We start from the raw sequence: 115343 nt of genomic DNA, 5'->3' as shown, positions 1-115343 counted from the left end.
CGGTGATAATGCTCGCAGAGCGAGTCGCTGTCGCTCGCATAAAGCGTCATCGTGCCGATGATCTTTCCACCACTGACCATCACGAAGCAGTCGCCAGTTTGAGCACGTCTCATCGTGACAGCGACATCCTGATCCACACATGTGCAGTTCAACCCCATCATGCCGAGCCGCGCAAACGCGCGATGCAGCATTGTCGTGAGTTGCTCGTACGAGTCGCGCGACGGATCGAAGCGTCGTAGCACCACGCTGCCGGTGCTCCGCTCGCGATAAGCGAGGGGCATGTGCTTTTCGATTGTCGCGCGTCGTTCCGACATTGTGTCTCTCCTGACTTGCGTGAAGTCTAGAATTGGTCATTACGGGCCACAAGAAAAAATGTCGTAAAAATCGTGAGGTTCTCTTTGTGCTCGCGCGCGAAAACTGCGCGCGGTGGCGATCAACGTGGCCATCAGCCGGAAAAAGCGGTATCGTCGCATATGACAACGTCAGGGTCATTTACGCCATGCGCATTACCGTGCTCGCACTCGATGGACTGTTCGATACAGGGCTCGCCGTTACGCTCGACGCGCTCGGCGCCGCGAACAAGCTCGCTTCACGCATGATGGGCGGAACGCCGAAATTCAACGTCACGGTCGTGGGTGTGCGCAAGCGCGTGCGCTCAGGGCAGGGTTTCACGATTCCCGTGCAGGCGATCACACCGGACCTGAAGCCGGACTGGGTCATCGTCCCCGCGCTCGGCAAGACGACGCCGGACGAATTGATTCCCGCGCTGGATCGAGCGGACGTGAAGCAGGCCACCGCACAATTGCTGAAATGGCGTGCTGAAGGCGCCTTGATCGCCGCTTCGTGTATCGGCACGTTTCTGCTCGCCGAAGCCGGTCTGCTCGATCATCGCGAAGCGACGTCGACCTGGTCGCTCGCGCCGCTCTTCAGGCAACGCTATCCGAAGGTCTCGCTCGACGAATCGCGCATGCTCGTCGCAACCGATATCGGCGTGACGGCGGGCGCCGCATTAGGGCATCTCGACCTCACGCTCTGGTTGATCCGCAAGGCGAGTCCGGAACTGGCGACGCTCGTTTCGCGCTACCTGCTAGCCGATATCCGCTCATTGCAGGCGCCGTACATCATTCCCAATCATCTGGCGCTGGCGGACCCGTTGATGCAGCGTTTCGAACGATGGGCGCGAGATCATCTGAAGGAGGGTTTCTCGCTGCAGGACGCCGCCGGCGCACTGGCGACGAGCGCGCGCACGTTGCAGCGCCGCTGCCAGGAAGTGCTGGGGAAATCGCCGCTCGCGTACTTTCAGGACTTGCGCGTCGAGCGCGCGCAATCGCTTCTACACGGCAGCGGTCTCGATCTCGAAGCGATTGCGGCTGAAGTGGGTTATGTCGACGGTGCGACGCTGAGAACGCTGTTGCGGCAGCGTTTGGGAAGGGGCGTGCGTGAGTTGCGCGCGGACTTGCGCTAATAGCGACGTGTGCGGCGTTCGATAAAAATGAAAGAGGAAGGTCCGAAGCCTTCCTCTTTCATCGCACGCTACTTAGTCATAGAGTACAGCAGCGATCTTCGGATCATTTATGTTCGTCTTGTCGTACCAGTAAAAGCCGGTGTCGACTTTCTTCGGCAGCTTCTCGCCCTTGAGCGCTTTCACGGCCGAGTCGATCACGCATTTGCCGATGCCCACCGGGTTTTGCGTAATCGCGCCCGCCATCAGGCCGGACATGATGTCCTCTTTCTGTTCCTTGCCTGAGTCGTAGCCGATCAGCACCAGCTTCTTGCCCGATTCCTTCACGCCGATTGCCGCGCCTTCCGCCGAACCTTCGTTGGCGCCGAAAATGCCTTTGATGTTCGGATTGGCCTGAATCATCGCCTTGGCAATTTCCGCCGACTTCAGGTGATCACCGCCACCGTATTGCACCGAAACGATCTTGACGTTCGGATGCTTCGACTTCATTTCGTTCAGGAAGCCGTCGCGCCGGTCGATGCCCGTGCGGCTCGTCTGGTCGTGCACGATGACACCGACTTCGCCCGAATTGCCGATCATCCCGGCCATCTTGTCCGCGGCGAGCGCAGCGGCTGCGAGGTTATCCGTCGCGCACGTCGTCAGCGGAATATCGCTGTCGACGCCAGAGTCGAACGCGATGACGGGAATCTTGCTGGACTGCGCACGCTTGAGCAACGGAATGGCCGCCTTGCTGTCGAGCGCGGCAATGCCGAGTGCCTGCGGTTTCTTCGCGAGTGCAGCCGATAACATGTCGATCTGTTTATCGACCATTGCCTCCGTTTCCGGGCCTTCGAACGTGATACGCACGTTGTTTGCCTTCGCGGATTGCTCCGCGCCCGATTTCACGGCCTGCCAGAACTGATGCTGGAAGCCTTTCGAAATGAGCGGAATGTAGGGCTCGTCCGCGTACGCCAGGTTGCTCGCCCCGACGAGTGCGCCGACACCGATCGCGATACTGAGTACTTTTCTTTTCAACATGGGGTTTCTCCTCCTAAGGTGGGCTATCAACCTCCAGCCGTTGAGAGAGCCTTTCGGTACTCTCCTTTCTTTGATTTCTATTGTCGTGTGCAGGCTCAGCGCTTTCGGCGTCGCAAGATATCGGCGTACACGGCGAGAATGATGATGAGGCCCGTCACCACGATCTGCCATTCCTGTGCAACCGACATGATGCGCAAGCCGTTGGTCAGCACACTCATGATGAATGCGCCGATGATGGTGCCGAGTATCGTGCCCGATCCGCCACTCAACGACGTGCCGCCAATCACCACAGCCGCAATCGCTTCCAGTTCGTAGCCCTGGCCGAGGGCCGGTTGCGCCGAATTCAGACGCGATGCGATCAGCAACCCAGCGATGCCACAAATCGCGCCGCCCAGGCCGTAGATCGCGATCTTCCATCTGTCGACGTTCACGCCCGACAGACGCACGGCTTCTTCATTGCTGCCGAGTGCGAATGTATAGCGGCCGAGCGCCGTGCGATTGAGTGTGATGGAACTCACGATGGCGAGCACGAACAGAATAAGGACGGCATTCGGTACGGGCACGCCCGGCAGGAAATATGCAATCAGAGAATCCTGCGAGATCATGTAGAAGTTCTCTGTGTCGGTGAAATAGATCGGTTTATCGACCGACACGACGAGCGAAAGCCCTTTGAGCAGCAGCATCATGCCCAGTGTCGCAATGAACGGCGGTATTTTCATTTTCGCCGTCAACGTGCCGGAGATCGTGCCGCACAGTGCGCCCGTCGCGATGGCGGCGAGCACGCCCATCCACATCGGCAAATGCCAGTAGGTCAGGAACACGCCGCAGATGACAGCCGTAAACGTCATCAACGTGCCGACGGACAAATCGATGCCGCCCGTGATAATGACGAAAGTACTGGCAATGGCCAGCACGCCATTGACGGCCGTCGCCTGCAGAATGCCGAGGATGTTGTCCATCTGCATGAAGGCGGGCGACGCGAAGCTGAAAAAGATCAGCAGCAATATCAGGCTTGTGAACGCGAGCAGCTTTTGCAAAGCCGTCGGCGAGAAGAGACGGGCTCTGAAACCCGATAATCTTCCTTCGTTGGACAGTGCCGCTGTATCCGATTGCGATGTCATTGATCTGACCTCTTCAGGCTCATGCTGTTTTCAAGGATTCGCGCTGCGTCGCGAGATGCATGATGCTTTCCTGCGTGGCCTCGCTGGCAGAAAGCTCGCCAGTGATACGGCCTTCGCACATCACCACGATACGGTCGCTCATGCGCAGAATTTCCGGCAATTCCGACGAGATCATTACGATGGCCTTGCCTTGCGCTGCGAGCGAGCGCAACAGCTTGTAGATCTCGCTCTTTGCGCCGACATCGATGCCGCGCGTCGGCTCGTCGAAGAACAGTACGTCGCAATCTCGCTCCAGCCATTTCGCAATGACGATCTTCTGCTGGTTGCCGCCCGACAGCAGCCTGACAGGTTGTGTCGGGGAAGGCGTGCGGATCGCGAGCAGATTGATGAAATGCGAAGCTCGCTTGCGTATCTGCGCGCGGCGGAGAAACACACGCAGCGACAGGAACTTGCCGAGATCCGACATCACGATGTTCGATTCGACATCCATGCCTGTTGCAAGGCCGAAGCGTTTGCGGTCTTCGGAGAGATAGCCGATGCTGTGCGCGACGGCATTGCAGGGTCTTTTGATGAGCGCCTTTACGCCTTTCACGAAAATATCGCCTGACTCGATCGGGTCCGCGCCGAATACCGCGCGCGCGACTTCCGTGCGGCCCGCGCCCATCAGGCCCGCAAAGCCCAATATCTCGCCTTTGCGCAGCGTGAAGCTCACGTCCCTGACGAGTGGACCGGCGTTCAGATGCTTCACTTCGAGCGCGATGTCGCCCGTGCATTCGGTGCCTTGATACGGCGTGACGTCGGCGAGCGTGCGGCCCACCATCATGCCGATGATCGCGGGCACGGTGGTATCAGCCGTCGACACAGTGGCCACATATTCACCATCGCGCATCACGGTGACGCGGTCGGAGATCTGCTTGAGCTCATCCATCTTGTGCGAGATGTAGATGACGCCGACGCCGCGTTCCTTCAGTTGACGGATGATACGGAAAAGCTCGGCAATCTCCGCGTCGTTGAGCGCCGAGGTCGGCTCGTCCATGATGAGCACGCGCGAATCGAACGACAACGCCTTCGCGATCTCGACCATCTGCTGGCTCGCGACCGTGAGCGACTCGACGACGGTACGCGGATCGAGATTCACATGCATGCGCGCGAGGATCTCGCGAGCCTGCGCGTTGAGTTTGTCTTCATCGAGAAACAGGCCCAGGCGTCCGCGCGGCTCGCGGCCAATGAACATGTTCTGCGCAACGGTCAGATGGTTCATCAGCTGAAGTTCCTGATGAATGATGCCGATGCCTGCCGCCTGTGCTTCGCGTGGGCTGGTGAAATCGACGGGCTTGCCGTCGTAGAGCATTTCGCCGGAATCGCGCGTGTACACGCCGGCGAGTATCTTCATCAGCGTGGACTTGCCTGCGCCGTTCTCGCCCATCAACGCATGCACTTCGCCCGCCATGAGTTCGAACTGCACTTCGTGCAGCGCCCTCACGCCCGGAAAGCTCTTGTTGAGCTTGCTGACGGAAATGAGTGGAGTCATGGCGCGGCAGTCATGCAAAGAGAAGCCAGAGACATTGCCTTGTCCTTAAGGTGCGAAAAGATCTGGTCTTTCTTTCGCGGACCGGTGCAATTCGGCGACCACCTCGTCGAGATGATCGTGCATTGCTTTTGCAGCCGTATCGGCGTTTCCCACGCGGATCGCCGCGAATATGCGCTCGTGTTCGTCGAGCGTATGCGCGAGCCGCTCCGGACTTGCTAACAGTTGTCTTGCGCGATCCAGTGCATTGCGCGATACAGCGACGATTTCCTTCACACGCGGCAAATTCACCGCGTCGAGCATGATTTCGTGAAAAGCCAGATCGAGTACATGAAACGTCAAACGCTCCCCGTTGCCGGCTACGTCGCGCTGCTGATCGAGATTGACTGCGAGCGCGTCGATTGTCGCGCTGTCACGCATCAGCGCGACGGCGCGCACGGTTTCGACTTCCAGCGCGCTGCGTATGAACAGATGCTGGCTTATGTCGTGAAGCGCAATGGGTTTGACGCGTGTGCCGCGCTGCGGCAAAACTTCGACTAGGCCTGCATGCTCGAGCCGCGCCAATGCAGCGGAAACCGGAAAGCGCGATACGCCCATGCGCTCGCACACGGCCAGCTTGTCGATCATCATTCCGGGTTCCAGCACCAATGTCACGATCGCTTCTCTCAGCGCCAGTTCCACCGCGTCGGTCAGGCTGCCACGCTCGCCGCCTTTGACCTTTTGCAGTGCGACATACGGATTACTGGCGGCATTCGCTACATCTGACGAAGAGCTCACGGCACGCTTGATTTCCAGAAGACATGCTAGCATGCTAGGAAGTGGATTGAGCGTTGTCAACGCGTGCAAACGCCTGGTAGGTCTTATCAGGGTGTACCCGGATCTACTGTTTTGACGAACGCACCAGGCGGTTCCTCTTCGCTAGCAGGTCAATGCCGGTAGCCATCCCTGGAGGGTGCTCAGATGACCACGATCACGAGGCTGTCCGTTCGCGATATTCGTTTCCCCACTTCCCGTTCGCTCGATGGCTCCGACGCAATGAATGCCGCGCCGGACTATTCCGCCACGTATGTCACGCTCGAAACCGATTCGCCGCAACAGCTCACGGGCCACGGACTGACCTTTACGATCGGGCGCGGCAATGAAATCTGTGTGACAGCGGTGAATGCGTTGACGCCGCTTATCGTCGGCAAAAAGCTCGAAGATATCGTTGCGAATATGGGGGCATTCTGGCGCGCCTTTACTTCGGATAGTCAGTTGCGCTGGATCGGTCCCGACAAAGGTGCAATTCATCTGGCGACGGCCGCTGTCGTGAATGCCGTGTGGGACCTGTGGGCGAAATCGGTTGGCAAGCCCGTGTGGAAGCTGCTCGTCGACATGAGCCCGGAAGAACTCGTGCGCTGTCTGGACTTTCGTTACGTGACGGACGCGATCACGCCTTACGAAGCGCTGGCGCTGCTGAATCGGCACGCGAAGACTAAAGGCGAACGCGAAAAGGAAATGCTAGCGCAAGGCTATCCGGCGTATACGACTTCGGCGGGCTGGCTCGGTTACGACGACGACAAGATCCGCCGGCTCGCGCGCGAAGGCGTCGCGCAAGGGTGGACGCATTTCAAGCAGAAAGTTGGCGGCAATCTTGAAGAAGATGTAAGACGCGCCCGCATCCTGCGTGAAGAGATCGGCGAGAACCTGAAGCTGATGATGGATGCGAATCAGGTGTGGGATGTCGATGAAGCCGTCGCGAACATGCGGCGTCTCGCGGAGTTCGACCCATGGTGGATCGAAGAGCCGACAAGTCCCGACGATGTGCTCGGTCACGCGGCCATTCGTCAGCGGCTGGGATCGATCGGTGTGGCGACGGGTGAGCACTGTCAGAACCGCGTGATGTTCAAGCAGTTGCTGCAAGCTAAGGCAATCGATTTCTGCCAGGTCGATAGTTGTCGTCTGGGCGGACTGAACGAAGTACTCGTCGTGCTGCTGATGGCGGCGAAGTTCGGCGTGCCGGTATGTCCGCATGCGGGCGGTGTCGGATTGTGCGAGTACGTGCAGCACATTTCGCTATTCGACTATATCTGCGTGTCGGCGTCGCTGGAAAACCGCGTGCTCGAATATGTCGATCATCTGCACGAGCATTTCGTCGATCCCGTTGTTATTCGCAATGGCCGCTATATGCCGCCGCAAAAGCCGGGATACAGCATCGAAATGAAGGCGCCGTCACTCGAAACCTATGTCTTCCCCGATGGCGAGGCATGGCAGCCTTGAGGCCGTCGAGCAACTGCAACTGGATTTCCACATGACAACAGCTGACGTAAAGGCCTGCGTATTCGATGTTTTTGGCACGCTCGTCGATTGGCGAGGCGGCGTCGCGCGTGAAGCGGCCGCGTTTCTGCAGAAGCATGGACGAAACGCGCAGGACGCTGACGCATTTGCGGATGCGTGGCGCGCGCAATATCAGCCCGCGATGCAACGGGTCCGCAGTGGGGAGCGTCCGTTCACGAAGCTCGATGTATTGCATCGTGAGAATCTCGAAGCGGTGTTGCGCGAGTTCGGCATCGACGCCGAACAAGTCGAGGCTACGGAACTCGACGATCTCAATCTGGCGTGGCATCGGCTCGATCCATGGCCGGATACCGTCGATGGACTCGCGCGGCTCAAGTCGCAATACATCATTGCGCCACTGTCGAACGGTAATGTCAGACTGATGATCGATATGGCAAAGCATGGCGGCTTGCCGTGGGACGCGATTCTCGGCGCGGAAGTCGCGCAAGCCTATAAGCCATCGCCTGAAGCGTATTTGCGCACGGCAGAGATTCTGGCGTTGTCGCCGGCAGAGGTGTGCATGGTCGCCGCGCACAATAGCGATCTTGCAGCGGCGCAGAAGTGCGGGTTGAGAACCGCGTTCATCGCACGTCCCTATGAACATGGCGCGTCGCAAACAACCGATCTACAGCCGGAAGGGAATTGGGACTGGGTCGCAAGCGACCTTGTGGATCTTGCGAAGCGGCTTGGCGTGTGAACGAAACGCGGCATGATGGCGCGCAAGGCCATCATGCCGTTGAATGAAACTACGATTACTTCAGGCGCGTCTTGATCTCATTCGCGAGTTGCTTCGTCGCGGCCTGTGTCGGTGCATCGGCAGCGAGGGCATTGAGCAAGCCGAAATCGTGGATCGTGCCGTTGTAGCGCGTCGTCGTGACTTCGTTGCCCGCTGCATCGAGCTTGCGACCGTATGCCTCGCCTTCGTCGCGCAGCACGTCGAATTGCGCGACCTGGATCAACGCGGGCGGCAGACCCTTCAACTCTTCTTCAGACGCACGCAACGGCGATGCGTAAATCTGCGCGCGCTGTGCGGGGTCCTTCGTGTACGCGTCCCAGAACCACTGCATCATCGCGCGGGTCAGGAAATGCTTGTCGCGGTACGCGAGGTACGAGCCGTCGTTGAAGTTGGCATCGGTGACGGGCCACATCAAGCCCTGGAAGCGGATTTGCGGACCATGCTTGTCCTTCGCCATCAGGCTGACGACGGCGGCCATATTGCCGCCCACGCTGTTGCCCACCACGGCGAGGCGGCTACCGTCCACGCCGATGTCGTTGCCGTGCTCCGCGACCCACTTCGTCGCGGCATACGCCTGATTGATCGCAACGGGATAACGAGCCTCGGGCGACGGCGTGTAATTCACGAACACGGCCACCGCGCCGGACTGCACGACGAGGTCGCGTACGAGCCGTTCGTGGGTCTGGAAGTCACCGAGGATCCAGCCGCCGCCGTGGAAGAACATGAACACCGGCAGCGTGCCCGTCGCGCCTTGCGGACGCACGATGGTGATCGGCACGCTGATACCATCTTCTTCGATGGTGCGGTTCGATACGTCGATGCCCGAGAGGTCGACTTTCACGCCGTTCTGCGCATCGACCAGCACCTGACGCGCCTTCGCGGGCGGCAGCGTGTTGAGGGCGGGACCCGTGCCGCTGTTGAGCTGCTTCAGGAGTCCCGTCGTGACGCGGTCGGGCGTCGCTTGCGTGGTGGGCGTTGCGGCGGCGGCAATCACGGCGTTTGCTGCAAGGACGGCGGCAAGGACGAGTGGCTTCAGGGCTTTCATTTTTTTACGCTCCAGTGTTCTGTCTATGAGGCGAAGTCGATCAAACCAGCGTCAACGTGACGTCGATGTTGCCGCGCGTTGCATTCGAGTACGGGCACACGATGTGAGCCTTGTCGATCAATGCCTGAGCGGCGTCACGCGGCATACCGGGCAGCGAAATCTTCAGTTCCACTTCGATGCCGAAGCCGTTCGGAATCGCGCCGATGCCAACGCTGCCGTCGATCGATACGTCTGCCGGAATCGCCGTCTTGTCGCGGGCCGCGACGAACTTCATCGCGCCGAGGAAACAGGCGCTATAGCCTGCCGCGAACAGCTGTTCCGGATTCGCGCCTTCACCGCCCGCGCCGCCGAGTTCACGCGGCGTGACCAGCTTGAAGTCGAGCTTGCCTTCGGGGACGATGGCGCGGCCGTCGCGGCCTCCCGTGGCGTGAGCGTGGGCGCGGTACAGAACTTTTTCGATCGACATGATGTAACTCCTGACTGGCAATAGTTGAGTGAACTGCATTTTACTATCTACTACTAGATAGACAACTGGACAAATTTCTATGCTTCAACGACATTTCTCTACATCCGTTATTTATCTACTAGAAGATAGATAACCGGGTCCAACAAAAGACGGTCTACAGCAACCGCCTCGAATACCGCTACTTCGAAACCTTCCATGAAGCTTCGACATCTTCCAGCCGTGCCTTCGTCCTGAATAGCCGGCTTGCCAACACGCTGCCCTGGTAAGCGGCGTACAGCGCTCGCGCCGCGTTTTCGGGCTTACCGTTGACATGCAACGTGCGCTCCTTGACGCCTTGTGCCAGTACCTTCGCGAGCCAGCTTTCGTTGGCCTTGAAGAACGCCTGCACCGCTGTACGGACGTTATCGGGCAATGCCTCGATATCCGCGGCGAGCATGCCGCACAGGCAAATCTGGTCGCCTTCGCCAAGGGTTCTGCCGAACAGCTTCGTGTACTTGCCGAGCTTCTGATCCGCCGGAAGAGAAGACTCGATGGAGCCGAGCGCGCCGAGTATCTCGTTGCTGTACTGGCTGACGGCTTCGAGCACCAGATCGTCTTTCGACGGGAAGTAATAGTGGATGCTCGAAGTCTTCACCCCTACCAGCTCCGACAGGTCGCGATAGCTAAACCCGTTGTAGCCGCGCAGCATCATCAGCGTGATGGCGTGCTCCAGAATCTGATCGCGAACTGTAGTGGTCGGTTCCATGGGTTGAACTTTATCTACTACTAGATAGACAGTCAAGCACTTTTTTTGAGGACTTCATGAAGGGCGCTGTCGACGTGGTGACGCGCTCGCTCGGCATGGAACTCGGCGCGCGGAAGATTCGGGTGGTCGGCGTCGCGCCGGGGTTCACGGAGACGGAAGGCAACAGTCACTTGCCGCGCGACCTCATTCAGCCGTTCATCGCGAAGACGCCGCTTGGCCGCGCCGGGCTGCCCAAAGACATTGCGGCTGCCGTGTCGTTCGCGGTATCGGATCACGCCGCGTGGGTGACGGGGTCCACCCTCGATGTCGCGGGCGGTCTGGTTTTCTAGTTTCGCGTCCAGTTTGGCAGGCGGTTTCGTCTCGAACCGCCGCCTCGATCTGACGCTCAAGCGTCACGGATAAACGATAGGCGCTTCGAGCAGACAACCGAACTCTCGCCCAAACTCTACAGACACACGTGCATGAACCGCGCCCTGTTTGTCGAAGAAGCGCTGTGTCCCGCCAAGCGTGAACACGCCTTCGTGCCAGATGTTCGGATGAATATAAAGACCCTGCCGGCCATCGAAGCGAAAGCACACGAACTTCTCGGGCGTCACATCGTCGCCGGGCAAGGCCAGTGGAACATAGAACGGCCGATGATCGAGAGGGAAGAACAACTGTCCGCCGTCCGGATGGTAGTTCGCGTGCCAGAGCAGCATGCGTTCGGGCGGCGCGGCGTTGTCTTCGCGCGCTTCGTCGGGTTCTGTCGCGTACGCGAGCACATAGTGGCCGCCCACGGCCTCGTTGCGACCGTAGAGGATGTCGCCGCGCCATTCGCTGACGAAGACGCCTTCCGTCGTCCCCGCCTCGTCGCCCGTGCCGGGATCGATCGGTCTCGATCCCATCGCGGGCCATTGCACGATTTCGACCCGGCATTCGTTCGGGTCGTCTACGAGCCTGCCATAGCCGTCGAGTGTCGCCGGTGTCGCATCGACGACGGGCATGGTCACGCGCCGAAGTCCCTCAGGTAGCGCCGGGTTCAGATAGTCGATCGGTGTGGACATCGTCAAAGCCTTTCAGGAGTCGGAGTATTGGGGCAGTGCGCGAAGATGATACTTGAACGCCGTTTCCGCTGATCCTTGGCGCACGATTTCTTTGCACGCGAATAGTCATTACAGCCCCAACGCACGCACCTCGTTCAAACGAGCGACCAGCCGAAAAACAATCATGCAGGGGGAAGTGCGCTCATTCTTCGAGCACGCTTGCCAGCGTGCGCCGCGTCGTTGCGAACGATGCGAGCACCGCAAGCCCCAATGCCGACAGCAGCACGCCAAGATGCATCGCGCCTGTTGCACCCGCATGATTGACGGCCACGCCGCCCGCGAGCGAACCCGCGGCGATCGCCGTCTGCACGGCGCTGACGAACAGCGCCGACGCGGCTTCCGGTTGCTTCGGCGAAGTCATCTGCATCCACACGCTCAGGCTCAGCGGAATCGCGCCGTAGGCGATGCCCCACGCGAGCACCCCCGCCACGACCGCGCCGTGCATGTGCGCAAACGAAGGAAGCGCCACCAGCGCCACCATCACGAGCGCGGTCATCGCGAACAGCGACAGCCGCGGATGCGATGTCACGAACGCCGACGCGACGAAGTTCGACATGAAGCCGACGATGCCGAAGCCGAGCAGCAGCGCCGTCACCCATGTCGCGCTGAGCAACGCGTTGTCTTCGAGAAAGGGCGCGATATACGTGTAGGCGCAGAAGTGCGCACCGAACAGCAAGGCGACCAGCAGCAGGCTGCGCATCACCGTCCCGCGCGTGAGCATGCGGCCGAAGTCGGCGATACGAGCAGCCGCGCGCGGCGGCAGATCGGGCAGCAGCGTCGCCTGCATCAGCAGCGCTGCAAGCGCGAGTGCGGCCGTCGCGAAGAACGAGACGCGCCACGACGACAGTTCGGCAATGAACGTCCCTAGCGGCACGCCGATGACGGTCGCGAGCGTGATACCCATGAAGATCGTAGCACTGGCTTTGGCGCTTTCTTCGTCCGCGACTATCTGTCCCGAGACGCCCAGTGCGACGGTCCAGAATCCGCCAAGGCTGATGCCGAGCAATGCACGCCCGACGAGCATCGTCGCGAAGTTGGTTGCGAGCGCTGCGACGAGGTTCGACGCGACCAGCGCGACCGACAGCAACAGCAGAATCGACCGCCGGTTCAGGCGACCCGCGGCGAGCAGCAGCATCGGCGCGGAGATGGCGGCGATGAGTCCGGGCGTGGTCGTCATCAGACCTGCCGTGCCGGGCGTGACGCCGAGGTCTGCGGCGATCTTCGGCAGTACGCCGACGGGCATGTATTCCGTCGTCACGAAAGCGAACGAGCCGAGCGCGATGGAGAACACCGCGAGCCAGCGTCGTTGGCTCGCGGTGGATGAAGACGATATGGGCGCATCGGAGAGCGACGCGGGTTGATTGGTGCTCATGTGAAAAGCTCCAGCAAGCGCGCAGCCGTCGGCGCGCGCGAAGTGGATCGCGCGTGGCGGCTGCGAAGTGCAATGAGGAAAAAACTGAGGAATAAAGAGGCGGCGTCGATCAGGTCAATTGACGCGCACTATCGGGGGCGATTGACGCCGGAAGCGACCATGCGTGAATGCATGATCGCTTCCGGCTGCGCTACGAATCAGCTGTTACGGCCCACGCGCCTCACGCTGCGACAGCGGCCTCGTCGTGGAACGCATAGTCGGTGTAACCCACGTCCGTGCCGCCGAAGAACGTCGCGCGGTCGTACGGGTTCAGCGGCAGACCTTTGCGCAGCCGCTCGGGCAGATCCGGGTTCGCGATGAAATGGCGTCCGAATGCAACGAGATCGGCATCGCCGGATTGCAGGATCGCTTCAGCGCTTTCGCCATCGAAGCCGCCCGCCGCGATGATCGGCCCACGAAAATGCGCACGCAGCGACTTCGCGGCGACGGGTTGCTGGTCGCGCGCTTCATCCTCGACGTTGCCCGCGATGCGCGGCTCGATCAGGTGCAGATAGGCAATGCCAAGCTTGTCGAGTTCGTCGGCCACATACGTGAACAACGCTTCCGGGTTGCTGTCGGACATGTCGCCCCACGAGCCGCTCGGTCCGAGACGCACTGCGACCTTGTCCGCGCCCCAAACAGAAATCACGGCGCGCGTCGCATCGAGCACCAGGCGCGCGCGGTTGGCGATTGAGCCGCCGTACTCGTCCGTGCGCTTGTTGCTGCCGTCCTGCAGGAACTGATCGAACAGATAGCCGTTGGCGCCGTGCAATTCGACGCCGTCGAAGCCCGCCCTCACGCCGCGCTCGGCAGCCGCGCGGAAGCTCTCGACGATGCCCGCGATTTCCGCCGTTTCCAGCGCGCGGTTCGGCGTGTTGGGCACCCAGCCTGCTTCCGTGTACGCGACGCCGCCGTGCGGCACTTCGGACGGTCCGACGGGACGGCCGCCATCGGGCTGCAACTGTGCATTCGATTGACGGCCCGCGTGATAAAGCTGAAGAAAGATCTTGCCGCCTTTCGCATGCACCGCGTTGGTGACGGCTTTCCAGCCGGCGATCTGGCTGTCGTCGTACAGGCCAGGCGCGCCGAGATAGCCATTGCCGTTCGGCGCCGCGATCGTGGCTTCGCCGATAAGAAGCGCACCCGGCGACGTACGCTGCGCATAGTATTCAGCCATCAGCGGGCCGGGGCGCGCGCCGCTCTCGGCACGCATGCGGGTGAGGGGAGCGAGGACCACTCGGTGCGCGATGTCGTACGAACCGACCGCGACTTTCGAAAACAGTTTGGACATTTCAATCTCCACAATCCAGTGATTCAGGGAAGCTGCTGCGTAATGCCGGTGATCGGCGACGCTTGACGCTAATGTAGATGCGGCGATGCGCCAGAAAAACAGCCCACGGGTTCGCTCACTTTGGACACCCGTGTCCGCAATCGCGCGAGCGTTGCTGCACGGGGCTTCGCCCGTCGAAAAGGCGATTGTTGGCGGCAAAAGAACAGTGATGTCGGCGATGCCGCATTTATCCTGCAAAGAGCGATTCCGATAATTCGAACCACTTGAAGGGGCGTTTCGTTTCGAGGCGCCTGTAATGGATGGATTGAACGAAAGGAACGAGTCATGGCGAAAATCATTACCTTTGCGCAGCACGGCGGTCCCGAGGTTTTCGAGTACACGGAAATCGGCACGCCCGAACCTGGCGCTAACGAAGTGCGTATTCGTGTGAAGGCCATCGGCCTGAATCGCGCGGAGTCGATGTGGCGGCGCGGCGAGTACGTCGAGCCGGCGAAGCTGCCGGCGCGGGTCGGTTATGAAGCGTCCGGCGTGGTGGATGCCGTTGGCGCGAACGTCACGCATGTGGCCGTCGGCGATCACGTCAGTACGGTGCCGTCGTTTTCGATGAACGATTACGGCGTGTACGGCGAGCTCGTGCTGGCGCCCGCGCACGCTGTCGTGAAGAGTCCCGCGTGGCTTTCGTACGAAGACGCGGTGGCGATCTGGAACGTGTTCGTCACGCCCTACGCAGCATTCACGGAAAACGAGCGCGTCAAACCTGGCGATGTCGTGCTGATTCCCGCGGCGTCGAGCGGGGTGGGCATCGGCGCGATTCAGGTGGCGAAGCATTTGGGCGCAACGACCGTCGCGCTCACCCGAACGCGTGAGAAACGCGACGCGCTTGTCGCGCTCGGCGCCGACCACGTGATCGTCACCGACGAAGAAGATCTCGTCGAAGCGGTGCAACGCATCACCGAGGGACGCGGCGCGGACCTCGTATTCGATCCTGTCGGCGGCAAGGCCTTTGCGCGTCTGATCGACGCGACGCGGCCCGGCGGCACGATCCTGCTCTATGGCGCATTGAGTCCCGACGACACCGTATTGCCCGTGTTGCCACTACTCTATAAGCGCATCACCGTGCATGGCTACAACCTCTTTTCGACGACCACGGACGCGCAACGCCAGGCGGATGCGGCGGCATTCATCTTCAACGGATTGCAGTCGGGCGCGCTCAAGACGGTAATCGCGCATCGCTTTGCGTTCGAGCAGATCGCGCAGGCGCATACGGTGCTCGAGCGCAACGCGCACTTTGGACGCATCGTGGTGTCGGTGTGATACGCGTGCCATCACCGTCTGTCATTCAATGGAGAATTCAGGATCATGGAAGCATCACTTAATGTGCCATTGCGCGTCGGCGTGATCGGCGTCGGCAACTGGGCGAGGCACGGTCATCTGCGCGTGCTCGATCTGTTGCCGCAATACACGCTGCAAGCTATCTATAGCCATCGGCGCGAAGCCGCAGAAGCAGCAGCACGCGAATATCGGATCGGCCGCGTGGCTGAGTCGATCGACGAACTCGTCGAAAGTCCCGACATCGATCTCGTGGTCGTGCTGAACACGGCTCCGCAACATGCGCAGACGGTCAGGCGTGTAATCGCGGCGGGCAAGCACGTGTACTGCGAATGGCCGTTGACGACTACGCTCGCTGAATCAGAAGAACTGTTGCGACTGGCCGAGGAACGCGGCGTGCGTCATGTCGTCGGCTTGCAAAGACGTCTCGCGCCGCATAACCGTTATGTGCGCGACCTGATCCAGCAAGGTTACGTCGGCGAGCTGCGTTCGGTACGCATGCATGTGAGCATGAACTACTTTCAGGCGACGCGTTCGCGCGCGCTCGAATGGACTGTGCCGCTGGAGAACTTTTCATCAGTGGTTTCGATCTATGGCGGCCACTTTCTCGACATGCTCTTTTCGGGAACCGGCTGGCCTGTTTCCATCGCGGCACTCACGCCTAACCAGTTTCCGTCGGTGACGATTCGGGAGACAGGCGTTTCGATACCGACATCGACGCCCGATCAACTCGTGCTCGCCGGCATGTTGAACGACAGCGCGGTGGTGTCCGTTCATATCGAAGGCGGCAAGCGTAACGGCTCAGGCGTGCAGATCGACATCACCGGGACGGAAGGCGATTTGCGGATCACGAACGCGTCTGCTTTCGGCGATGTGGGTGACGACTATGCAATCCTCGGTGCGCACGGCGACAAGCAGCTGCTCGAACGGCTCGAAGTACCGACCCACTATTTGCGCCTGCCGGAATCGGATCTGCCTTCCGCCGTACTGGAGCTGGCAGAACTCTATTGGGCTTACGCGCACGACGTGACGAATGGCACACGTACTGCGCCGACTTTCGCCGATGCAGTGCATATGCACCATCTTATCGAAAGCGCACAGATCTCTTTTGCGTCGGGTGAGTTCGCGCAGTTGAATCCCACAATGTAATTCGAGAGTGGGACGGTCGGGCAATGTTGCCCACTATGCAACATCGTGTTGACTACATTGTGCTTGCATTTGAAATTTGATGAATGTCTAATGCCCGACCGGATGAGTGGCTGTGAGCAGACTGAAAGCTTGTGCTAAATGGCAAATGATTTGAGAACTTTCCATTAGGTGACAGGCTTAAGCGTTTGTTGCTCATTTGAAATTGTTCGTAACGTCGCTGTCATAAAACTAAAGAAAAATGCTGCGCCAACGCTAAGGATCGATCGGAGCATCAACAATTGCACTGGGACGGGGAACTTCAGTTTCCGTGCTGCGCCGATCGAAACCGGGCACCATGTATTAGAAGAAATAGATCAAAACAACTATCACCTTCACATGAAAAATTAAATAGTGGGATTGGGGCGTCTTTAAGCCAGCGTATTCAAATTGAAGAGCAAACGTTTGCTTGGCATTTGATACGTTCGGCAAAAATTGAAAAGTGGCGAAATCGTACTCATCGGTGCACCAGGCGCGCATGTCGCGCTAAAGCACCGGCGAGCGCGCGTGCTCGTGCGTCGATAACGTTCTACGGCATGGCGTGAGCGTAAAGCCACATCTATTCAAAGAAAGACCGGGAAGAACGACAAGGAAACCATAATGCGCTATCGCGTTCGGTTGTTTACGGGGCAGCTTGCATGCTGTTTAGTAGTACTTTGGATGATGTTGCTTTGCATTGCGACTCACGCTGTCGCGAGCGAAGCGCTTCCGCCATCCAATCACATCAGGATCAATCTGGGCGCGACGCCCTGGAAGTACGTCAAGGACAATGACGACACCAACGCGATGCAGCCGGGTTTCAACGACTCGGGCTGGGCGCAGGTTGGCGTCCCGCAGACGCCGTCGGATAACGACACCTTCCTCAACTGGAAGTCGGGCGGCGATCAGGGATACCTGACGGGCAACATCAACTGGTATCGCAAGCACTTCACGCTCGATCCGTCCTTTGCGAACCGCAAGATCTATATCGAGTTCGAGGGCGCGCATACGGGTGCGCAGGTCTATATCAACGGGACCCTGATTCGCGGCAATAGCCAGATCAACAAGGACGCGACGCACGTGCTCGGGTTCATTCCGTTCATCGTCGATATCACGAACTATGTGAAATTCGACGGTACGGACAATGTGCTGGCTGTGAAGGTTGCGCGTGGCGACAAGTTCTTCGAGTCGCCCGATTTCGCAGGCGCATTCCGTTTCGGCCAGGACGATACGGGCCTGTTCCGCCCTGTGTGGATGCACATCACGGACCGGGTGCACATTCCCGAGAACATCTACGCCGTGCTTAATACGTGGGGCACGTATGTCGCGACGGTTACGGCGAGCACATCGTCGGCGACGATCCGTGTGCAGACCAATGTACTGAACGAGTACTCGACCGACCAGAAGGTGACGTTGACGACGCAGATCGTCGACGCGGGCGGCACCGTCGTGGTGACCGGGCAGGATACGCGCACCGTGCCCGCCAACGTGCAGCCGGGCTTGCAGCCTACCTTGTTCGATCAGGTGCTGACGGTTCCCAATCCGAACCTCTGGTATCCGAACAACAGCATCTACGGCAAGCCGTATCTGTACCGCGTGATTCACTCCGTCAGCATCGACGGCGTGGTCGTCGATACGACGGAAAGCCCGCTCGGCATCCGCACGATCACGTGGGACCAGAACTTCCCGATCATCAACGGACACCCGCACTATCTGTGGGGCGCTTCGGGCCGTTACGACTATCCGGCGCTCGGCTCGGCCGTGCCGCCTGAGCTGCAATGGAGAGACCTGAACCTGCTCGCGCAGGCGGGCGGCAGTCTGTACCGTCCGGGCCATTCGAGCCAGGGCCGCGATTTTCTCGATGCCGCCGACGCCTACGGCGTGATGATGGTTCAGCCGAGCGGCGAAGGCGAAGGCGGCTTCGCCGTCATCTGCACGGCGGAGACGGCTGCCGGCGTCAAGTGCATGACGCAGAACAACGTCACGCTGAAGACGGAACTGCATCGCGACATGATCGTTCATGATCGCAACCATCCGTCTGTGCTCGCCTGGGAAGCCGATAACGGCGCAACCGACACGGCATTCGCGCAATCGCTGAAGTCGCTGTCGCAAGTGTGGGACCCGATCAACACGCGCGCCCAGGCCGACCGCACGCCGAACCCGAACAACGGCGACATTCTCGGCTGTAGCGGCAACGGCTGCGACATCAACGTCAAGAAGGACTACCCGAATTCGCCGGCCTGGGGCTCGGAGTATTGGGGCGACGGCGTCGGTCGATGGAAATACGACTTCGAGCTGGCGTTCGCGGTCAAATATCTGAAGACCTGGGTGGAGAGCGTAGCCGGCAAGTCGTTTGGTATTGCGCACTGGTATCTGGCCGATACGCCGGGTGAAATCAACACGCAGACCGACGGCATCGCGCCGGAGGCCGTGCGTGGTAATGGCGCGTCGATGATGGACGCGAACCGCCTGCCGCGGCTGATCTACTACATCTATCAGGCGGCGTGGACGCCGTTTGAGATCAAGCCCGTGGTCAAGCTCGCGCACACGTGGAACCGCGCCGGCACCGTGACCGTCAACGCGTTCAGCAACTGTCCCGCAGTGCGGCTGCGCCTCAATGGCGAGCTGATTGGCGGCGACCAGGTGCCGAATCCGACGTCGATGGACCCGACCGATCTGACCCAGAACACGACGTCCCTGCCTACGCAGGTGCATTGGGACAACATCAAGTGGGCACCGGGCACGGTGACGGCGGAGTGTCTCGACAACAACCGCCAGGTCGCGGCGTATGACTCGCTGGTGACGGCAGGTCCGGCCGACCATATCCAGTTGACGGTCGAACCGGAACTCGTCAAGCCGAGCGGCGAATCGTTCGCGCTGACCGCGAACGGCACGGATGCCGCCGTCATCACGGCGACGGTCGTCGATGCGAACAACATTCGCGTGCCGGACGCATCGCAGACCCTGACGTTCAGCGTAAGCGGTCCGGGCACGTATCGCGGCGGCTCCGACCATGACGTGACGCCGAACCAGCCGCTGTCGTATCACGCGCCAGGCGACCCGAACCTGTCGGTCGAAGGCGGCGTGACGCGCATCGCGGTCAAGACGCAATTCACGCCTGGTGCTGTCACGGTCACGGCGACATCGCCCGGCCTCGGCAGCGGCACGGCGACGTTCAACGTCGTGCCGACGAACGCGCAGCAAACCTTCAACGGCAATGCGCTCGTGGTCGGTCCGCAGCCGCCCAGCGCGTTGAAGATCATCACGCAACCGGCCGATCAGATCGTCACGCAAGGGCAGAGCGGGCAGTTCTACGTGCTGTCGGCAGGCGCGGCGCCCATCAGCTATCAATGGATGAAGAACGGCGCGGCCATTCCGGGCGCGACCGGCTACACGTACACGACGCCCGCTGTGCAGTCGGGCGACAACGGTATCACCTACAGCGTCGCCGTGCGCAACGCCAACAGCAGCGTCACGTCGCGTGAGGCGAACTTGAAGGTCGTGCAACCGGCTGCGCCGACCATCACCACGCAACCGCTGTCGCTGAGCATTACGAGCGGACAGAGCGCGGAATTCACGGTGGTCGCGGCCGGTTCGCCCGTGCTGTCGTATCAGTGGCTGAAGAATGACGTGGCCATTCCCGGTGCGAACCAGCCCGTGTATGACACGCCCGCGACGCAAACGTCGGATAGCGGCTCAGTGTACAAAGCCGTCGTGACCAACAGCGCGGGTACGGTCACGTCGGCGGACGCAACGCTGACGGTGAGCGTCGCGACGCCGCCCGTCATCGTGTCGCAGCCGCATAGCCAGAGCGTGCCGTTCGGTCAGAGCGTGACCTTCAACGTGCTCGCGAGCGGCTCGGCTCCGCTGAAGTATCAATGGACCAAGGACGGCAAGCCGTACGGCACGAACTCGGCAAGCATCGTGATTGCGTCGGCGCAGGGCAGCGATGGCGGCAACTACGCCGTCACGATCACCAATAGCGCAGGCAGCGTCACGAGCGACCCGGCCACGCTGACGGTGAGCGGCGCGGACAACAGCAACCTCGCGCTCAACGCGAAGGCGATGTCGAGCAGCGACCAGAACGGCGGCCTGACGGCGCAGAACGCAGTGGACGGCTCGGTCGCATCGCGCTGGTCGTCGGCGCCGGAGATCGATCCTTCGTGGATCACGGTCGATCTCGGCTCCATCCAGACCTTCAACAAGGTCGTGCTGATGTGGGAGAACGCGGCTGCGTCGGCGTACAAGCTTCAGGTATCGAACGACAACAGCAACTGGACGAACGTTCTGCCTAACGACCAGATCATCGCGGGTCACGGCGGCACGGAAACGACGGTGTTCCCGAGCACGTCGGCGCGCTATGTCCGCATGCTCGGACTGCAACGCGCTACGCAGTATGGTTATTCGCTGTTCGAGTTCCAGGTGTTCGACGCGCCGCAATGCGGCAGCGAGACCGAGCGCTTCACGTTGCTGGGCGCGAAGCCGGGCACGTGGACTTCGACGATCGCAGGTCTGCCGTCGGGCCCGTATGTGCCGAACGTGAAGGACAACGTCAGCGGCCTCGTGTGGCAGCAGTACTACACGACGTTCCCGAACCAGGGCGCGCAGTTCACGCAGACGGTCGCCAAGCAGTATTGCGCGGCTATCGGCATGCGCCTGCCGACGCAGAACGAAGCATTGACGGTGGCTCGCTCGAACTTCGCATCGTGCGCGTTCCCGGCTCCGTGGGGAACGTGGACCACGACGGGTGTGCCGAATGCGTCGACGCAGGCGTATCTCGCGTTCTCGTCGGGTCAGTCGGTTCCCGGCATCATCGACAACACGCCGGGCTGGTCGCTGTGCGTGTCGGGCAATTCGGCCAATGCGCCCATCATCTCGGCGCAACCGGCGAGTGTGAAGGTCAGCGAAGGGCAGGCAGCGCAGTTCTCGGTGGGCGTGACGGGCACGGGTCCGTTCAGCTTCCAGTGGATGCGCGGCACGACGGTGGTGGCGATCACGACCAACCCGACGTACACGACGCCGCCGACCACGGTCGCAGGCGACAACGGCGCCGCGTATAGCGTCGTCGTCAGCAACGGCGGCGGCAGCGCGACCAGCGCGACGGCGATCCTGACCGTGACCGCGGCAACAGGTGGCAATGGCGGCGACGGCGGCAACGGTGGTGATGGTGGTAACGGTGGTGATGGTGGCAATGGTGGTAATGGCGGCGACGGTGGCAACGGTGGCAATGGCGGCGTGCCGAGCGCCAATCTCGCGCGCGGCAAGGTCGCGACGTCGAGCGGCGTGCAGGACGACGGCTATGCACCCAAAAATGCTGTCGATGGCAACCTCGGCTCGCGCTGGTCGTCGGACTTCCATGACGACGCATGGATCACGGTCGATCTCGGCCAGCAGACGCAGTTCGACCGCGTCGTGCTGAACTGGGAGAACGCGTACGGCAAGGCCTATCTGCTTCAGGCATCGAACGATAACCAGACGTGGACGAACATCATCCCGCAACGTGCCGGCGCGGGCGGTGTCGAGGATATTTCGCTGCCTGTCACGAATGCACGCTATGTCCGCATGCAGGGTGTCAAGCGCGCGTCGCAGTACGGTTATTCGCTGTTCGAGTTCGAGGTCTACAACTCGGCGGCGACGCCGAAGCTGACGGTCACGGCGAGCAGCAGCGCCAACGGCACGATCAGCCCTTCGGGTGCAGTCGGCGTGATCCAGGGTGGCTCGCAGACCTTCACGGCGCTGCCGGCAGCCGGCTACGGCGTGGGCTCGATGACCGTGGATGGCAAGAACCTCGGCGTGCAGTCGACGTACACGTTCACGAACGTCATCGCGGAGCACAGCATCAGCGTGAACTTCGTGCCGTTGTCGGCAAGCGTGAATCTGGCGCAGAACCGGCCGGCGACGTCGAGCGGCGACGAGAACGACAACACGCCGCCCACGTTGGCCGTCGATGGCAACACGGGCACGCGCTGGTCGTCGAAGTTCATCGACCCTTCGTGGATTGCGATCGATCTCGGTACGGAGCAGACCTTCAATCGCGTGGTGCTGAACTGGGAGAACGCGCACGCGATTGCGTATCAAATCCAGACCTCGCACGACAACGTCGACTGGTCGAACACCGTCTACACGACGACGGACAGCAAGGGCGGCGTGGAGGACCTGTCGTTCCCGGCCACGACCGCGCGTTACGTGCGCCTCTATGGCACGAAGCGCTCGACGGACTACGGCTACTCGCTGTTCGAGTTCGGCGTGTACAACAACGTCTCGTCGACGCAGCGCGCGCGTCAGTAACGCGCACGCCGGTTTAGCAACGTTGGATGGACGCCCGCCTGGCGGGCGTCCAACTTTTTTTGAAGGAAGTGTCGATGCAGTCTGTCAACCATCGCCGTGCAGCCAACGCGAGAGGATCGCGGCACGCGCGGCTCAAGAAACAGGGCGGCTTTACGCTGCTCGAACTGCTCGTGGTGCTCGTCATCATCGGCATGCTGGCGGCGCTCGTGGGGCCGCGCTATTTCTCGCAGCTCGGCAAGTCGCAGGCGACTATCGCGCGTGCGCAGATCGACGTCTTCACGAAGTCGATCGATAACTTCCGGCTCGACGTCGGCCGCTATCCGACCGCCGACGAAAACCTGGCCGCGCTCTTCGTCAAGCCCGCGAATGCGGACAAATGGGCCGGTCCGTATCTGAAGAAAGAAGCACCGCTCGATCCGTGGGGACATCCGTATGTCTATCAGGTGCCGGGTACGAAGAGCGACTACGCGGTGATCTCATACGGCCGCGACGGCCAGCCGGGCGGCACGGGAGAAGATGCCGATATCAGCAGTGAATGAAGCGCACATGTAGCGCGCGGCAACGGGGCAGCAGCAGACCACAACAAACCAGTAGCACAGCACTATGCCGTATGAAGTGAGGGCGCTTTCGCCCGACAACCAGATCGTCTCGCTCGTCGTCGATGCGCAGGATGAGGACGACGCGCGCCGCCAGGTCGAAGCGCGCGGCCTGCACGCGACCCAACTGCGCGCGTTGCGCACGCTGCGCTCGTCGAAGGCTTCGCGCGGCGGCATCTCGCTCGTGCTGTTCAGCCAGGAACTGCTCGCGCTATTGATGGCGGGCCTGTCGATTGTCGAAGGGCTCGAAGCGCTGGTAGAACGCGAAGGCAACGCAAGGCTGCGCGGCATTCTCGAACGGCTGCTGGCGGGTTTGCGCGAGGGCAAGCGCTTTTCGAGCCTGCTCGCCGAACAGCCGGACGTGTTCCAGCCGCTTTACGTCGGCATCGTGCGCGCGGCCGAGGGAACCAGCGACTTGCCGCGCTCGCTGCAACGCTATGTCGATTACCAGGCGCGCATCGACATGGTGCGCAACAAGCTCATCAGCTCCGCGATCTATCCAAGCATTCTCTTTATCGTGGGCGGCGGTGTGTCGACCTTTCTGATCACCTTCGTGGTGCCGCGCTTCGCGACGATCTATGAAGGCACTGGCCGAAGCTTGCCGTGGATGTCGCAGGCACTGCTCGACTGGGGCAAGTTTGCGTCGGCGCATGGGCTGCCTTTGTTTGCCGCCGCCGTTGCAGTTGCGATTGCGGGCGGCGCGGCCGTGCGTGCCACGATTGCGCGCGTGGGACTCGTCAGTCTGCTGGGCCGCCTTCCGCTGCTCGGTCCGCACTTGCGCATCTACCAGCTTTCGCGGCTCTATCTGACGCTTGGCATGTTGCTCGAAGGCGGCATCCCGATCGTCTCGGCGATGGAGACGGCGGGCGGAACGATTTCGCCCGCGTTGCGCGACGGCTTGCTGCGGGCACGCGCCGCCGTTCAGGCGGGCGCGCCGCTGTCCAGTTCGTTTCACGCGGAAAATCTCACCACGCCGATTTCGCTACGCATGCTGCGCGTCGGCGAGCGCTCCGGCGAACTTGGCAACATGCTCACGCAATCTGCGGCGTTTTACGACGGCGAGATCAGCCGCTGGATCGACCGCTTCACGCGCATGTTTGAACCGCTGCTGATGTCTGCAATCGGGCTTGTTGTCGGGACCATCGTCGTGCTGCTCTACATGCCGATCTTCGATCTCGCGGAAGGACTGTCGTGAACGCGCCCGAGACTATCGCGCCGTTGTTCGACGCCGATCTGCTGGCGCGCGCCCGCGCGGCAGCGGCGGCCACGCAGCGCCACATCGTCGCCGAACTGGAGACGCTGACGGGCGTCGAGCCGCGCCAGTTGCTGCAGGCGCTTGCGCAATTGCTGGACATGCGCGTCATCGAAACGGCGGACATGCTGGCGCTCAAGCCCGCCTTCGACCGCGTGCCGCTGTCGCGCGCGATGCAGCGCCGCTGCGTGCTGTTGCGCGAAGAAGACGCGTCATTCGTCGGCGTCGTGACAAGTCCGTTCGATCTCGATCTGCAAACCTGGCTCGCCGCGCAGGCTAACGCCGCAATTGACATCCGGCTCGCGCTGCCGTCCGATCTTCAGGCGTACCACGCGCGCATGGAAGAATCGACGCGCGCCATCGATAGCCTCGTGACGGGCGGCAGCGAAGCGCAAGCCGAAGGGCGCACGGCGCAGGTGCTGTCGTTCGAGACCGTCAGCGAGGCGGCCAGCCCCGCAGTGAAGCTGGTGAACTCGACGCTGTACGACGCGCTGAAAGCAGGTGCATCCGATATCCACCTTGAAAGCACGCCGAGCGGCCTTGCGTTGAAGTACCGCGTGGACGGCGTGCTCGACGCGGCGGCCACGCTGAACGGCGTCGAGACAGCCGAGCAGGTGATCTCGCGCCTCAAGGTGCTCGCGGAACTGGATATCGCCGAGCGGCGCGTCCCGCAGGACGGCAGCTTCCGCGTCGCGGCGGGCGGACGCGACATCGATCTGCGCGTGTCGATCATGCCGAGCATTCACGGCGAGGATGCCGTGATCCGGATTCTCGACAAGCGCGCGATGATCGAAGCGTATGGCTCGTTGACGCTCGAAGCGCTCGGTTACGACAGCGAATCGCTGGTGGCCCTGCGCGCGTTGGCGGAAGAGCCGTACGGCATGCTGCTCGTCACGGGACCGACAGGCTCGGGCAAGACAACGACGCTCTACGCCGCGCTCACGGAAATTCACAACGGCCGCGACAAGATCATCACGATCGAAGACCCCGTCGAATATCAGTTGCCCGGCATTCTGCAGATTCCCGTCAACGAGAAAAAAGGGCTGACGTTCGCGCGCGGGCTGCGCTCGATCCTGCGGCACGATCCGGACAAGATCATGGTCGGCGAGATACGCGACCGCGAGACGGCTGAGATCGCCGTGCAGTCGGCGCTGACGGGCCACCTCGTGCTGACGACCGTGCACGCGAACAACGTATTCGACGTGTTCGGCCGCTTCAGCCATATGGGCATCGATCCGTATGCGTTCGTGTCGGCGCTCAACGGCATCTGGGCACAGCGTCTGATGCGCGTGAACTGCGCGCACTGTGCCGCGCCGTACATGCCTACTGACGCCGAACTCGCGCGTCTTGGATTGAGCCGCGCCGACGTCGCCGGTTTCGATTTCCGGCAAGGAACGGGTTGCGGCGACTGCCGCGGCACCGGCTACCGTGGACGCCGCGCGATTGCGGAAATCCTGATTCTCGACGACGAGATCCGCGACATGGTGGTCGAAAAGCAGCCGATCCGCGCAATCAAGGACGTGGCGCGCAAGAACGGCACGCGCCGCTTGCGCGATGTCGCGTTGAATCTGGTGAAGCGCGGCGAGACGACGCTCGCGGAAGTGAAGCGGGTGACGCTCAATGCATGACAGGCTGATGCGCATCTGGCCGCGCGGACATTGCCGGGTTCGGCTGTCGCGCGACGCGGTCTCTGTGCTGCGTGTGAGCGGCTCGCGCAAGGCGACGCCCGTTCTCGTCGAACGGCCGTTGCCCGCGTTTGCGGGCGCAGCGCCCGATACGCTCTCTGCGCCCATCGCGGCTGCGCTCGACGCAGCGGGCGGCGCTCGCGTGCCCGTTCACGCGACGATCGACGACGACCTCGTGCGCTACTTCGTCGTCACGCCGCCCGCCAATGGCGGGCGCATGCAGGACTTGCGCGCGGCTGCGGGTGTGCGCTTCCAGGTGTTGTATGGCGAGCCGCTTGCGGACTGGCACCTCGCCGCCGACTGGCAATCCGCCGCACCGTTTCTGGCCTGTGCGGTTTCTCGACGTCTGCATGCGGCATTGCAGGTTGCGGTGGAAGCGCAGCGCGCAAGCCTTGCATCCGTGACGCCGAACTTCGTCGCTGCGTGGAATCGGTCGCGCCGTCGCCTCGGCGCCGATGCATGGCTCGCGACGCTCGGCGAACACGCGCTCACATTGGGTCTCGTCACTGACGCAAAGAAGCCGCGTCTTGCCGCCGTGCGTACGCTGCCGCTGCCGAAGGCGATTCCGTCGATGGCGTGGCTGCGCGATCAGTTGTCACGCGCGGCGCTGCTCGACAATGTGGCCGCGCCTTCCGTGCTGCATATTCACGGTCGTCCGCTCGATGAGTGGCAGCCCGATCCGGCTTCATCCGCTGATGTGGGTTTGAGCGTGCAATGGCATCCGCAACGATGAAACGTCTGCACATCGACCTTGCGCCGTTCGGCTGGCGTCGCACGCTGTATCGCACCCATGCTGTTGTGCGCGTGCTGGCGCTCGCCGCGCTGCTGTTGTGCGTGCTCGCCGGCTTCCGCGCGTACAGGCTGGTTGCAAATCTCGATTCGCTCCAGCTCGAAGCGGCGCGTCTCGCGTCGCGCACGGAACGCATGGCTCGCGCTTCGGGCGCGTCGTCCGGCGCGCCCATCGATGCAAAGCAGGCGGCAGCCGTCAATGCCGCCGTGACGCGCCTCAATCTGCCGTGGGGCAGCATCCTCGATGCTGTCGAAGCCGCCACGCCTTCGCAGGTCGCGTTGCTGTCGATCACGCCCGAACCGGGTCGCGCGCAGCTCAAGATCGAAGCCGAGTGCGGCAGCAGCAAAGACATGATCGACTATCTGACACAGCTGGAGCAGCAGCCCTTGTTCGAACGCGTCACGCTGGTCAGGCACGAACGCATGCGAGACGGCATGGATGGCGTCATCCGCTTTCAGATCGAAGCGCAGTGGCGGAGGGCGCAGTCGTGAGCATGCCAAATGTCGCGCGGATGCTGTTGCGTCTGCTGCTCGCGTCGCGTCGATCGGGCGTGGTCGCCGTGCTGGCAGGCGCGCTCGTGCTCGGTGCCGCCGCGTTGTGGTTCGCGCTGTTGCCGGCGCTCGCGTCGCGTATCGATCAGCAGGCGCATGCCGTTGCCCGCGCGCGCTCCGCGCCGCCGCCGAAGCCGGTCGTCAGCGCACCTGCGATGGCCGCCGCGCGCTTGACGGCCTTCTATGCGGCACTCGGCGATGCGGCGCATAGCGAGCAGATCGTCGCCCATCTGTTCGACGCCGCCGACGAGACGGGCGTCACGCTGGACAAAGCCGAGTACAAGCCCGCTCGCGATACCGCCGGGCGCTTCGAGACCTACACGATCGTCCTGCCCGTGAAGGGCGACTACGTGCATCTGCGGCGCTTTTGCGAAAGGGTTCTGCTGACAGTTCCGTACGCGGCGCTCGATGACATGCGCTTCAGGCGCAGCTCGGCGAACGACACCGCCGTCGAGGCAAGCCTGCGCTTCACGGTCTTTCTGCGTCCCGCCGCGTCGTCGGACGCGCGTGTCGATGCAGGCGAGGTGCGGCGATGAAGCGCAAGCACATGATTCTCGCGCTGGTGTTTCTGCTATGCGCGGCGCTGCTGGCATTCGGCCGCACGAATCCGGCGGACCAGGTCGTCGAAGCCGTGCCGCGCGCGAGCGCGCACGCGGCGACGCCATCCGTGCGAGCGGCGGGCGCAGAGACTGTCGGCATTGCGGCGCTGCGCGCGCGCACCGAACTCATCGGCGCATCCACGAGCGAACACCATGAGCTATTCGGTAGCCGCTCGATGGCGCCGCCGCTGCCGTCCGCGGCGCCCGCAGGCGCGGAGATACCGCCGCTGCCGTCGGAACCGGCCGTGCCCAGCCTGCCGTTCACCTATCTCGGCAAGCAGGGCGCCGACGGCAACTGGGAGGTGTATCTGACGCGCGGCGACGAAACGCTGATTGTGCGCGATCAGATGGTGATCGACGGATCGTATCGCGTCGACGCCATCAAGCCGCCGAACATGACACTCGTTTATCTGCCGCTAAAACTGGTTCAGACCATGGATATCGGCAGCGCCGACTGATGAACGCAACCAAAGGAAGTGAACAGTTGGCTACGCCACTTGCAACATCATTCACGCGACGCGGTCTGTGCCGTTTCGCGGCACGCCACGCGCGCACGCTCGCGTTGCTGCTTGCCGTGCCGATCGTGCTGACGGGCTGTGCAGCCGAGCGCGCATACCGCGACGGCAAGGACCTCGTTGCACAGGGCAAGGTCGACGAAGGGCTGGCGAAGCTGCAACAAGCCGTCACGCAGGACCCGCACGACCCGCATTACCGCGCGGCCTGGCTCGCGGAGCGCGAGAGTGCCGTCGCGCGCTTCGACGAGGAAGGCGACCGCCTTGCGGCAGGCGGCGCGCGCGCGGCGGCGCGCAAGTCGTATCAACATGCGCTGACCATCGACCCCGCCAACGAACGCGCGCTCTCCGGCATCGCCGCACTCGAAGGCGCGGCGCGGATCGATGGACTCGTCGAGCGCGCGGAAATGCTGGCCGCGAAGGATAGCGACAGCGCGCGTGGCCTGATCGCGAAGGTGTTGACGGAAGCGCCCGCGCATCCGCGTGCGCTCGCGTTGCAGCGCAAGCTGAACGCCGACACGGGCTTTCTGCGCGTCGAAGCCGCGCTCGCGAGCGCGTATCGCAAGCCGGTTCGGATCGACTTCAAGGATGCGCCGCTCAAGCAGGTGTTCGAAGTGATCTCGCGCAGCGCGGGGCTGAACTTCCTGTTCGACAAGGACGTCAAGACCGATCAGCGCACCTCGATCTATCTGCGCAACAGCACCATCGAGGCAGCCGTGCGATACGTGCTCGCGACGAATCAGCTCGCGCAGCAGGTGCTCGACGAAAACACCGTGCTGATCTATCCGAACACGCCCGCCAAGCTGAAGGACTATCAGGAACTGGCCGTGCGCACCTTCTTCCTGTCGAATGCAGATGCGAAGACGGTGGCCAACACGCTGAAGACGATCGTCAAGTCGCACGATGTCGTCGCCGACGAAAAGCTCAACGTCGTGATCGTGCGGGACACGCCCGACGCGATCCGGATGGCCGAAAAGCTCGTCGCGCTCGAAGACGTGCCCGAGCCGGAAGTGATGCTGGAAGTCGAAGTGCTGGAAGTGCAGCGCAACAGCATGCAGGATCTCGGCATCGCATGGCCGTCGTCCATCACGTTCACGCCGACGGCAGCGGGCAGCGCGTTCGGCGCGATCTCGTCAGGGAGTGGATCGTCGGGCTCGTCGTATGGTTCCTCGTCTTCCGGCGGCTCGGGTTCTTCTCCCGCGCTGTCATTGCACGATCTGCTGAATCAGACTTCGCGCACGGTCGGCGTTTCGTCGCTGCAGGCGACTGTGAATGCGAACCGCCAGGATTCGAACGCGAAGCTGCTGACCAACCCGCGCATTCGTGTGCGCAATCACGAAAAGGCCAAGATCCTGATCGGCGAGCGCGTGCCGAACATCACGTCGACGGCGACATCAACGGGCTTCGTCTCGCAGTCGATCAACTATCTCGACATCGGCCTGACGCTGAACGTCGAGCCGACCATCTATCTCGACGACACCGTCGGCATCAAGGTCGCGCTCGAAGTCAGCAGCCTGCTGAACCAGATCACCGGTTCGTCGGGCACGACGGCGTACGAGATCGGTACGCGCACGGCTAGCACAGTGCTGCAGTTGAAGAACGGCGAGACGGACGTGCTGGCGGGTTTGATCGACAGCCAGGAACGCACTTCCGGCAACAAGATTCCCGGCCTCGGACAGATGCCCGTGCTGGGCCGTCTGTTCGGCGCGACCACCGACGACGACAAGAACACCGAAATCGTCCTCTCAATCACGCCGCACCTGGTCCGCAATATCCGGCATCCGGATGCGTCGCTGGCGTACTTCACGTCCGGCACGGAAACGAACATGCAGAGCATGATCAAGTCGAACGGAATCGTTACGCCCGCGCCTTCCAACGGCTCATCATCCAACACGCAGGCTGCGGACTTTGGCACGTCCGCCCAGCGCGGCGGATCGAACACGCCGCAAACGGGCGCGTATGGCGCTTATGGATCATCTGGCGCGTACGGCGCGGGATCGAACGCGTACGGTGCAGGAGCGGGCGCCTATCTCGGCGGAGACACGACGCCGCTCGTCGGCGGCGCGGGGACGCCGGGCACGGCCGAAATGTCGATCCAGGGGCCACCGCAGGTGAAGACGGGCGACTCGGTCACCGTCGCGTTGCTGATGCAGGCGGATCAGCCCGTGACGAGCGCGTCCGCGACCGTGAGCTACGACGTGTCGAAATTGCAGTTCACGGGCGTGACGGAAGGCGACTTCCTCAAACAGGGCGGCGCGCAGACGAGCTTCTCGAACCGCGTCGCGCAGGGCGGGCAGCTGATTCTGGCCGACTCGTCGCCGGGCGGCACGGGCGGCTCCGCCCAAGCCACCTTCGCCGTGCTGAGCTTCAAGGCGCTGGCGCCCGCCGCGCAGACGTCGATCCAGGTCCAGCCCGGCTCCGTGCTCGGCGCGGGCGGCCAGGCCGTCACGATGCCGCCGCCGTCTGCATACAGCCTGAGTGTGGGCGCGCGATGACAACGGCCGTCGTGCGGACTGCAATGCGTCGCAAGGCGGCGGGCGGCTTTACGTTGATCGAGCTGCTCGTCACGCTTGCGATTCTCGGTGTGCTCGCCTGCATGACGGTGCCCGTCGCGCAAGTCATGCGTCAACGCGAACGCGAGCAGGAACTGCGCGTCGCGCTGCACGAAATACGCAATGCCATCGATGCGTACAAGGCCGCGAGCAAGGAAGGGCGCATCGCCAAAGAGGCGGGCGCGACGGGCTATCCGACAGGTCTCGATGTACTCGTCGATGGCGTAAAAGACCAGACCGATCCGAAAGGACACAAGCTGTACTTCCTGCGCCGCATTCCGCGCGATCCGATGAACCCCGACGCGCAACTCGGCGACGCGGCCACGTGGGGCAAGCGCGCCTACGCGAGCGAAGCCGACGATCCGCAGGAAGGCGACGACGTGTACGACGTCTACTCGACTTCCACGGGCATCGGACTCAATGGCATTGCCTACCGCAAATGGTGACTTCGATGACAGCGCGCGTGCGTACCGCGAAGGGCTTTACGCTGATCGAACTGCTGATCGTGCTGTCGGTGATCGCGCTGATGCTCACGATCGCGTTGCCGAACTACTTCCATTCGATTGACGCATCGAAGGAAAAGATTCTCGCGCAGAATCTGCTCGCGACGCGTGACGCGATCGACAGGTTTTATGGCGATGCCGGGCGTTATCCGGACTCGCTGGAAGAACTCGTCGAGAAACACTATTTGCGTTCGCTGCCCATCGATCCCATCACCGACAGCGCGACGACCTGGCACATCGTGCCACCCGACGAGCCGTATCCGGGCAAGGTCTACGACATCAAAAGCGGTGCGCAGGGCGCGGACAGCAACGGCAAGCCGTACGAGGCGCTATAGCGATGCGAAGGGGAAGAGTTCGCAGGCGGCGCAATGCGCAACAGGGCTACGCGTATCTCTCGCTGCTGATCCTGATCTCGATCATCGGCGTGGCGGCTGCCGCTACGGCGCAGCTTGGTGCCGTCTATCAGCGGCGCGTGGCCGAACAGGAACTGCTGTTCGTCGGTGGCGAATTTCAGCGCGCGTTGCTGAGCTATGCATTGGCGACGCCCGTGGGTCAGCCGAACCAGCCGCGCACGCTTGACGACCTCGTGCGCGACCCGCGTTATCCCAACGTCGTGCGGCACCTGCGCAAGCTGTATGCGGACCCGATGACGGGCAAGGCCGACTGGGAACTCGTCAGATCGCCGGATGGCCAGACGATTGTAGGTGTTCATAGCGTGTCTCATGCGCGACCCATTCAGATCGCGCATTTTCCGGGCGAATTTCGCGGCTTCAACGACGCAAAAACCTATATGGACTGGGTGTTCGTCGCCCGTCTTCCCGTCGCGGTACGGGACGGCGGGCCTTCGTCCGGTACGCCGTAGTCGCTCTGCGCGTCAATCCCAAGGATGTTTATCCCCGTGTCTGGCTTGATGGCGAGGCGCGCGCTCACCAGACTGATCTGCAATCAATTTCGGAGCCTGCGTGCAGACCCCGATTCGGATCACGCATGCGGGGAATCAGCTCAGCTTGTACGAACTCGCGCCCGTTCCCGCGAGATTGCCGCCGTCGACGATCAGATACTCCGGACGGATCGGCTTTCCCTCGAAGAAGCACTGAAGAATTTCCAGCGTGCCTGCAGCGTAGCGCGCCTGGCCCGACAGCGAACTGCCCGAGATGTGCGGCGTCATGCCGTTGTACGGCATCGTGCGCCACGGATGATCGACGGGTGCCGGTTGTGGGAACCAGACGTCACCCGCGTAGCCCGCCAACTGGCCGGATTCCAGCGCCTTCACAATCGCGTCACGGTCGCACAACGCGCCGCGCGCAGTATTGATGAGGTAGGCGCCGCGCTTGGCGAGGCTCAACATGCGCTCGTTGAAAAAGCCTTCGGTGGAAGGATAAAGCGGCATCTGCAGATTGATGATGTCGCAGACCTTGACGAGATCTTCGGGCGTTTCATGATGGATCAGTCCGAGTTCCGCTTCGACTTCGGGTGCGAGACGATGGCGCTGATAGTAGTGCAGCTTCACGTCGAACGGTTTGAGTCGGCGCAATACGGCAAGTCCGATCCGGCCCGCGCCGAGCGTGCCGAAATGCATCCCTTCCAGATCGTAGCTGCGGCTCACGCAATCCGCGATGTTCCAGCCGCCGTTGACGGCATACTGATGCGCGGGAAGATAGTTGCGCACCAGCGACAACACCATCATAACGACGTGTTCCGCGACGCTGATGCTGTTCGAGAACGTCTCTTCAGCAACGGTGACACCATGCGCCGCAGCCGCCTTCAGATCGACGTGATCCGAGCCGATGCCTGCCGTCAACGCAAGCTTGAGCTTCTTCGCTTTCGCAATCCGTTCCGCCGTCAGATAGGCCGGCCAGAACGGCTGCGAAATGACGACGTCGGCATCGACCAGGTGCTTGTCGAAGGTGGAGTCGGCACCGTCCTTATCGCTCGTGACGACGAGTTCATGACCATGCGCTTCCAGATAGCTGCGCAGACCTAGCTCGCCGGACACGCAGCCAACCAGTTCGCCAGGCTTGAATCCGAGCGGTCCTTGCGGAGACGGCACCGTTTGACCGTTTGGATATTGCGTAATGACGGGAATGTCGTCGCGCACGTACCTGGGCGGATACCCGGTTACGGGGTCGGGATAGAGAACACACAATACTTTTGCCATGTCAGTTCAGTTCCTTGAGGACTATGAGCGCATTTTGCGAATCAGGGTCCTCATTCAACTCCGTCTGATCAATGGCGTCTTTCGTATTTGCACGTGTATTTCATGGGTATGGCGTGACGGCCGGGCATCCGCCACCCGAACGATCAGCCAAGGCGATACACGTTGCTCACCGTGCCCCGGAACAACGCTTCGCGCTCGCCGTGGCTCGCCTGCGCGGTCAATCGTTTGAATGCGTTCCAGCCGTTGCTGTACGGATACGAGCCCTTGTCGACCGGGAAGTTGCTCTCGAACATGCATCGATTCGCGCCGAACAGTTCGATGCAAGTGTGCATCCACGGCTTCCACGCTTCGGCGAGTTGGATTGACGACGGTGGCCGCTCCCCCTTCTCGAAGTCAAAGCCGTTGATCCGCATCCCCAGCCCGCCGACCTTGACATACACGTTAGGCAGTTGCGCCAACTTGCGCATGGATTGGGACCAGCTTTCGAACACCTCTTTCTGCTTATCCTCGTAGCTGGCAATCCGCACGACACCGCCGCAGTGATTGATGATGACGGGCACATCGGGATTGGCCTTCGCAAGGTCGAATAACTCGGGAAGTTGTGGGAAAAAAAGCCATGCGTCATACGACAGACCGAGTGGCCCCAACTGTGCCACGCCCGCGCGGTAGTCCCGGTCGAGCAGCAATCCACGCGGTGCCGCCGAGACAGGATTCACCAGTGTCTGGTCAGCATCCCACGTCACGAGATGCCGTACGCCCCTGAACCGTCCCTGTCCGGCCTGGAGATGCGCTTCGAGAACTTCGCGCACCGCCGCACCGCGACGAAGATCGGCATAGCCGACAATACCCTTTGCGACCTGTGGCCTGCCGCCCTGCGTCGGCGCGGTTGCGGCTGTCACATATTCCACCTCGCCGACCGGCCTCAATGGGTCGGGGCCCGACTGCCTGTAACGGGTGAGTGCCTGCATGTACACGGAAGCCGTGATGTTATGCCCGGACTGTGCGTCGCGAAGGTACTCGTCGAGCAGGTAGGTCCAGCCCGGGCGATCATAGAAGTGATGATGCGCGTCGATGATCGGCATGTCCGGCTCAAGTGCCGTTTCGGTTCCCGAGGCGAGCCATTCGGATCGAACGGGCAGATAGTTGCTGGTCGGATTCATGGGGCGCGTCTCTTCGTTGGCGATTGCATGCGTGGCCAGGACTGGGATGGCGATCGATGCAGCGGCGGCACGAAGAAGCTGGCGACGCATCGGCGAATCAATCGTTCCTGTCATCGCTCGCCCCGATTGAAGGCATAAAGGGAGAGTGTCAGCAACGTCGTCAGTCCGAGCACGACGGCGAGACCAAACATCCCGGCCGTGTAGGTTCCAAAGCTGTCCTTCAGATAGCCAACCAGATACGGACCCGCGAAGCCGCCAAGTGCACCGATCGAATTGATCAGCGCGAGTCCGCCGGCGGCTGCCTGACCGGACAGGAATCGGGCCGGCAGCGTGTAGAAAATCGTGCGGCCAGCAATCGTGCCGATCAGTGCCAGCGTGATGCCGGTCATCGCGGGCAACAGTTGATGAAAGTATGTCGAGACACCGAGCGCGACGGCGCCAATCAGCAGACCCGCAGCGAGGTTTGCAATATGGCCGCCGCGACGATCGACCCGTTTCGCCCACCAGAGCAGTGCGATGGTGGCAAAGAAGTACGGCACGGCAGAGACCCAGCCGGTTTGCGTCACGCTCATGCCGTGCGCTTTGAGCATCTGGGGCAACCAGATGCCGATGCCGTAAGAGCCCATCGTGAAGCCAAACGAGATCATCGCGAGGAGATAGACGCGCACGTCCTTGAGCGCCGCGCGAAAATCCTTCTTTTTCTGACCGGATGAACCCTCGCGATCGAATGCGCTTTGCAGCGCGAGCCGCTCTTCCGGCGAAAGCCATGTGGCATCGGCGGGCTTGTCCGCAAGCATTTTCAGCACGAGGTATCCGAGCACACACGCCGGGAGACCTTCGACGATGAACATCCACTTCCAGCCTGCCAGACCGAGTAAGCCATCCATGTGAAGCAGCCACGACGACAACGGACCACCGACGAGTGAAGACAGTGGAGTCGAGACGGTGAACCATGCCAGCACACGCGTGCGGTAGCTGGCGGGGAACCAGACGGCAAGGAAGAATATGACGCCCGGAAAGAAACCGGCTTCACCGATTCCGAGCAGCAGACGGATCACATAGAAACTGGTCGGCCCGGCGGCGAGCGCCGTGGCTGCGGCCAACAGCCCCCACGTGATCATGATGCGGGCCAGCCAGCGCCGCGCGCCGAAGCGGTATAGCGCCAGATTGCTAGGCACCTCGCAGACGCAATAGCCGGCAAACATGATCCCGGCTCCCCAGCCGAACTGCGTTGCAGTCAGCCCAAGGTCGCGGTTCATCGTCAGCGCCGCAAAACCGACGCTCGTACGATCCAGATAGTTGAAAAAGTAGGCGAGTGCGAGCAGCGGGATAAAGCGCCATGCAGCTTTTCTGACCGCATGCTGTTCGAGGCTGGCGGTGGTGTCAGCCGTCATGCTCGATGAAATGGATGTCATTGTCGTCTCCAGACAATTCACTGGCCGGGCCTGACCGCAAGGCGGTCGGCGCGGTGCTGTGTTTCTGTGCGATGGGTCCGGCGTCAGGCGTCAGGCGCTGGCAAGCTCATTGGGCGAAGGACTCGACGCGTCGCCCGACGGGCGGTTCTGGCATCCGACGACACCGGCATCGACCAGTTGTCCGAGTTCGTCATCGGTATAGCCGAGCTGCGACAGCAGCGTCTGTGTGTCCTGTCCGAGCGCGGGCGGCGCTGCGCGAAGGCGCAACCGCTCACCCGCTAACGTCAGCGGGAGCAATGCAGTGCGCGTGGAGACCGGTTCACCCGCTCCGCTTGCATCGGGCGGTAACGTCACATCGGCGAGCCCGCCCGTCGCGAGCAGGTGCGGATCGTCGAACAGGTCTTGCGGCCTGGTAATCGGCGCATAGGGCAAGCCGATGCGTTCGAAAATGGCGCTGATCTCTGCCGCGCTGAACGCCTCCATGTGCTGGCGCAATCGCGGCAGCAACCAGTCGCGGGCCTGGACCCGTTGATTGTTGGTGGCAATCCGTTCGTCCGACTTCAGTTCCACAAGACCAAAGGCATCGCAGAACAAGGCCCATTGCGTGTCCGACACGACCGCCAGAAAAATCTGTTCGCCGTTCCTGACGGAAAAGACGTCGTACACAGCCCATGCGGATATACGGCTCGGCATCGGCGACGCAGCCTGACCCGTCACTGCGTACTGCATCATGTGCTGCGCAACGAGGAATACGTTGTTTTCAAACAGTGCACTCTGGACTTCCTGTCCCCTGCCTGTGCGCTCACGCTGCGCGAGTGCCGCCATCGCACCGATAGCGCCGAACATGCCGCCCATGATGTCGTTGACGCTGGTGCCGGCACGCAGCGGCCGCCCCTCGGGCCCCGTCATGTAAGCCAGGCCGCCCATCATCTGCACGACTTCGTCGAGCGCGGTCCGATGGTCGTATGGACCGGGCAGAAAGCCCTTGTGCGAGACATAGATCAAACGGGGATTGAGCTTCGACAGCGCTGCATATCCGAGCCCGAGCCTGTCCATCGTGCCGCTCTTGAAGTTCTCGCTGAAGATGTCAGCGCTCGCGAGCAGCTTGTGGACGATTTCGATCCCGCGAGGATCTTTTACGTCTACTGCAATGCTTTTCTTGTTCCGGTTGAACGTGCTGAAAAAGCCTGCCCCTGATCCACGCAGGGAACGCGTGCTGTCGCCTGCAATCGGCTCGACCTTGATCACTTCCGCGCCAAGGTCCGCCAGCACCATGCCGCAGGTCGGTCCCATCACCATGTGCGTCATTTCGATCACGCGCACGCCGCTGTAGGGCAGGGATTGATTCGATTGATTCGAACTCATTGCGCGACTCCCAGCAAACATCCTTCCGGTTGCGGCGCGCTCGGTGCACGCCCATCTGCATAGCCGAATCCTTTCGGCAACCCCGCGTCGGGCACATGCCCGTACAACGCTTCGCCCGGCAGTGCTTCCGCGAGAATTGCGCGGGCAGCGACGAGCGCGTCAATGTCGATACCCGTGTCGTAGCCCATTGCTTCAAGCAGGAAGGCAAGGTCTTCCGTGACGATGTTGCCGGTCGCGCCCGGCGCGTAGGGACAGCCGCCCAGACCCGCCTGGCTCGCGTCGATCGTTGTCACGCCTGCATCGAGCGCAGCGACGACGTTCGCCAGTCCCTGACCGCGTGTGTTGTGGAAGTGGGCGCCGCCTGCCTTGGCGCCAAGTTCGGTCTGCAAGCGCCGGAACAGACGGCGGACCTGTGTGGGGTTTGCATAGCCGCTGGTATCGGACAGGCCCACTTCGTCCACACCGCACGCGGCCATCGCGACACACATCCGCATCGTCTGGTCGTCGCTCACCGCGCCTGCGATCGTGCAACCGAACGCGACAGATACGCCCGCTTCGATCTGCACACCGGGGAACTGCGCGTCGCGTAAAGCGACGATCTCGCGCACCTCTTCGATCATCTGTGCGGTCGTCTTGCGGATGTTGGCCATCGAATGCTCGTCGGTCACTGAAACCGGCAACGTGAGCTTATGCACACCAGCTTCGAAGGCGCTTTGCGATCCGCGAAGGTTTGGCGCAAGCACGGCGACGTGAAGGCCGGGGATCGTCAGCGCATGAGCCACGACTTCACGGATGTCCGCCATCTGGGGAAGCAGTTTTGGCGGCACGAAAGAGCCGACCTCGATCTCCTTCAGCCCCGCGGCGGCCAGCGCCGAAATCCAGCGAAGCTTCGCAGCCGTGGGCATCACGCGCCTGATGCTCTGGAGGCCGTCGCGCGGGCCCACTTCGCTGACGAGGACCGAGGGGGCGGGGGAAGTGTTCAAGGTGAACTCCTTTCGAATGTTCTATTAGACGGAATGATGTTCTGTCAAATAGAACTATAGGAGCAAAAACACCGCAATTTAAGGTGGGTAAACCCTAAAATTTGGGGATTTATGAAGCTTGCGTTCTGCGTGATAGAACGATACAGTCGATTCAACGCAAAGACGTGATAAGGAAACGGCCGTGCCCAGCGAAATGCAGGAAGCGTCACCTTCGGAGGCCGTCGCCCCAAACGATGGGTCCAGCGGTGTGGCGGTGCTCGATCGCGCGTTCGCGATTCTCAACGCCTTCGGGCCGACGGATGACCGGTTGTCGCTCGCAGAACTCTCACGTCGCACCGATCTGTACAAGAGCACGGTGCTGCGTCTGCTTGGTGCACTGGAGCACGGCGGATTCATCCGCAGACTGAGCGACGGACAATACGCGATTGGGCCGCAGCCATTGCGGCTCGCGGCGCTCTACCAGCGCTCGTTTCAGGTGGGACCGGTTATCGAGCCGATTCTTCAGCAACTCAGCCGGGACCTCGGGGAGACCGCGTCTTTGTATGTGCGGCAGGGCGACCGGAGACTGGTGCTCTTCCGTGTTGAACCTGCGCGCGCGGTGCGGGTGTCGATTCGCGTTGGCGAAGAGTTTCCGATCGACAAGGGTGCGTCAGGCAAAGTTCTGCTGGCGTTCACGGATACGCTTGATTCACGTTGGGAGGAAGTGCGCGAACGGTTGTGGGCTGTCTCGCACGGAGAGCGTGATCCTGAAACGGCGTCGGTATCGGTGCCGGTGTTTGGGGCATCGGGAGAGTTGGTGGGAGCGCTGGCGTTGTCTGGGCCTAAAGCGCGCTTTGACATGGCGTCGACTATCACGGGGGCGCTGATCGCCTTGCTCGAATGCGCAAAGCGCGCGACGGTGGCGCTCGGTGGGATGGGCGGCCGGTACGATGTGACGATCGAGAAGACTTCTCGGGAAGGGTTTTCGTAGGACGGGAAGCGGGGTGGCGCGGGACTTTTTCGCTGGCATCCGCGATTTGCCTTCGTGCTTCAAGCGTTGCCCCTGTGCGGGGCGGCACCTACTTTTCTTTGCCGCCGCAAAGAAAAGTAGGCAAAAGAAAGCGGCTAACACCGCCAGTTCTTGTATTTGCCTGAGGGCCCCCAAACGGTCCCACACTTCACACGGCAACCACGTGACTCATGCTTGTTGCCAACGCTCTGATTTGAGGCATCACCCGCTTCACACACCCGCGTTGCAGCACGCCGTACCGGATATTCCACCGCCGCCCAGGTGGCAAACTGTGTGTAGGCCGTAGCACCTCACACGCCTCACTCCGGACCGACAGGGCAAGCGTCCCACCCTGTAAGAGCGCCGAGTTATACGCCGCGACAACCTACACACAGTTTGCCACCTGGGCGGCACAAACCATTCGCTGCCGCTAGCTCTTGTTCGGGTGTTTGAAGTGGGTGAGGCGCTCATTCGAAGCGTTGGCAACGAACGCGAACAGAAGTGCTGCCGTGTGAAGCGTAAGACCCTTTGGGGGCCCTCAGGCAAGAAGAAGGATTGGCGGTGTTAGCCGCTTTCTTTTGCCTACTTTTCTTTGCGGCGGCAAAGAAAAGTAGGTGCCGCCCCGCACAGGGGCAACGCATGAAGCACGAAGGCAAATCGCGGATGCCAGCGCAAGGGCTAGAACAACCAACCCAGCGTCGCAGACAAAAACACGCCGGACAGCGCGCGCACCGCTACTTCCTCAACTCCCCCGGCCCTTTCCCTGTCCAGCGCTTCAACGCGCGGCGAAAATTCGCGGCATCGCTAAACCCTAGAAGCATTGCGACATCATCGGTACTCATCTTCGTCGATTGCAAATACTCCAGCGCCAGCGAGCAACGCACATCATCGACGATCGCAACGAAAGATGTTCCCTCTGCTTCGAGATGCCTCCGTAAGGTGCGGCTCGTCATGTTGAGCCGCGTTGCCACTTCTTCCATGCCGGGAAAAACACCAGGCGTGCTCATTAGAACCTGATAGACCTCGCCGGACGTTCCGACTGAAGTCTTCGCCTGCCCGATCAAACGATCGCACGTATCCTGCAACAGCGTCGCCGTCAGCTTATGCGCGAGCTGCGGCTTCTGGTTCAGTATCGCGCTGTCGTAAACAAGCTCGCATTGCGGCGCGTCGAAAAAACACGGGCAACCGAGATACTGCGGATAAAGATCCGCATGCGCAGGCGCCGGATAGGAAAAGCACGCCATGACCGGCGGACAGCTATGACCCGCGACATCCTGAAGATGCGTGACGTGCTGCGTGAATTGCTGCTCGATGATGAACTCGCGCAATTCGCGCGATGGGCTCGACACGAAGGCATCAGGAAACGACCACACGGCTCGGTCCGGGTATTCGGTCCAATCGATCGTCACGGTCGGCGTTGCAAGCCGATGATATTTGACGCCAAGCCGGAAGTAATCGCGCAACGAAAGACACGACATCAGCGCATAACCGTACATGCCATACGCGGACAAATGCAGCCGCGCGCCGGTCTTGAACGGGGTGGCCGGATCGGTCGATAACAGCACCGCGTTGCGGGCCACGATCGCATATTGGCGCACCGACGTCATCACCGACGCGTCGTTGAGTTGATCGACGCTCAGGCCGCTGCCCTTCAGACTGTCTTCGGGCGCAATGCCTTGCTCCGCGAGCACTTCGACCAGTGCGGCGATTTTGTACGGCGCGTAAATGCGCTCGTTGATCAGGGGGCGAGTCGATGCCAAGAGTGCTCCACCGAATGTCCTTCGAAGACATCCTCGTGTCCGTAAATGACCTTACGGGCGCCATCGTATCCCACTACTATCGGTATCACAAGCGCTGCGTCCACGGACCGCCAGCGCGTCGATACAACCTCGGAGACAGCGTGCGCGGCGTCCTTTCATTGCACAGGGACGAAGCGCCGCGCACGCCGAACAGATCAGGATTTCCCAATGAGCGACGCCAGCCGCAAGGTCATCATTTCGTGTGCGATCACGGGCGCAACCCATGTGCCGTCGATGTCCGAACATCTCCCCATCACGCCCGCGCAAATCCGGGACCAGGCCATCGAAGCGGCTGAAGCCGGGGCCGCGATCATTCATCTGCACGCACGCGATCCCAATGACGGCCGCCCCACGCCGAGCCCGGAGATCTTCAAGGCCTTCGTGCCCGCAATCGCCGAAGCGACGGACGCCGTCATCAACATCACGACAGGCGGCAGCACGCGTATGACGCTCGAAGAACGTCTCGCGTATCCGCGACTCGCAAAGCCCGAAATGTGCTCGTTGAACATGGGCTCGATGAACTTTTCGATTCATCCCGTTGCCGCAAAGATTAAGTCCTGGCGCTACGGCTGGGAGAAGGATTACGTCGAAGGCATGGAAGACATGATCTTCCGCAATACCTTCAAGGACATTCGCAACATTCTTCTGGAACTGGGAGACAACGGCACGCGCTTCGAATTCGAGTGCTATGACGTGGGGCATCTGTACAACCTTGCGCATTTCGTCGAACAAGGGCTCGTCAAGCCGCCGTTCTTTATTCAATCGGTGTTCGGCATTTTGGGCGGGCTGGGAACGGACCCGGAGAACATGGTCGTGATGCGCTCGACGGCAGACAGGTTGTTTGGCCGCGAGAACTATCAGTTCTCCGTTCTCGGCGCGGGCCGTCACCAGATGCCGCTCGTGACCATGAGCGCGATCCTGGGCGGCAACGTGCGCGTGGGTCTCGAAGACAGCGTGTATCTCTCGAAGGGTGTGAAGGCGGAGACCAACGCACAACAGGTCCGTAAAATCCGCCGCATTCTCGAAGAACTGTCGTTCGAGATCGCGACGCCCTCGGACGCGCGCAAGATGCTGGGACTCAAAGGCGCCGACAAGGTAACGCTCTAGGCTGACGCTAACAAAAGAACAAAGCCATTCAAACGATATTGGAGACGACGTCATGGACACTACTTCCATCGACCATCGCGTTGAACAGTTGCATCGCGTTGCCACGCACAAGGCCATGCTCAGGCTGATCCCGCTAATGTGCGCGATCTACTTCATGTCCTTTCTCGATCGCACGAATGTTGCGCTCGCGAAGATTCAGCTCGCGGCAGATGTCGGCATCAGTGCCGCCGCATATGGTTTCGGCTCAGGCATTTTCTTTCTCGGCTATGCATTGCTCGAAGTGCCGAGCAACCTGGCGGCACACCGCGTCGGTCCGCGACGCTGGATCGCGCGCATCGCAGTGACGTGGGGCATCCTGTCGACCGCGATGATGTTCGTGCAGGGCACGTCATCGTTCTATGTATTGCGCGTTCTGCTGGGCATCGCGGAAGCGGGTCTCTTTCCTGCGCTGATGTATATGGTGACGCTGTGGTTCGCGCCGCATGACCGGCCTGTCGTGGTCGGCTGGATCTACATTGCGCCCGCGCTCGCACTGATGCTCGGCAGTCCGCTCGGCGGCGCGCTGATGCAACTGGACGGATTCGGCGGACTGCATGGCTGGCAATGGATGTTCATGATCGAAGGCATTCCGAGCGTGATCGTTGGCATCGTGTTGTTCTTTGCGATGCCGGAGCGGCCGCGAGACGCGCGGTGGCTGTCGGCGGCCGAGCGCGACGTGCTCGAAACGCACGCTGTCATCGACGTGCACGGAAGTGCGGAGTACTCGTCCGCAAACTGGATTGCCGCGCTCAAACGGCCCACTACCGTATTGATCGGTTTGATCTATTTCCTGAATCAGGTGGCGTTCGTGGGGCTGTACTTTTTTGCGCCGGCCATCGTCCACCAGATGCATGTCGATTCGCCGCTTGTGATCGGCTTTCTGGCCGCAAGCGTCGGGCTTGGTTTTCTGCTTGGCGTGCTAATTCTGCCGCGCATCCACCGGCGCGTGAATAGCGATTGCGTGTTTCTCGGCGTGCTCACGGCGGGGCTTGTCGTAGGCGCATGCGTTTATCTCGCGGTGACGACTCCCGCTGCGCGGATCTGCCTTCTCACGGTGACGGCGTTCTTCGGCGGCGGCGTGTTGCCGTCCTATTGGGCCATCGCGATGAAGCGTCTGCAAGGCATCCAGGCTGCAGCGGGTCTCGCGTTCATCAACACGATCGGTTTGATCGGTGGGTTTGTCGGACCGTATCTGTTCGGAATGGCGGAAACGTCTTCCGGCCGAAGCGATGCCGGCTTCACGGTGATTCTGGTCGCAGCAGTGCTCGGCCTCGCTCTGGTGCCGTTGCTGGCGAGAGCGATTCGCGGCGAGGATCGTGTAGAGTCGTCGCGCGAGCCGGCCGCACAGATGAAGTCATAGTCGGGTTTGCGTTTTCTGGAAGGAATAAACCAACAATGAAGTTGAACGGAAAAGTTGCGATTATCACGGGCGCGGGGCAGGGGATCGGAGCAGCGACTGCATTGAAGTTCGCGCGCGAAGGCGCCGTCGTGATCGCTTGCGACATGAATCTCGATGCTGTCGAGACGGTTGCGCATATGTGCCGGGAAGCAGGCGCGAAGTCGGAAGCGTTCGCCGTCGATGTCACGCAACGTGCGCAAGTCGATCAGATGGTCACTCGAGTACGCGACACATATGGCCGCATTGACGTCGTCGTGAACAATGCGGGCATCACACGCGATGCGCGTTTGCAGAAGATGACGTTACAGCAGTTCGAAGATGTGATCGACGTCAATCTTCGCGGAGTCTTTCATACCGCACAGGCCGTCGTCGATTCGATGATTGCGCAAGGCTCCGGTGTCATCCTGAACGCAAGCTCTGTCGTGGGCATTTACGGTAACTACGGGCAGACGAACTATGCAGCGGCCAAGTTCGGCGTGATCGGCTTCACGAAGACCTGGAGCCGCGAGCTGGGTCCGAAGGGTATCCGCGTCAACGCGGTTGCGCCTGGCTTCATCGACACGCCTATCCTCAAGACCATTCCTGAAGACGTGCTCGCGAAGATGCGCGAAGACGTGCCGCTGCGCCGGCTCGGCAAGCCCGAAGAAATCGCGAGTATCTACGCGTTTCTGGCAAGCGACGAAGCAAGCTACGTCAACGGCGCAGTGATCGAAGCGACGGGCGGATTGACTTTGTGATCCGTTTGTAAATAGTGAAGAGGTAGCGGTATGAATATCATTGATCTCCTGAAACCGCGCGCCGGGCTGCGTGTATTCGTATCGGCGGGCGCGGCCGGAATTGGCGCGGCAATCGCCGAAGCATTTCTGCAGGCGCAGGCAAAGGTTTATATCTGCGATGTGAACGCGACGGCCGTCGCTGACGCCAGATCGCGCTTGCCTGACCTTCACGCGGGTATCGCCGACGTGTCGGACCGGGCGCAAGTCGATGCCGTCATCGACGATGCGCGGCAGAAGCTCGGCGGACTCGATGTGCTCATCAACAACGCGGGCATCGCGGGACCGACGGGCGCAGTCGAAGATCTCGATCCTGCGCAGTGGGAAAGCACGGTGTCCACCAACCTCAACAGCCAGTTCTATTTTCTGCGCAAGGCGGTGCCCGTTTTGAAGGAGACGTCGGACTGCGCGAGCATCGTCGCGATGTCTTCGGTGGCGGGACGTCTTGGCTATCCGTTTCGAACGCCGTATGCGTCGACGAAATGGGCAATCGTGGGATTGGTCAAATCGCTGGCGGCCGAACTGGGCCCGAGCAATATTCGTGTGAACGCGATCTTGCCGGGCGTAGTGGAAGGCGAGCGGATGAGCAAGGTGATCGCTGCGCGCGCCGACGCGCTCGGTATTTCGTTCGATGCGATGCGCGACGAGTACCTGAAGAAGATTTCGTTGCGCCGGATGGTCACGGTCGATGATATTGCGGCGATGACGTTGTTCCTTGCGTCGCCGGCTGGCGGCAATATCACCGGGCAGGCGATCAGTGTCGACGGGAATGTCGAGTACTTGTGAGATTGACACCTTGCGAGCAAGCCGGCACGACGACACACGCTAGCCGTCCGTCGATCGGCTGACGGTTTCCCATGCGTCGATTTCGCCGCCGATGGCCGAGAGTTTCTCGCGCACGAGGCCAACCGCATCACTCCCCAGAAGCAGATGCGCCGGCGGATTGTCGCTATCAATCACCGAGAGCATGGCGCGCGCCGCCTTCACAGGATCGCCCAACTGCTTGCCGCTTTTTTCCTCGCGCGCTTTTCTGATTGGATCGAAGAGCGGGTCATAATCCGGGATCGAACGCGGCGTGCGGACCATCGACCGGCCGGCCCAATCGGTCCGGAACGATCCCGGCGCGACGGCGGTGACGAAGATGCCCAATGGCCGGACCTCCTTGCCGAGCGCCTCGGAGATGCCTTCCAGCGCGAACTTGCTGCCGCAGTAGTAGGTGATGCCGGGCATCGTGATGTGGCCGCCCATCGACGTGATGTTGAGAATATTGCCGCGCCGCCGTTTGCGCATGCCCGGGATCACGGCCTTCATCATCGCGACGGCGCCAAATACATTGACGTCGAACTGCCGTCGCATCTCGTCCAGCGGCGATTCCTCCATCACGCCCTCGTGACCGTACCCTGCGTTGTTGACGAGCACGTCGATCGGCCCGACCGTTGCCTCGATTTCGGCGACGACGCCGTCGATAGCTTCAAAGTCGGTCACATCGAGCACTCGACCCACGGATCGACCTGGAGCCAGTGCTTCGAACGCATTCCTTGCCTGTTCGCTTCGGACAGTACCGATCACGCGGTGCCCTGCGGCGAGCGCTTCTTCAGCCAGCGCGCGTCCGAAGCCGCTGCTGACACCGGTAATGAGAAGGGTTTTGACTGATGACATGCGCACCTCGAAAGAGAAGAGAGACGACTGCATAATATTCTTTCGCACTTGCACGATTCAGGTCTTATAGTCTCGACTTATTGCCTATTCCTATGACAGCGGTGAAGTGTGGTGAGAAAGATCGACGGGCAGCAATCTATGGTGGCGTTGTTGAAAGCGCTCGCGCCCAATGAGGGATACAACCTCACGGCGTTGCCGGATGTGCGCATCCTGCGTTCGGATCGCGCGTTGTCCCGCACGCCCGTTCTCTATGATCCCGGCATCGTGATTGTTTGCCAGGGAACCAAGCGAGGCTATTTCGGCGATCAGGTCTACGTGTACGACGAGCAGCAGTATCTCGCTGTCGCCGTACCGGTGCCGTTCACGATGGAAACCGACGCTACGCCGCAACGCCCGCTGCTGGCCATTTACCTGCATCTGGATTTTGCGGTGGCGGCCGAACTGATGTTGGAGATCGACCGTCATCATGCTCCCGTTCAGGCGTGCCCGCCGCAAAGCATGATGTCCAGTCCGATGGATCCCGCACTTCGACTCTCCGTGTTGCGGTTTCTGGAAGCGGTGAGCCGGCCACTCGACGCGTCCATCCTCGGTCCGGCGTTGAAGCGCGAACTGTACTTCCGCGTACTGACGGGCGCGCAAGGCAACGCGATGCGCGCGGCTTTGGCGATGCAGGGGCAGTTCGGCAAGATCGGCAAGGCGTTGCGCCGCATCCACGCGACCTATGCGCATCCGCTCGATGTCTCGCAGCTTGCGAGCGACGCGGGCATGAGCGTGCCGACGTTTCACAGCCACTTCAAGGCGATCACGCAAACATCGCCTATGCAATATGTGAAATCGGCGCGCTTGCACCAGGCTCGACTGTTGATGCTGCGTCAAGGCATCACTGCCGAAGCCGCGTGTCACGCGGTGGGCTACACCAGCGCGTCGCAGTTCAATCGCGAATTCAAGCGTCTATTTGGCGCGACGCCTGCAGCGGAGACCAAGCGCATGCGCGAGACGTTCTCGATGCCGCCGGCGTTTCCCGATTCCGATTACGTGTCTTCGCACTGACGTGTTCGAATGACTTTCGACAGCGCGCAAACGCTTATCGGCCTAACTCGCTTGATGCCGCCTCCGCCTGCACAGCGATGCCATTCCGCGCAGCCACACTGCGCAGGACCTCAAGCGCACTACGTTCTACCCAATTGTGCCGCAGCAGCCCGTCCTCGCCGACGTGCAGGACCGCCGTTCCCGTCATGTCGATCGGTAAGCCCGATGGTTCTGAACCCATGAAACCGTTGTTCTTTCCCGTAACCCGCCATCGACTGACCACCCGGTCGCCTGTTTCGTTCTGAAACGTCTCGATCACATCGAACTCGAACTCAGCGATGCTGGCGAGGAATGCAGCAACCCACTTCTTGAACGTTTCGCGCGACTTGATCTCGACTCCACCCGAGGTGACCGTGAAGTCATCAGAGACCAGATGGTCCGCCGCGTGTGGATTGCGCAATTGCCACACTTCACGCCAAAACTTCTCGGCGAGCTGGACTGAATTCTGCCTTGCCATTTCAAATCTCCTATTTATCTACAACAAAAAAATTCTATTTGCTTGACCCTGTTCCGGCTTCGGGCTGCTTTATTGAGCCGGTGCAATTCCCGCTGCAGCAACGTGTTTCAACAGCGAGACAATTTCAGCAATCCTCGCGCGGATAGCCAGTACTGTTTGATCTGTGTGCTGCGCGTGACGAAGTTCAGCATCGGCCGCGCTGAGCCGTGCGTGCCACGCATGAGGCTCGATATCTCTGAGATCCGCGAGCAATGGGTCCAGTGTCTTTCGCGCGTCTGATGAAAGCGGTCCGGCATCGGTGTGTGAAGCATTTTGTAGTTCGAGCAGTTCCGCTCCTATCTCGATCCACGACATGCATTCATCCACTTCCTGCGCGGATGCTGCGAGCAAAGCGATCCGCACGAGCGCGTCGATGCTTCGGCTTTGCCACGCGTAATGCGTCACGGCCGTTCGCCGCCCGACCGGCGAAGCAATCAAGGTCCGAATCGTGTCGGCGATCCGTTGCAGGCAGCGTTTGCGCCACCGGCTCTCGCGTCCACGCGATGGAACGAGATGGAATGCGAACGCGGCGAGCGCGGAGCCCGCGAGTACACCTGTTGCATTGCCGCTCACCGCGCTCGCCGTCGTATGAGCAATGGCTGCCGGATCGGACACGACGAGGAACACCAGGCAGAAACCCGACGCCCAGAAACTATTCGAAAGCAGAGACGACAGCACCATGGCCAGAAAAACGACGCCGCCTTCCGCGAGCGCAACGCCCGCAGGATGCGCAATGTGTGGCGCAACCGTTACGCAGAACAACAGCGCGGCGCCCGCGCCCACTGCGCCCGAAGCCAGAAAGTGAATTGCCGTATGTCGCGGGTTGGGCCGGATCGCGAAGAGGGCAATCGCGATAGCCGTGAATGCGACGAACAGCGGCCCGCCTTGCCAGCCGGTGTTCATCCAGACCACTCCAGCGAGTAGCAATGCAGCCGCAGCGCGTAGCGCCGCGGCTACCGCATACGTGCGATCGCGGGTATAGACGGGCGCGGGATAGTCTTCTATATCGTCATTTCGACTTTCATCGGCCCCTGTCAACCGGGCGGACACTCGCAGCGCGCCTTCCGTCGCGCCCAGCATTGCTGAGACGAGATCGATGCGTCGGCGTTCGATGACCGTTTTCGCCTGAATTGATGCAAGCGTGACGCGCAATGCGCGCAGCTGCGAGCATAAGACGGACGTCTTTCCGGATTCGGCTGCGCAATCGCCAAGCAGTTCGCGAGCGATCGACGTAAGCAACCGCGATGCTTCGACAACGACCGCCCCGATCTCATCGCTTATTGCATTCCCTTTGGACGTGGCTTCTTCGAAGTTCCGCTCGATGCCTCTCGATACCACAAGCAAACGCAGCAACGCCGACACGACGCCGCGCAGACGGCCGGCACGGAACCACAGCGCTGGCGATTCAGCAGCCGCGCTCAGCACCGCGCCGTCAAGCGCGAGGATATCGCTCAATTGCGGGCGCAGCCGTTGCGGACCAGTGCCGTCGATGGCCCGTGGGCGCGGCAAACCTGCAAGCCGGTCTGCACCCCACGCGCATGCTGCGCCTATCGCATGCCGGATGCGCCGGGTTGCATGTCCGTTGTGCACAGCGTCGCGCGAGAAAACGATGACGAGCAACGCGCATGCAATACCGATGAGCACCCCGACGCAGCGGTCCTTGCCGACCTCGAACAACTGCGCGGATTCGCCCGACAACGACATCGCGATGATGACCGCGCTGTAACCCGCCAGCACGGCACCATACGCGCGGTAATTGCGCAGTGAGGCGCCCGCATAGACACACGCCGCGAGCCATGCCGCCAGCAGGCCGACCAGCATCGGCTCGCTGCCTTGTGCAACCAGAACCAGCAGCACGCCGACGGGCGCACCGACAGCCGTGCCGAGCGCGCGATCGAGCGATTTCAGCAGACTGTCTCCGCGCGCCGGAATCGCCAGCGAGACTACTGTCCACGCCGCCCAATGCGGCTCATGAAGGCCAGCCAGGCTGGAGCAGAGCAGGCCGAGCGCAGCCGCCAGCGCGGTGCGGCCAGCGAACATCACAAGGCCGCGAGAGGGTATCCACGTCGGACGCATAGTCTTGACTTGCCTGCTTGCTCACGAAGGTTAAGCGGTGAACGATCGCCGGCGCGCCATCACGTCGACGATCGTCATCACCAGTCGCTTCTGCCTAGCCCAGCACGAACGGGTTGTCGACACCCGGCGTCGGATTGATGAACACGCTCTTTGCTTCGAGGTATTCATAAACCGCGCGAATCCCGTTTTCGCGGCCGATTCCCGAGGCCTTCACGCCGCCGAACGGTGCGAGATAACTGACGAGGCGATAGGCATTGACCCACACGCTGCCCGCTTCCAGCCGCTTCGGCACCGTCATGGCGCGGCGAAGGTCGCGTGTCCAGACGCCGGCGGCGAGACCATAGTTGCTGTCGTTGGCAATGGCGATCGCTTCCTCTTCCGTGTCGAACTTGATGACAGCCACGACCGGTCCGAACACTTCTTCCTGGGCGATGCGCATGTCGTTGCGCACGTCGACGAAAATGGTCGGTTCGACAAAGAGCCCTTTCTCCGTGCCGGGTCGCGTCGAGCGATGACCACCCAACACGAGACGTGCGCCTTCCTGTTTCGCCACATCGATGTAGTACAGCGTCTTTTCGAGTTGCGGCTGGGTCGATACGGGTCCCATGTTCGTATCCGGCGACATCGGATCGCCAAGCCGTACATCCTTCATGAAATTCACCAGCCGTTCGACGAACTCATCATGGATGCTCGAATGCACGAGCAGGCGCGATCCCGCCATGCAGCTTTGGCCTGTTGCCGAAAAAATGGCGGTGACGGCGCCTTTCACGGCATCGTCGAGGTTGGCATCCTCGAACACGATGTTGGCCGACTTGCCGCCCAGTTCGAGCGAAACACGCTTGAACGAGCGCGCCGCATTCTCGTAGACATGGCGACCGCCGCCTTCGCTGCCTGTGAAAGCAACGCGCGCGACGAGGGGATGCCCGACCAGCGGTTCGCCGACTTCCTTTCCGAAGCCGGTCACGATATTGACGACGCCGTCCGGCACGCCCGCCTCTTCGCAGAGCTTTGCAAACAGGATGGAAGATGCCGACGAGAATTCGGATGGCTTGATGACGACCGTATTGCCGGCCGCGAGCGCCGGCGCGATTTTCCACACCGCGAGCAGCAGCGGAGAATTCCATGGTGCGATCGTCGCGACTACACCGAGCGGTTCGAACGTGCTGTAGTGAAAAATCCCGGCTTTATCGAACGGCGTGACATCGCCCTGGATCTTGTCGGCGAGACCGCCGTAGTAGTAGAACCATTGCGGCAGATATTGCATCTGCTTCAGCATTTCGGCTTTCAGCTTGCCGTTGTCCTTTACTTCCAGATCGGCGAGTTCCTCTGCATGCGCGGCGATCGCATCGCCGATCTTGTGAAGCGCCATGCCACGCTGGCTCGCGGTCATCGTGGCCCACGGGCCGCTCCTGAATGCAGCATGAGCCGCGCGCACGGCCGCATCGACATCGTCGGCCGTGCCGCGCGGCACCTCCGCCCAGACTTCGCCGTTGTAGGGGTTGATACTTTCGAAGGTCCGGCCATTGCTCGCCCCGCGCCACTCGCTGCCGATGCGCATCTTGAACTGTTCCATCACGGTGCTCCTTGACTGTCTAACGTGTGCCGGCAGCCGCCTGGCTTTGCGGCGGCTGCCGGCGTAGTTATGGATTGACGGTCATTGACCGAAATAGATGCTGTCCCGTGCTTCCGGCGCGGTCACGGTACGGCGCCCGCTTTCCGAGCGGCCCGTTACGGCGCCGCCCACGGAGGAGGTACCCGCGTTCCCGGCGTTCGTGTTGGCGTTCTGGAGCGCGGCGGCTGCGCGCAGTTGAGCGGTGGGGTAAGTGGCATCGGGCGCGTCGAACGCGCCTGCTTCGCGGGCCTGAACGAGTTCGGCCCGAACTTCTTCGCGGGTCTTGCCGTGCGTGGCAGGTTCGGCGAACACAGACGACGATACGATTGCGCCGACAATAGCGGCTGGGATCAGAAAGCGTTTCATTTCGTGCTCCTTGGCGGATAGTTGAGAAGCTGTTCGACGATCAAGCGGCTAATCTGCGATCTGCCGTTTGCTTGTTCGTCGATTGGTGAATGCATTATTGCCACCGGCCTTCTATCCGCCAATTCCCGAAATGTGCGTACCGTCCAGGAGAAAATGCACAAGCTGTTGCGGCGCGCTGCCTGCGTTATCCGTTGCCAGGAAAACAGCTTGCAATGAACTGCATGACACTGCGGATCGCCGGAGCGTGCCGCAGATCGTTGTGAATGGAGAGCCATATCTCGCGTTGCAATGGCTGGCCCGGCCCTTCGACGATGCTCAGACTCTCGTCCCAGTCCCCGAGGAAGTAGGGCAAGATGGCCACCCCGACACCCGCCCGCGCGGCGGCTGCCTGCACGTCGAGACTATTGCTGCGCAGAACGACGGGACGTGACTTCGCCTGCGTGTCCAGCCAGATCTGTTGAGCGGAGCCGTCGAGACTGTCGTCATATCCGATGAATTCGTAGTCTTCGGGCGCATGAGACGCCAGATAGTCCGGTGACGCGTAAAACGCGAATGGAATCACGCCGATCTTGCGCGCGACGAGATCGGCCTCGGTCGGCCGGCTAAGACGAACGGCAATATCCGCTTCCCTTCGTATCAACGACACATTGCGTGTGTCGGCGATCAGGCGGACGCGAAGCGCTGGATGCTGCACGTGCAGCTTGCCTAAGTGAGGTGCGATGACACTGCTCGACATCGACGGCGGCGCGCTGATCACCACCTCGCCGCTAACGACTTCCTGTCCGCCGACCGACATCCGCTCCACGGCAAACGACTCTTCCTGCATGCGCCTGCCCCGTTCGGCGATGCGTTCGCCGTCTGCCGTCAGCACGTAGGCGCGTGGGCGGCGGTCAACCAGCTTCAGTTCGAGGGACTGTTCGAGCGAGGCGATTCTGCGCGCGACGGTCGCATGATCGACCTTCAGATGCCGTGCGGCTTTCGCGAGCGATTGTTCCTGACTGAACGCAACGAAGTGGCGTAAATCCTCCCAGTCGAACATAAGCTCTCTCCTTGTCGCTTTGATCGTTGCAAATCCCGGGATGGGACAACTGGACAAGGATATTAGAAGCAAACACGACAGACCTCACAGAAATTGCGTTGTGAAGGTTATGTGCATTGGTGCATATGGGCTCTGCATCTTTGCGGAAACGAATGACCGCAACCTCCAGGCTTGCGGTCATTCCGGGCAATAACGGTTGCCGTGCGGTTACGGCTCAATTGGAATTCGAGCTGTTACCCGAGCCACGTCTTGATACTGGCGGCCATTGTGTCGGTCGAGATGCCGTAGCGGTCGTGCAGCGTGGGCAGGGCGCCGGCGGCGAGGAACTCGTCGGGCAGTGCGATCTGGCGGAACGGCGGTGTCACGCCCGCGCCAAGCAGCGTGCTGGCCACTGCTTCACCGAGACCGCCGATCACCGTATGGTTCTCCGCGACGATCACCATGCGTCCCGTGCGATTTGCTTCTCGAAGGATCGTCGCTGTATCGAGCGGCTTGATGGTCGGCACGTGCAGCACGGCGACGCCGATGTTGTCCGCTTCCAGCGCCTTTGCGACTTCCAGCGAGCGCATCGTCATGATCCCCGACGAGATCAGCAGCACGTCGTTGCCGTCGCGCAGCAGCTTCGCCTTGCCGAGTTCGAACTTGTAGTCGTATTCATCGAGCACGGCGGGCACGTTGCCACGCAACAGGCGTGCATAGACGGGGCCTTTGTGCGCGGCGATTGCGGGCACCATCTGCTCGATATCGAGCGCGTCGCACGGATCGATCACGGTCATGTTCGGCATCGCGCGCATCAGCGCGAGGTCTTCGGCGGCCTGGTGGCTCGGGCCGTAGCCTGTTGTGAGACCGGGCAGTGCGGCGACGATCTTCACGTCGAGGTTGTCTTCGGCAATCGCCTGATGGATGAAGTCGTATGCGCGACGCGTGGCGAACACCGCGTAGGTCGTGACGAACGGTTGCGCGCCTTCATGTGCGAAGCCAGCGGCCGCGCCCATCAGCAGCTGCTCGGCCATGCCCATCTGATAGTAACGGTCAGGAAATTCCTTCCCGAAGATGTGCAGGTCGGTGTACTTGCCGAGGTCGGCCGTCATGCCGATCACGTTGCTCTTCGAGCGTGCAAGTTCAACAAGTGCGTGGCCGAACGGCGCGGAACGGGTTACCTGACCTTCACCCGCGATCGATGCGATCATCGCGGACGTTTTCAGCTTTGGCTTCTTGGCGACGGTGCTCATGCTTGTCTCCCTGCTTTGAGTGCTTCGAGCGCGAGTTGCCACTCGTGCGCATCGACGCGGATGAAATGGTTCTTCTCGCGGTCTTCGAGGAACGGCACGCCGCAGCCCATCTTCGTATCGCAGACGATGATGCGCGGTTGCGGCTTGTCGTGAGTGCGGGCGTTGTCGAACGCCTGCTTGACGGCGTCGATGTCGTTGCCATTCACGCGTTGCGTGTACCAGCCGAACGCTTCGAGCTTTTCGACGAGCGGCTCGAAGGCCATGATCTGCGTCGACGGGCCATCTGCCTGCTGGTTGTTCACGTCGACGATCGCGATCAGGTTGTCGAGCTTCCAGTGCGCGGCGGACATGAGGCCTTCCCAGATCGCGCCTTCGTCGAGTTCGCCATCGGAGAAAAGCGTGTAGACGAAGGCGTCCGAGTTCTTGCGCTTCAGTCCGAGGCAACGGCCGACGGCAATCGTCAAACCGTGGCCGAGCGAGCCGCCTGACATCTCCATGCCGGGTGTGTAGCTCGCCATGCCGGACATGGGCAGACGGCTTTCATCGCTGCCATAGGTTTCGAGTTCATCGGCGGGCAGGATGCCGGCTTCGAAGAGCGCGGCGTACAACGCAATCGCGTAGTGACCGTTCGACAGGAGGAAGCGGTCGCGGCCTTCCCATTCGGGGTCTTCGGGACGGTAGCGCATGGCGCCGAAGTAGGCGACGGCGAGTGCGTCGGCGATGTCGAGCGCCTGGCCGATATAGCCCTGGCCTTGTACTTCGCCCATCAGCAGCGCGTTTCTACGAATGCGGTAGGCTCGCTCGGCGAGCGTGACCGTATCGTTGACGGTTTCAGTGTCCATGATAGCTCCAGTGTTCAAACGAAAAGGTTGCGAAGCGAATTAGCGGTTGACGGATTTGGCTGGCACCAGAAAAACGAGCGCTGCGCCAAGCGTGACCGCGACAGAGATGAAGATCAGCCCGGCCGTGGATTTGCCCGTCAGATCGTTCAGCCAGCCGACGATCGCCGGGGAGAAGAAGCCCGCCAGGTTGGCGAAGCAGTTCACAGCGGCGATGCCCGCTGCCGCCGACATGCCGCCTAACAGGGCTGTCGGCAGCGACCAGAATTGCGACGACGACGCGAGAATGCCCGCAGCCGCAATGCTCAGACAGACGATCGACGCACCCACGCTGCCGAGCATCGGCAAGGTCGCAAAGCCTGCAGCGGCGACCAGCATCGGAATGGCGAGGTGAAAGCGGCGCTCGCGTCGACGGTCCGCGCTCATGCCGACCAGCGGCAACGCGATGATTGCGCACAGATACGGAATGGCCGTGAACGCGCCCACCCACAGCGGATCGGCGACACCCGCCTTGCGGATGATGGTCGGCAGCCAGAAGGTCAGGCCGTATTGCCCCAGCACGACGCAGAAGTAGATGGAGGCCATCAGCCACAGGCGGCGGTCGCCGATGAACGCGCGGATCGAGACGTGCGCGGTTTTATGTTCGGCATCGGCGGCGACGTTGCGTGTGAGCAGCGCTTTCTCGGAATCGTTCAGCCACTTCGCCTGCTTGATACCGTCGTCGAGATACAGCAGGATCGCGAAGCCGAGTACGAGCGACGGCAATGCTTCGAGCAGGAACAGCCACTTCCAGCCCGCCATCGACATCGCGCCTTGCAGCGAGTGCATGATCCAGCCCGACAGCGGGCCACCAATCATGCCTGCAAGCGGAATCGCCATGAAGAACAGCGACAGTGCCTTCGCGCGGCGCTCGGACGGAAACCAGTACGTGAGATAAAGAATCACGCCGGGCGCAAAGCCCGCTTCCGCGACGCCGAGTAAAAACCGCAGCGCGTAGAAGGCCGTCGGCGACTTGACGAACACGAAGCTCGCCGAGATGACGGCCCATGTCAGCATGATGCGCGCAAGCCATCGGCGCGCGCCGACGCGATGCAGGATCACGTTGCTCGGCACTTCGAACAGGAAGTAGCCAAGAAAGAAAATGCCCGCGCCCATGCCGTAGACGGTTTCGCTGAAACGCAGATCGCTGAGCATCTGCAGTTTCGCAAAGCCCACGTTGACCCGGTCCAGATAGGCGCCGAGATAGCACAGCATCAGAAAGGGGATCAGCCGGCGGCCGACCTTTGCGTACGTCTTCGCTTCAAAAGTCTGCGAATCGTTGCGCGGCAGTACATCACCCGTAACCGGTGACGCGGTGTACTTCGCTTTCATGGAATGTCTCCTGCCATGTTCGCCCCGGGTTTTCCCGGTTGCGTCGATTGTGCCGCCTGCTGGCGGCACGGTTCTCAGTGGATCAGCATCCCGCCATTGACGTCGAGCGTGATGCCCGTCAGATAGCTGGACAGATCGCTCAAGAGGAAGAGGCACGCGTTGGCGACATCGGCGGCATCGCCGAGCCGGCCGAGCGGAATGCCCTTGATGATGTCTTCACGCATCGTGGGAGTGAGCTTGTCTCCCGTGATGTCGGTCTGGATCAGGCCCGGCGTGATCGAGTTGATGCGAATGCGGTTCGGGCCGAATTCGCGCGCCATCGCTTTCGCGAGACCCAGCACGCCCGCTTTCGCCGCGCTGTAGTGCGGACCGCCGAAGATCCCGCCGCCGCGTTGCGCGGACACCGACGACATGCAGACGATGCTGCCGCCGTTCTGTTCCTGCATCGCCGGAATCACCGCTTGCGACATGTACAGCGTGCCGCGCAGATTCACGTCGACGATCGCGTCGAAGTCCTTGCCTGTGATGTCGATCGTGCGAACCGGCTGTGTGATGCCGGCGTTGTTCACGAGTCCGTCGATGCGGCCATAGCGTTCGAGCGTGATGCGCGCGGCGGCAACGCAGGCATCCTTGTCGGTGACGTTGCAGGCTAGGCCTAGGTGTCCGGCGCCGAGGTCGGCGGCGGCGGCTTCCGCGTCTTCCTTGCGCAGATCGAGGATCACGACGCGCGCGCCCTGCGCAACGAGTGCGTTGGCCGTCGCCCTGCCGATGCCTCGCGGTGAGGCCGCGCCCGTTACGATGACGATCCTGTTCTCGAGCAGCATGAGTTGTCTCCTGTGTGTTGATGTGTGCCCCGAGTGTCGGCTGACGGGGCTCGCGCATCAACGCGGAAACGCTCAACAATGGCTGAGAAAAATTCAGATGAAGGTCGCGGGCGGGATGGCCGCGATTCGTTGCAGCGCAATAAAACCCTGCAGATGCGCTGCCTCGCCGCGACTACGACTGGCGCGGATGCTCCGCAGCGGCCTCGCGCTCGATCCACGCGAGAAAGCGCGCCACGCGTGGCAACTCGGCGTTTTGCGCCGGATAGACGAGGTGATGCGCGCCGACTTCGACGGCAAAGCTGTTGTCGAAAACGGGCACCAGCAAGCCTTCGCGAATCTTCACCGACGCCAGCATCACGCTTTCGAGCGCAATGCCCAGGCCGAGCGCCGCCGTTTCGAGCGACATGTACGAGCGGTCGAACGAAAAATCGAAGGTCTTGTGCGCTGCGGATACGCCTGTTCTGCCGAACCATTGTTTCCATTGCACGAGCGGCGACTCCGAATAGATCAGCCGGTGCGACAGCAGATCCTCAGGCGTATTCACCGGGTGACGCGCAAGGTACGCGGGAGAAGCGAGCGGCGCGATGAACTCGCCGCGCACGGTCTTGACTTCGACGTTGCTCCAGTTGCCGTAGCCGTGCCGCACGTCGATGTCGTAGAAGCCATTCGAGAACGAGACGTTCTCGTACGAGCACGCGAGGTTCAACTGGATATCGTCGTTCGCTTCCTGAAACGACGACAACCTCGGCATCAGCCACATGAGGCCGAAGCTCGGGCTCGAATGCACGCGCAGGATGTCGACGTCGGTGCGGCTGGACGCGCGCTCGGTGGCGCGGCTCAGATCCGCGAGCGAACCCGTTACGTCGGACAGATAGCGCTCGCCCGTGGGCGTCAGCACGAGACCGCGGCCCGAGCGCTGGAACAGCGGCTGCCCGATGATCGACTCGAGGTTGCTCAACTGATGGCTGACGGCCGATGCCGTCAAACCCAGTTCATCAGCCGCGCGATTCACGCTCCTCGTTCGAGCGACACTTTCGAACGCGATGATCGCCTTGAGCGGTGGGATACGCATAGTGAAATTTTTTTCAGTTGTAGTTGAACGAAACCGCCTTGTTTGCGAGTGACAGGCGCTGCCATTCTGTCGACAAGCCGCACAGGTTCGTGGTGCATGACAGCAGCGACCAACTATGCGGCAGGCTGGAACGCTTCACGCTTCCACCCCCAGACGGGTATGGCGCGGTGCACCACCGCGATGATCGCGCTGGCTGGGACACGCTTCGATAAGGCCCGCCATCGATGCCGGCCGACACAGGAGACAGCAATGCATTATCCGTTTTTCCCTCTCCCTGCGCGATTGCGGCTATCGCATATCCGACGCCGCATCCGACGTCACATCCCTCAGCAAGCAAGGACGGCTCGCGAAAGCTGCTCGGCAAAAGACTTCTCGCCGCAGGAACGAAGCGCGCTCTTTCATGACAATGCGAAACGCGTCTATCGCCTGTGACGCGATTGACGAGGCAAGGTGCAAAACCAAGGGCGACAGGAATGTCGCCTTGCTGACGAGAACAATGAAATAACCAACGCCTGCCGGTGCTTCAACGGGTCGCGTCCGCAGTTCCCAGGCCGTGCACCACGGCCATGTCTTGCGCAAATCCCATTGTTTCGCCGCTCGCGTCCAGGCGCGGGAACAGCGTATGCTTGACCGATTCGCCGCCTGTTCGGCAAATGAGTCGTTTGACTGTTAGCGCGTTCGACGACTCGTTTCATCGGGGCGAAACACCGGAGCGGTCACCAATGGGTATGCCGAGTTCAAAGGCCGCGGGCGCCGCGCCAGCCGGGCGCACGCGCAGGCGGCGCGCACAGGAGCTTGCGGGTTACGCGTCCAGTCCCGTGAGCCTGTTGTTCCGCTACGTTCGCCAGCATCCCGCGCAGCACGCGGTGATTCTCTTCGGCATCGTTGCCGCTGTCGGTTGCTCGCTAGGGTCCCAGTTTGCGATCAGGAATCTGATCGACGCGCTACCCGCTGGCCGCGCGCATCCTGCGAACGTGGTCCACGCGTTTCTTGTCATCGTCGCGCTGCTGTTCGCAGACAATCTGTTCTGGCGCATCGCGGGCTGGGCAAGCGTGCGGACCTTCGTCGAGGTCACGGGCGACGTGCGGCGCGAACTGTTCGGCTATGTGATCGGCCATTCGACAGGCTATTTCTCGAACGTGCAGCCCGGCACGCTCGCAAGCCGTATCTCCGCGACGGCCAATGCCGTGTATACGATCGAGAATCTGACGGCGTGGAATGCGCTGCCGCCGCTTCTTTCGGTCATCGGGTCCGTTGTGCTGATTGGCTGGATCAGCGTGTGGATGGCGCTTGCGCTCGTCGCCATTTCCGTCTGCATGACCGCCTTTCTGTTCTGGCTCGCGAAGCGGGGCGGCGACCGTCATGTGCACTTCGCGTCGCGCGCCGCGTCCGTCGACGGCGAGATGGTGGACGTGATCGGCAATATGGCGACTGTGCGGACCTTTGTTGCGACGGCGCGCGAATGTCTGCGTATCGGCAGTTTCCTCGAGCAGGAAATGGCGTCCCGCGAAGCAAGTCTGCGGCACCTCGAAAAACTCAGGCTGCTGCATGCCGTCATCACGGTGGTGCTGTCGTGCTGCCTGCTCGGCTGGGTGCTGTGGCTCTGGTCACAGGAGCGTGCGACGACGGGCGACGTGGTGCTGGTCAGCTCGCTCGGCTTCGCGATTCTGCATGGCACGCGTGATCTTGCCGTGGCGCTCGTGGGCATGATCCAGCATCTCGCGCGGCTTGCCGAGGCGGCGCAATCGCTGCTCGTGCCGCGCGAGATGGAAGAGACGGTGGGTGTCCCGACCTTGCAGATCCGCGACGCGAACATCGACTTCGAGAACGTCACGTTTTCGTACCCTGGGCGCCGCCGCGTGCTGGATCATTTCAGCCTTCACATCGATGCAGGTCAGCGTGTCGGTCTGGTCGGACCGTCGGGTGCGGGCAAAACCACTATCCTCGCACTACTGCAACGCTCATTCGATCCACCGCCTGGCCTGGGAGCCGTGTGCATTTCGGGCCAGCGTCTAAGCGATATCAGTCTGAGCAGCCTGCACGACGCGGTCGGCGTCGTGCCGCAGGATATCTCCTTGTTCAATCGTTCGTTGCTCGACAACCTGCGTTACGGCCGTCCCAACGCGACGGAAGACGAAGTGCTGCAAGCCTGTGAGAACGCGAATAGCCTCGATCTGATCCGCTCGTTGCCAGACGGCTTGCAAACCAATGTCGGCGAGCGCGGGACGCGCCTCTCAGGCGGGCAACGGCAGCGCATCGCGATTGCACGCGCGTTCCTGAAAAACGCGCCGATTCTGCTGCTCGACGAGGCGACGTCGGCGCTCGACAGTGAATCGGAAGCGAAGATTCAGGATGCGCTGGACCGGTTGATGAAGGGACGCACCGTGGTGGCGATCGCGCATCGGCTGTCTACGTTGCACAATTTCGATCGCATCGTGGTCATTCAGCACGGGCGGCTGGTCGATGATGGTGCGCCCCAGGAGCTTGCATGCCGGCCCGGCATTTACCGCGATGTACTGCTGCGTCAGGAGCGTCGCACGGTGGGTGTGCACGCGTGATCGTGCCTACGCCCCCGTACCGCGCTCGCCCCTCGCGGTCGATTCATTCCCCGCAAACAGTTCCGCCAGCCAGTCGATAAACACGCGTACCTTCGTGCTCAAGTGCCGGTTGGGCTGATACGCGACGAAAACCGGCACAGGGTCCGATGCCCAGTCGCTCAGGACGGCTTCCAACGCGCCGCTTCGAAGATGCGTGTTGGCGGAGAACGTTAGCGCATGCACGACGCCGAGACCTGCGAGGCTCATCGTCAGACAGCCCATGATGTCATTCGACGTGAGCCCGCGTCGGTTCTGCACCTCGATGCGCTCGCCATTCTTCGCCACGATGATCGGAAAGGGCCGGTTGGTGCGCGAAGCGATCGTGCGAATGACGACATGACCCTGTTCGAGATCGGAAGGGTGGGAAGGCCGCCCGTGCCTGTCCCAATACGCCGGCGTCGCGCACAGAATCTGCCTGACAGCGCCGATCTGCCGCGCCGCCAGCGACTGATCGAAGATCTCCCCCGCACGCACGACGCAATCGACGTTCTCTGCAATGAGATCGACGGGGCGATCGCTAAGCCCGAAATGAAACTCGATGTCCGGATACCGTGCTGTGAACGTCGGCAGCGCGGGAAGGATCACGGACAAACCTAATGGCACGGGCAGATCCACGCGCAGCCGTCCCCGCGGATTGCTTTTCGCGTGCGACATCGAGCCTTCGAGCTCCGCGAGATCGCCCATCAATTGCAGCGCGCGCTCGTAGTACGCCGCGCCGTCCGGCGTCGTCGAGACTCTGCGCGTCGTGCGGTTGAGCAGCTTCGTGCCCAGTTCGATTTCGAGCGACGCAATCAGGCGGCTCACCGCTGTCTTTGGCAGGTCGAGCATCTGCGCAGCCTTCGTGAAGGTACCGCTTTCGACCACCCGGATGAACGCCTGCATCGCCTGAAACTTGTCCACGGTCCCGCTCCTTTCATGGCCTGCATTGTTTCATGGGAGAAACAATGTGGAATCGTAGCAGCGGTTTATCCCTCCGAGCACACCAGGTATCGTTCTCTCATCGCAATCGTTGTAAAGGGAAACAGCCATGTCTATCAGTGCAGAAACGCATGCCACGGACCGCCCGAAGGCGGTGGTTATCGGAGTCGGACCGGAGCACGGACTCGGCGCGGGACTGTCGCGCCGCTTCGCCGCAGAGGGGCGCCACGTCATCATCGCGGGGCGCACCGAAGCGAAGATCGAACGCGTTCGCGAGAGCATCGTCGAGGCGGGCGGTTCGGCGAGCGCCGTCGTCATGGACGTGACGCGCGAAGCTGACGTGATCCGGCTGTTCGACATCGCGATGCAGGCCGACGAAAACGGCGGCAGCGCCGATCTCGTCGCGTACAACGCCGGCAACAATCAGCCGCTGGACCTGCGCACGATGGAAGCCGACGTCTTCGAATCGTTCTGGCGGCTGAACTGTTTTGGCGGTTTTCTCGTGGGACGCGAAGCTGCACGGCGCTTTACGCCTCTCGGCCGAGGCTCGATTCTTTTCAGCGGCGCAACGGGTGCGCTGCGCGGCATGCCGAACTACGCCCACTTTGCGTCGAGCAAAGCAGGGCTGCGCATGCTCGCGCAAAGCATGGCGCGCGAATTTGGTCCGCTCGGCTTGCACGTCGCGCATGTGGTGATCGACGGCGGCATCGACGGGGAGCGCGTGCACACGCGCTTCGCCGAGCACGTCAAGCACAAGGGCGCGGACGGACTGCTCGATATCGACGCGATCGCCGATGCGTTCTGGTCGCTTCACGGCCAGCACCGCTCGGCGTGGACGCATGAGCTCGATCTGCGTCCCTTCAAGGAATCGTTCTGAATGCTTGAACACGACCCTACATTGAATCGCGAGGAATCAGGAATGAAGCTTATTGGCCCTTGGTTTTCCGGCTATACGCGCCGGGTTGGCATCACGTTGAAGCTGCTCGGCATACCGTTCGAGCATTTGCCCTATCACGCGTATGAGCAGAAGGACCTTATTCGCCCGTTCAGCCCGATGGTGAAAGTGCCGGCGCTCGTGCTCGACGAAGGCGAGATTCTCTACGACAGCGCAAGCATCATCGACTATCTGCACGAAGAGGTCGGCCCCGCTCGCGCATTGCTCGCGACGAGCGGCGCGCGACGGCGCGACGCATTGCAGTTCATCGGTATCGCCTCGGCGATCTATGGAAAGCTCAGCGACATCTATGACGAATCGATCCGGCCGCCCGAGCGCCAGATTGCTTCGATTACCGAATCGTTGCGCGAACAGGCGCTCGCCGGATTCACGATGCTCGAATCGCGAGCCGGTGATGGCTGGCTGATCGGCGACGCACTCTCGCAAGCCGACGTGATGGTCGTGATCACGTACCAGTCTGCGTCATTGGCGATGATGCCCGACGTCGTCAATCCGGCTGCGTTCCCGAAGCTCTCGCAACTGGCGGCACGCGCGATGGAACTCGAGGCGTTCTCCAGCACGCTGCCTTTCAAGCAAACGTGAAAGCGAAAAAGCGGCGGTGCGAATCATCGCACCGCCGGCAAGCCCCTAAAACAAGGGGTGGAATTTTTTGTCGCCGCTCGGGTCGTTCGGGGCGACGAGGCTCTGGTGCGCGATAACGCACCCATACACACGCAAGCTCGTGGCTGCGTCGCTGATGTCTGCGACGCCGATTGCGGTGTAATCCTCGGCCATCAGTGCCGTGAAGTGGCAACCATACGATGGTATCGCCCGAACAAGCCATCGTATGGATGAGTGCTTTTTGAAGGGCTTGCGTTCGAGCTTTTCGCTCCCTGATGAATCGCTAATACCATGGTATTAGCGACATGCCGGTGCTTCGGCGACTACATTGCATTTCGATAGCTAGCGCCATTTTCGCCAGCCGGTTTCAACGTGTCCACGGAGCAAACCATGAGCATCAGTTTCGACATGAAGATCGAAATCGTCGTCCTTCCCGTCTCGGATGTCGATCGCGCCAAGCGCTTCTATGGCGAATTGGGCTGGCGCCTCGATCTCGACTTCACATCCAGCGAGGGCGACTATCGCGTGATCCAGTTCACGCCGCCCGGCTCCGGATGTTCGATCATGTTCGGCAAGAATATGACGGCGGCAACACCGGGTTTGGTACAAGGGATTCATCTCGTCGTGTCGGACATCGTGGCGGCGCGGAGCGAACTGATTCGTCGTGGCATCGAGGTCAGCCAGCCGTTTCATGACGTAGGCGGTGTGTTCCATCATGCCGACGGAAAATGCCAGGAGGCTGGGCTGAATCCAGACCGGAAGAGCTACGCATCGTACGCATCGTTCAGTGATCCCGACGGCAACGGCTGGTTGCTGCAGGAAGTGACCGCGCGATTGTCGGCAGGCCTCGAGTTGGACGACCCGAGATTCACCCGCGAGGTGCTCGCCGCGATTCATGGCGGGACGACGTCTTGAAGCGGACGGTCGTTGCGAGCGCAACGTCGATCTTCTGACCGATATATCCGAGAGAAGGCGAACCATCATGAAGCTGACAGGAATGGCGGTGACACTCGTCGCGGGCGCGCTGCTTTTCAATGACCGTGTTCTCGCGCAGAACGCACCGGCCGATCCTTCCAATGCTCAAAGCGCGCAGCAGGCGTCCAATGCGAAGCAGGAGTTCAGGATCACGCGTGTGACGCCAGCCTATTGGCGCGTCACGATCGACCATCCGCCATTCAATATCTTTGGACCGGAATCGATACCGCAATTGAACAGCGTGATCACGCAGATAGAAAATGATCCGAATCTGAAGGTCGTGGTGTTCGATAGTGCCGTCAATGGCTTCTTCCTGACGCACTACGATTTTGTGCCGCCTCTGGAAGCAACGACGAGTATGCCTCCGGGCAAGACCGGTTTGCCGCCGTTGCCCGATATGCTGGTTCGCCTGAGTAAGGTGCCTGTCGTGTCGATCGTCGAAATACGCGGGCGGGCGGGCGACGGGCGTGGGCAGCGAACTGTCGCTCGCGTCGGACATGCGTTTCGCGAGCCGCGAAAAAGCGGTTCTATCGCAATTCGAAATCGGCGCTGGCTTCGTGCCGGGCGGCGGACCGATGGCGCGTCTTCCGCGCCTGATGGGTCGTGGCCGTGCGCTGGAAATACTGATGAGCGGCAACGATATCAATGGCGATCTCGCGGAGCGATATGGCTATGTGAATCGCTCGCTGCCGGATGCGCAACTCGGCCCGTTCGTCGATACGTTGGCGCGGCGTATCGCTTCGTTCGACAAGCAGTCGCTTGCGCAGATCAAGCAGCTTGTCGACATCGCCAGTTTGCCGCCTGATGCCGAAGTCGGTCAGGAGTGGGATGCGTTCATTGCGTCCGTGCAGCGTCCGGCGGCACAGCACAATATCGGCAAGCTCATGGAGATGGGACTGCAACGCAAGCCGGATGTCGAGATCCATCTTGATCGGTATACGGGTAAGGTGAATCAGCCGGGTCAGTGAGACGCGCGCGAAAGTGCGGCGTGTGCTGGATCGAGTCACGTCGCCTTTCGAACCTGCACAAGATTGGCATTTGAAGAACGGAAACGATGAAAGCCTGCGGGGATCAGGCGCGCAATAATCAATGAGACGGATGCGCCCCATTTAATCACGCTGGTGCATTTTCATATAATCGCCCGATATTTTGATAATCGGGAGCGATCATTTTCCCCATTGTCGTGCGCACTAAAAATTAAAACGCATAAATAGCGCATTTGTATTACGAAAAAGCTAAAAAAATATCCATATCGATCATGAATTTACTTTTTGCGGGCGGTAGCGGGTGAATCTTCCCTGATCGATACCACTTCACGAAAGCATATCTCAAAATTTCTCTGAAATTACCGGCGACATTACCTTTTGGCATTTTTTCGGGCAACGTTACACGAATGAAACGTTTATAATTCGTCTGCCTTGAAATGTTCTGTAATTAATACTTGGTAGGGATCGAGTAGAAGTAATTACTACCTAAGGCGCTTGCGCATAGAGGTGCTGTTTCGTCTCGTTCAGGCGCGTGCTCGCAGGTTACGCGTAGATGTCGACCGCGGAAATGTGACGTTCGTTCGTGCCTGTATCACGTAGATGTACATCGATTTCGTCGAACCGAAAGGGTTCGCGACGGCATGCTGCTGTCAAAACGCGCAAGACGACTCAGCCGTAGTTAAGGATTCCTGATCTTTAGGGATCGGCTCGACTCGTCTATCAATTCATCTGATCTGACATCAGATGTGTATTGGGAACTCTATCCGCGCTAGCGCGGGGTCTCTGCACGTTCCCGGTCATCGAAAGCGAGATTGCATGAATGCGTGTCCTGCTCATGTTCGGACACTATAGTAAGTAATCCGTAATAAATATCCGATGCCGGTTTCTTTGTATTCGAAAACGCCACAGCGGGTCGATCAGTCAACGATCTTGCTGGACTTTCGGGGAAAACTGATTTCAGCGGGATCAACGAACAATGATGAGTTATTGGAAACTATTGGGGGTTGCGTCGGCAACCGTGCTGGCTTCGTTTGGTGCAGAGCAGGCGTACGCCCAGGCATCGACGATTACCGTCGCAGGCCAGTCGTACACGCTGTGCGGCAAAGAGAATGCCAACTGCTCGTTCCTCGGAACGGGCTCTGTCGTGTTCGGCGCTGTGCCGCCTAACGCGCCGTCGGTGATGCTGACGGCGCCGCGTACGTTTACGAATGGCGTTGGCTGCTATGTCGGCGCGGTTTCGAATACGGACCCTGCGTACGGCTACGCAAAAGCATGCTGGGTGCGTGCGGTCGCGGCCGGTGCGCCGACGCCGACTCCCACACCGACGCCTACTCCCACACCGACACCGACGCCGACTCCCACACCGACGCCGACTCCCACACCGACGCCGACTCCCACACCGACGCCGACTCCCACACCGACGCCGACGCCGACGCCGACGCCCACACCGACGCCCGCGCCCGCACCGTCACCTTCGTCCAGCGCGGCGCTCTCATGTGGAACGCCGGTGCAAAAGGCTGGCGGCACGGCGAACGGTCTGATCACGGCCGACACGCCGACCACCGACGGCCTGCGCGTGTTCCAGAACAACGCGCCGTTTAACCTCACGGTCACGACGAACTCGCCGAACGCGGATACCGTGATCTGGTCGATCGCTGATTCGAATGGCGCGATCAAGACGCAGGGCAGTTTCCCGGTCAGCGCTGGCGTGCAGACCAACACGATCTCGTGCAAGTCGACATGGTCGGGCTATGGCGCGATCACGGCCACGCTGCGCGCGAATGGTGGCACGCTGCCGCATAGCGGCACGCGCCCGACGGGTATCGCGACGTTTGGCGTGCTGCCAAATCTCACGTCGGCACTCGGCACGGTCACGTATGCGCACCAGGACCAGCACCGCTTCGGCATGCAAGGGTTCAACGGCAACATCGCGGCACTGCGCGCACTGGGCATTACGTGGACGATCGACAATCGTCAGCAGTCGCAGATGGAGCCGAACGGCCCGAACACGTACACGCCCAACGTGAACGATCTCGATCCGTTCTATAAGGCCAATCCTGATCAGATGCGTATCGTGCGGCTCGACGGCATTCCTGCGTGGAATTCAAAGACGGGCCAGTTCACCGACAGCTATTACGCACCGAAGGATCTGACCGAGTACCAGAACTTCATGGCGAAGGTCGGTACGGATACGAGCCTGATCCGCGCGGCGAACTACCCGAACCAGCAGAAGAACTACTATCAGGTGACGTGGGAGCCGAGTCTCGGCTGGGCCGATAGCGACGCGAACTTCGTCGCGATGTACAAGGCTGCCTACCAGGGCATCCACTCGACCGATCCGAACGCGGTCGTGATGGGCACGGGCAATCCGTTCGCAGCGAACTGCACGACCTGCACGACGGGTTATCTGCAGAAGTTCGGCGCGCTCGGCCTGTGGAACTACATCGACGCCGTCTCGACTCACGGTTACTGGAATGCCGGTACGTACCCGGCGCATCCGCCGGAGCAATACGATTCGGACCCGAGTCCCGCGAACCAGGCCAATGCGCTCGACAATCAGATGACGCAGTTGCGTCAGGTGATGCAGAACGGCAAGCCGAACATGAAGCTGTTCTTCACGGAAGCGGGCACGAGCTACGATCCGGGTCTGGCGTATGGTCCGACCGTGCCGTCGCAGAACCAGCTGTTCGCACATGCGGCCGTTGGGGTGCGCTCGCACATCATCGTGCTGGGCGGCGGCGCGCAACTCACGACGCTGTTCTACGGTGCCGACTATCCGGGTGAAGTGGGCTACGGTTCGTTCTTCGACCTGAACAATGCGCAGGGCGCGTTCGGTGCGTCGAACCTTTCGCCGAAGCCGGAAGCGATGGCGTTTGCCACGATGACGCGTGTGCTCGACGGCACCAATACGCTGGGCCGCGTGAAGAACACGCCCTCGGGCACCTTCGTGTACGACTTCCAGCAGCTGAACAACGGCAAGGTCGTGACGGCCGCGTGGACGCACAACAACAGCCAGTGGCCCGCCAATGGCGTGTATAGCACGACCTATTCGACGAGCTATTCGCTGCAGGTCGATAACGCGGGTACGTCGGGCAACGTGACGAAGATCGACGGTTACGGCAACGTCACGACGCTTCCGTATTCGAACGGCCAGGTGTCGCTGACGCTGACGGAAGTGCCGCAGTACATCGTGTCGAACAACGCGACGGTCGCGAAGAACAATTCGACCGTGCCGGTGGGATACACGGGACAGTAAGCGTCGAAGCTAGCTGTCTGCAAAGGACCCAGGAGGGCAACTTCCTGGGTCTTTTTTTATGTCGGGAACGACGCCGAATTCACAGCGGCCGTGGACTGTTGGCCGCGGGCGCTGCAATAGTGCGCGCAGCGAGATCGGCGAGTACCGTGAGAATGGCGCCAAGCAAGGCCGAGGCGGGCAGGACGCGTCGCTGGTCGGGACCGCATGCGAGCCGCACGCAGTGGGGCGCAACGAGACCAATGAAGCCAAGGCGACGTAGCTCAACATGCCGATGATCGCGCCAGCCAGCGCGTTGGCCGCGATGCCCGAAAGCAGCAACACGGACAGTTGCACGCGTCCTTGCGATGAACCAAGCCGATACACGAGCACCGTGACGGTCATTGCGCCGAGGAACGCCGCGCATGCGATGGCCTCATCGGCGCGCGCACCGAGGCGCGCAAACATCGTCGATCCCGAGACGATCATCAGCGATGCGTTTGAAACGCACTCCATTCCCCGTGTTGGTTCGCTGTTGGATGTTTGTTGCCAAACCGAAAGCGGGTGGGTGCTATCCGTAGATGCGAGCGATTCTTGATAACCATGTCGTTGTAATTTTTTTGGTGTATTACGAGGGGGGAAGACCGAAGATCGCGAAGATTCGAGTGCGCGAAGCGGTTTGTAGGCGACAGCGGGCGCCAGATGGCGTGTCTGCGCGTGAATAGCAGCGCTAACGAGGTTGAATCGGATGACAGTGCGCCGTAAGGATCAGTAAGCCGGACGCGGGGAACAAGGCTCGAAAATCGAAGCCAGTCCACTGTGTGCGGATCGCGCGCACGTTTCCGTATGCAACCCGATCGCCGTGGCGTCGCCTGATGCGCGCTGCTGCGATCCATCAAGGAGCCGCTTCATGAGAGACATGCCTGTATCCACGTCATCCGTGAGTCCCATCAAGGACGAACGCGTCAATCAGGTGCTGCAGCGTTTGAACGCGTCGCGCCGCTTTCCTGGGCGCGAGGCGTTCGGCGGGCCGTCGGGCAACGATCCGGAGGCTTTCGCCGACTACGGCTTTTCGATTCATCCCGATCAGGGCGAGTTGATGTACGTGCTCTGTTGCGGGATGCGCGCCACGCGAGTCGTTGACTTTGCAACTTCAATCGGCATGTCCGCGCTGTATCTGGCGGCGGCCATGCGCGACAACGGCGGCGGACTGGTGATCGGATCCGAGCTGGTTGCTTCGAAGGCGGAGATCGCGCGTCAGAATCTGACTGAGGCAGGGCTCGCGCAATATGCGGATATCCGTGTCGGCGATGCGCGGCAAACGCTGCGCGACGTGGGCGGTCCGGTCGATTTCGCGTTGATCGACGGCTGGCCGTTGCCGGATGGGCCGTCGCTCGCGCGGACGGTGGTCGAGCTGATTGCGCCGCAGTTGCGCGTCGGCGGATACATCCTGAACGACAATGCCGAGCCCGATTTCCTCGAGTACATTCGCGACCCGGTCAACGGTTTCATTTCGATTACTCTGCCGATCAAGCGCGGAACCGAGCTGGCGCTGAAGATCAGTTGAGGCGCCACGGGTCAAAGTGTGGACGCGAAAGGCCGTGCGCGATGACAACGCAAAGTGGAACGGGGCTGGTTCATCAAACTGTGTCTTGAACCATCTATCGCACTGAGCCTAGACTCATCGCACTCAAACCCCTTCACTTTCGCATGCTCAAGATCCTTGGAAAGGCGTCATCCATTAACGTTCGAAAGGTGCTGTGGACTTGCGCCGAACTGAATCTTCCCTTCGAGCGGGAGGATTGGGGAACCGGGTTCCAGTCCACGCAGACCCCAGAGTTTCTCTCGTTGAACCCAAATGGTCTGGTGCCCGTCATCAAGGACGCAGACTTCGTTCTCTGGGAGTCGAACACCATCATCCGCTACCTCGCGTCGCGCTACGACGGCGCGCACCGCTATCCGGCAGATCCGCTGATGCGCGCGCCCGTCGATCAATGGATGGACTGGCAGGCGACGGACCTCAACCGCTCGTGGAGCTACGCGTTTCTCGCCCTGGTCCGGCAATCGGCTGCGCATCAGGCGGAAAAGGAGATCGCGACGTCGATCGCCAGCTGGACGGCGCACATGCGCATATTGAACGGACAGTTGCTGGCAACCGGCGCGTTCGTTGCCGGAAAGCAGTTCTCGCTCGCTGACATTCCCGTGGGATTGTCGGTCAACCGTTGGTTCAGCACGCCTTTCGAACACACGCAGTTCCCAGCCGTATCGGAGTACTTCGAGCGCCTGAGCGAACGTCCGGGCTTCGGAGCCTATTGCGCAAACGGGTTGCCATAACCGGCACGGAGCCGGCGAAATGTTGCGCTAAAATCGTGGCACCGCGGGAACGAAAAAGCGCCAGCGGTCTGGTACGAACACTGCTGCCAGTGCGACCGAGAACAACAACGCCGCTGTGCTGACGGGGAACGCGAGTCGCTTGACGACATTCAGGCAAACGTTGTCGGCCTGTTGGCTGATCTTGCTAACTGAGCTTGCTGCATCTCGACCCGTCCAGCCTGCCGAGGAACAATCAGCGGCGAAACACACATAAGGCATTATGTATTCGACCTTGCCAGCGTTCGTATCCGCGCTGTTCCTGGGCTTCGGTGTCTACGTCCTGCTGACTGAAGGCGTGACGCGTCTGTCGACGCCGTTCGCAATGATGTGCATGGCGACCTTCGCGTGGCAGGGCACGTGGGCGTTCCTGTTTCAGACCACAAGCCCCGAAACGGCCGGCGTGCTGGTCAAGGCGGGCTATTTCTTCATCCTGTTCCTGCCAACGACGTTCTATCACTTCGTGACGGAACTCGTCGAACGGCGCGACGAGCGGCCTCTGCTGATGGCGTCGTATGCGCTGTGCGTGATCCTCGCGGTGTTGCTGGTGACGAGCGACGAGGTGGTAGCCGGTTTCGGCGTTCATTTCTTCGGCGATTATCCGCGTGCAGGGCGACTGCACCCAGTGCACGTGATGCAGACCGTTTTGCTCGCCGTTCGCAGCGGATGGCTGCTGATCGTATCGAGGCGTCAGGCGCGTGCCCGTCATAGACGACGCCTGCTGGGTCTCTGTCTCGTGAGCCTGTGCCTCTATTCTTTAGCCGCGAGCGACTATGCCGTCAACTACGGCTATGTGTTCTATCCGCCCGGCGTCATCTTCATTGCCGTCAGTCTGGGCATTCTCGCCATCACCATTGTCCGGCATGGGTTGATGCGACAGTACTTTCTCGCCGCGACGGTCGCGCAAGAAGTGGCGATGCCGCTCGAAGTGATCGGCATGCATGCCGATGAACTCGGCAACGCGTTGCCGGAGTTGCTGCGCGGATATCAGCTTGCGGTGCGGCACCAGTTGCTCGTCAACGGGCTTTATCCGGGGCAGTCCGAGCGACTGCCCACGCTCACCCGGGCGATTCGCCGTCAGATCGACAGCACGAGTACCGTCGTCGAGATGTCGCTTGCGTCGTTCACACTGGACCGGCTCGATCGCCGGAGCTTCGGCCCACAGTCGATCAGGCACTGCGTCGACTCGGCGCTGGATCGCTATCCGTTCTTGCCGGGCGAACGCGGTCGCGTCTCCGTCATCCCGATCGACGCGCAGTTGCGATTCTCCGGCACGGATTCGCTATTCGTGTTCGTCATCTTCAACCTGCTGAAAAATGCGTTGTACGCGATCGAGTCGAGCGGCTCGGGCAGCATCACGATCAGCGCGGGACGCGATGGCGGTTTTTGCGTCGTTCACTTCAACGATACCGGTCCGGGTATCTCGGCCGACGTGCTGCCGCATATCTTCGATCCGTTCTATTCGACCAAGGCGCATGGACACGCAGGCGGCATGGGACTCGATTTCTGCCGGCGAGTATGCGACGCGTTCGGCGGCACGATCTCGTGTGCATCGACACCGGGCGTGCTGACCACGTTCACGCTCAGATTGCCGGAGCCGGGTTCGGCGGCGGACCGCGCAATACACGATCCGCCGGCACGGGCCCGGCGCTCGCGCGCCGGGCAGGGTGGAATCAATTAGTTCGTGACGGACGGCAGGATCACTTCATATTCCTTGACCCGCTCGATGATTCCTTCCGGGAAACGCCGGATCCGCTTGTCCATTCCGGCAAACAGAATCTGCTGATATCCGTGCGACACAGGCCGTCCGTCCACGCAGAAACGGAACAGCAGATACGCCGAACATTGCCGGACCTGGAATGTGTTCAGGTAGCAGTCGACGCGCTGGAACGGAAACGTCTCCTGCACGTATTCCTGATGCGCGCGTTTCGTGACAAAGGTGCCCCCTGCGGCCAGCAGATTGTTGTGAATGCACTCATGGAACCAGCGTTCCCGACAGACGCCCTGCCACTCGAAGTAACGGGCGAAATACGTATTCATGAAGGCATTGGAATCCTTGAGGTAGATGTCGATGACATGGTGAAAGGTTTTCTGAGGGGCCCCCTCCAGGTTATCGGCCGACAACAGTTCGGAAGTACGCGACAGAACTTGAGGGATGGCTTCGCGAGTCAACATGCATTGCTCCTTGGGATGCCGCTGGCGGCGGCCACGCATTCCTCCTGCATGAAGGAACGCCCCAATTCTGGCCCCTCGACTGGAGTTTCCATTTCCGCTGCCGTTAATCGACTAGTGGGACGGTGAACCGGCGACAGTCGACTGGAGCAGGCGCGTGGTCCCATGCCGCACCTGTTTCCCCGCAATAACAGAGAGTTCAGCGATGAAAGTAGAAGATCTGATGACGAAGCGCGTCGTAACGGTCGGTTTCGACGACACGCTCGAAACCGTCAAGGACATATTCGAGCAATCCGGGTTTCATCACCTGCTCGTCGTTGAGGATAGAGAACTGCAAGGCGTGGTGTCCGACCGCGATCTGTTGCGCGCGTTGAGTCCGTTTATCGACAGTGTGGTTGAAACCCAGCGCGATATCGGTACGCTGAGCCGGCGCGTGCATCAGATCATGAGCCGCAAGCCCATCACGCTGCGCCCGGATGCCGACGTGAGCGAGGCTATCCAGTTGTTTCTGGCGCATCCCATCTCGTGTATTCCGATTGTCGACGGCGGGTCGAGGCCAGTGGGAATCGTCAGCTGGCGCGATGTACTGAAGGTCTGTTCGGAGATGCTGAAGTCGCCCGTCGATGAGGGCGGCGGCATCGAGCCTTAATTCATTTGCAAGCCAAAGCGCGATATTCCTGCGGCGCCATTCCGTAAGCGCGCCGGAACGCACGCGTAAAGACCGACGCGCTTTTGAAGCCCAGTCCGAAGGCAATCTCCAGCACCAGTGCGTGCGGATAGCGGATGAGGTCATCGGCCGCATGGCGCAGCCTGAGATCGCGGATGTAGGCACCGAGGCCGCCCTCATGCTGGAACAGGCGATACAGGGTCGAGCGCGGAAGCTGTAGCGCGCTCAGTACGCTTTCGGGTGAGAGTTGATCGTCGCACAGATGCGCGTCGACATAGCGATGCACCCGCTTGACCATGGCTGCTTGCGATTCCGTGCAGGTGTCGTCGCGTGCCAGGCGTTGCGGCACGTAGCAAACGTCAAATGTGGTAGCGCAGTGGTCCATGCGGAATTGTTCTTTGCCGGAGCGCCTCCGGAAGCTTCGGGGTGAAGCGACGCGCTTCTCTCTGGAAGCCATTCGTCGCCACCTGCATCTACGACTACAACAACAGCACGGCCCTATCGATTGGGTGCTCGGACGCTGCAAGATCAGCCCACCTGTTCAGCAAGCGTTGTGCCATGCAGCGAGAGCCAATGGCAGCGGGAAAACCCCGGTGCTCGACGCGAAGGAGTGGACGATTCCGACCACAGATCGAGATGGACATGGACGATTTTGGCCAATGGGCGATCGTGGCCACGGTGATGCGCCGATATCGTCCATGCGCAAGGCGAGTCGGCAGGCGAGCGCCGTCGGCCGGACGAAGCCGTCCGGCAGAGCGGGCAAGGAAAGGAGTGCGGCGGCGCGGCCTACTGAGCTGTGCCGGATCGAAGCGCAGAGGCCGCAGCGCGCCGATTACGCGTTGCCGAGGGAAACCTCGTGACGCAGTTCGGAAAGCAACGCCACCGCGCGGGCAATCCGGCTGGTCCGGTCCGTGGGCAAAGTACGCAATCCGCGTTCGAGCGTATCGATCGCTTCCGCGCGGCGTCCCGTCGATCGAAGCAGGTCCGCAAGATAGCGTGCGGCATCCACGCGCGCCGGCACGGAACCGAACGCGAGCGCCGTCGACAGGGCGGTGCGCAGACCCTGTTCCGCAGCCGTCAGATCGCCGAGCGCCCACTGCGCCCGCGCCCGCGTGACCAGCAGTTCGCCGAGATACACGCGTTCCTGGCGGGCCAGCGTTTCATCGACGGCGCCGGCGAGCATCGCCTCGCAGGTTTGCGCGCGGCCCGCGCGCAGCAGCAGTTCGCCGTGCTGCCACGCCATGAACGAGTAGAACAGCGCACCGCCATTGCAGACGACGTGATTGTCGTAACCGTCGAGCATGATGGTTTCCGCTTCATCCGAATGACCGAGCGTGCTGAGATGACAGGCGCGCAGTATCTGACCTACGCCGCGATAGAACGCGAAGCCGTTTGCGATCGACACCGATTCGAGTTCGCTCGACAGACTCCCGAGCCGGTCCGCGTCATCGAACAGACACGCGAGCCACGAAGCGCCCTGCAGATTGACGGCATGCGCGAACGCGTGCGGACCGGGTTCCGACGAACGCAGGATCAGCATTTCCATCGCGCGCCGCGCCTGCCCGAATGCGCCGATCTGATACGCGGCGAGTCCTTCGAAGGTCAGTGCAAGGCTGGCGAGGTCGATCCCCTGCGAGCCGGTGCGCGTGTCGTTGCGCCCCACGCCGAGCAGATTGCCGCGCGCAAGACAGGCCAGCGCTTCCTCGCTGTCGCCGAGCCAGAAGAGTGTGTTGGTCATCGCGACGTGGGCTTCGTCGAGCGACACGCGGTCGCGGCTGTTCTGCGCACGCTGCAGCATGTCCTGCGCGGTCGCGCGCGCCTGCTTGAGTTGCAGCGTCGTCAATTGCGTCGTCCAGACCCCGAACTGGATCGCAGCGATTTCGGCCGGTTCGCAGATGCCTTCGCCGATCGACAGCGCGGCCGCATAGCATGCGGTGGCTTCCGCATAGAGCCAGCCGTGCACGCTGCGCAGACTCATGCCGAGCAGCCGGTAAGCGTCGAACTGCAGGCGGCGCACCGCGTCCTGATCGGGGTTGGCCTGCAGCACGTCGAGGCAGCGGCGCAAGGGTGGAATAGCTTCCGCGAAGCGCGACTCTTCGATCAGCGCAGTCGCATGCTCAAGACACTTGCGGGCCTCGCGGTGATGCTCCTCACGCGATTTCAGACGCCGCTCGATAGTCTTGCGGCCGACGCCGAGCAAAGTGGCGGCGGCGCTCTTGTTGCCCGCCGTCCGTTCGAGCGCGCGGTCGATCAGCAGATCTTCGGCTGCGGCCAGCTTGTCGCGTCCGTCGAGTTGCAGCAGCATGTCGGCGAGGCTCGCGCGCGAAACCGGCCCGGCGCCTTCGTTGGCGAGAAACGGTTCGAGCGTGTCGACGTCGATCAGGGTATTTTCGGCCAGCACGCTCAACTGGCTGATCAGATTGCGCAACTGCCGGATGTGGCCGGGCCACGCGTGCTGGCTGAGCCGCCGCACGGCAGCGGGCGAAAACTCCAGATGCCGCGCCTGTTGCGAAGCGAAATGCGCAACGAGCGCGGGTATGTCCTCGACGCGCTGTTCGAGTCCGGGCACGGCGAGCACGAAGACCGCGAGCCGGTAGAACAGATCTTCGCGGAAACGACCTTCGCGCGAGAGCTCGCGCAGGTCGCGGTGAGTCGACGCGACGACGCGCCCTTCGAAACCCAGATTGGTCGAAGAACCAATCGGACGGAAGGTGCGCGTTTCGAGCACACGCAACAGTTTCGGCTGAAGGGCGAGCGGCAACTCGCCAATTTCATCGAGCAGCAGCGTGCCCTTGCCGACCTGCTGAAAGAGTCCCTGACGGTTTTCCGCGGCGCCCGTGAAGGCGCCTTTCACATGCCCGAATAGTTCTGCTTCGACGAGATGTTCGGGAATCGCGCCGCAGTTCACGTCGACGAACGGCTGGTCGTGTCGCGCGCTGCGGATATGCACGCGGCGCGCAACCAGTTCCTTGCCTGAACCTGTCGGGCCGAAGATGAGCAAGGCGTGATCGGTGGGCGCGACGCGATCGATCAGGCGGACCAGTTGGCGAAATGCAGGCGCGGCGCCGATGAACCCGCCGGAATTCGTTTTGTTTTGGGCGAACGGGATGACCGGGGAAGAACTCATTGGCAACTGGGCTCCAGATAAATCCGCGCATGGGGTGCCGGGACCGTCCGCGGCGAAGATGGAAGTATGACGGGTTGTCGGGGATCTGGTGCTTTTGAAATTAAACGCTATGGCCGTGTGTGGCGGCGCGTTGCTATTAACGGCATTTATTCGACAACGCTTTAGTGCCTGCGAATTGGCATGCTATGGCGGTGCCTGAAAACTCAGACACCGCCATTTCGACCCGAAGAGTACTTACGCAGTTCTCTAAGCCTTCGAAGAAGCACGGGTCGACACCTTGTCGTACCACGCCTGCAGCGCGTCAAATTCCGCCGGAACGTTTATCTTCATACCGCCCGCCGCAAAGTCGATCGTCACCAGCGTCGTGATGTCGGCCGCCGTGAATTCGTCACCCGCCACGAACGGCACTTGCTTGAGACGATCGTTGAAGTCGGCAAAGAAGTTGGCCACACGCAGCTGGCTGCGCTCGACGATCTCAGGAATCTGCTCGTAAGCATGCGGACCTGACAACGCACGACCCTTCAGGCCGGCCACGGCATTGCGCACACCTTCCATCACTGCCGCAAATCCGTCGAGTTCGGCGCGTCGTTCCCACATTGCAATCAGTGCTTTCTGTTGCGGTGTCGTGCCCAGCAAAGCGGGCTTCGCAGGATACGCTTCTTCGACGTAGCGCCAGATTGCCGGGACTTCACCAATAGTCGTGCCGTCTTGCAGAACGAGCGCAGGAACCTGACGACGAGGATTGATCGCTACATACGCAGCGGAGAATTGCTCTTTCTCGCCAAGGTTCACTGCTTTAGTAGGGATCTCGATGCCCTTCTCGGCAAGAAAAATACGCACGCGGCGAGAGTTCGGAGAAGCCTTTGATTCGTAAAGCGTGAGTTCGGTATTCATGTTTTGTCCAATCAGATAGAAAGTACTGGACCCGCCCTCGAAGGTTTAAGCCTGAGGGCGAGGGACCTGGCGGAATTCAGCCCGCCGTTTTGCCGCCGTCGACGGTAAGGATCTGGCCGGTGACGAACGCGGCGCCTTCGGCTGCGAGATAGAGGACGGCTGCGGCGATGTCATCGGGTTTGCCGATGCGCGCAAGCGGCACCTTGGACGCGAGCGCGGCCTTGTTTTCCGCTGTGCTGGTGAAGCGGTCGAGCATGCCCGTGTCGGTCGGACCGGGTGCGACGGCATTGACGCGAACGCCCGTCGACGCAACTTCGAGCGCGGCCGACTTCGTGATGCCCTCGACCGCGTGCTTGCTGCCCGCATACACCGACGCGAACGCCGCGCCTTCGTGACCGTAGGTCGATGAAATGTTGACGATGCTGCCCGCGCGCTGCGCCGTCATCACGCGCAACTCGTGCTTGAGGCTCAGCAGCGTGCCGAGGACGTTGGTGTCGAACGTGTCGGCATAACTGTCCGCCGTCTGCTCGATCACGGGACCCGGCCGACCTTCCGTTCCAGCATTGTTGACGGCTACATCCAGCCTGCCGTATCGCGCGACGGTCTGGTCGACCACGTTGCGGACATCTTCATCGTGGCGCACATCCGCCTTCACGAAGAGGGCTTCCGCGCCCGCTTCGCGCAATTCGGCTTCGAGCGCTGCGCCTTCCGCGGCGCGGCGGCCTGACACGACGAGGCGCGCTCCGGCACGAGCGAACGCAAAGGCGGTTGCACGACCGATGCCCGTCAGGGCACCTGTGATAAGGACGACGGGTTGATTCATTTGAGGCTCCAGTCAGGTACGTTCACGACACAACGGTTGTGTCGTTCTGCTCGGTGAGCATGATGGAGCCAACTTTAGCCGTCGCTTGCGGCTATGAAAAAGACTTTCCAGGCTGGAGGGCATGCCTGCCAAGCATGCCGTGTCGAAGAGTCAGGCGGCTTCAGTCTGCCGCTTCGCGATACTTCGCAAACCTCGAAGTCTGCCCGATGCCGGGATTGAAGCAATTGCACGGGTCGAGCTTTTGATAGAACGCCGCGAGCGCGGGCTTCGCGTGGTAAAGGTGACCGACGTTGTGTTCAGCCGGATATTCGGCACCGCGACGGTCGAGCAAGGTCCACATCTTGTGTTCGACGGCGAGGCAGTCATGGCCTTTCTTTACGATGTAGTCCTGGTGAAAGACGTGACACAGAAAGTGGCCGTAATACAGCTTGATCGCGATCGTTTCCTCGATATCGGCCGGTAGCGTTTCGACCCAATCGCGATCGTTGCGTCGTAGCGCAATGTCCAGCGCGACTATGTCTTCGACTTCTTTCGTGTGCACCGCGCGATAGCGAACCGCCGCGCCCGCTGCTGCGAATCGATGCAGGAATGCCTTGTTGCCTTCATCGTCGGTGCATTCGAAATAGCCTCCCGAAGCCTTCGAGAAAAACTCGGCAAGGAATGCGCGCGTTTCGTCGACGCTTTCCGCCGACACCTTCAGCATCAGATGATGCTCATACTGGTCGCGGAACGCTTTCATCCGATGCGGCAGGTGACCTGGAAACAGCCGGCTTGCGGCTTGCAAAACGCGGTCAGTGAAGTGCGACGGAAAGAAGCCGAGGCGGTTGAACAACGCATCGAAACGGCTCTTCAACGCAAACAGCGCGGGCAGGCGTGACGTGCCGAGGTAGTTGATCGCGAGGAATGTGTCTTTACCATACTTCTCTGCGATATCGAAAGCATCGCGGTGCAGATATTCACCGGAGATCGGCAGATGCGTGAACGTGTGCAGCGCGTGCCGGCGAATTTCGGTGAGTTCGTCGGACGCGTTTGTGCCGATATAGAACACCTTGGCGTTCTTTTCGACTGGAAACGTGTCGAGGCGCACTGCGAACACCATCAGCTTGCCAGCCGAACCGGACGCTTCGTAGAGACGCTGTGGATCGGCATTGAAACGCGCGGGCGTGTCGGCGTCGATTTCACGGACGTGATTCGCGTAGTTGTGGTCGGAGGCCGCGCCGGCGTCGTGCCGGATGTCCGCATCGGTGAAGGCGCGGCGTTCGAGACGGTCGAGGATATCGACAGGCGCGCTCCCAAGTTCGACGCCCAGATGATTCACGAGCTTCAGTTTGCCCGCCGCGTCGACTTGCGCGAACACGGCCATCTCCGTGTACGCGGGGCCGCGCTGCACGAGCGCACCGCCGGAATTGTTGCAGACGCCGCCGAACACCGACGCGCCAATGCAACTCGACCCGATCACCGAATGCGGTTCGCGGCCCAGCGGCTTCAAGGTTTTTTCCAGCTGGTCAAGCGTCGCGCCTGGCAGACAGACGACCTGGCGGCCTTCGTCGATCACATGCACCTTCTTCATGCGCGTGGTGCTGACGATCACGACGTCGCGGTCGTAGTCGTTGCCATCGGGTGTCGAGCCGCCGGTGAGGCCGGTATTCGACGCCTGGGTAATCACGATTACGTTCGCGGCAATGCAGGCTTCGAGCACTTTCCACTGTTCGACGAGCGTGCCGGGACGAACGACGGCCAGCGCATTGCCTTCGCCGAACCGGAAACCGGTGCGGAAGCGGCGAGTGGCGACAGGGTCCGTCAGCACATGCTGTTTGCCGACGAACTGGCGCAGATCGTCGAGCAACGCCTGGGCGGATTGGCCTGTGGTCGCTGATTCTGCGGCGGAAATGTCTGTCATGGTGCGCTCCGTGCGATATCGGGTGCGATGCGCCTTATTTGCCGACTGGAAGCCGCCGCACATCGGATGGGTGGAAGCTTAGAGTCCGGTGTGCTATTAGTCCAATATCTCGAAACGTCTATTTGGAGACGAAAAAGATATGGAATTGCGCCAACTGCGATACTTTCTTGCCGTTGCCGAACATCTGCATTTCACGGAAGCTGCGGCCCATCTCGGCATCGCGCAGCCACCGCTGAGCCAGCAGATCCTGAAGCTGGAGCGGGAAATCGGCACGGCACTTTTCATCCGCCATCCGCGCCGGGTCGAGTTGACGGAAGCGGGGCGCTTGCTGCGGGACAGCGCGCAAAGAATCATCGATGACGCGCAACAGGCGCTCGTCGAAGCGCAAAACGCGGGGCGCGGCGAGACGGGCCGGCTGTCGCTGGGCTTTGCGGGTTCAACGGTCTTTCACCCCGCCGTCGCGTCGACGATGCAGCAGTTCCGCCATACGTACGAGCGTGTCGCGGTCAGTTGCGAGGAGAGTAATAGCGTTGCGCTGCTGGACAAGGTGGGCGGCCGGCAGATCGACGCGGCGCTCGTGCGCATGCCGCTGCATTGCCGCGACCTCGTCGTCGAGCCGCTCGTGGACGAAGACATGCTTGCTGTGCTGCCCGACGGGCATCGGCTGAGCCGGCGGCGGCGCGTCGATCTTGCGGATCTGGCAGGCGATCCGTTCATCATCTTTCCGCGAACGATCGGCCCCAATCTTTACGACTCGATTATCGGCGCGTGTCATGCAGCCGGTTTTGCGCCTTCGATCAGCATGGAGTCGCCGCAGATTTCGTCGGCGGCGAACCTGGTATCAGCGGGGTTTGGTGTCGCGGTGGTGCCGTCTTCGATGCGACAGGTGCAGGTCGAAGGCGTCTCGTACCATGAGCTTCAGGGAAAGCCGCTCGCGACAGGCATCGCGTTGATCCATCGGCAGCGCGAAAGGTCGCCAGCAGTGACGAATTTCGTCAGGATCGTGCGGCAGTATCGCGCGGCGGCGCGGCGTTCGTCGGGACAATGACGATCGCCGCGAAAGGATCGATCAGAGCTTCGATCCGCCATCGACACGCAGCGTGTCGCCTGTGATCCAGCGTGCGTCGTCGGACGCGAGGAACACAGCGGCGCCCGCGATATCGTCGGGCTGCGCGACGCGCTTGAGCGCCTGCATGCCCAGCGTGAAGTCGCGGCCGGCGTCTGTCCTCGCGAAGTTCGACATATCCGTTTCGACGACACCCGGCGCGATCGCGTTGACACGAATGCCGCGTTCGCCGAGCGCGGACGCGAAGTGACGCACGAGCGTATCGACAGCGCCTTTGGTCGCTGCGTACGCGGACAGGTTGTTGACGGACGCGTGCGCCGCAAGCGACGACAGCAACACGACGCTGCTGCCTTCACCCAGCACGGGCAGCAACTGCTGCACGAGGAAGAATGGCGCGCGCACGTTGACGGCGAACAGGTCGTCGAAATCTTCGACGGTCGTTTCTTCGATCGGCGCGGCCTTCGAAATGCCCGCGTTCGCGACGAGGATGTCGAGACGCTCGCCCGTCAGCGACCGCACGCGCTTCGCAAGTTCGTGCGGCCCGTTCGCGTCGCGTAGATCGGCCGCGACCTTGTCGGCCTGTCCACCTGCCGCGCGGATCGCGTCGACGACGGAGTCGGCGGCCTGTTCTGCGCTGCTGTAGTGGACCAGCACACGCGCGCCTGCTTGTGCGAGCGCGATGGCCGTGGCGCGGCCGATGCCGCGGGATGCGCCTGTCACGAGCGCGGTTTTGCCTGTCAGGTTGTTCATGATGAGATTCCGTTGAATGTGATGAGAGCGTGTTACGCGTTGCGTGCGGCAGCTTCTGAGAGAAACTGATCGACGTGTGCGACGAAGCGTTCGGGGTACTGGTACAGCGAGCCGTGATTGGCGTCCGGATAGATGATCAGTTGCGCGTTCGGGATGTGCTGCTGCAGGATCCACGAGTTGATCGAATAGATGATCACGTCGTTGTCGCCGTTGATGACGAGCGTCGGCTGCCTGAGCGCGTCGAGATAGTCGTACGGGTTCTCGCGCGGCGCGCCCCACTTCGCAAGCGCGGCGAGTTGCGCGGGCGCGACCTTGTCGTTGGCTTCGGGGTCGCGGTTCTCAGTGCGCAGACGGAAGCGCTCGACGAAGCCACGGCCTGCTGCCTGGCTCGCTTCGGACGGTGCAAAGTGCACGCGCAGCCACAAGTCATCAGGATGCGCATACGAGGCGCCGAAGATGTCCTGCGCTTCGGGCGTGAGCGACGTCATGCCTTCGCCGCTGCGCGGACCAGTGCCGACGAGGATCACCTTGCGCACCAGTTGCGGCTTTGTGATCGCGAGTTGCTGCGCGATCAGGCCACCCATCGAAAAGCCGAGCACGTCGACCTGCTTCAGCCCAAGCGCCTCGACGAACGCAGCGGCATTGGCGGCCATTTCTTCGATCGACTCCGGCACGGTGCCCGAGCTGCTGGAAATCCCGGCGTTGTTGAACAGGATCACTTCGCGGTTTTGTGCGAGGCCGTCGGTGACGGCGGGGTCCCAATGGTCCATCGTGCCCGTGAAGTGAATGTTCATCACGAGCGGCACGCTGTTCGGCTCGCCGTTCGGCGTGCCGAAGCGGCGATACGCGAAACGGACGCCGTTCGCTTCGACGAACTGGGTCGGCGCGGTTTGATGAGTATGGCGGGTCATGGCGGTTGTCCTTTGCGAAATCCGTTGCAGTTCATTGCGGCGTGATATAGCTGAAACGTATGGGCTATCTCTGGGGTGCTGCGGCTGGCCCGTCCGTCTGTGCTTCGTGTATCGCCGTCCTGCAACGTAATGTAGGCGCGTCGAACTCTTTCGAAAAAGACTTTATAGGCTGTGCGGCATGCCTGAAAAGCATGACTCAGGATGCTGTCCGGCCACCATTCACGCGCAGCACCTCGCCCGTCATGAAGCCGGCCGATGCCACGTACACGATCGCCTCGGCGATTTCGTCCGGGGTGCCGGCGCGCTTGAGCGGCACGGTGTCGAGGAACGCCGCCTTGCGCTCGGATGTCTGCGTGAGACGGTCGAGCATCGGCGTTTGCACGGGCCCCGGCGCGACGGCGTTGACGCGCACGCCAAACGCAGCGGCTTCGAGGGCCGCCGATTTCGTCAGGCCTTCGACGGCATGCTTGCTCGCGACATAAAGCGATGCGCCCGCCGCACCGCGCGCGCCCATCGTCGATGACACGTTGACGATGCTGCCCGCCCGCTGAGCCGTCATTACCCGCAGTTCGTGCTTGAGGCTCAGCAGCGTCCCGAGGACGTTGGTGTCGAACATGTCGGCATAACTGTCCGCGGTCTGCTCGATCACGGGCCCCGATCGACCCTCCGTTCCAGCGTTGTTGACGGCTACGTCGAGCCTGCCGTATCGGGCGACGGTCTGATCGACCAGGTTGTGGACTTCTTCGTCGTGGCGCACATCCGTCTTGACGAAGAAAGCTTCCGCGCCGGTTTCGCGCAATTCGGCTTCGAGCGCTGCGCCTTCTGCGGCACGACGGCCCGACACGACGAGGCGCGCTCCTGCACGAGCGAACGCAAAGGCCGTTGCACGACCGATGCCCGACAGGGCGCCTGTGATAAGGACGACGGGTTGATTCATTTGAGGCTCCAGTCAGGTACGTTCACGACACATTGTTTGTGGCGTGCTGCTCGATGAGCATGACGGAGCCCAATTTAGGCTTCTTGCGTGCTGCTGAAAAAGACTTTCCAGGCTGGACGGCATGCCTGTCAGGCATGCAACAACGATGGCCTTCGACTTCAGGAAGCGACGATATGGTTGCTGGGATCTGTCTGTCGCCGGTTATGCGACAGGGCTAATTCCAACGCTGATGGTGGCTAGCCCTTGCTAACAGTCGACCGGTGTCAATTCACTTGGTGGGCAGATAATCGAATGCGCCCTTCGATGTGACGAAGAAGATGCATTCAGTCTGCGAAATGCACTTCGTGACATGCTGCTCGCCGCCCTTCTGATACCAGTACGATCCTGCCGCCAGCGGGTGATCCTGCTTCGAACCCGGGGGTTCATTGGCAACGACGCCAGCAATGACGACGCCATAGTAGGAGTAGGTGTGCGTGTGTACGCCACTGGCTGTGCCACCCGGCATCTTGATGTAATTGCTGTGGGCGCCGTTTGCCGGATCGCCCCAACCATTGGCGACCGTCAGACCTTCCTTGTCCTGATAGAACTTCAGTTCAGTAACCGGCATGACCTTGGAGCTGTCGGCGTAGAGGTCCGAGTTTCCTCCGGCCGCAGCGGCGAGCGCGGGGATCGTGACCACAATCGCGGCGGCGATCGTCATGCGTTTGACGTTGTTCGAAAAAAACACTTTCAGCTCCTTTGGATTTAAGTTAAATAAAGTAAGTATTACGAAATTGATTATTGACAGAAAGATTTGGGCGAGTGTGTCATCCGTCTCATCTTTAGTGAATCAAACTGTGGGCTGCTTCTGGGCGTACAACTGCTTGCGATGCTCATCTGTCAGTTGCGCGGGGCGTACTGCTTCAGCCAGCGCATAGGCGCGTTTGACGGCGGGTCGTTCGGCGACGCGTTCGAGCCAACGTGCGACATTGGGGAAGCGATCCATCGCGATTCCCTGCGCGGCATGTTGCGTTACCCATGGATAAACCGCCATATCAGCAATCGAGTATTCCCCCGCAATGTATTCACGGTCGGCCAGCCGCTTGTTCAGAACGCCGTAGAGCCGCCCCGCCTCCCTGGTGAACCGTTCGATTGCCAAAGGCAGTTGTTCTGATGCGTACGTACGGAAGAAGACCGTTTGGCCCAAAATCGGCCCGAGACCGCCCATTTGCCAGAACAACCATTGCAGGACTTCAACGCGACCATTCGGGGTGGCAGGAATGAACTGACCCGTCCTTTCCGCGAGATGCAACAGGATTGCACCGGATTCGAAAACCGATGCGTCGAGTTGACGGTCCACGATGGCCGGCATCCGGTTGTTTGGCGAAATCTTTTCGAAGTCGGCGGTTAGCTGTACTCCTTTGCCGATATCGACGGGGTGTATCTGGTAAGTCACACCGGTTTCTTCGAGGAGGATGGCAACTTTCTGGCCGTTTGGCGTGGGCCAATAGTAAAAGTCGATCTCGGTAACGTTGGTTGTCGCTGCAGTAGTCATGGAAATCTCACTGGTGATACTCGAAATCACGTAGTTCGTGATTGATGGCGCCGAGTATGGGCGATCGCCAGAATTCCAGAAACGAGTTCGACCAGAAAAGACCATTCTCGTAACGAGAACGCTGGTATGGGCTGGTGGCCGTGGCATTTTTCGAACGAAGGAGGGCGTTGCTGGAATCTGACTGGTTACGTTCTGTGTCGCCCGTTTTGCATTTCCGACATTGCGGGTTCGACAACGCCGATTCACTCATCTCGTTACGCGAACGGTGCATTCTTCATTCGGGTTATTCCGCTAGTCCGATGAATCGGGCAGTATCGGGTTCGTTGCGCCACGGTCACCTTCCATCTGGTCGGGGCCTAAATGCGCTGCAGCTACGTATTCGGCCTCCTATGGAGCCCGAATCTTTGTTGACCGTTCGAGGTAGAGGAAACATGACGAAACAAGCACTGATAGTGGTCGATATTCAGAACGATTACTTCGCTGGAGGAAAGTGGATATTGGATGGCGTCGACGCCGCCGCGGATAACGCACGCAACATCATCGAGTCCGCGAGGACGAACGGCGATCTGGTCGTGCATATCCGCCATGAAACGCTATCAAAAGATGCGGCGTTCTTCGTGCCAGATACCGACGGTGCTCAACTCCATCCGAAGGCTGCGAATCTGCCTGGCGAACTCGTGATCGTCAAACACCATATGAATCCATTCCGCGAGACCGACCTGAAGAAGATTCTCGATGCTCAAGGTATCGAGACGGTGATGGTAGTGGGAAATATGAGCCACATGTGTATCGACGCTGTTACCCGTGCTGCGGTGGACTTTGGCTACAGCACGACGGTGATCCACGATGCCTGCGCAACGCACGCGCTCGAGTTCAACGGGGTAAGTGTGCCGGCATTGCAGGTACATGCGGCGTTTATGGCAGCGTTGAGTTTCGGATACGCGAAAGTCGTCTCAGCCGCGGACTTCTTGAATGCCGAGTGCCACCGCGCTAATTGAGGCAGGCAACACGTGATACCGCACGCTTCCCGTGCGGTCCAATGGAGCCCCGGCTTGTATGAGTGGAAACACGATGCCACGTCACCTGCGGCGTCGACCTCTGTGTTGATCTGCCGACTGCCACTCGGCAAGTTCAACTTTGAGCCGCTACGCGCGCCACAGGGAAGCCTTCGCCCTGAATGTTTCGATTGCGAGGTCGAGGAATGCGCGCACTTTCCGATTGGCATGTCTGCCTTCGCGGTGCAACACGTGCACGGGGAGTGTCGCAAGCTCATATTCTGGCAGCACGATCCGAAGCCGTCCTTCTGCTAGCTCGGATGAAATCTGACAAGACAGCAGGCACACGATGCCTAGTCCGGACATGGCGGCCGTCATCGCGGAGTCGTTTGTCGTGGTGGTCAGGCGTGGCTGGATTGGCACGACTACAGGCTTCCCGTCGACGCGAAAGCGCCACTCGGGGGATGACGTTGAAGGCGTCGACTGGATGGCGACATGAGACATGAGGTCACTGGGATGTTGCGGTTCGCCGTGTGCCTCCAGATAGGCGGGCGAGGCGCAGAGTACGCTCCGCACTTTGCCGATCGCGACCGCTTGAAGTGAAGAATTGGGCAGTTCCCCGATACGAATCGCGACATCGACACCTTCGTCGACGAGATTCACAGTTCGATCCAGAAACCAGCAACTCACAGTCACGGCCGGATAGCGCGTCAAATAATCCTGAACGATTGGCGTGACATAGGTTCTTCCGAAAACTACGGGTGCCGTCACTGTCAGCTGGCCACGCGGTGTGCTGTGTGCGCTGACCGCTGCCAGCTCCGCTGCGTCCACTTTCGCGAGGATGCTACGACAATCATCGAAAAATTTCTCACCGGCATCGGTCATTCTGACGATGCGGGTTGTACGGTTCAGCAGGCGCACGCCAAGATGCGCTTCGAGTTCGTTGATCAAGCGACTGATGACGGATGGCGAGGTTTTGAGCCTGCGTGCTGCAGAAGCGAAGCCTTCTGTTTCGACGACGGTCACGAATGTCGTCATTGCCTGAATTCTGTCCATGTTCAAAGAGACTATCGCGAAAGGAAAAAGCGGTGCGAGTAGTTCCGCATCCGGTATCACGGTTTATCGTGACGCTTGCTTATTCGAGAGCGAAGTGTAGTCATACATTGTGCTGGGCAGAATCCCTCGGCAAGTCAATTCATACTTCGCGAAACGAGAACAGTGAGAAAGTCTTCCGTCCAAACGTGGATTCCTTATTCACGTTCTTCGATCGAATCGACACGGTCGCTGTAGAACGCCAGGTGTTCGCGAATCGGCTCGACAGCGGGATACGGCGACTCGTAAGTCCAGATCGCGTTGATCGCGCGCTCGTCACCCGACGGGATCGAGAAGTACGCGGCGTCGCCCTTATATGGGCAGTACGTCGAATGCTCCGTGCGTTCGAGCAGTGCGATGTCGACATCCTTTCTCGGGATGTAGAACACGGGCGGATAGTTCGCTTCACGCAGCGTCAACGCGTTGCGTGTGTCGGCGATGATGTGGCCCGCGACCGTGACGACGACGCGCGAAGGGTTGCGTTCGATGGTGATGGGGTGATCGGGACCGGGAATCTTCACGGTCTTTGTGTTCGGCGTGTTGTTGCTGGACATGCTTTAGCTCCTTGAGTCAGACGGTTTCATCGCTCGATGCTTCGGTGGTGGTGTCGTCGTATGCGGGAAAGTCGGTGTACGCGCGTTCGCCGCCGCCCCAGAACGCGTCGCGTTGGTAAGGCGCGAGCGGCAGGTCGCGTCGCAGGCGCTCGGGCAAATCCGGGTTCGACGAGAACCATCGGCCGAACGCGACGAGATCGGCGTCGCCGCGTTGCAGGATCTGCTCGGCGCCAGCGCGGTCGAAGCCGCCCGCGGCGATGATGGGGCCGTTGAATATCTTGCGCAGGAACGACGACGCGACGGGCGCCTGACCTTCGACGAGCGTTTCCGTGCCCATCACGCGCGGCTCGATCACGTGCAGGTACGCGAGGCCATACGCATTGAGCCGTTCGGCGAAATAGCCGAAGGTTGCTTCGGGGTTGCTGTCGGATATCGCCCCCCAACGGCCGCTCGGCGACACGCGCACGCCGACGCGGTCCGCGCCCCACACGGATGTGAATGCATCGACGAGTTCGAGCGAGAAGCGCGTGCGTTTTTCGATCGTGCCGCCATAGGCGTCCGTGCGCTTGTTGGTGCCGTCCTGAAGGAACGTGTCCGCGAGGTAGCCGTTGGCGTTGTGCAATTCGACGCCATCGAAACCAGCTGCTTTCGCGCGCTCTGCCGCGCGTCTGAACGAGTCGACGATGGCGGGAATCTCGTTGGTTTCCAGCGCGCGATGCGGCGAGTTGGGCACCCAGCCGTTTTGCGTGAACACTGTCGTTTCGTACGGCACGACAGACGGCGCAATGGGCGCATTGCCCCAGCTCAGATCGACGTGCGACTGGCGCCCGTCGTGCGCGATCTGCATGAAGATGTGCGCGCCTTTCGCGTGAACGGTGTCGGTGATCTTCTTCCAGGCTTCGATATGCTCGTCGGTATAGATGCCGGGCGCGCCGAGATAGCCACGGCTGTCATAGGAAGGATGCGCGCTTTCCGTGATCAGCAGGCCGCCTTGCGATGCGCGCTGCCGGTAGTACTCGACCATCATTGCGCTCGGGCTGTCGTCGGATTCGGAACGCAGACGCGTCATGGGCGCATGCACGATGCGGTGTGACAGTTGTATCGGGCCTACGTTTGTCGACGAGAACAGTTTCAGATTCGCTTCAGTCATTTCGGATGCCTTATTAATTGGTATGAATCGAATGCGTTGCGTGTGTTGCATGCTTGTCAGAGCTTCGATCCGCCGTCGACGCGCAGCGTGTCGCCCGTGATCCAGTTCGCCTTGTCGGAAGCAAGGAATGTCACGGCGCCGGCGATGTCGTCGGGCTGCGCGACGCGCTTCAGCGCCTGCAGACTCAGCGTGTAGTCGCGGCCTGCATCGGTTGTCGCGAAGCTCGACATGTCGGTTGCGACGACGCCGGGCGCGATCGCATTCACGCGCACGCCGCGCTCGCCGAGCGCCGATGCGAAGTGCCGCGCGAGCGTATCGACGGCACCCTTTGTTGCGGCATAGGCGGCCAGCTCGCCAACCGATGCACGTGCCGCCAGCGACGACAGCAGTACGACGCTGCTGCCTTTGCACAGCATCGGCAGGAGTTGCTGGACGAGGAAGAACGGCGCGCGCACGTTGACGGCAAAGAGTTCGTCGAAGTCTTCGACCGTCGTGTCTTCGATGCTCGCAGCCTTGGCGATGCCCGCGTTCGCGACCAGCACGTCGAGCCGTCCGCCGACGATGGCGCGCACGCGTTGGGCGAGCATGCGGGGACCGTCGGCGGCGCGCAAGTCGGCGGCGATTTTCTGCGCGTGGCCGCCGGCCGCGACGATCCCGGCGACGGTCGAGTCGGCGGCGGCTTCATTGCTGCTGTAATGCACGAGCACCTGCGCGCCGGCGCGGCCGAGTGCAAGCGCGATGGCGCGGCCAATGCCGCGGGAGGCGCCCGTGACAAGCGCGGTTTTTCCAGCGAGGTCGTTCATGGCAAAGCTCCGGTTAGTTGATCGGCGGGACCGTCCGGCAATAACAGATAGGCATGGCTACAACACTGTCTTGCCGGCGTCCGCATCGGGCGATTTGACTGCTGGCATGTAATCTAGCCTTCGCTTGCGAAAACAAAAAAGACTTTGTAGGCTGGCGGGCATGCTCCAGAAGCATGGCTTGTGAAGCGTGCAAAACGGACGAACCAGGAGGAAGCATGGAGTTACGCCATCTGCGCTATTTCGTTGCCGTAGCGGAAACGGGCAGCCTCACGGTCGCCGCGGAGCAACGGCTGTTTACGTCGCAGCCATCGCTTAGCCGGCAGATCCGCGATCTCGAGGACGAGGTCAAGGCGGAGCTGTTCAGCCGCAGCGCGCGCGGCGTCGAGTTGACCGCGTCGGGCAAGGCGTTCCTCGACCACGCACGGCTTGCGCTCGCACAGGTCGACGCTGCCATCGAAGCCGCGCGGCGCGCGTCGCGTCCGGCCAAACAGGTCTTCGCGCTCGGTTTTCTGACGGGTCAGGAAATGACGTGGCTGCCGCGCGCCATGCAGGTGTTGCGCGACGAGTTGCCGAACATCGACGTGACGGTGTCGAGTGGCTACTCGCCCGACCTCGCCGACGCCGTGGCGCGCGGCAAGCTCGATCTTGCGTTCGTGCGCAGGGAGCCGGGGCTCGATCTCGATTACCGCGTCGTCTATCGCGAGAAGCTTGTCGTGCTGATGCCGAGCGACCATCGGCTGACGGCGAAGCAAGCGATCAGTCCGTCGGATCTGAAAGGCGAGACGTTCATCATGGCGTCGAACAAGGCGCGCGTGCTGCACGATGTGGTCGCACGATATCTGCAGGAGAATGGGCTCGATCCGAAGCCTGAGCATGGTGTCGATAACCTTGCGATGGCGATGTCGCTGGTTGCGTCGACGCGCGGGCTTTCGTTGATGCCCGAGTACGCGAATAATCTGCTGCCGTGGTCGGTGGTCAGTCGTCCGCTGGTAGGCGAGGCGCCGACCGTCGATCTCGCGATCGGCTACAGTCGATCGAATGCGTCGCCCGTGCTGAAGCTGTTTTTGTCGAGGGCGGATGAACTGGTGGACGTTAGCTGAGCGAGCGGCTGACATATATTGGCAGGATGTGCCGGACATTCACCCGGCTTGGCACAGAACGGGAGTCAGCGCGATGGACCGCCTTGCGGCGATCGAAATCTTTATCCGCGTCGTCGATACAGGTTCGTTTTCGGCTGCGGCGCGACACTTCGATATCGGCCAGCCGGCCGCGTCGAAAGCCGTTGCGCAGCTCGAGGAATGGCTCGGCGTCAAGCTGCTGCTGCGCTCGACGCGCGCGCTCACGCCGACGGAGGCCGGCCAGAACTTCTATCAGCGCGCGAGACGCGCAGTCGAAGAAGCGGACGAGGCCGTGCTGGCGGCGCGAGGCACAGCGGCGGGACTGACGGGCAAGCTGAGGGTGTCGGCGGCAGTATGTTTCGCGCGGCTGCACATCGTGCCGCGCTTGCCGGCCTTTCTCGAACAGCACCCGGAACTCGATCTCGAACTGGTGCTCGACGATCGCAACATCGATCTCGTCGAAGAGGGCATCGACCTCGCATTGCGCATGGGCGAACTGGCGGACTCGAACATGACGGCGCGCCGCATTGCCGTCGCGCGCCGGCGCGTGCTCGCGACGCCTGCCTATTTCGAACGGCACGGCATGCCGCAAGCGCCCGCCGATCTGCACGGGCATCGCGCCGTCGTCTACACGCGCGATGTCGGCGGTGGAGAGGAGTGGACGTTTAGCAGGGACACGGCGGAGCTGCCCGTGCGGCTGCAGGGCCGCGTGAGGATCTCCGCGACCGAGGGCCTTCGCGCGGCCGTCTTTGCGGATATGGGCCTTGCTGTCGCGTCGGAATGGGCCTTTTGGCCTGAACTGAAATCGGGCGCTGTCGTTTCGGTGATGGATGACTGGATGCTGCCGGCCATTCCGTTGTCCGCCGTTTATCCGACGGGACGGCTGGCCAGCAGCAAGGCGCGTCAGTTCACTGCATTCGTCGAGGAGTGCCTTGCGCCCGAGTTCGCGCCGGAACGCTTCATGGGCCACGGCAAGTCGCAGGCCGCGTGACGCATCGTTTCGAACCGGGATGTGCGAATGCGTCCGCGTGCGCGGGTTGCTCAGGCGTTTTGCGCCTCGTCTGCGGTGGCGTTCTCTTCGGTACTTTCCAACGCTTGAGTCTCTTCATGCGTGAGGAAGTCCGAATAGTCCGCTTCCGTGCCGCCCCAGAACGCTGCGCGCACATACGGCGTGAGCGGCAGGTCGTGCTTCAGGCGATACGGCAGATCGGGATTCGATGAGAAGTGACGGCCGAACGCGACGAGGTCGGCATCGCCCGATTCGACCGTCGCGATTGCGCTCGCACGATCGAAACCGCCCGCAGCGATGATCGGACCCGAGAAGTGCTTGCGCAGATACTTCGTCGCGACGGGGGGATGGTCGTGATGCAGCGTGTCGTCGCCTTTGACGCGCGGTTCGATCACGTGCAGATAAGCGATCTCGTACGAGTCGAGCAGCCGTGCCACGTAGCTGAACGTCGCTTCGGGGTCGCTGTCGGAGATACCGCCCCATTCGCCCGAAGGCGAAATCCGCACGCCAACACGGTCCGCGCCCCACACCGAGATCAGCGCTTCGAGCGTTTCGCGCAGGAAGCGCACGCGGTTTTCGATCGGGCCGCCATATGCGTCCGTCCGCTGGTTGGTGCCGTCCTGGATGAACTGGTCGACGAGATAACCGTTCGCCGCGTGAAGTTCGACACCGTCGAAGCCGGCTTCCTTTGCGCGTTGCGCGGCGGCGCGGAAATCCTCGACGATCGCGGGAATTTCTTCGATGCCGAGCGCGCGATGCGGCGAGGCAGGGACGAAACCGTCTTTCGTGAGCGCCACGCCATCGAACGGCACGACGGAAGGCGCCACGGGATCGACGCCGCCCGTCATCTCGACATGGCTTTGACGGCCGCCGTGAATCAGTTGCAGGAACACGCGTCCGCCCTTTGCGTGCACGGCTTTCGCAATGGCGCGCCAGCCTTCCATCTGGCCGTCGTGGTAGATGCTTGCCGCACCGAGGTACGAGCGCGCCTGCACCGAGACGCTCGCGGCTTCGACGATTTCCAGGCCGCCTGCCGATGCGCGCTGTCCGTAGAAGTCGGCCATCATCGGGCTGGGGATGTCGTCGGGTTGAATGGTGCGCAGACGGGTCATCGGCGCGAGGACTACGCGGTGTGAGAGTGTGTATGCACCTATTTGGATCGGATTGAAGAGCCTGGCCATGATGTTTCCTTGAATGGATTGGAGCATCGGGGGTCCGGTGCTCTCGCGATTGCGTTGATCCGCAATGTATCCATTCCGGACCCGCGCGGGAACGGGCGGAAAGGCATAGGGGTTATTCCAAGGTGGGATAGGTTGCTGGCTGGTGCGGGTATTGGCGTGTGAGTGGTGGTGGCAGCAGTGGATGTGGATGACGCCTGGAACGCAAGCGGAAAGCCCGGTCGCAGCTACCCAGCGAGACTTCCGACAAATCGCCCGATGTGGTCCAGGACGGGCTGCTGATCGCCGGCGAAAGCCCAGTGATCGGCGCCATCGAGCTCGATGAATCGCGCCTGCGCGATGTGACTGGCGAGATGCCGGCCGGCGCCGATGCGAACGGCGCGGTCGTCGTGACGATGCAGCACCAGGGTGGGCATGGAAACTCCGCCGAGGATCTGCCGCACATCCATATCGCGCAACGCCTCGAGCACGCCCTTGAGGGCTCCCGGGCTCGACGCGGCCCGAAGCAAGCCTGCCCACCAGGCTCTCGCCTGAGGATCGCCAGACAGGCTCGGCGCAAATGTTTCGATGCCTGCAGGTCCGCCCCAGACTGCAATGAGCTGCTGCAGCCACAAGTCATACTGACCAGCCTGAAGTGCATAGGGATAGTCGTGTGCTGCGGTTCCCTTCGCCAACGAGGCGAACAGAATGAGGCCAGCGACTCGATCGGGGTGATCGACGGCAAATTTGATGCATGCAGGTCCGCCCTCGGACGCGCCGAACAGCACGACGCGGCGGCTGCACGCGGCGTCCAGCACGGTGCCGATGTCCTGCGCGGTCGCGTCGACGCTGGGATTGAACCCGACCCGGTCGGAAAGCCCGATGCCGCGACGATCGAGCAGGATCAGACGGCCCATCCCGGCGAGCGAGGACAGGAACGCCCGGCACCGGGGCTCCTCCCAAACCCGTTCGACGTGAGACACGAAACCGGGCAGCACCAGAACATCGATAGGGCCGGCGCCGTAGGTCTGGAATGCGAGATGGACGCCGCCACCGCTGACGTAGCGCGTCGACGGCGGTTGCTCGATGGGCAAGGTTGCGCCTGCATTCAGCAGCGCGCGAGTCTCGGATTCGGGTGCCACATTGAGCTCGTCGCGAAGTCGCTGCGTCAGGGCTTCGAGATGCCGCTGGGCCGTGGCCCGGTCTCCGGCGAGCAGAAGGTTGCGGATGAGGTGCCGGCCGTACACTTCGCTGAGCGGATCGAGCTCAACAAGACGGCCGGCGTGCGCGGCCGCGGCCGCGTAGTCGCCGGCCGCATTCCTGTCGTGCACCACTCGCTCGAGCGCCTGGATCGCCCGGCCCCGCAAGGCCTCCCGGCGAAAAAAAGCCCACTCGTCGAACTGTGGGCAGTCGCCGGGCGAAAAACCCTCGAGAAAGTCGCCGGGATAATGGCGGCACGCCCGCTCGAACTCGCCGCGGTCGCAGGCTTGCTCGAACAGCTGGGAATCCACCTGCAAGTCGATCGCTGCCGACCATCGAACGGTTGACCGGTCGGTCGTAAGAACGTCGTCGCCGAGGGTGAGCTGGAGGCGATGCAACAGGCGCCGAAACCGCGCCCGTACCACCTCTTCGCGGCCCTCCGGCCACAACATCGTAGCGACGGCGTCGCGCCCGACTGGGCCCTTCGCTTCGGCCAGGTAGACCAGCAGCGCGACGCCTTTGCGCAAGGCCAGATGGCACAACTGGCCGTCCTGACGGATCTCCGGAAATCCAAGCGTCCGCACGCTGAACAGAGCCATGGCGAGGCGACCCTCAATGACGGCGTCCGGGGGGACGCTCAGGGGACGAGGCAATCCTACCATTGCCTGCATGCGATGGTCGCTGGACGCATTGCGACGGATTGAACGGGAGGATTGTCATGAAGAAACTGGGCGAACATGCGATCGTGATCGGCGCCGGCATGGGTGGGCTTCTGGCCGCCCGGGTACTGTCGGATTTCTATACTGTCGTCACCGTGCTCGAACGCGATGCATTTCCGGCAGCCGATACGCCGCGCAAGGGCGTGCCGCAGGGTCGCCATACCCATGGGCTCCTTGCGCGCGGCAGTGCGGTACTCGAGGAATTCTTCCCTGGATACAACATGGAAGTCGTCGCGCAAAGCGGCGGCTTGATCGGTGATGTCGCCAACGATGTGATCTGGATCGGTCGCAACGTCAGGCTTGCTAACGGCACGAGTGACCTGACCGGTCTGCTTGCGAGCCGTCCCGTGCTCGAAGGCCATCTACGCCGGCGGCTGCTGGGTTTGCCGAACGTGCGCGCCATGGAAAGTTGCGCTGTGCGGGGGCTTGCCACCGATCCCGGTCGCAGGAGCGTGACGGGTGTGCGCACGTGTGTCGAGGGCCAGCCGGAAATGACCATCGACGCGGATCTTGTCGTCGATGCGACTGGCCGCGGCTCATCCAGTGCGGCGTGGCTTGAAGAACTCGGCTACCAACCTCCCGCCAATGAGAAGGTCGAGATCGGCATCAGCTACATGACCCGTTCCTATCGGCGCCGGTCGACTGATCTTGACGGGAGGCAGGGTATCGTTGTCGCCGGTAGTGCGCCGAACTGGCGCAACGGCGTCATGCTCGCGCAGGAAGGCGACAGCTGGATCGTCAGTGCCGGCGGTTTTCTTGGCGACGACGCACCCGACAACGACCAGGGCTTTCTCGCCTATCTGGCGACACTGCCGACCATGGAGATTCACGATGTTGTCGCAAGAGCTGAACCGCTAAGCGAATTCAGGCGCTACCGCTACGCCTCCAGCCTGCGCCGGCGATACGAGAAGCTTGCACGTTTCCCCGAAAACTACCTGGTTTTCGGTGACGCCATCTGCAGCTTCAATCCCGTCTACGGGCAGGGCATGACCGTCGCGGCAGAGGAGGCGCTGGCGCTGCAGCAGTGCCTGCGCACGGGCTCGAACGATCTTGCGCGTCGATTCTTCAGGGCGGCCGCGAAGATCGTCGATATTCCGTGGGACATCGCGGTTGGCAACGACCTCCGCCATCCACAAGTCAAAGGCGCGCGCCCGCCGATGTTGCGTTTCATCAACTGGTACATCGGCAAGCTTCACCTTGCCGCGACACGCGACAGCACGCTGGCGACTGCGTTTCTGAAGGTCGTCAACCTGATGATGCCGCCGTCGACGCTGCTCAGCCCTGCGATCGCCAGGCGGGTCTGGCAGGGTAACCGGAGGCCTGGGCTAACGGCGCCTTCACCTGCAATCGAAGCAGCGAGGCGGAATAGCGCATCGTCATGACGGGCCTACTTCATGAACTTTGGCCACGGCCGAGGTCGTCTGTTGTCTCACCAGGTCCCCAACATCGTATTGCCTTGCTTCGTGCTGGCTCCTACATTGTGAAAGTATCCATGGGACGTCCCTCAACTCGCCGTGTACCTGAATACGTCGGCATCGGGTAGACGGCAATGGACGGGTCGGCACCATCGCGTTCTTCGAGGGCAATTCAGCCATACCTCCAATACATTCCGCGATCGTGAAGACAGCAACGCGCAGAACATCACCCATGCCGACATGCCGCTGTTGCCTCAATCGCGCACGATGATGCGTCTTCGTGCATGTTGAGATCGAGTCCATGCGCCGTTATGGAGGCGAATCATGTGCCCTGCATTCGTCGATGTAGCCGAACAGAAGCGCCTGAACGACGCGCGTACCGCGCAAGTACCATGGAAGAAGTGGGGGCCGTATCTCAGCGAGCGGCAGTGGGGGACGGTCCGCGAGGACTACAGCGATGACGGCGACGCCTGGAACTATTTCACGCATGATCATGCCCGCTCACGCGCGTACAGATGGGGAGAGGACGGGCTCGGCGGACTGTGCGACGACCGGCAGCAGTTGTGCTTTGCCCTTGCACTATGGAACGAGCGTGACCCGATTCTGAAGGAACGCCTCTTTGGCCTGACCAATAGCGAAGGCAATCATGGGGAGGACGTGAAGGAGTATTACTTCTACGTCGACAGCACGCCCACCCACTCGTACATGAAGTATCTATACAAGTATCCGCAGCGGGAGTATCCGTACCGGGATCTGGTCGAGACCAACCGGAAACGATCGCGGGGCGAACTCGAGTACGAACTGCTCGATACCGGCGTGTTTAATGACGACCGGTACTTCGACGTGTTTGTCGAATACGCAAAGGCGGGTCCGGAAGACATCTTCGTGCGCATTTCCGTACACAACCGCGCACGGGAAGGGGCACGGCTTCGGGTCCTGCCAACGCTATGGTTTCGCAATACCTGGTCGTGGGGCCACGACGATCGCAGGCCATCACTATGCGAAGCGGGTCCAGGCGTCATTCGTGCGACGCATCATGAGTTGGGCGAGTACTGGCTTTACTGCGACGGCGCGGGGGAACTGCTCTTCACGGAAAACGATAGCAACGCACAGCGTCTGTGGAATCAACCCAACGGGTCACCCTACGTGAAGGACGCGTTCCACGCTTACGTCATTGCGGGGCAGCGCGAGGCTGTCAATCCCGCCAGGACGGGAACCAAGGCGGCGGCCCATTACGTGTGCGACGTACCCGGCGGCGGCAACGTGACTATCCGGTTGCGCATGACGGCAGTCAGGCAGGTCAATCCCTTCGACGAATTCGAGAACACCTTCCATTCCCGCATCGCCGATGCGGATGAGTTCTACGAGCGCGTTGCCCCGAAGTCCCTGACCGAAGACAAGCGCCGGGTGCACCGTCAGGCTTTGGCGGGCATGCTGTGGAGCAAGCAGTACTACTACTTCGATCTCGAACTGTGGCTGCGCGAGCACGGGAGTCATCCATTGCTCGAAGCCGCCCGGCGCGATGTGCGCAATATGGAGTGGTTCCACATGTTGAATGCCGACGTGATTTCCATGCCGGACAAGTGGGAGTACCCGTGGTTCGCGGCCTGGGACCTGGCCTTTCATACGATCGCCCTGGCGCTCGTCGACTTCGATTTCGCCAAAGAGCAGTTACTGCTGATGCTGCGCATCCTGTATGTCCACCCGAGTGGCCAGATCCCAGCCTACGAGTGGAACTTCAGTGACGTCAATCCGCCCGTGCATGCCGCCGCCACGCTCTGGCTCTACAAGTATGAGAAAGCGCTGGGACGCGCTGATCTGCGCTTTCTTGAACGCTCGTTTCAGGGGTTGATGCTCAATTTCAACTGGTGGGTGAACCGTAAGGACCCTTCAGGTCGCAATGTCTTCGCCGGCGGCTTTCTGGGCCTGGACAACATCGGCGTATTCGATCGCAGTGCGCAGCTTCCGACAGGCGGATCCCTTGAGCAGGCGGACGGAACAGCGTGGATGGCGTTTTATTGCCAGACCATGCTGGAGATGGCAATCATTTTGACTGAGTACGACCCGATGTACGAGGAGATCGCCTTCAAGTTCGTCCAGCACTTCATGTGGATTGCCTATGCGATGGACCGGCGCGGCGAACATCCCGACGAGATGTGGGACGAGCAGGACGGATTTTTCTATGACCTGCTGTGTCTTCCCGACGGCCAGACCACGCGTCTGAAGGTGAGGTCAATGGTCGGGTTGCTGCCGCTGTGCGCATCGACGGTTTTCGAAGCTGGTACTGTCTCGCGCTGTCCGAAACTGCTGGAAATGATCGCGCAATTTCGAACGCGTTACCCGGAGCTGATTGCTCATGTGGCGCCAACCGATGCCGGCTTCATCGGCCATAGGGAACGCAGGCTACTGTCGATCCTCAACAAGCGGAAACTCGAGCGCGTGCTCGGATACCTGCTCGACGAGAACGAATTCCTTGGGCCGCACGGCATTCGTTCGCTCTCTCGCTATCATCTCGACCATCCGTATGTACTCAATGTTGGTGGGGTGGAATACAAGGTGCAGTATCTGCCCGCTGAATCGAATACCGGGATGTTCGGCGGAAACTCCAACTGGCGCGGTCCGGTGTGGATGCCGGTGAATCTGCTGATTGTCAGGGCGCTGATGAATCTCTACGACTTTTTTGGCGACGATTTCAAGGTTCAATGCCCGACGGGCTCGGGGCCGCACATGACGCTGTTTGAGGTGGCGCAAGAGATCGTCAACCGGTTGACGGGTACGTTTCTGCGTGGTGCGGATGGACGACGCCCCGTCTACGGCGGGACGGGCAAGTTCCAGGACGACCCGCATTGGCGTGACCTGATCCTGTTCTACGAGTATTTCCACGGCGACAACGGTGCGGGGCTCGGTGCCAGTCACCAGACAGGCTGGACGGGTCTCGTCGCGCCTTTCCTGGACCTGTTCGGGCGTATCGACGCGCAAACCGTTCTGGAAAGCGACCGCTGGCGCGTCATGGCCAGCGTCGTCGGGCAGCAAGTGTGGGGAGAACAGATGGACGGGAAGTGAGGGAGGAAAGGCCGCGCATTGAGCCTCATAGCAATTGTGAAATGGCGGGGCCCATTATTTTTCCTGTGCGTTTCCGAAGCATTGCTGCATCACACCGAGAAGCGCTCGCTTGGCTGGATTGTCGAGGTCGGTGTACGCGAGCCCGATGCCAGCCCGGTAACCGTGAAGTTCGAGCGGACGGGCTACGACTTTCGGCGGCAAGGCGATGGCCGCCTCGGCCGGGATCATGCCAATACCCATACCTGCGGCGACTAGCGCCAGCATGGTTGTAAATTCCCCCAGTTCCTGAGCGATATTGAGTTGCGCGCCCTCACGTTTCAAGGCGACGAGCATCTCGTCGTGAAAGCCCGGTGCGTAACGCCGCGCAAGCACGAACGAAGGATAGTCCCGAAGATCCGCCGGCCGGATCAGCGCTTGGGCGGCTAGCGGATGATCGTCGGGAAGCGCGACGACAAAGGGTTCCTCGAGTACTACGCAAACTTCAAGTCCCGCGCCCGCAACGGGCAGGCGTATCAGGCCGAAGTCGAGCTTGTTGTCGTGAAGGGCGGCGACCTGATCCGGCGTCGGCATATCCTTCAACTCGAGCGTGATGAGCGGATAGCGCTCGTGCATGTTGCGAATGAGCGTCGGCAAGAGCTTCGGCAGCACCGACGACACGAAGGCGATCCGCAGCGTGCCGATTTCCCCGCGAGCCGACAGCCGCGCGGTTTGCTCCGCGCGCAATGCCTGATGCAGCGTGGCGCGAGCCTCGGGCAAAAAGAGCGTTCCCGTTTCGCTCAATGCGACCTTGTGACGGTCGCGCTCCAGCAGCCGCACGTCGAGTTCGTCTTCCAGCGCCTTGATCTGCATGCTCAGCGCAGACTGCACGATGCATAGCCGCTGCGCGGCTTTGCCGAAATGCAGTTCCTCGGCAAGTACGACGAATGCACGCAGATGCTTCAATTCCATGACCACTCCCGCTGACGGGCCGTTCGTCCCGTGTAATCACGATTCATGATAACAGCGTCATGAATGATCATTGGCGCAATCGCGGCAATTGGAATGAAATACGGATATCGGAGACAACACGGGCGCGCCTGGCGGGCGCCAGCAAAAATGAACGACACATTGAAGCTCTTCAGCCTGAACGGAAGGCGTGCGCTGATCACCGGCTCCGGGCGTGGCATCGGCCTGGCGCTGGCGCGCGGACTGGCAGGCGCGGGCGCGGCTGTCGTCATCAACGATCGCAACGGGCAGAAGGCAGCGGCCGTCGCGGCTCAACTGCGCGACGAAGGCCTCAACGCGGATATCGCGGTTTTTGATGTCATCGAACGCGCGGAGGTTTCCGCGGCGATCGATGCGTTCGAAGCGCGCGTCGGCGCGATCGATATTCTCGTGAACAACGCGGGCATCCAGCGTAGGGCACCGCTTGAAACCTTCAGCGCCGACGACTGGAACGACCTGTTGCGCGTCAACCTGGACGGCGCGTTCCATGTATCGCAAGCCGTCGCGCGGCACATGTTGCCGCGTGGGCGCGGGAAGATCATCAACATCTGCTCGGTGCAGGGCGAACTGGCGCGGCCGGGCATCGCGCCCTACGCGGCGACCAAGGGCGCCATTCGCATGCTTACCAAGGGTATGTGCGCGGAATGGGCCGGTTCCGGCATTCAGGCCAATGCGCTCGCGCCGGGCTACTTCGCAACCGATCTGAACCGCGCGCTCGTCGACGATCCCGACTTCTCGGACTGGCTTTGCAAGCGCACGCCCGCGGGGCGCTGGGGCCGAGTGGAAGAGCTGTGCGGCGCTGCGGTATTTCTGGCGTCGTCGGCTTCGGATTTCGTCAACGGGCAGACGCTGTTCGTCGATGGCGGTTTGACCAGCGTGGTTTGAGACCGGCGCGCACGCAGTATCACAACAAAGCCTGATAAAGGAGACATCGACATGCGTTCACCCAATGCGAAACGGACCCGCTGCGCGCAAGCGCTTGCCGGTCTGACGATCGCCGTCATGGCCTGCACATCGTACGGCGCCGACTGGATCGTCTCGGGCAACGACGGGAAATATCAGCGGGTCGAAGGGCGAGATACCTACCCCGACAATCCGAAACCCGACACGCTGACGCTGCTGGACGCAAGCCGCTTTCCGCCGCAGGTCAAGGTGCAGGTGGAGGTCGAGAACGGCATTCAGGGGCCGCCGCAGGCCGTCGCTATCACGCCGGATGCAAACGTCGCCTTGGTCGGCGCGCCGACGCGCTACGACTACGCGGCCAAAAAACTGTTGATGGATTCGTTCGTACAGGTCGTCGATCTGCAGGCTTCGCCTCCCGTCGTCGCCCGGCTCGACATCGGCAGCCATCCACAAGGCATCGCCATCGACAGAAGCGGCCGCCTCGCGCTCGTCGCCTGCGTCGACGGTAGCGTGGCCGTGCTCGGTATCGACGGGAACCGCGTGACACTTCAGGACACGCTGAAAATTGCACAGAAGCGGCTCGCCGGCGTGAGCTTCACGCACGACGGCCGGCACGCGCTGGTGGCGTTGCGCGACGAGCAGGGCGTGGCCGTCCTGAACGTTGACGACGGTCGGGTGACTGATAGCGGTCTGCGCCTCGCGAGCGGCGTGGCGCCCTACACGATCGACGTATCGAGCGACGGCAAATGGGCCGTCGTGAGCGATGTCGGGCTGGCCGGGCTGTCGTCCTATGCGGGCAAGCTCGCAGGCGATGCCGATGCCGTGACGCTCATCGATGTCTCGCATGAGCCGTTTCGCGCGGTCCAGCACGTCACGGTGCCATCGCTGCCCGAGGGCGTGGCGATCTCGCCCGACGGCAAGTGGATCGGCGTTCAGGCAATGGATGGCTCGAACCTGACGCCGGATAACCCTGGACGCCACGCGCGCGGCAAGGTGGTGCTCTTCGCGATCCGCGACGGTCAGGCGGTGAAGGTTTCCGAGGCGCCGGGCGGAGAGGCGGCGCAGGGCATCGTGTTCACTGCGGACAGCAAGTATCTGATCGTGCAGTTCAACGTCGAGAAACAGCTTGCGTTCTTCGCTGTCAACAGCGGGCATCTGCGCGATACGGGGCACAGGATTGCGTTGTCGGGCGGCCCTTCGTCGCTTCGCACGACGCCGCGCTGAACTTCAGCCCCATCAGAAAGAGGAAAACGAGCATGTCAACGAACAGCACAGCACGCAGGAACGTCCTGGTCTTCCGCAAGATGCCAGACGATCTGCTCGGGCGAATCCGGACCTTGCACGATGTGACTGTCGCCGATCCAAGACGCGCCGATGAACTGCCGCGTTTTCGCGAGGCGCTGAACGACGCGGATGGCCTGATCGGTTCGAGCTTCAGACTGGGCGCGGACGAATTGGCGCGCTCGCCGCGTCTGCAAGTGATCTCGAGCATTTCAGTCGGCGTCGACAACTACGACCTCGGGTACCTGAAGCAACGCGGCATCACTCTTTGTCACACTCCTGGCGTGTTGACCGAGACCACGGCCGACACCGTATTCGCGTTGATCATCGCCGCGTCGCGGCGTCTGGTCGACCTGTCGAACCATGTGCGCGACGGCCGATGGACACGCAACATCGGCGAAGACCTGTTCGGCTGGGACGTGCATGGCAAGACGCTCGGCGTGCTGGGCTTCGGCCGTATCGGGCAGGCGGTGGCGAGGCGCGCGGCGCTCGGGTTTGGTATGCCCGTGGTGTTCCACGATCCATTCGATGTGCAGGTGCCGGCAACGCTTGCCGGACACGCGGTGCGCGCATCGTTCGATGAAGTGCTGGCGCGCGCGGACATCGTCGCGTTGACGCTGCCGCTTTCCGACGAAACACGCGGTCTGATGGACGGAAAAGCGTTTGCCTCGATGAAGGCGGGTGCGATCTTCGTGAACGGCTCGCGTGGCGCGATCGTGCGCGAGGACGCTCTCGTTGACGCACTCGATAGTGGCCACTTGCGTGCTGCCGCTCTCGACGTGTTCGCCGTCGAACCGCTCGGGCAGGATTCGCCGCTGCGCACGCATCCGAAAGTCACGCCGTTTCCGCACATCGGCTCGGCGACGCACGAGACGCGGCGCGCGATGGCCGAACTCGCGACCGACAACCTGCTACGCGTGCTCGATGGTGACGCGGCCATCTCCGCATTCGATCTCTCCAAAGCATAAAGCGACCATGCCACATTCCATCCCATCGCTGTGCGGCTCGCTCGCGGGCCAACCGTTCACGTTTAACGTCAAGGTGCACAACGCGGCGTACCAGGCGCTCGGCGTCGACTACACGTTCGTCAGCTTCGGCGTAGAGGATGCCGCGGGCGCGATCGACGCGATGCGCACGCTCGGCATCCGCGGGCTGAACGTGACCATGCCGCACAAGCAGGCCGTCATTGTCCACCTCGACGCGCTCGACGAAACCGCGCGCGAAATCGGCGCGGTCAACACGATCCAGAATCGCGACGGGCATCTCACGGGCTACAACACCGACTGCGCGGGCGCCGTGCGCGCGCTCGAAGAGGTGACTTCACTTGCGGGGCAGCGCATCGCTTTGCTCGGCGCGGGCGGCGCGGCACGCGCGATTGCGTGGGGCGTGCAGCGCGCGGGCGGCCACGTGACCGTGTTCAATCGCACCGCGTCGCGCGGACAGGATCTCGCGCGTGATTTCGGCCTCGCTTTCGGCGGGGATCTCGGCGACTTCGATCCCCACGCATTCGATGGCGTCGTGAACGCGACAGCCGCGGGCTTCCGCGCGCCGGACGTCAATCCGTTGCGGGCCACGCAACTGGCGCCGCATCTGTTCGTGATGGATGCGGCCTTCATTCCCGTGCGCACGAAGCTGATCCGCGATGCTGCCGCGTTGGGATGCCGCGTGATCGATGGCACCCGCATGCTGCTGCATCAGTTCTGCGGACAGGTCGAACTTTACACAGGCAAAGCGGCGCCCATCGATGTGATGAGCACGGCTTTGCTCGACGAGATCGCACGGGTCGGCTAGGGCGGCGCGCGGGTCGAACAGGCAACACGAAGGGCAACACGAAGGGCAACGCAGCCAGCTCCGGCATCTCGCGCCAAGACGAGGACGGGCCGATCGCAACGCAATCGCAGGAACCGGAGGAGACATCATGAAGCACCAGCCAACCATCGCGGCCGCCGAAGGCGGCATCGCGAGCAACGCCAGCACTACCCGCAACGAGGTCACGACTGCTGATCTCTATCGCGCCGCATGGGCCGCATCGCTCGGCAGCGCACTCGAGTATTACGACTTCGCGCTGTATAACCTCGCGTCGGCGCTGATTTTCGGGCCGCTGTTCTTCCCGTCGAGCGATCCCGCCATGGGGCTGATCGCGAGCTTTGGCGCGTACTTTCTCGGCTTCGCGATCCGGCCTGTGGGCGGCATCGTCTTCGGTACGCTCGGCGACCGATATGGACGCAAATTCGTTCTGATGGCGACGATCCTGCTGATGGGGATCGCAAGCACGCTGATCGGCCTGCTGCCCACCTACGCGAGCGCGGGCATCTGGGCGCCCATCCTGCTGGTAGGCTGCCGCTTGCTGCAGGGGCTCGGAGCGGGTGCGGAACAGGCGGGAGCCGCCGTGCTGATGGCCGAATATGCGCCTGCAAAACGTCGCGGCTACTTCGCCGCTTTACCATTCATGGGCGTGTTGCTCGGGACGGTGATGGCGGCTGCGATCTACTTCGCGCTGGTGCGTGTCGAGGACATCTCGCAAAGCTGGCTCTGGCGCGTGCCGTTCCTGCTGAGTGTCGTCATCATTGCCGTGGCGATCTGGATCCGCCTGAAACTCAAGGAGTCGCCATCCTTCACCAAGCTCGAAGCGCGTCAACAGGTCAACGACAGTCCGTTGAAGCACCTCATCAGGCATTCGAAGCCGACGCTGCTTAAAGTCATCGGCATGCGTATGGCGGAGAACGGTGGTTCGTCGATCTATCAGTCGCTCGCCATCAGTTACATGGTGACCGCGACGGGCCTCAAAGGGCCGATCGGCCCGATTGCGCTACTGCTTGCCGGCGTGTCGGGGGCAGTCATCATTCCGATGACGGGCATGCTGAGCGACCGGTTTGGACGCGTTCCCGTCTACCGTGCCTTCGCCCTGTATCAACTCCTGCTGGCCTATCCCACCTGGTGGGTGCTGAGCCAGGGCAATGCGGCCGCTAGCATCGCCATGTTGTGCGTCGCGCTGGCCGGCGTTTGGGGGATGTTCGCCACACAAGGCGCGCTGCTTCCTGAACTCTTCGGTGCGCAACATCGCTACGCGGGTGTCGCGGTGGGCCGTGAGGTATCAGCCGTCATCGCTGGCGGTGTGGCACCGCTCATCGGCGCATCGATCATCGCCTGGGCGACTGCGCACTGGGGCGGTGCGGAAGGCAGGGTCATGGCGTGGATTCCGCTTGCGACGTACGTCGCGATTCTGAGTTTGATCGGCGTGGTGACGACCTTCTACACGCCTGAGACACGCGGCCGTGATCTCGATGATCTACGTGACGCAGCGGAGGATCCCGTAGCCTTGAGTGGGGAACGCGCGGCCAGGCCGTCGTAGTCGTTCTGCACGTTGCAAGCAAACGACGCGACTGTGCTGCGGCCCGCTACCAGGCCGAGGAGCAGGCACCGCAAGCTCACCGGCTAGCGACGCCCGCTGCGGCCCCACACGTAGCGCACCCAGCGTTGCCACCTGGTGCGCTGCGTGGCAACGGTGTTGCGCGATGCCTGTTCCTGGCGGTCGCGCTCCACGCTTTTCTGAACCTGCTCGTGGATCTGACGCAACGTCAAGCCACCGGGGCCTTTCAGCTTGTCGGGATCGGTGTCGTCTGTCATGGGAATGGCCTGGTCCGGATGAGTCGACTCGATCTTGATACAGATGGATAGGCGCGGCAAGCACATAAAAGCAGTCTGCCGCCCGGTGAGTGATTGCATAGGGCAAGTCTTCAGGACGGTGCGTAGCGGGCACAAACAGCATTCCTGGATCAGCGTCAGGCTTTTACCTGACACGCTCTCGAATTCGAAGGACCTGCCCGCGCGAGCACGGTGATCCCGGATTCCTTTGAAAGCGCTGTTCTTCCGTCGAAGGCGCAGGCCCGTCGCCTCCCGACTGAAGGTGGCGCGTTCGCACGCGCTCGCCCGCGGCGGGCGCCCTGCGCGTTGCCGCGACCTCACGTCCCTGTTGGGTCAACCCTACCGCAAGTGTAGGGAGGTGCCCCATCCCGTCGCCCGGTCCTCGTCTGCAAAATTCAAATACGGGAAATTGCGACGATGAACCCGCACTCGTCATCGCAGTGCCCGACGGCAGCGCGTCCCCGCGCTGGCTGACTCCTCAGCGGAGGTCCTATGTTCAGTACCCTCGCATACCGCAGCGGCGTGGCGGCGCTGTTGCTGTCGTTGTTCGCGTTGCCGTCGTTTGCACAATCGTTCCGGGTGCAATGTCCGCCTACCACCACACTGCATCCGACAGCCCTGCCGGCAAGTGCGGGCGAGCCTGCCTATACGGGCCCGTCCTTCACGGGGCCGAACTCGCAGGCGACGGGCGTCGTGAACGGCGCGATCAAATGCCAGCAGATTTCGGGTGGTGACGGCTATGCCACCATGGGCGACGGCACGCAGACCTATCTGTTCGCGTTCGGCCCGCTGTCAGGTCTGGCAGATATCAAGAAGGGCCTGCCGGGCACGCAGTTCGCGTCGGTGTTCAACGTCGTCGGCACGGCCGCCGATCCGAACTACAACGGCGCAATCGGCCTCGTGCCCGATCCGGATTCGACGCCACCTGGCCAGCTGACGGGGCATGTCGATCCGCGCCAGATCATGGACGTGGGCGTGATGAACGGCAGCATGCCTGCGCCGACGATGGCCATCGACGAAGACGACGAGTTCTTCCTCACGTTGACCAACGTCGGGATGATCATGCGCCCCGACCTGTTCGAGCAGCACACGGTGCACTTCCACGGCTATCCGAATGCGTCCGCGTTCTATGACGGCGTGCCGGATGCATCGGTGGCGATCAATATCGGCGCGAGCTTCACGTACTACTACCTTGCGCCTGACGCGGGCACGTACTTCTGGCACTGCCACATCACGCCGCCCGAGCATCTGCAGATGGGCATGGTCGGCCAGATTTTCGTGCGTCCACGCCAGAACCGCGTGACGAACGGGACGCTCTACCACGCGCTGATCCAGCAACAGAGCGATCCGCGCACGGCATGCGGCAGCGACGTTCTCTGCTCGACGCCCGTGCCGCCGCAGAACAGCGTGTTGCATGTAAAGAACAAGAGCAACACGCCGACGCTGTATGCATACAACGACGGCGACGGTTCGACGGCTTATGACGTCGAGTATCCCGTGCAGATTCACGGCTTCGATCCGAATTTCCACTTCGTGGGCATGACGTTCAATCCGGAGCCCTTCACCGACATGAAGGACAAGTACTTCATGCTCAATGGCCGCAGCTATCCGGACACCGTGTCGCAAGGCCCGATGCAGACGCCCGTAGCCGACGGCTCGCAGCACTTCTCGCAGCCGCTGCCCGCGCTCATCAATGTACCGGCGGGCGGCAAGGCGCTCTTGCGCATATCGGATCTCGACGTCAGCGAGTTTCAGACGCTCGCGTCGCTTGGCATTCCGATGCATGTGATCGGCGTCAACGCGCGGCTCTTGCGCGATCTTGCCGGCAACGACATGACCTATCTGACCAACTCGATCACGCTCGGCGGCGGCGAGTCGATCGACGTGATTCTCGATGCGAGCGACACGACCCGCTACTCGGCCGGCCAGATTTTCTATCTGTACACGCCGAACCTCGACCACCTGTCGAACGATGCCGAGAACTTCGGCGGATTGATGACCGAGGTCCACATCTGCCATTCGGTGGACCCGACCACGAAGTCCTGCACCTAGGAGATGAGCCGTGGGCAACATCATCGACAACTTCCGACGCACACGCTATGCGCGGCGTGGCTCGGCGCCACGTTTTACGCTGTTCCATGCGCTGCTTTGCGCGGCCGTCGTTGCGCTGCTCTACTGCATCAACGCGCACGCAGCCGCGCCGGGCATCACGGGCACGAACTTCGATCTGTCGGCCGAGGCCAACCGCATCAGCCAGCCTGACGGAGCGAGCGTCTACGCGTGGGGCTACGGCTGCCGCACCGCGCCGTCGGGCTTTTCTCCCGCCAATATTCCGGGCGCGAACTGCCCGAGCATGCAGGTGCCGGGGCCGACGCTGATCGTCAGGCAAGGCGACAAGGTCACCGTCACGTTGACGAACAACCTGCCCGAAGCGGCGGGCAATACGTCGATCCTGTTTCCGGGCTTCCAGGTCTGCGCCGCCGTATTGAATCCGGATGGCACGTGTCCAGCGACGCTCACGGGCGTGCCGGGGCTGCTCACGCGCGAGGCGACACACGGCAACAGCGTGACCTACAGCTTCATCGCGTCGACGCCGGGCACGCACAGCTATTACAGCGGCACGCAGGGCGACCTGCAGGTCGAGATGGGCCTGGCGGGCGCGATCATCGTGCTGCCGACATCGACGCCCACCACGCCCGGCGGCGCGCTCGCCGTCCCGGCTGGCTGTCGCGCGGTTCAATCGACGCTGCCCGACGGCCAGCCCGACTTTCGCAACGCGGCTGCCGCATACGACCATCCGCTGGCCTGCTACGACCGCGAGTACCTGTTCCAGTTCTCGGAGATGGACCCGCGCATCCATACGCAGGCCGAGCAGGAAGCGAGTAAGCCGTGCTCGCAGGCCACGGGTTGCATGAGCGTCGAAACCGAGCCGTACCGCCCCGCGTACTTCATGATCAATGGCCGTTCGATGCCCGACGACATGGACCCGAACTACGCGCAGCAATATCCGCATCAGCCATACAACGGCAATCCGCACATGCATCCGGGTGAACCTGTGTTGCTGCGCGTAATCGGCTCGGGTCGCTGGCAGCATCCGTTCCACGAGCACGGCAATCACGTGCGCGTGCTCGCGCGCGACGGCAATCTGCTGTTGAGCAAGACGGACGCGACGAAGCTCGCCGGGCCGCTGCTCTTTACGACGACCACGACGCCCGGCCTCGCGATGGACGGCATCTTCTACTGGACGGGCAGGGGCCTCAACTGGGACGTCTATGGACATACGGCGGGCGACGGCAGCGTCTGCGTTCCGGATGCGAACGGCTACTACACCGTCAACAGCAATCCACCCGCGCCCCCCAACGCGCCGAACTACTACGAGTGGTGCGCCGATCACAACAGGCCGCTCGAAGCGCATCCGTTCGGCAATGTCGGCAGCGGCGGCCCCGTGACCTTGCCCGATGCGCGTCTGCTGACAAACGGCCCGTGGTACGGCGGCAGTCCATACCTCGGCCCCGACGCGACGATTCGCGCGACCTCGTTCACGGGCACGACGCCGCCGAGCGGCACGATCGCGAATTCGCCGACATCGGAAGCCGGGTTCGCCTACATGTGGCATTCGCACAATGAGCGCGAGATTACGACGAACAACATCTTCCCAGGCGGAATGATGATGATGATGCTCGTCGATCCGCAGGCGTTCACGATCAACGAAGGCAATTAACGAGACGGGGAGAATCGCGATGAGATCCTGCGATTTCAAAAGGACGCTTGCCGGCCTCGTGAAGGCGGGTGTCGTGGCGTCGGTGCTGATGACGGCGAGCGCGACGGTCTGCGCGCAGAGCGTGACGCTGACCGCCAAGGCCCAGACGATTGCACTTCCCGATGGACAGGTCGTGCCGATGTGGGGCTACAACTGCTCGGCCGCGGCCGTCGCGCCCGCCACCTGTGCGGCGTCCAATTCCGGCGCGGGCTCGAACTGGTCGCCCGTCGTGATCACGACGCCACCGGGCTCGCTGACGATCAATCTCACGAATAGCCTGCCCGCGCAGTTGCCGACGTCGCTCGTGATCGTCGGGCAGCTCGGCGGCGGCCTCGGCAATACGGCGACCACGTCCCCAAGTCCCGTTCACGCGACGCAGACGGCAACGACCTGGCCGATCGCCGGCACGGGCAGCGGCGCGAGCTTCACGCCGCCGACGCAAGGACCGCGCGTGCAGTCGTTCTCGAGCGAAGTGACGACGGGCAGTTCGAGCACGCTGACCTGGAACAATCTGCGCCCCGGCACCTATCTGATCGAATCGGGCACGCACCCGTCGATCCAGGGGCCGATGGGTCTGTACGGCGTGCTCGTCGTTACAACGCCTCCCGCGCCCGGTTCGACGCAAGGGCAGGCTTACCCGGGCATCCGATACGATGCGGATCTGCCGCTGCTGCTCAGCGAAATCGACCCTGTGCAGAACCAGGCCGTCGCTACGGCCGTTGCCACGCCGGGCTTCAGCGAAGCGCGCGTGTGGTCTGGTCTCTCGGGCGGCTGTGGCGATCCCGCGTCGGCGACCTACGGAACCTGCTATCCACCCGCAGTGAACTACGACCCGCGCTACTACCTGATCAACGGTGTCGCGTTCGACCGGTCGAATGCAAATGGCTCCGCGTTCCCTGTCACGGCCCCGGCTGCAACGGCTAATTCGACGGGTCAGATTCTGCTGCGCTTCGTGAACGCCGGTTTGCGCATGCATGTGCCATCCGTTGTCGGCGCGCAAACGGGCCTGCCGCCCGTGTCCGGCTTCTCGCTGATTGCGGAGGACGGCAACGTGCTGCCCGGCAATCCGCGCGTGCAGAGCGCCGTGTTTCTGGCCGCCGGCAAAACCTACGACGTGCTGATGAACTCGGTCGCTACGGGCGCGCTCGCGTTGCCCGTGTTCGACCGTCAGTTGAGCCTGTCGACCAACAACCAGCGCGACGGCGGCATGCAGGGCTACATCAGCGTGAACGGCGGTGCGTTGCCGACCTCCGCGGCGGGCAACGCGAACGCGAAGGCTAACCCGGATTCGTATTTCCTCGTCGCGGGCAATGCGCTGACGGTCTCGGACCCGGGCAAAGGGCTGATCGCAAACGACGTGGGTGTCTACGGCGTGCAGATCAAGACGCAGCCGACGGGCGGCACGCTCACGCTGAATCCCAACGGCACCTTCACGTATGTACCGAATGCGGGCACCACATCGGATAGCTTCACCTATCAGGCAAACGGCAGCGCCGCGCTGACCGCGACGGTGACGCTTGCCGCATGCTCGGCGGGCTCGAACTGCCTGTCGGGGGCGCCCGTCGCGTCGGATGACGCGTTCAGCAGCAACATCGCGTCGCAGTTGCACATCGGTGCGCCGGGCGTGCTCGGCAACGACCGCGATCCGGCTGGGCTGCCGTTGACGGCTTCGATCGTCGGCAGTGCGTCGGGCGGCACGGTGACGCTCAACGCGGACGGCTCGTTCAACGCTGTGCCGGTCGCGGCACCCGTCGGCAACGCGACGTCGACGGTGACGTTCAAGTACAAGGCCGCAAACTCGCAAAACACGACGAGCGGGGCCGCGACTGTCACGGTGACCTTCAAGGGCGGCAGCGGTCTCGCCGTCGCGGTGAAGGACGCGAAGGCGGGCACGGCGATCAACGACTACCGCTGGATCATCGAAGAAGACCGTACATTCCAGATCGATCCCGCGTGCCAGGTGAACTCGTCGACGCGGCCCGCGACGTGTCCGCCGCTGCCCGTGCCGAGCCTCGGCACGAGCTTCCACACGAGCTACATGCCTGTCGTCGCGGCGGGATGCGTCGGCACGGTGTCGTGCGAATCGGGGCAGACCGTGTTCGACCCGGGCACGAATACGCACGTGCCCGCCGTTTGCGACATCGGCAACGGCGTGTGCCGCACGGATGCAGCCCAGCAAGCGGCCGTCGATCCATCGCAGGTCGCGCTCGATCCGACGAAGCACTACTACCTGTCGATTCTTCCTGGCGATGCGGGCAACACCTTCACGAACGGCGCGGGCGCGCCGCAGCCGGTCAATCCGAACAATCCGGACGGTCCGCAACGGCAGTTCGATATTGCGAAGGATTGTCCGTCGGGTCCGGGCGGTGCGGACTTCGCGCCCGGCACGGGCGCCTGCGGCCACGCAATGGGCGGCGCGCCGATCGCGCCCGCGCAACACGCCGTCAACGTGCTGCTTCAGCAGACCCCGCTGCAGACCGCGAAGATTTCGGTGTTCGTGTTCGAAGACGATGCACCCGTCAATGGCGAAATCGATGTGAGCGGCGGCTCGGACGGATTCGGCACCGCGCGCGAGCCGGGTCTGGGCGGCTTCGAAATCAAGCTCTTCGACGACGCTGGCGGCACGGGCGATGCCACCGGCCAGATGACCTACGACATGTTCAACATGCCGCTGTCGAATTCACTCCAAGGCACGATCGATCCGAACACCGGCCTCGACGCCTGCCCGATCACGAAAGCGGCAAACGACGGACTGGTCGGCATGATTCCGACCTGCCCGAGGTTCGAGTCGGACGGCAAGACGCTGTCGCCGCTGGTCGGCCAGGCGATCATCGCGAACCTGATGCCGGGACGTTATGGCGTCGTCGCAACGCCTGCGGCGGACCGCATCGCGAAAGGCGAGGAGTGGCTGCAAACCAATACGCTGGACGGCCAGAAAGCGCATGACGCGTTCATCAAGGTGGGCGGGCCTTCGTACTTCCAGGAGTTCGGACCCGCGGGCTTCCACGTGACGATCGGCTTCGCGAATCCGAAGATCATCAATGCGCGGCTGCCGGGCATATGCAAGGGCGTTGCGTGCAACAACGGGATCACGGGCAAAGTCACGAATCTGCACTATAGCCGTCCGCCTAACGAGAACCTCTACAGCAGCGGCTCGCGCGATTCGCTGAGCTTCACGCAATGCTATGTGAGCGTCGGCGATCCCGATCTCGAAGACGTCGCATTCACGAAGTGCAACGCGGACGGCACGTTCAGCATCAACGGCCTGCCGGATGGTCTGTTCCGCATCACGGTGTTCGACCAGTGGAACGACCAGATCGTCGACGGTCTCGCGACGGCGGTGCAACTCAAAGGCGGACAGACGCAGAACGTCGGCGATCTGGCCGTGCTGCAATGGCACACGAACCTCTACACGCGCAGCTTCATCGATACGAACGGCGATGGCGTCTCGCAGGACAGCGAGCCGGGCCTCGCGCTCGTGCCCACCAATATCCGCTTCCGCGACGGCAGCTATTCGAACTTCAACAACACGGACCTGAACGGCTATGCGTCGTTCAACGAGGTGTTCCCGCTCTTCAACTGGTACATCGCGGAGGCCGACACGACGCGCTACAAACAGACGGGCGTGCATGTCGTCTACGACGCGGGTGGCCCACCTGACGGCACGCCCGGTGGTGGGGGCTCGTCGATCGCGGCGAACTACGCGAACACGCAGGAATCGTCGACGGCGCATCTGCCGGGCGCGTTGCGCGTGCCGGGCGCGATCTACTGCAACGACGCGGACTGCAGCGACCGCACGGGCACGAATCCGTCGACAGGCCGCATCGATCCGCCGTGGGTCACGACGATGGGCTGGCAAGGCTTCTCAGGCCAGAACTCGTTCATCGAATTCGGCAAGGCGCCGTATGGGGCGAACGAGAACGGCGGCATTCATGGCGAAGTGATTTACGCATCGACGCGTCCGTTCGACGATCCCGCTCTGCTGCTCCATACGAGCTGGACGCCCGACGTGCCGAACGTGACGGTCAACCTGTACGCCGAAGGCACGGCCGCCGACGGCACGCAGAGTCTCACGCTCGTCGATACGACGAAGACCAGCAGCTGGGACGACTGGGCACAGGGTTTCCGTTCGGACGGCGTGCCCAACATGAACTGCCCGGGCCAGGAAACCACCGATCC

At 61.7% G+C, this 115343-nt stretch carries 95 protein-coding genes and 2 pseudogenes (2 of these 97 cut by a window edge); 48 read left to right on the top strand and 49 right to left on the bottom strand.

Going from position 1 to position 115343, the window contains the following annotated elements; genetic code table 11:
* Nucleotides 1–314 carry the beginning of a GNAT family N-acetyltransferase gene (locus tag SB822_RS15150; protein ID WP_410855063.1) on the bottom strand. The gene continues 325 nt to the left of window position 1, outside the view, so 314 of the gene's 639 nt are visible here — the first part of the coding sequence; it begins with the start codon at nt 312–314; its stop codon lies beyond the left edge, outside the window.
* Between the two features lie 185 nt (nt 315–499).
* Between SB822_RS15150 and SB822_RS15145 the strand changes: the two genes are divergently transcribed.
* Nucleotides 500–1465, top strand: coding sequence for a GlxA family transcriptional regulator (locus tag SB822_RS15145; protein ID WP_009770048.1), 966 nt, complete (start codon nt 500–502; stop codon nt 1463–1465).
* 72 nt (nt 1466–1537) lie between these two features.
* On the opposite strand, the gene SB822_RS15140 is transcribed toward SB822_RS15145, so the two are convergent.
* The 4 genes from SB822_RS15140 to SB822_RS15125 all read right to left on the bottom strand — a co-directional run bounded on the left by SB822_RS15140 (nt 1538) and on the right by SB822_RS15125 (nt 5938).
* The gene (locus SB822_RS15140) at nt 1538–2479 is read right to left on the bottom strand and encodes an ABC transporter substrate-binding protein (protein ID WP_007739666.1); all 942 of its coding nucleotides are present in this window, start codon (nt 2477–2479) and stop codon (nt 1538–1540) included.
* Between the two features lie 95 nt (nt 2480–2574).
* A complete protein-coding gene (locus SB822_RS15135; protein ID WP_007739668.1) occupies nt 2575–3600 on the bottom strand; it encodes an ABC transporter permease in 1026 nt (341 codons plus the stop codon).
* A 19-nt stretch (nt 3601–3619) separates the two neighbouring features.
* Complete coding sequence (locus SB822_RS15130) at nt 3620–5131, bottom strand: sugar ABC transporter ATP-binding protein (protein ID WP_079502283.1); 1512 nt, start codon at nt 5129–5131, stop codon at nt 3620–3622.
* 45 nt (nt 5132–5176) lie between these two features.
* Nucleotides 5177–5938 (bottom strand): GntR family transcriptional regulator, encoded by a 762-nt coding sequence (locus SB822_RS15125; RefSeq protein ID WP_007739671.1) that lies wholly within the window; start codon nt 5936–5938, stop codon nt 5177–5179.
* A 150-nt stretch (nt 5939–6088) separates the two neighbouring features.
* Between SB822_RS15125 and SB822_RS15120 the strand changes: the two genes are divergently transcribed.
* Nucleotides 6089–7387: an L-fuconate dehydratase gene (locus SB822_RS15120; protein WP_410855062.1), complete on the top strand. Its 1299-nt coding sequence runs from the start codon at nt 6089–6091 to the stop codon at nt 7385–7387.
* 31 nt (nt 7388–7418) lie between these two features.
* Nucleotides 7419–8141 carry a haloacid dehalogenase type II gene (locus SB822_RS15115; RefSeq protein ID WP_009770052.1) on the top strand — a complete coding sequence of 241 codons (723 nt, stop codon included), beginning with the start codon at nt 7419–7421 and terminating at the stop codon, nt 8139–8141.
* A gap of 55 nt (nt 8142–8196) precedes the next feature.
* Here the strand turns inward: SB822_RS15115 and SB822_RS15110 are convergent, their stop codons facing one another.
* From SB822_RS15110 to SB822_RS15100, 3 genes are all read right to left on the bottom strand, one after another.
* Nucleotides 8197–9225 carry an alpha/beta hydrolase gene (locus SB822_RS15110; RefSeq protein ID WP_009770053.1) on the bottom strand — a complete coding sequence of 343 codons (1029 nt, stop codon included), beginning with the start codon at nt 9223–9225 and terminating at the stop codon, nt 8197–8199.
* Nucleotides 9226–9265: 40 nt separating this feature from the next.
* Nucleotides 9266–9691: an organic hydroperoxide resistance protein gene (locus SB822_RS15105; RefSeq protein WP_007739684.1), complete on the bottom strand. Its 426-nt coding sequence runs from the start codon at nt 9689–9691 to the stop codon at nt 9266–9268.
* A 178-nt stretch (nt 9692–9869) separates the two neighbouring features.
* The gene (locus tag SB822_RS15100; protein ID WP_007739687.1) at nt 9870–10436 is read right to left on the bottom strand and encodes a TetR/AcrR family transcriptional regulator; all 567 of its coding nucleotides are present in this window, start codon (nt 10434–10436) and stop codon (nt 9870–9872) included.
* 56 nt (nt 10437–10492) lie between these two features.
* Here SB822_RS15100 and SB822_RS15095 point away from each other — a divergent pair, with 56 nt between their 5' ends.
* Nucleotides 10493–10765, top strand: coding sequence for an SDR family NAD(P)-dependent oxidoreductase (locus SB822_RS15095; protein WP_410855061.1), 273 nt, complete (start codon nt 10493–10495; stop codon nt 10763–10765).
* Between the two features lie 63 nt (nt 10766–10828).
* Here the strand turns inward: SB822_RS15095 and SB822_RS15090 are convergent, their stop codons facing one another.
* The 3 genes from SB822_RS15090 to SB822_RS15080 form a co-directional block, all read right to left on the bottom strand.
* Nucleotides 10829–11479, bottom strand: coding sequence for an ureidoglycolate lyase (locus SB822_RS15090; protein WP_009770056.1), 651 nt, complete (start codon nt 11477–11479; stop codon nt 10829–10831).
* Nucleotides 11480–11660: 181 nt separating this feature from the next.
* Nucleotides 11661–12890: an MFS transporter gene (locus SB822_RS15085; protein ID WP_410855060.1), complete on the bottom strand. Its 1230-nt coding sequence runs from the start codon at nt 12888–12890 to the stop codon at nt 11661–11663.
* Between the two features lie 220 nt (nt 12891–13110).
* Nucleotides 13111–14220 (bottom strand): alkene reductase, encoded by a 1110-nt coding sequence (locus SB822_RS15080; RefSeq protein WP_410855059.1) that lies wholly within the window; start codon nt 14218–14220, stop codon nt 13111–13113.
* A 324-nt stretch (nt 14221–14544) separates the two neighbouring features.
* On the opposite strand from SB822_RS15080, the gene SB822_RS15075 reads away from it, so the two are divergent.
* From SB822_RS15075 to SB822_RS15010, 14 genes are all read left to right on the top strand, one after another.
* A complete protein-coding gene (locus SB822_RS15075) occupies nt 14545–15534 on the top strand; it encodes a zinc-dependent alcohol dehydrogenase family protein (RefSeq protein ID WP_410855058.1) in 990 nt (329 codons plus the stop codon).
* Nucleotides 15535–15579: 45 nt separating this feature from the next.
* Nucleotides 15580–16698: a Gfo/Idh/MocA family protein gene (locus tag SB822_RS15070; RefSeq protein ID WP_410855057.1), complete on the top strand. Its 1119-nt coding sequence runs from the start codon at nt 15580–15582 to the stop codon at nt 16696–16698.
* Nucleotides 16699–17394: 696 nt separating this feature from the next.
* Entirely contained in the window at nt 17395–23001 is a 5607-nt protein-coding gene (locus tag SB822_RS15065) for a discoidin domain-containing protein (protein ID WP_410855056.1), read from the top strand.
* A 74-nt stretch (nt 23002–23075) separates the two neighbouring features.
* Complete coding sequence (gene gspG, locus SB822_RS15060; RefSeq protein ID WP_039902143.1) at nt 23076–23540, top strand: type II secretion system major pseudopilin GspG; 465 nt, start codon at nt 23076–23078, stop codon at nt 23538–23540.
* Between the two features lie 64 nt (nt 23541–23604).
* Nucleotides 23605–24792, top strand: coding sequence for a type II secretion system F family protein (locus SB822_RS15055; protein ID WP_410855055.1), 1188 nt, complete (start codon nt 23605–23607; stop codon nt 24790–24792).
* On the top strand, nt 24789–26477 hold the full coding sequence (locus SB822_RS15050) for a GspE/PulE family protein (protein WP_079490331.1): 1689 nt from the start codon (nt 24789–24791) through the stop codon (nt 26475–26477). Before SB822_RS15055 ends, SB822_RS15050 begins: the two co-directional genes overlap by 4 nt.
* A complete protein-coding gene (locus SB822_RS15045; RefSeq protein ID WP_410855054.1) occupies nt 26470–27267 on the top strand; it encodes a hypothetical protein in 798 nt (265 codons plus the stop codon). The genes SB822_RS15050 and SB822_RS15045 overlap by 8 nt, the downstream gene beginning before the upstream one ends.
* Complete coding sequence (locus SB822_RS15040) at nt 27264–27815, top strand: PilN domain-containing protein (protein WP_410855053.1); 552 nt, start codon at nt 27264–27266, stop codon at nt 27813–27815. Before SB822_RS15045 ends, SB822_RS15040 begins: the two co-directional genes overlap by 4 nt.
* Before the next feature lie 2 nt (nt 27816–27817).
* Entirely contained in the window at nt 27818–28411 is a 594-nt protein-coding gene (locus SB822_RS15035) for a hypothetical protein (protein ID WP_410855084.1), read from the top strand.
* Entirely contained in the window at nt 28408–28932 is a 525-nt protein-coding gene (locus SB822_RS15030; RefSeq protein WP_410855052.1) for a hypothetical protein, read from the top strand. Before SB822_RS15035 ends, SB822_RS15030 begins: the two co-directional genes overlap by 4 nt.
* Before the next feature lie 26 nt (nt 28933–28958).
* Nucleotides 28959–31481: a secretin N-terminal domain-containing protein gene (locus tag SB822_RS15025; protein WP_410855051.1), complete on the top strand. Its 2523-nt coding sequence runs from the start codon at nt 28959–28961 to the stop codon at nt 31479–31481.
* Nucleotides 31478–31984: a type II secretion system protein gene (locus tag SB822_RS15020; protein WP_410855050.1), complete on the top strand. Its 507-nt coding sequence runs from the start codon at nt 31478–31480 to the stop codon at nt 31982–31984. Before SB822_RS15025 ends, SB822_RS15020 begins: the two co-directional genes overlap by 4 nt.
* Nucleotides 31978–32376, top strand: coding sequence for a type II secretion system protein (locus SB822_RS15015; protein ID WP_007739714.1), 399 nt, complete (start codon nt 31978–31980; stop codon nt 32374–32376). The genes SB822_RS15020 and SB822_RS15015 overlap by 7 nt, the downstream gene beginning before the upstream one ends.
* Before the next feature lie 2 nt (nt 32377–32378).
* Nucleotides 32379–32903 (top strand): hypothetical protein, encoded by a 525-nt coding sequence (locus tag SB822_RS15010; protein WP_009770071.1) that lies wholly within the window; start codon nt 32379–32381, stop codon nt 32901–32903.
* A gap of 135 nt (nt 32904–33038) precedes the next feature.
* Here the strand turns inward: SB822_RS15010 and SB822_RS15005 are convergent, their stop codons facing one another.
* The 5 genes from SB822_RS15005 to SB822_RS14985 all read right to left on the bottom strand — a co-directional run bounded on the left by SB822_RS15005 (nt 33039) and on the right by SB822_RS14985 (nt 39122).
* Nucleotides 33039–34199, bottom strand: a complete 1161-nt coding sequence (locus SB822_RS15005; RefSeq protein ID WP_007737698.1) for an NAD-dependent formate dehydrogenase — start codon at nt 34197–34199, stop codon at nt 33039–33041.
* Between the two features lie 143 nt (nt 34200–34342).
* Nucleotides 34343–35473: an amidohydrolase family protein gene (locus SB822_RS15000; protein ID WP_410855049.1), complete on the bottom strand. Its 1131-nt coding sequence runs from the start codon at nt 35471–35473 to the stop codon at nt 34343–34345.
* A complete protein-coding gene (locus SB822_RS14995; RefSeq protein ID WP_410855048.1) occupies nt 35470–36774 on the bottom strand; it encodes an MFS transporter in 1305 nt (434 codons plus the stop codon). The genes SB822_RS15000 and SB822_RS14995 overlap by 4 nt, the downstream gene beginning before the upstream one ends.
* A gap of 90 nt (nt 36775–36864) precedes the next feature.
* Complete coding sequence (locus tag SB822_RS14990; protein WP_410855047.1) at nt 36865–38139, bottom strand: CaiB/BaiF CoA transferase family protein; 1275 nt, start codon at nt 38137–38139, stop codon at nt 36865–36867.
* The gene (locus tag SB822_RS14985; RefSeq protein WP_410855046.1) at nt 38136–39122 is read right to left on the bottom strand and encodes a hydroxymethylglutaryl-CoA lyase; all 987 of its coding nucleotides are present in this window, start codon (nt 39120–39122) and stop codon (nt 38136–38138) included. Before SB822_RS14985 ends, SB822_RS14990 begins: the two co-directional genes overlap by 4 nt.
* A 193-nt stretch (nt 39123–39315) precedes the next feature.
* Between SB822_RS14985 and SB822_RS14980 the strand changes: the two genes are divergently transcribed.
* Entirely contained in the window at nt 39316–40092 is a 777-nt protein-coding gene (locus SB822_RS14980) for an IclR family transcriptional regulator (RefSeq protein WP_035540460.1), read from the top strand.
* Nucleotides 40093–40844: 752 nt separating this feature from the next.
* On the opposite strand, the gene SB822_RS14975 is transcribed toward SB822_RS14980, so the two are convergent.
* Nucleotides 40845–41870, bottom strand: a complete 1026-nt coding sequence (locus SB822_RS14975; protein WP_007747727.1) for an AraC family transcriptional regulator — start codon at nt 41868–41870, stop codon at nt 40845–40847.
* Between the two features lie 207 nt (nt 41871–42077).
* On the opposite strand from SB822_RS14975, the gene SB822_RS14970 reads away from it, so the two are divergent.
* Genes SB822_RS14970 through SB822_RS14955 form a run of 4 tightly spaced genes read left to right on the top strand, consistent with a single transcriptional unit; the run spans nt 42078 to nt 46013 of the window.
* On the top strand, nt 42078–43016 hold the full coding sequence (locus SB822_RS14970; protein WP_410855045.1) for a 3-keto-5-aminohexanoate cleavage protein: 939 nt from the start codon (nt 42078–42080) through the stop codon (nt 43014–43016).
* A 52-nt stretch (nt 43017–43068) separates the two neighbouring features.
* Entirely contained in the window at nt 43069–44415 is a 1347-nt protein-coding gene (locus SB822_RS14965; RefSeq protein ID WP_086919404.1) for an MFS transporter, read from the top strand.
* Nucleotides 44416–44450: 35 nt separating this feature from the next.
* Nucleotides 44451–45191, top strand: a complete 741-nt coding sequence (gene fabG, locus SB822_RS14960; protein WP_410855044.1) for a 3-oxoacyl-ACP reductase FabG — start codon at nt 44451–44453, stop codon at nt 45189–45191.
* A gap of 30 nt (nt 45192–45221) precedes the next feature.
* Complete coding sequence (locus SB822_RS14955; RefSeq protein WP_410855043.1) at nt 45222–46013, top strand: SDR family oxidoreductase; 792 nt, start codon at nt 45222–45224, stop codon at nt 46011–46013.
* Between the two features lie 39 nt (nt 46014–46052).
* On the opposite strand, the gene SB822_RS14950 is transcribed toward SB822_RS14955, so the two are convergent.
* A complete protein-coding gene (locus SB822_RS14950) occupies nt 46053–46886 on the bottom strand; it encodes an oxidoreductase (RefSeq protein WP_410855042.1) in 834 nt (277 codons plus the stop codon).
* Nucleotides 46887–47024: 138 nt separating this feature from the next.
* On the opposite strand from SB822_RS14950, the gene SB822_RS14945 reads away from it, so the two are divergent.
* Complete coding sequence (locus SB822_RS14945) at nt 47025–47936, top strand: AraC family transcriptional regulator N-terminal domain-containing protein (RefSeq protein WP_410855083.1); 912 nt, start codon at nt 47025–47027, stop codon at nt 47934–47936.
* Between the two features lie 34 nt (nt 47937–47970).
* Here SB822_RS14945 and SB822_RS14940 read toward each other — a convergent pair whose 3' ends face one another.
* The 10 genes from SB822_RS14940 to SB822_RS14895 form a co-directional block, all read right to left on the bottom strand.
* The gene (locus tag SB822_RS14940) at nt 47971–48432 is read right to left on the bottom strand and encodes an ester cyclase (RefSeq protein WP_410855041.1); all 462 of its coding nucleotides are present in this window, start codon (nt 48430–48432) and stop codon (nt 47971–47973) included.
* A 69-nt stretch (nt 48433–48501) separates the two neighbouring features.
* A complete protein-coding gene (locus tag SB822_RS14935) occupies nt 48502–50511 on the bottom strand; it encodes an FUSC family protein (RefSeq protein ID WP_410855040.1) in 2010 nt (669 codons plus the stop codon).
* A gap of 130 nt (nt 50512–50641) precedes the next feature.
* On the bottom strand, nt 50642–52120 hold the full coding sequence (locus SB822_RS14930; RefSeq protein WP_410855039.1) for an aldehyde dehydrogenase: 1479 nt from the start codon (nt 52118–52120) through the stop codon (nt 50642–50644).
* A gap of 81 nt (nt 52121–52201) precedes the next feature.
* On the bottom strand, nt 52202–52525 hold the full coding sequence (locus SB822_RS14925) for a DUF4148 domain-containing protein (protein ID WP_086919412.1): 324 nt from the start codon (nt 52523–52525) through the stop codon (nt 52202–52204).
* A gap of 184 nt (nt 52526–52709) precedes the next feature.
* The gene (locus SB822_RS14920) at nt 52710–53564 is read right to left on the bottom strand and encodes a LysR family transcriptional regulator (protein ID WP_007747707.1); all 855 of its coding nucleotides are present in this window, start codon (nt 53562–53564) and stop codon (nt 52710–52712) included.
* A 233-nt stretch (nt 53565–53797) separates the two neighbouring features.
* Entirely contained in the window at nt 53798–54796 is a 999-nt protein-coding gene (locus tag SB822_RS14915; protein ID WP_410855038.1) for a transketolase family protein, read from the bottom strand.
* A complete protein-coding gene (locus tag SB822_RS14910; RefSeq protein WP_007747705.1) occupies nt 54793–55638 on the bottom strand; it encodes a transketolase in 846 nt (281 codons plus the stop codon). The genes SB822_RS14915 and SB822_RS14910 overlap by 4 nt, the downstream gene beginning before the upstream one ends.
* 39 nt (nt 55639–55677) lie before the next feature.
* Nucleotides 55678–57006 (bottom strand): MFS transporter, encoded by a 1329-nt coding sequence (locus tag SB822_RS14905; protein WP_007747704.1) that lies wholly within the window; start codon nt 57004–57006, stop codon nt 55678–55680.
* Between the two features lie 74 nt (nt 57007–57080).
* Nucleotides 57081–57830 carry an SDR family NAD(P)-dependent oxidoreductase gene (locus SB822_RS14900; RefSeq protein ID WP_410855037.1) on the bottom strand — a complete coding sequence of 250 codons (750 nt, stop codon included), beginning with the start codon at nt 57828–57830 and terminating at the stop codon, nt 57081–57083.
* Between the two features lie 172 nt (nt 57831–58002).
* Complete coding sequence (locus SB822_RS14895; protein WP_009770090.1) at nt 58003–58902, bottom strand: LysR substrate-binding domain-containing protein; 900 nt, start codon at nt 58900–58902, stop codon at nt 58003–58005.
* A gap of 722 nt (nt 58903–59624) precedes the next feature.
* Here SB822_RS14895 and SB822_RS14890 point away from each other — a divergent pair.
* On the top strand, nt 59625–61460 hold the full coding sequence (locus tag SB822_RS14890; RefSeq protein WP_007747700.1) for an ABC transporter ATP-binding protein: 1836 nt from the start codon (nt 59625–59627) through the stop codon (nt 61458–61460).
* Between the two features lie 6 nt (nt 61461–61466).
* On the opposite strand, the gene SB822_RS14885 is transcribed toward SB822_RS14890, so the two are convergent.
* Nucleotides 61467–62399 (bottom strand): LysR substrate-binding domain-containing protein, encoded by a 933-nt coding sequence (locus tag SB822_RS14885; RefSeq protein WP_410855036.1) that lies wholly within the window; start codon nt 62397–62399, stop codon nt 61467–61469.
* A 127-nt stretch (nt 62400–62526) separates the two neighbouring features.
* Here SB822_RS14885 and SB822_RS14880 point away from each other — a divergent pair, with 127 nt between their 5' ends.
* The 5 genes and pseudogenes from SB822_RS14880 (at nt 62527) to SB822_RS14860 (ending at nt 69189) form a co-directional block, all read left to right on the top strand.
* On the top strand, nt 62527–63294 hold the full coding sequence (locus tag SB822_RS14880) for an SDR family NAD(P)-dependent oxidoreductase (RefSeq protein ID WP_410855035.1): 768 nt from the start codon (nt 62527–62529) through the stop codon (nt 63292–63294).
* A gap of 42 nt (nt 63295–63336) precedes the next feature.
* A complete protein-coding gene (locus SB822_RS14875) occupies nt 63337–63954 on the top strand; it encodes a glutathione S-transferase family protein (RefSeq protein ID WP_410855034.1) in 618 nt (205 codons plus the stop codon).
* Between the two features lie 408 nt (nt 63955–64362).
* Nucleotides 64363–64887 carry a VOC family protein gene (locus SB822_RS14870; RefSeq protein ID WP_410855033.1) on the top strand — a complete coding sequence of 175 codons (525 nt, stop codon included), beginning with the start codon at nt 64363–64365 and terminating at the stop codon, nt 64885–64887.
* Nucleotides 64888–64954: 67 nt separating this feature from the next.
* Nucleotides 64955–65915: pseudogene (locus tag SB822_RS14865) on the top strand (enoyl-CoA hydratase/isomerase family protein).
* 994 nt (nt 65916–66909) lie between these two features.
* Nucleotides 66910–69189, top strand: coding sequence for a hypothetical protein (locus SB822_RS14860; protein ID WP_167307039.1), 2280 nt, complete (start codon nt 66910–66912; stop codon nt 69187–69189).
* 103 nt (nt 69190–69292) lie between these two features.
* On the opposite strand, the pseudogene SB822_RS14855 reads toward SB822_RS14860, so the two are convergent.
* Nucleotides 69293–69663: pseudogene (locus tag SB822_RS14855) on the bottom strand (iron chelate uptake ABC transporter family permease subunit); the annotation flags it as partial.
* Between the two features lie 412 nt (nt 69664–70075).
* On the opposite strand from SB822_RS14855, the gene SB822_RS14850 reads away from it, so the two are divergent.
* The 3 genes from SB822_RS14850 to SB822_RS14840 all read left to right on the top strand — a co-directional run bounded on the left by SB822_RS14850 (nt 70076) and on the right by SB822_RS14840 (nt 73216).
* Nucleotides 70076–70732 (top strand): O-methyltransferase, encoded by a 657-nt coding sequence (locus SB822_RS14850; RefSeq protein WP_410855032.1) that lies wholly within the window; start codon nt 70076–70078, stop codon nt 70730–70732.
* 143 nt (nt 70733–70875) lie between these two features.
* The gene (locus SB822_RS14845) at nt 70876–71499 is read left to right on the top strand and encodes a glutathione S-transferase family protein (RefSeq protein ID WP_410855031.1); all 624 of its coding nucleotides are present in this window, start codon (nt 70876–70878) and stop codon (nt 71497–71499) included.
* A gap of 259 nt (nt 71500–71758) precedes the next feature.
* A complete protein-coding gene (locus tag SB822_RS14840; RefSeq protein WP_086919421.1) occupies nt 71759–73216 on the top strand; it encodes a sensor histidine kinase in 1458 nt (485 codons plus the stop codon).
* Here the strand turns inward: SB822_RS14840 and SB822_RS14835 are convergent.
* On the bottom strand, nt 73213–73710 hold the full coding sequence (locus SB822_RS14835) for an acyl-CoA thioesterase (RefSeq protein ID WP_007747667.1): 498 nt from the start codon (nt 73708–73710) through the stop codon (nt 73213–73215). The genes SB822_RS14840 and SB822_RS14835 overlap by 4 nt on opposite strands.
* A gap of 202 nt (nt 73711–73912) precedes the next feature.
* Between SB822_RS14835 and SB822_RS14830 the strand changes: the two genes are divergently transcribed.
* Complete coding sequence (locus tag SB822_RS14830) at nt 73913–74356, top strand: CBS domain-containing protein (RefSeq protein ID WP_086919422.1); 444 nt, start codon at nt 73913–73915, stop codon at nt 74354–74356.
* A gap of 1 nt (nt 74357) precedes the next feature.
* On the opposite strand, the gene SB822_RS14825 is transcribed toward SB822_RS14830, so the two are convergent.
* The 5 genes from SB822_RS14825 to dld all read right to left on the bottom strand — a co-directional run bounded on the left by SB822_RS14825 (nt 74358) and on the right by dld (nt 81118).
* Complete coding sequence (locus SB822_RS14825; RefSeq protein WP_009770101.1) at nt 74358–74759, bottom strand: helix-turn-helix transcriptional regulator; 402 nt, start codon at nt 74757–74759, stop codon at nt 74358–74360.
* A gap of 447 nt (nt 74760–75206) precedes the next feature.
* Nucleotides 75207–77501 carry a sigma 54-interacting transcriptional regulator gene (locus tag SB822_RS14820; protein WP_410855030.1) on the bottom strand — a complete coding sequence of 765 codons (2295 nt, stop codon included), beginning with the start codon at nt 77499–77501 and terminating at the stop codon, nt 75207–75209.
* A 246-nt stretch (nt 77502–77747) separates the two neighbouring features.
* Nucleotides 77748–78395: a glutathione S-transferase family protein gene (locus SB822_RS14815; protein ID WP_114223655.1), complete on the bottom strand. Its 648-nt coding sequence runs from the start codon at nt 78393–78395 to the stop codon at nt 77748–77750.
* Nucleotides 78396–78471: 76 nt separating this feature from the next.
* Entirely contained in the window at nt 78472–79218 is a 747-nt protein-coding gene (locus tag SB822_RS14810) for a glucose 1-dehydrogenase (protein ID WP_007747652.1), read from the bottom strand.
* A 160-nt stretch (nt 79219–79378) separates the two neighbouring features.
* On the bottom strand, nt 79379–81118 hold the full coding sequence (gene dld, locus SB822_RS14805) for a D-lactate dehydrogenase (RefSeq protein ID WP_410855029.1): 1740 nt from the start codon (nt 81116–81118) through the stop codon (nt 79379–79381).
* 139 nt (nt 81119–81257) lie between these two features.
* On the opposite strand from dld, the gene SB822_RS14800 reads away from it, so the two are divergent.
* Entirely contained in the window at nt 81258–82166 is a 909-nt protein-coding gene (locus SB822_RS14800; RefSeq protein ID WP_007730779.1) for a LysR family transcriptional regulator, read from the top strand.
* Nucleotides 82167–82187: 21 nt separating this feature from the next.
* Here SB822_RS14800 and SB822_RS14795 read toward each other — a convergent pair whose 3' ends face one another.
* The 5 genes from SB822_RS14795 to SB822_RS14775 form a co-directional block, all read right to left on the bottom strand.
* Nucleotides 82188–82934: an SDR family NAD(P)-dependent oxidoreductase gene (locus SB822_RS14795; protein WP_410855028.1), complete on the bottom strand. Its 747-nt coding sequence runs from the start codon at nt 82932–82934 to the stop codon at nt 82188–82190.
* 32 nt (nt 82935–82966) lie between these two features.
* Complete coding sequence (locus SB822_RS14790) at nt 82967–83845, bottom strand: alpha/beta fold hydrolase (protein WP_009770105.1); 879 nt, start codon at nt 83843–83845, stop codon at nt 82967–82969.
* Between the two features lie 196 nt (nt 83846–84041).
* Nucleotides 84042–84782 (bottom strand): glucose 1-dehydrogenase, encoded by a 741-nt coding sequence (locus tag SB822_RS14785; protein ID WP_007730776.1) that lies wholly within the window; start codon nt 84780–84782, stop codon nt 84042–84044.
* A gap of 268 nt (nt 84783–85050) precedes the next feature.
* The gene (locus SB822_RS14780) at nt 85051–85509 is read right to left on the bottom strand and encodes a DUF4437 domain-containing protein (RefSeq protein ID WP_410855027.1); all 459 of its coding nucleotides are present in this window, start codon (nt 85507–85509) and stop codon (nt 85051–85053) included.
* A 102-nt stretch (nt 85510–85611) separates the two neighbouring features.
* Nucleotides 85612–86316, bottom strand: a complete 705-nt coding sequence (locus SB822_RS14775; protein ID WP_410855026.1) for a glutathione binding-like protein — start codon at nt 86314–86316, stop codon at nt 85612–85614.
* A gap of 431 nt (nt 86317–86747) precedes the next feature.
* Between SB822_RS14775 and SB822_RS14770 the strand changes: the two genes are divergently transcribed.
* Nucleotides 86748–87314, top strand: a complete 567-nt coding sequence (locus tag SB822_RS14770; protein WP_410855025.1) for a cysteine hydrolase family protein — start codon at nt 86748–86750, stop codon at nt 87312–87314.
* A 147-nt stretch (nt 87315–87461) separates the two neighbouring features.
* Here SB822_RS14770 and SB822_RS14765 read toward each other — a convergent pair whose 3' ends face one another.
* The 4 genes from SB822_RS14765 to SB822_RS14750 form a co-directional block, all read right to left on the bottom strand.
* Nucleotides 87462–88367 (bottom strand): LysR family transcriptional regulator, encoded by a 906-nt coding sequence (locus SB822_RS14765; protein WP_410855024.1) that lies wholly within the window; start codon nt 88365–88367, stop codon nt 87462–87464.
* A 194-nt stretch (nt 88368–88561) separates the two neighbouring features.
* Complete coding sequence (locus tag SB822_RS14760) at nt 88562–88957, bottom strand: DUF427 domain-containing protein (RefSeq protein WP_410855023.1); 396 nt, start codon at nt 88955–88957, stop codon at nt 88562–88564.
* 16 nt (nt 88958–88973) lie between these two features.
* Nucleotides 88974–90107, bottom strand: a complete 1134-nt coding sequence (locus SB822_RS14755) for an alkene reductase (protein ID WP_410855022.1) — start codon at nt 90105–90107, stop codon at nt 88974–88976.
* 56 nt (nt 90108–90163) lie between these two features.
* Nucleotides 90164–90910 (bottom strand): SDR family NAD(P)-dependent oxidoreductase, encoded by a 747-nt coding sequence (locus SB822_RS14750; RefSeq protein ID WP_410855021.1) that lies wholly within the window; start codon nt 90908–90910, stop codon nt 90164–90166.
* A 215-nt stretch (nt 90911–91125) separates the two neighbouring features.
* Here SB822_RS14750 and SB822_RS14745 point away from each other — a divergent pair, with 215 nt between their 5' ends.
* The gene (locus SB822_RS14745; RefSeq protein WP_079490178.1) at nt 91126–92010 is read left to right on the top strand and encodes a LysR family transcriptional regulator; all 885 of its coding nucleotides are present in this window, start codon (nt 91126–91128) and stop codon (nt 92008–92010) included.
* A 73-nt stretch (nt 92011–92083) separates the two neighbouring features.
* Entirely contained in the window at nt 92084–93019 is a 936-nt protein-coding gene (locus tag SB822_RS14740) for a LysR family transcriptional regulator (RefSeq protein ID WP_410855020.1), read from the top strand.
* A 50-nt stretch (nt 93020–93069) separates the two neighbouring features.
* Here SB822_RS14740 and SB822_RS14735 read toward each other — a convergent pair whose 3' ends face one another.
* On the bottom strand, nt 93070–94218 hold the full coding sequence (locus SB822_RS14735; protein ID WP_114224076.1) for an alkene reductase: 1149 nt from the start codon (nt 94216–94218) through the stop codon (nt 93070–93072).
* 224 nt (nt 94219–94442) lie between these two features.
* Nucleotides 94443–95993, bottom strand: a complete 1551-nt coding sequence (locus SB822_RS14730; RefSeq protein WP_410855019.1) for an alpha/beta fold hydrolase — start codon at nt 95991–95993, stop codon at nt 94443–94445.
* Between the two features lie 119 nt (nt 95994–96112).
* Between SB822_RS14730 and SB822_RS14725 the strand changes: the two genes are divergently transcribed.
* Nucleotides 96113–97495, top strand: coding sequence for an NAD(P)/FAD-dependent oxidoreductase (locus SB822_RS14725; protein ID WP_009770117.1), 1383 nt, complete (start codon nt 96113–96115; stop codon nt 97493–97495).
* A gap of 357 nt (nt 97496–97852) precedes the next feature.
* Nucleotides 97853–100591 (top strand): MGH1-like glycoside hydrolase domain-containing protein, encoded by a 2739-nt coding sequence (locus tag SB822_RS14720; RefSeq protein WP_410855018.1) that lies wholly within the window; start codon nt 97853–97855, stop codon nt 100589–100591.
* A 54-nt stretch (nt 100592–100645) separates the two neighbouring features.
* On the opposite strand, the gene SB822_RS14715 is transcribed toward SB822_RS14720, so the two are convergent.
* Nucleotides 100646–101539: a LysR family transcriptional regulator gene (locus tag SB822_RS14715; protein ID WP_410855017.1), complete on the bottom strand. Its 894-nt coding sequence runs from the start codon at nt 101537–101539 to the stop codon at nt 100646–100648.
* A 147-nt stretch (nt 101540–101686) separates the two neighbouring features.
* On the opposite strand from SB822_RS14715, the gene SB822_RS14710 reads away from it, so the two are divergent.
* From SB822_RS14710 to SB822_RS14690, 5 genes are all read left to right on the top strand, one after another.
* Nucleotides 101687–102460 (top strand): glucose 1-dehydrogenase, encoded by a 774-nt coding sequence (locus tag SB822_RS14710; RefSeq protein WP_086919442.1) that lies wholly within the window; start codon nt 101687–101689, stop codon nt 102458–102460.
* Nucleotides 102461–102511: 51 nt separating this feature from the next.
* Nucleotides 102512–103702: a lactonase gene (locus SB822_RS14705; protein WP_079502341.1), complete on the top strand. Its 1191-nt coding sequence runs from the start codon at nt 102512–102514 to the stop codon at nt 103700–103702.
* Between the two features lie 32 nt (nt 103703–103734).
* Nucleotides 103735–104727, top strand: coding sequence for a 2-hydroxyacid dehydrogenase (locus tag SB822_RS14700; RefSeq protein ID WP_086919444.1), 993 nt, complete (start codon nt 103735–103737; stop codon nt 104725–104727).
* 7 nt (nt 104728–104734) lie between these two features.
* The gene (gene aroE / locus SB822_RS14695) at nt 104735–105550 is read left to right on the top strand and encodes a shikimate dehydrogenase (RefSeq protein WP_086919445.1); all 816 of its coding nucleotides are present in this window, start codon (nt 104735–104737) and stop codon (nt 105548–105550) included.
* Between the two features lie 127 nt (nt 105551–105677).
* Nucleotides 105678–107111: an MFS transporter gene (locus tag SB822_RS14690; protein WP_007730742.1), complete on the top strand. Its 1434-nt coding sequence runs from the start codon at nt 105678–105680 to the stop codon at nt 107109–107111.
* An 83-nt stretch (nt 107112–107194) separates the two neighbouring features.
* Here the strand turns inward: SB822_RS14690 and SB822_RS14685 are convergent, their stop codons facing one another.
* Nucleotides 107195–107386 (bottom strand): hypothetical protein, encoded by a 192-nt coding sequence (locus SB822_RS14685; RefSeq protein ID WP_007730741.1) that lies wholly within the window; start codon nt 107384–107386, stop codon nt 107195–107197.
* A gap of 510 nt (nt 107387–107896) precedes the next feature.
* Here SB822_RS14685 and SB822_RS14680 point away from each other — a divergent pair.
* From SB822_RS14680 to SB822_RS14670, 3 genes are all read left to right on the top strand, one after another.
* A complete protein-coding gene (locus SB822_RS14680) occupies nt 107897–109456 on the top strand; it encodes a multicopper oxidase domain-containing protein (protein WP_079490148.1) in 1560 nt (519 codons plus the stop codon).
* Nucleotides 109457–109535: 79 nt separating this feature from the next.
* Complete coding sequence (locus SB822_RS14675; RefSeq protein ID WP_410855082.1) at nt 109536–111125, top strand: multicopper oxidase domain-containing protein; 1590 nt, start codon at nt 109536–109538, stop codon at nt 111123–111125.
* A gap of 19 nt (nt 111126–111144) precedes the next feature.
* Nucleotides 111145–115343: the 5' portion of an Ig-like domain-containing protein gene (locus tag SB822_RS14670; protein WP_410855016.1), read on the top strand. The gene runs 3973 nt beyond the window's last position; the window shows 4199 of its 8172 coding nt (coding positions 1–4199); its start codon is at nt 111145–111147; its stop codon lies off the right edge, out of view.

Origin of the sequence: Paraburkholderia sp. SIMBA_054 (assembly GCF_046534875.1) — a bacterium.
Classification (GTDB): Bacteria; Pseudomonadota; Gammaproteobacteria; order Burkholderiales; family Burkholderiaceae; genus Paraburkholderia; species Paraburkholderia hospita.
Note: the sequence above shows the minus strand (reverse complement) of the source record. Positions and strands in the feature narration are given on the sequence as shown.

Excerpts from the sequence above, each read along its gene's own strand:
- SB822_RS14690 (WP_007730742.1), top strand. The coding sequence starts at position 105,678 with ATGAAGCACCAGCCAACCATCGCGGCCGCCGAAGGCGGCATCGCGAGC.
- SB822_RS14845 (WP_410855031.1), top strand. The coding sequence starts at position 70,876 with ATGCTCAAGATCCTTGGAAAGGCGTCATCCATTAACGTTCGAAAGGTG.
- SB822_RS14955 (WP_410855043.1), top strand. The coding sequence starts at position 45,222 with ATGAATATCATTGATCTCCTGAAACCGCGCGCCGGGCTGCGTGTATTC.
- SB822_RS15105 (WP_007739684.1), bottom strand. The coding sequence starts at position 9,691 with ATGTCGATCGAAAAAGTTCTGTACCGCGCCCACGCTCACGCCACGGGA.
- SB822_RS14730 (WP_410855019.1), bottom strand. The coding sequence starts at position 95,993 with ATGGCTCTGTTCAGCGTGCGGACGCTTGGATTTCCGGAGATCCGTCAG.
- SB822_RS15130 (WP_079502283.1), bottom strand. The coding sequence starts at position 5,131 with ATGACTCCACTCATTTCCGTCAGCAAGCTCAACAAGAGCTTTCCGGGC.
- SB822_RS14790 (WP_009770105.1), bottom strand. The coding sequence starts at position 83,845 with ATGACCCGCCATACTCATCAAACCGCGCCGACCCAGTTCGTCGAAGCG.
- SB822_RS14915 (WP_410855038.1), bottom strand. The coding sequence starts at position 54,796 with ATGAGCACCGTCGCCAAGAAGCCAAAGCTGAAAACGTCCGCGATGATC.
- SB822_RS14860 (WP_167307039.1), top strand. The coding sequence starts at position 66,910 with ATGATGAGTTATTGGAAACTATTGGGGGTTGCGTCGGCAACCGTGCTG.
- SB822_RS15040 (WP_410855053.1), top strand. The coding sequence starts at position 27,264 with ATGAAACGTCTGCACATCGACCTTGCGCCGTTCGGCTGGCGTCGCACG.
- dld (WP_410855029.1), bottom strand. The coding sequence starts at position 81,118 with ATGACAGACATTTCCGCCGCAGAATCAGCGACCACAGGCCAATCCGCC.
- SB822_RS15045 (WP_410855054.1), top strand. The coding sequence starts at position 26,470 with ATGCATGACAGGCTGATGCGCATCTGGCCGCGCGGACATTGCCGGGTT.
- SB822_RS14785 (WP_007730776.1), bottom strand. The coding sequence starts at position 84,782 with ATGAATCAACCCGTCGTCCTTATCACAGGCGCCCTGTCGGGCATCGGT.
- SB822_RS14875 (WP_410855034.1), top strand. The coding sequence starts at position 63,337 with ATGAAGCTTATTGGCCCTTGGTTTTCCGGCTATACGCGCCGGGTTGGC.
- SB822_RS14840 (WP_086919421.1), top strand. The coding sequence starts at position 71,759 with ATGTATTCGACCTTGCCAGCGTTCGTATCCGCGCTGTTCCTGGGCTTC.
- SB822_RS14995 (WP_410855048.1), bottom strand. The coding sequence starts at position 36,774 with ATGACATCCATTTCATCGAGCATGACGGCTGACACCACCGCCAGCCTC.
- SB822_RS15080 (WP_410855059.1), bottom strand. The coding sequence starts at position 14,220 with ATGTCCAAACTGTTTTCGAAAGTCGCGGTCGGTTCGTACGACATCGCG.
- SB822_RS14935 (WP_410855040.1), bottom strand. The coding sequence starts at position 50,511 with ATGTTCGCTGGCCGCACCGCGCTGGCGGCTGCGCTCGGCCTGCTCTGC.
- SB822_RS14685 (WP_007730741.1), bottom strand. The coding sequence starts at position 107,386 with ATGACAGACGACACCGATCCCGACAAGCTGAAAGGCCCCGGTGGCTTG.
- SB822_RS14760 (WP_410855023.1), bottom strand. The coding sequence starts at position 88,957 with ATGTCCAGCAACAACACGCCGAACACAAAGACCGTGAAGATTCCCGGT.
- gspG (WP_039902143.1), top strand. The coding sequence starts at position 23,076 with ATGCAGTCTGTCAACCATCGCCGTGCAGCCAACGCGAGAGGATCGCGG.
- SB822_RS14940 (WP_410855041.1), bottom strand. The coding sequence starts at position 48,432 with ATGGCAAGGCAGAATTCAGTCCAGCTCGCCGAGAAGTTTTGGCGTGAA.
- SB822_RS15075 (WP_410855058.1), top strand. The coding sequence starts at position 14,545 with ATGGCGAAAATCATTACCTTTGCGCAGCACGGCGGTCCCGAGGTTTTC.
- SB822_RS14680 (WP_079490148.1), top strand. The coding sequence starts at position 107,897 with ATGTTCAGTACCCTCGCATACCGCAGCGGCGTGGCGGCGCTGTTGCTG.
- SB822_RS14970 (WP_410855045.1), top strand. The coding sequence starts at position 42,078 with ATGAGCGACGCCAGCCGCAAGGTCATCATTTCGTGTGCGATCACGGGC.
- SB822_RS14895 (WP_009770090.1), bottom strand. The coding sequence starts at position 58,902 with ATGCGTATCCCACCGCTCAAGGCGATCATCGCGTTCGAAAGTGTCGCT.
- SB822_RS14725 (WP_009770117.1), top strand. The coding sequence starts at position 96,113 with ATGAAGAAACTGGGCGAACATGCGATCGTGATCGGCGCCGGCATGGGT.
- SB822_RS14775 (WP_410855026.1), bottom strand. The coding sequence starts at position 86,316 with ATGACTACTGCAGCGACAACCAACGTTACCGAGATCGACTTTTACTAT.
- SB822_RS14740 (WP_410855020.1), top strand. The coding sequence starts at position 92,084 with ATGGACCGCCTTGCGGCGATCGAAATCTTTATCCGCGTCGTCGATACA.
- SB822_RS14765 (WP_410855024.1), bottom strand. The coding sequence starts at position 88,367 with ATGGACAGAATTCAGGCAATGACGACATTCGTGACCGTCGTCGAAACA.
- SB822_RS14950 (WP_410855042.1), bottom strand. The coding sequence starts at position 46,886 with ATGTCATCAGTCAAAACCCTTCTCATTACCGGTGTCAGCAGCGGCTTC.
- SB822_RS15030 (WP_410855052.1), top strand. The coding sequence starts at position 28,408 with ATGAAGCGCAAGCACATGATTCTCGCGCTGGTGTTTCTGCTATGCGCG.
- SB822_RS14735 (WP_114224076.1), bottom strand. The coding sequence starts at position 94,218 with ATGGCCAGGCTCTTCAATCCGATCCAAATAGGTGCATACACACTCTCA.
- SB822_RS14715 (WP_410855017.1), bottom strand. The coding sequence starts at position 101,539 with ATGGAATTGAAGCATCTGCGTGCATTCGTCGTACTTGCCGAGGAACTG.
- SB822_RS14920 (WP_007747707.1), bottom strand. The coding sequence starts at position 53,564 with ATGTTCGACTGGGAGGATTTACGCCACTTCGTTGCGTTCAGTCAGGAA.
- SB822_RS15135 (WP_007739668.1), bottom strand. The coding sequence starts at position 3,600 with ATGACATCGCAATCGGATACAGCGGCACTGTCCAACGAAGGAAGATTA.
- SB822_RS15010 (WP_009770071.1), top strand. The coding sequence starts at position 32,379 with ATGCGAAGGGGAAGAGTTCGCAGGCGGCGCAATGCGCAACAGGGCTAC.
- SB822_RS15095 (WP_410855061.1), top strand. The coding sequence starts at position 10,493 with ATGAAGGGCGCTGTCGACGTGGTGACGCGCTCGCTCGGCATGGAACTC.
- SB822_RS15090 (WP_009770056.1), bottom strand. The coding sequence starts at position 11,479 with ATGTCCACACCGATCGACTATCTGAACCCGGCGCTACCTGAGGGACTT.
- SB822_RS14850 (WP_410855032.1), top strand. The coding sequence starts at position 70,076 with ATGAGAGACATGCCTGTATCCACGTCATCCGTGAGTCCCATCAAGGAC.
- SB822_RS15140 (WP_007739666.1), bottom strand. The coding sequence starts at position 2,479 with ATGTTGAAAAGAAAAGTACTCAGTATCGCGATCGGTGTCGGCGCACTC.
- SB822_RS15000 (WP_410855049.1), bottom strand. The coding sequence starts at position 35,473 with ATGACAGGAACGATTGATTCGCCGATGCGTCGCCAGCTTCTTCGTGCC.
- SB822_RS15070 (WP_410855057.1), top strand. The coding sequence starts at position 15,580 with ATGGAAGCATCACTTAATGTGCCATTGCGCGTCGGCGTGATCGGCGTC.
- SB822_RS15100 (WP_007739687.1), bottom strand. The coding sequence starts at position 10,436 with ATGGAACCGACCACTACAGTTCGCGATCAGATTCTGGAGCACGCCATC.
- SB822_RS15020 (WP_410855050.1), top strand. The coding sequence starts at position 31,478 with ATGACAACGGCCGTCGTGCGGACTGCAATGCGTCGCAAGGCGGCGGGC.
- SB822_RS14825 (WP_009770101.1), bottom strand. The coding sequence starts at position 74,759 with ATGGACCACTGCGCTACCACATTTGACGTTTGCTACGTGCCGCAACGC.
- SB822_RS14795 (WP_410855028.1), bottom strand. The coding sequence starts at position 82,934 with ATGAACAACCTGACAGGCAAAACCGCGCTCGTGACAGGCGCATCCCGC.
- SB822_RS15035 (WP_410855084.1), top strand. The coding sequence starts at position 27,818 with ATGCCAAATGTCGCGCGGATGCTGTTGCGTCTGCTGCTCGCGTCGCGT.
- SB822_RS14980 (WP_035540460.1), top strand. The coding sequence starts at position 39,316 with ATGCAGGAAGCGTCACCTTCGGAGGCCGTCGCCCCAAACGATGGGTCC.
- SB822_RS14750 (WP_410855021.1), bottom strand. The coding sequence starts at position 90,910 with ATGAACGACCTCGCTGGAAAAACCGCGCTTGTCACGGGCGCCTCCCGC.
- SB822_RS14710 (WP_086919442.1), top strand. The coding sequence starts at position 101,687 with ATGAACGACACATTGAAGCTCTTCAGCCTGAACGGAAGGCGTGCGCTG.
- SB822_RS14965 (WP_086919404.1), top strand. The coding sequence starts at position 43,069 with ATGGACACTACTTCCATCGACCATCGCGTTGAACAGTTGCATCGCGTT.
- SB822_RS14700 (WP_086919444.1), top strand. The coding sequence starts at position 103,735 with ATGTCAACGAACAGCACAGCACGCAGGAACGTCCTGGTCTTCCGCAAG.
- SB822_RS14770 (WP_410855025.1), top strand. The coding sequence starts at position 86,748 with ATGACGAAACAAGCACTGATAGTGGTCGATATTCAGAACGATTACTTC.
- SB822_RS14945 (WP_410855083.1), top strand. The coding sequence starts at position 47,025 with ATGGTGGCGTTGTTGAAAGCGCTCGCGCCCAATGAGGGATACAACCTC.
- SB822_RS15015 (WP_007739714.1), top strand. The coding sequence starts at position 31,978 with ATGGTGACTTCGATGACAGCGCGCGTGCGTACCGCGAAGGGCTTTACG.
- SB822_RS15120 (WP_410855062.1), top strand. The coding sequence starts at position 6,089 with ATGACCACGATCACGAGGCTGTCCGTTCGCGATATTCGTTTCCCCACT.
- SB822_RS14705 (WP_079502341.1), top strand. The coding sequence starts at position 102,512 with ATGCGTTCACCCAATGCGAAACGGACCCGCTGCGCGCAAGCGCTTGCC.
- fabG (WP_410855044.1), top strand. The coding sequence starts at position 44,451 with ATGAAGTTGAACGGAAAAGTTGCGATTATCACGGGCGCGGGGCAGGGG.
- SB822_RS15125 (WP_007739671.1), bottom strand. The coding sequence starts at position 5,938 with ATGCTAGCATGTCTTCTGGAAATCAAGCGTGCCGTGAGCTCTTCGTCA.
- SB822_RS14930 (WP_410855039.1), bottom strand. The coding sequence starts at position 52,120 with ATGGAACAGTTCAAGATGCGCATCGGCAGCGAGTGGCGCGGGGCGAGC.
- SB822_RS15110 (WP_009770053.1), bottom strand. The coding sequence starts at position 9,225 with ATGAAAGCCCTGAAGCCACTCGTCCTTGCCGCCGTCCTTGCAGCAAAC.
- SB822_RS14910 (WP_007747705.1), bottom strand. The coding sequence starts at position 55,638 with ATGGACACTGAAACCGTCAACGATACGGTCACGCTCGCCGAGCGAGCC.
- aroE (WP_086919445.1), top strand. The coding sequence starts at position 104,735 with ATGCCACATTCCATCCCATCGCTGTGCGGCTCGCTCGCGGGCCAACCG.
- SB822_RS14755 (WP_410855022.1), bottom strand. The coding sequence starts at position 90,107 with ATGACTGAAGCGAATCTGAAACTGTTCTCGTCGACAAACGTAGGCCCG.
- SB822_RS14830 (WP_086919422.1), top strand. The coding sequence starts at position 73,913 with ATGAAAGTAGAAGATCTGATGACGAAGCGCGTCGTAACGGTCGGTTTC.
- SB822_RS14835 (WP_007747667.1), bottom strand. The coding sequence starts at position 73,710 with ATGTTGACTCGCGAAGCCATCCCTCAAGTTCTGTCGCGTACTTCCGAA.
- SB822_RS14990 (WP_410855047.1), bottom strand. The coding sequence starts at position 38,139 with ATGAGTTCGAATCAATCGAATCAATCCCTGCCCTACAGCGGCGTGCGC.
- SB822_RS14815 (WP_114223655.1), bottom strand. The coding sequence starts at position 78,395 with ATGAATACCGAACTCACGCTTTACGAATCAAAGGCTTCTCCGAACTCT.
- SB822_RS14890 (WP_007747700.1), top strand. The coding sequence starts at position 59,625 with ATGGGTATGCCGAGTTCAAAGGCCGCGGGCGCCGCGCCAGCCGGGCGC.
- SB822_RS14870 (WP_410855033.1), top strand. The coding sequence starts at position 64,363 with ATGAGCATCAGTTTCGACATGAAGATCGAAATCGTCGTCCTTCCCGTC.
- SB822_RS14905 (WP_007747704.1), bottom strand. The coding sequence starts at position 57,006 with ATGAAAGCGAAGTACACCGCGTCACCGGTTACGGGTGATGTACTGCCG.
- SB822_RS14900 (WP_410855037.1), bottom strand. The coding sequence starts at position 57,830 with ATGCTGCTCGAGAACAGGATCGTCATCGTAACGGGCGCGGCCTCACCG.
- SB822_RS14800 (WP_007730779.1), top strand. The coding sequence starts at position 81,258 with ATGGAATTGCGCCAACTGCGATACTTTCTTGCCGTTGCCGAACATCTG.
- SB822_RS15085 (WP_410855060.1), bottom strand. The coding sequence starts at position 12,890 with ATGAGCACCAATCAACCCGCGTCGCTCTCCGATGCGCCCATATCGTCT.
- SB822_RS14720 (WP_410855018.1), top strand. The coding sequence starts at position 97,853 with ATGTGCCCTGCATTCGTCGATGTAGCCGAACAGAAGCGCCTGAACGAC.
- SB822_RS15145 (WP_009770048.1), top strand. The coding sequence starts at position 500 with ATGCGCATTACCGTGCTCGCACTCGATGGACTGTTCGATACAGGGCTC.
- SB822_RS15065 (WP_410855056.1), top strand. The coding sequence starts at position 17,395 with ATGATGTTGCTTTGCATTGCGACTCACGCTGTCGCGAGCGAAGCGCTT.
- SB822_RS14880 (WP_410855035.1), top strand. The coding sequence starts at position 62,527 with ATGTCTATCAGTGCAGAAACGCATGCCACGGACCGCCCGAAGGCGGTG.
- SB822_RS14925 (WP_086919412.1), bottom strand. The coding sequence starts at position 52,525 with ATGAAACGCTTTCTGATCCCAGCCGCTATTGTCGGCGCAATCGTATCG.
- SB822_RS15055 (WP_410855055.1), top strand. The coding sequence starts at position 23,605 with ATGCCGTATGAAGTGAGGGCGCTTTCGCCCGACAACCAGATCGTCTCG.
- SB822_RS15005 (WP_007737698.1), bottom strand. The coding sequence starts at position 34,199 with ATGGCAAAAGTATTGTGTGTTCTCTATCCCGACCCCGTAACCGGGTAT.
- SB822_RS14745 (WP_079490178.1), top strand. The coding sequence starts at position 91,126 with ATGGAGTTACGCCATCTGCGCTATTTCGTTGCCGTAGCGGAAACGGGC.
- SB822_RS14820 (WP_410855030.1), bottom strand. The coding sequence starts at position 77,501 with ATGAGTTCTTCCCCGGTCATCCCGTTCGCCCAAAACAAAACGAATTCC.
- SB822_RS14810 (WP_007747652.1), bottom strand. The coding sequence starts at position 79,218 with ATGAATCAACCCGTCGTCCTTATCACAGGTGCCCTGACGGGCATCGGT.
- SB822_RS15115 (WP_009770052.1), top strand. The coding sequence starts at position 7,419 with ATGACAACAGCTGACGTAAAGGCCTGCGTATTCGATGTTTTTGGCACG.